Source organism: Parapedobacter lycopersici (genome assembly GCF_040395035.1).
Taxonomy (GTDB): Bacteria; Bacteroidota; Bacteroidia; order Sphingobacteriales; family Sphingobacteriaceae; genus Parapedobacter; species Parapedobacter lycopersici_A.
The window spans coordinates 1-115,343 of the sequence record NZ_JBEBRB010000002.1 but is presented as its reverse complement, the minus strand read 5'-3'; the positions used below and the strand labels follow the sequence as shown (position 1 = coordinate 115,343).

General features: G+C 49.6%; 100 protein-coding genes and 1 tRNA gene (1 of these 101 running past the window's edge). 45 read left to right on the top strand and 56 right to left on the bottom strand.

Annotated features, from left to right (window positions below; genetic code table 11):
• From ABWO75_RS01555 to ABWO75_RS01535, 5 genes are all read right to left on the bottom strand, one after another.
• The coding region annotated (locus ABWO75_RS01555) for an alpha-2-macroglobulin family protein (protein ID WP_353181864.1) crosses the window boundary (this coding region is incomplete at its 3' end): on the bottom strand, positions 1–3,726 show 3,726 of its 4,445 nt. Its footprint begins 719 nt before the window's first position.
• Positions 3,727–3,941: 215 nt separating this feature from the next.
• Positions 3,942–4,442 (bottom strand): cupin domain-containing protein, encoded by a 501-nt coding sequence (locus ABWO75_RS01550; RefSeq protein ID WP_353181862.1) that lies wholly within the window; start codon positions 4,440–4,442, stop codon positions 3,942–3,944.
• 46 nt (positions 4,443–4,488) lie between these two features.
• Positions 4,489–4,659 (bottom strand): FeoB-associated Cys-rich membrane protein, encoded by a 171-nt coding sequence (locus tag ABWO75_RS01545; protein ID WP_353181860.1) that lies wholly within the window; start codon positions 4,657–4,659, stop codon positions 4,489–4,491.
• Between the two features lies 1 nt (position 4,660).
• Complete coding sequence (gene feoB, locus ABWO75_RS01540; RefSeq protein ID WP_353181858.1) at positions 4,661–6,745, bottom strand: ferrous iron transport protein B; 2,085 nt, start codon at positions 6,743–6,745, stop codon at positions 4,661–4,663.
• Positions 6,746–6,750: 5 nt separating this feature from the next.
• The gene (locus ABWO75_RS01535; protein WP_353181856.1) at positions 6,751–6,990 is read right to left on the bottom strand and encodes a FeoA family protein; all 240 of its coding nucleotides are present in this window, start codon (positions 6,988–6,990) and stop codon (positions 6,751–6,753) included.
• Positions 6,991–7,566: 576 nt separating this feature from the next.
• Here ABWO75_RS01535 and ABWO75_RS01530 point away from each other — a divergent pair.
• Positions 7,567–9,801 (top strand): helix-turn-helix domain-containing protein, encoded by a 2,235-nt coding sequence (locus ABWO75_RS01530; RefSeq protein WP_353181854.1) that lies wholly within the window; start codon positions 7,567–7,569, stop codon positions 9,799–9,801.
• An 83-nt stretch (positions 9,802–9,884) separates the two neighbouring features.
• The gene (locus tag ABWO75_RS01525) at positions 9,885–12,773 is read left to right on the top strand and encodes a DEAD/DEAH box helicase (protein WP_353181852.1); all 2,889 of its coding nucleotides are present in this window, start codon (positions 9,885–9,887) and stop codon (positions 12,771–12,773) included.
• Between the two features lie 24 nt (positions 12,774–12,797).
• Here ABWO75_RS01525 and gltX read toward each other — a convergent pair whose 3' ends face one another.
• Entirely contained in the window at positions 12,798–14,318 is a 1,521-nt protein-coding gene (gene gltX / locus ABWO75_RS01520) for a glutamate--tRNA ligase (RefSeq protein ID WP_353181850.1), read from the bottom strand.
• A gap of 167 nt (positions 14,319–14,485) precedes the next feature.
• On the opposite strand from gltX, the gene ABWO75_RS01515 reads away from it, so the two are divergent.
• From ABWO75_RS01515 to ABWO75_RS01500, 4 genes are all read left to right on the top strand, one after another.
• Positions 14,486–15,709, top strand: a complete 1,224-nt coding sequence (locus ABWO75_RS01515; protein ID WP_353181848.1) for a sensor histidine kinase — start codon at positions 14,486–14,488, stop codon at positions 15,707–15,709.
• On the top strand, positions 15,690–16,205 hold the full coding sequence (locus tag ABWO75_RS01510; protein ID WP_353181846.1) for a DinB family protein: 516 nt from the start codon (positions 15,690–15,692) through the stop codon (positions 16,203–16,205). Before ABWO75_RS01515 ends, ABWO75_RS01510 begins: the two co-directional genes overlap by 20 nt.
• 331 nt (positions 16,206–16,536) lie before the next feature.
• A complete protein-coding gene (locus ABWO75_RS01505; RefSeq protein WP_353181844.1) occupies positions 16,537–17,826 on the top strand; it encodes a sugar MFS transporter in 1,290 nt (429 codons plus the stop codon).
• 50 nt (positions 17,827–17,876) lie between these two features.
• Positions 17,877–19,631 (top strand): DUF4091 domain-containing protein, encoded by a 1,755-nt coding sequence (locus tag ABWO75_RS01500; RefSeq protein ID WP_353181842.1) that lies wholly within the window; start codon positions 17,877–17,879, stop codon positions 19,629–19,631.
• A gap of 294 nt (positions 19,632–19,925) precedes the next feature.
• Here ABWO75_RS01500 and cdaA read toward each other — a convergent pair whose 3' ends face one another.
• Positions 19,926–20,717, bottom strand: coding sequence for a diadenylate cyclase CdaA (gene cdaA, locus ABWO75_RS01495; RefSeq protein WP_257657238.1), 792 nt, complete (start codon positions 20,715–20,717; stop codon positions 19,926–19,928).
• Positions 20,718–20,902: 185 nt separating this feature from the next.
• Between cdaA and ABWO75_RS01490 the strand changes: the two genes are divergently transcribed.
• Entirely contained in the window at positions 20,903–21,625 is a 723-nt protein-coding gene (locus ABWO75_RS01490; protein ID WP_353181839.1) for a pyridoxine 5'-phosphate synthase, read from the top strand.
• Between the two features lie 14 nt (positions 21,626–21,639).
• On the opposite strand, the gene lepB is transcribed toward ABWO75_RS01490, so the two are convergent.
• From lepB to ABWO75_RS01465, 5 genes are all read right to left on the bottom strand, one after another.
• Complete coding sequence (lepB, locus tag ABWO75_RS01485) at positions 21,640–23,061, bottom strand: signal peptidase I (RefSeq protein WP_353181837.1); 1,422 nt, start codon at positions 23,059–23,061, stop codon at positions 21,640–21,642.
• A gap of 55 nt (positions 23,062–23,116) precedes the next feature.
• Positions 23,117–23,866, bottom strand: a complete 750-nt coding sequence (gene dapB, locus ABWO75_RS01480; RefSeq protein WP_353181835.1) for a 4-hydroxy-tetrahydrodipicolinate reductase — start codon at positions 23,864–23,866, stop codon at positions 23,117–23,119.
• A gap of 132 nt (positions 23,867–23,998) precedes the next feature.
• Complete coding sequence (locus ABWO75_RS01475; RefSeq protein ID WP_353181833.1) at positions 23,999–24,745, bottom strand: DUF5683 domain-containing protein; 747 nt, start codon at positions 24,743–24,745, stop codon at positions 23,999–24,001.
• Positions 24,745–25,656, bottom strand: coding sequence for a ParB/RepB/Spo0J family partition protein (locus ABWO75_RS01470; RefSeq protein ID WP_353181831.1), 912 nt, complete (start codon positions 25,654–25,656; stop codon positions 24,745–24,747). Before ABWO75_RS01470 ends, ABWO75_RS01475 begins: the two co-directional genes overlap by 1 nt.
• Position 25,657: 1 nt before the next feature.
• Positions 25,658–26,455, bottom strand: a complete 798-nt coding sequence (locus ABWO75_RS01465) for a ParA family protein (RefSeq protein ID WP_353181829.1) — start codon at positions 26,453–26,455, stop codon at positions 25,658–25,660.
• A gap of 171 nt (positions 26,456–26,626) precedes the next feature.
• Here ABWO75_RS01465 and ABWO75_RS01460 point away from each other — a divergent pair, with 171 nt between their 5' ends.
• A complete protein-coding gene (locus ABWO75_RS01460) occupies positions 26,627–27,148 on the top strand; it encodes an NADPH-dependent FMN reductase (protein WP_257657231.1) in 522 nt (173 codons plus the stop codon).
• Here ABWO75_RS01460 and ABWO75_RS01455 read toward each other — a convergent pair.
• The 3 genes from ABWO75_RS01455 to ABWO75_RS01445 form a co-directional block, all read right to left on the bottom strand.
• Positions 27,135–28,574 carry a M16 family metallopeptidase gene (locus tag ABWO75_RS01455; protein WP_353181826.1) on the bottom strand — a complete coding sequence of 480 codons (1,440 nt, stop codon included), beginning with the start codon at positions 28,572–28,574 and terminating at the stop codon, positions 27,135–27,137. The two genes, ABWO75_RS01460 and ABWO75_RS01455, sit on opposite strands and share 14 nt — an antisense overlap.
• Positions 28,575–28,604: 30 nt before the next feature.
• Positions 28,605–29,939 (bottom strand): M16 family metallopeptidase, encoded by a 1,335-nt coding sequence (locus ABWO75_RS01450; RefSeq protein ID WP_353181824.1) that lies wholly within the window; start codon positions 29,937–29,939, stop codon positions 28,605–28,607.
• A 97-nt stretch (positions 29,940–30,036) separates the two neighbouring features.
• Positions 30,037–31,197 carry a glycosyltransferase family 4 protein gene (locus ABWO75_RS01445; RefSeq protein WP_353181822.1) on the bottom strand — a complete coding sequence of 387 codons (1,161 nt, stop codon included), beginning with the start codon at positions 31,195–31,197 and terminating at the stop codon, positions 30,037–30,039.
• A 142-nt stretch (positions 31,198–31,339) separates the two neighbouring features.
• Here ABWO75_RS01445 and ABWO75_RS01440 point away from each other — a divergent pair, with 142 nt between their 5' ends.
• From ABWO75_RS01440 to ABWO75_RS01420, 5 genes are all read left to right on the top strand, one after another.
• Positions 31,340–31,699 carry a hypothetical protein gene (locus tag ABWO75_RS01440; protein ID WP_353181820.1) on the top strand — a complete coding sequence of 120 codons (360 nt, stop codon included), beginning with the start codon at positions 31,340–31,342 and terminating at the stop codon, positions 31,697–31,699.
• Between the two features lie 61 nt (positions 31,700–31,760).
• Positions 31,761–33,086, top strand: a complete 1,326-nt coding sequence (locus tag ABWO75_RS01435; RefSeq protein WP_353181818.1) for a DEAD/DEAH box helicase — start codon at positions 31,761–31,763, stop codon at positions 33,084–33,086.
• The gene (locus ABWO75_RS01430; protein ID WP_353181816.1) at positions 33,083–33,331 is read left to right on the top strand and encodes a hypothetical protein; all 249 of its coding nucleotides are present in this window, start codon (positions 33,083–33,085) and stop codon (positions 33,329–33,331) included. The genes ABWO75_RS01435 and ABWO75_RS01430 overlap by 4 nt, the downstream gene beginning before the upstream one ends.
• A 76-nt stretch (positions 33,332–33,407) precedes the next feature.
• Positions 33,408–33,758 (top strand): gliding motility protein GldC, encoded by a 351-nt coding sequence (gene gldC, locus ABWO75_RS01425; RefSeq protein WP_257657224.1) that lies wholly within the window; start codon positions 33,408–33,410, stop codon positions 33,756–33,758.
• Between the two features lie 18 nt (positions 33,759–33,776).
• On the top strand, positions 33,777–34,184 hold the full coding sequence (locus tag ABWO75_RS01420; protein WP_353181813.1) for an EVE domain-containing protein: 408 nt from the start codon (positions 33,777–33,779) through the stop codon (positions 34,182–34,184).
• 2 nt (positions 34,185–34,186) lie between these two features.
• On the opposite strand, the gene ABWO75_RS01415 is transcribed toward ABWO75_RS01420, so the two are convergent.
• From ABWO75_RS01415 to ABWO75_RS01385, 7 genes are all read right to left on the bottom strand, one after another.
• Entirely contained in the window at positions 34,187–34,714 is a 528-nt protein-coding gene (locus tag ABWO75_RS01415) for an acyl-CoA thioesterase (RefSeq protein ID WP_353181811.1), read from the bottom strand.
• 15 nt (positions 34,715–34,729) lie between these two features.
• Complete coding sequence (locus tag ABWO75_RS01410) at positions 34,730–35,671, bottom strand: SDR family oxidoreductase (protein ID WP_353181809.1); 942 nt, start codon at positions 35,669–35,671, stop codon at positions 34,730–34,732.
• 23 nt (positions 35,672–35,694) lie between these two features.
• Positions 35,695–36,663 carry a M20/M25/M40 family metallo-hydrolase gene (locus ABWO75_RS01405; RefSeq protein ID WP_353181807.1) on the bottom strand — a complete coding sequence of 323 codons (969 nt, stop codon included), beginning with the start codon at positions 36,661–36,663 and terminating at the stop codon, positions 35,695–35,697.
• A 5-nt stretch (positions 36,664–36,668) separates the two neighbouring features.
• Complete coding sequence (locus ABWO75_RS01400) at positions 36,669–37,319, bottom strand: lipoprotein signal peptidase (RefSeq protein ID WP_353181805.1); 651 nt, start codon at positions 37,317–37,319, stop codon at positions 36,669–36,671.
• An 81-nt stretch (positions 37,320–37,400) separates the two neighbouring features.
• Positions 37,401–37,787, bottom strand: coding sequence for a TraR/DksA family transcriptional regulator (locus ABWO75_RS01395; protein WP_353181803.1), 387 nt, complete (start codon positions 37,785–37,787; stop codon positions 37,401–37,403).
• A gap of 3 nt (positions 37,788–37,790) precedes the next feature.
• Entirely contained in the window at positions 37,791–41,204 is a 3,414-nt protein-coding gene (gene ileS / locus ABWO75_RS01390; RefSeq protein ID WP_353181801.1) for an isoleucine--tRNA ligase, read from the bottom strand.
• A 520-nt stretch (positions 41,205–41,724) separates the two neighbouring features.
• Positions 41,725–42,078 carry a HesB/IscA family protein gene (locus ABWO75_RS01385; RefSeq protein WP_353181799.1) on the bottom strand — a complete coding sequence of 118 codons (354 nt, stop codon included), beginning with the start codon at positions 42,076–42,078 and terminating at the stop codon, positions 41,725–41,727.
• A gap of 108 nt (positions 42,079–42,186) precedes the next feature.
• Between ABWO75_RS01385 and ABWO75_RS01380 the strand changes: the two genes are divergently transcribed.
• The 3 genes from ABWO75_RS01380 to ABWO75_RS01370 all read left to right on the top strand — a co-directional run bounded on the left by ABWO75_RS01380 (position 42,187) and on the right by ABWO75_RS01370 (position 44,899).
• Positions 42,187–42,714: a DUF7935 family protein gene (locus ABWO75_RS01380; RefSeq protein ID WP_353181797.1), complete on the top strand. Its 528-nt coding sequence runs from the start codon at positions 42,187–42,189 to the stop codon at positions 42,712–42,714.
• Between the two features lie 84 nt (positions 42,715–42,798).
• A complete protein-coding gene (gene glyA / locus ABWO75_RS01375) occupies positions 42,799–44,070 on the top strand; it encodes a serine hydroxymethyltransferase (protein ID WP_353181795.1) in 1,272 nt (423 codons plus the stop codon).
• Positions 44,071–44,311: 241 nt separating this feature from the next.
• Positions 44,312–44,899, top strand: coding sequence for an RNA polymerase sigma factor (locus ABWO75_RS01370; protein ID WP_353181793.1), 588 nt, complete (start codon positions 44,312–44,314; stop codon positions 44,897–44,899).
• Positions 44,900–44,920: 21 nt separating this feature from the next.
• Here ABWO75_RS01370 and ABWO75_RS01365 read toward each other — a convergent pair whose 3' ends face one another.
• The 5 genes from ABWO75_RS01365 to ABWO75_RS01345 all read right to left on the bottom strand — a co-directional run bounded on the left by ABWO75_RS01365 (position 44,921) and on the right by ABWO75_RS01345 (position 49,898).
• On the bottom strand, positions 44,921–45,517 hold the full coding sequence (locus tag ABWO75_RS01365) for a 2'-5' RNA ligase family protein (RefSeq protein WP_353181791.1): 597 nt from the start codon (positions 45,515–45,517) through the stop codon (positions 44,921–44,923).
• 132 nt (positions 45,518–45,649) lie between these two features.
• Positions 45,650–47,584: a KUP/HAK/KT family potassium transporter gene (locus ABWO75_RS01360; protein ID WP_353181789.1), complete on the bottom strand. Its 1,935-nt coding sequence runs from the start codon at positions 47,582–47,584 to the stop codon at positions 45,650–45,652.
• Between the two features lie 38 nt (positions 47,585–47,622).
• Positions 47,623–48,066, bottom strand: a complete 444-nt coding sequence (locus ABWO75_RS01355; RefSeq protein WP_353181787.1) for a DinB family protein — start codon at positions 48,064–48,066, stop codon at positions 47,623–47,625.
• A gap of 12 nt (positions 48,067–48,078) precedes the next feature.
• Entirely contained in the window at positions 48,079–48,822 is a 744-nt protein-coding gene (locus tag ABWO75_RS01350; protein WP_353181785.1) for an SDR family oxidoreductase, read from the bottom strand.
• Positions 48,822–49,898: a branched-chain amino acid aminotransferase gene (locus ABWO75_RS01345; RefSeq protein ID WP_353181783.1), complete on the bottom strand. Its 1,077-nt coding sequence runs from the start codon at positions 49,896–49,898 to the stop codon at positions 48,822–48,824. The genes ABWO75_RS01350 and ABWO75_RS01345 overlap by 1 nt, the downstream gene beginning before the upstream one ends.
• Positions 49,899–50,029: 131 nt before the next feature.
• Between ABWO75_RS01345 and ABWO75_RS01340 the strand changes: the two genes are divergently transcribed.
• Positions 50,030–51,451: an aminotransferase-like domain-containing protein gene (locus ABWO75_RS01340; protein ID WP_353181781.1), complete on the top strand. Its 1,422-nt coding sequence runs from the start codon at positions 50,030–50,032 to the stop codon at positions 51,449–51,451.
• Positions 51,452–51,504: 53 nt separating this feature from the next.
• Positions 51,505–53,556 (top strand): dipeptidyl-peptidase 3 family protein, encoded by a 2,052-nt coding sequence (locus ABWO75_RS01335; RefSeq protein WP_353181779.1) that lies wholly within the window; start codon positions 51,505–51,507, stop codon positions 53,554–53,556.
• Between the two features lie 146 nt (positions 53,557–53,702).
• Here ABWO75_RS01335 and ABWO75_RS01330 read toward each other — a convergent pair whose 3' ends face one another.
• On the bottom strand, positions 53,703–54,107 hold the full coding sequence (locus tag ABWO75_RS01330) for an iron chaperone (RefSeq protein ID WP_353181777.1): 405 nt from the start codon (positions 54,105–54,107) through the stop codon (positions 53,703–53,705).
• Between the two features lie 229 nt (positions 54,108–54,336).
• On the opposite strand from ABWO75_RS01330, the gene ABWO75_RS01325 reads away from it, so the two are divergent.
• The 4 genes from ABWO75_RS01325 (at position 54,337) to ABWO75_RS01310 (ending at position 61,612) form a co-directional block, all read left to right on the top strand.
• Complete coding sequence (locus ABWO75_RS01325) at positions 54,337–55,269, top strand: amidohydrolase family protein (RefSeq protein WP_353181775.1); 933 nt, start codon at positions 54,337–54,339, stop codon at positions 55,267–55,269.
• Positions 55,259–56,071 carry an amidohydrolase family protein gene (locus ABWO75_RS01320; protein WP_353181773.1) on the top strand — a complete coding sequence of 271 codons (813 nt, stop codon included), beginning with the start codon at positions 55,259–55,261 and terminating at the stop codon, positions 56,069–56,071. Before ABWO75_RS01325 ends, ABWO75_RS01320 begins: the two co-directional genes overlap by 11 nt.
• Positions 56,072–56,130: 59 nt before the next feature.
• Positions 56,131–59,346, top strand: a complete 3,216-nt coding sequence (locus ABWO75_RS01315) for a DUF4962 domain-containing protein (RefSeq protein ID WP_353181771.1) — start codon at positions 56,131–56,133, stop codon at positions 59,344–59,346.
• Between the two features lie 64 nt (positions 59,347–59,410).
• Entirely contained in the window at positions 59,411–61,612 is a 2,202-nt protein-coding gene (locus ABWO75_RS01310) for a transglutaminase-like domain-containing protein (RefSeq protein WP_353181769.1), read from the top strand.
• A 119-nt stretch (positions 61,613–61,731) separates the two neighbouring features.
• Here ABWO75_RS01310 and ABWO75_RS01305 read toward each other — a convergent pair whose 3' ends face one another.
• The 6 genes from ABWO75_RS01305 to ABWO75_RS01280 form a co-directional block, all read right to left on the bottom strand.
• On the bottom strand, positions 61,732–62,271 hold the full coding sequence (locus tag ABWO75_RS01305) for a GNAT family N-acetyltransferase (RefSeq protein WP_353181767.1): 540 nt from the start codon (positions 62,269–62,271) through the stop codon (positions 61,732–61,734).
• 116 nt (positions 62,272–62,387) lie between these two features.
• Positions 62,388–62,464: transfer RNA gene (locus tag ABWO75_RS01300), tRNA-Asp, on the bottom strand.
• Between the two features lie 66 nt (positions 62,465–62,530).
• A complete protein-coding gene (prfA, locus tag ABWO75_RS01295; RefSeq protein ID WP_353181765.1) occupies positions 62,531–63,604 on the bottom strand; it encodes a peptide chain release factor 1 in 1,074 nt (357 codons plus the stop codon).
• A gap of 95 nt (positions 63,605–63,699) precedes the next feature.
• Entirely contained in the window at positions 63,700–64,029 is a 330-nt protein-coding gene (locus ABWO75_RS01290; protein ID WP_353181763.1) for a DMT family transporter, read from the bottom strand.
• Between the two features lie 87 nt (positions 64,030–64,116).
• Positions 64,117–64,710 carry a Crp/Fnr family transcriptional regulator gene (locus ABWO75_RS01285; RefSeq protein ID WP_353181761.1) on the bottom strand — a complete coding sequence of 198 codons (594 nt, stop codon included), beginning with the start codon at positions 64,708–64,710 and terminating at the stop codon, positions 64,117–64,119.
• Positions 64,703–65,452 (bottom strand): UDP-2,3-diacylglucosamine diphosphatase, encoded by a 750-nt coding sequence (locus ABWO75_RS01280; RefSeq protein WP_353181759.1) that lies wholly within the window; start codon positions 65,450–65,452, stop codon positions 64,703–64,705. The genes ABWO75_RS01285 and ABWO75_RS01280 overlap by 8 nt, the downstream gene beginning before the upstream one ends.
• A 75-nt stretch (positions 65,453–65,527) precedes the next feature.
• Here ABWO75_RS01280 and ABWO75_RS01275 point away from each other — a divergent pair, with 75 nt between their 5' ends.
• Entirely contained in the window at positions 65,528–67,675 is a 2,148-nt protein-coding gene (locus ABWO75_RS01275) for a prolyl oligopeptidase family serine peptidase (RefSeq protein WP_353181757.1), read from the top strand.
• Between the two features lie 27 nt (positions 67,676–67,702).
• Here the strand turns inward: ABWO75_RS01275 and ABWO75_RS01270 are convergent, their stop codons facing one another.
• The 12 genes from ABWO75_RS01270 to ABWO75_RS01215 form a co-directional block, all read right to left on the bottom strand.
• Complete coding sequence (locus ABWO75_RS01270) at positions 67,703–68,755, bottom strand: TerC family protein (RefSeq protein ID WP_353181755.1); 1,053 nt, start codon at positions 68,753–68,755, stop codon at positions 67,703–67,705.
• A 1-nt stretch (position 68,756) separates the two neighbouring features.
• Positions 68,757–69,728, bottom strand: a complete 972-nt coding sequence (locus ABWO75_RS01265) for a polyprenyl synthetase family protein (protein WP_353181753.1) — start codon at positions 69,726–69,728, stop codon at positions 68,757–68,759.
• Between the two features lie 67 nt (positions 69,729–69,795).
• Positions 69,796–70,371, bottom strand: coding sequence for a DUF3109 family protein (locus ABWO75_RS01260; protein WP_353181866.1), 576 nt, complete (start codon positions 70,369–70,371; stop codon positions 69,796–69,798).
• A 15-nt stretch (positions 70,372–70,386) separates the two neighbouring features.
• Positions 70,387–71,163, bottom strand: coding sequence for a DUF3108 domain-containing protein (locus tag ABWO75_RS01255; RefSeq protein WP_353181751.1), 777 nt, complete (start codon positions 71,161–71,163; stop codon positions 70,387–70,389).
• Between the two features lie 31 nt (positions 71,164–71,194).
• Entirely contained in the window at positions 71,195–71,710 is a 516-nt protein-coding gene (locus ABWO75_RS01250) for a DUF2480 family protein (RefSeq protein ID WP_353181749.1), read from the bottom strand.
• 63 nt (positions 71,711–71,773) lie between these two features.
• The gene (locus ABWO75_RS01245) at positions 71,774–73,876 is read right to left on the bottom strand and encodes a peptidylprolyl isomerase (RefSeq protein WP_353181747.1); all 2,103 of its coding nucleotides are present in this window, start codon (positions 73,874–73,876) and stop codon (positions 71,774–71,776) included.
• Positions 73,877–74,040: 164 nt separating this feature from the next.
• Complete coding sequence (locus ABWO75_RS01240) at positions 74,041–74,964, bottom strand: CE1 family esterase (RefSeq protein WP_353181745.1); 924 nt, start codon at positions 74,962–74,964, stop codon at positions 74,041–74,043.
• 100 nt (positions 74,965–75,064) lie between these two features.
• Complete coding sequence (gene lptC, locus ABWO75_RS01235) at positions 75,065–75,727, bottom strand: LPS export ABC transporter periplasmic protein LptC (protein WP_353181743.1); 663 nt, start codon at positions 75,725–75,727, stop codon at positions 75,065–75,067.
• Positions 75,693–76,991, bottom strand: coding sequence for a BamG family beta-barrel-assembly machinery protein (gene bamG / locus ABWO75_RS01230; protein WP_353181741.1), 1,299 nt, complete (start codon positions 76,989–76,991; stop codon positions 75,693–75,695). Before bamG ends, lptC begins: the two co-directional genes overlap by 35 nt.
• Before the next feature lie 40 nt (positions 76,992–77,031).
• Complete coding sequence (gene purQ, locus ABWO75_RS01225; protein WP_353181739.1) at positions 77,032–77,724, bottom strand: phosphoribosylformylglycinamidine synthase subunit PurQ; 693 nt, start codon at positions 77,722–77,724, stop codon at positions 77,032–77,034.
• Between the two features lie 181 nt (positions 77,725–77,905).
• The gene (locus tag ABWO75_RS01220; RefSeq protein WP_353181737.1) at positions 77,906–78,886 is read right to left on the bottom strand and encodes a DUF6427 family protein; all 981 of its coding nucleotides are present in this window, start codon (positions 78,884–78,886) and stop codon (positions 77,906–77,908) included.
• 110 nt (positions 78,887–78,996) lie between these two features.
• Positions 78,997–79,854: a UDP-2,3-diacylglucosamine diphosphatase gene (locus tag ABWO75_RS01215; protein ID WP_353181735.1), complete on the bottom strand. Its 858-nt coding sequence runs from the start codon at positions 79,852–79,854 to the stop codon at positions 78,997–78,999.
• A gap of 221 nt (positions 79,855–80,075) precedes the next feature.
• Here ABWO75_RS01215 and ABWO75_RS01210 point away from each other — a divergent pair, with 221 nt between their 5' ends.
• Entirely contained in the window at positions 80,076–83,018 is a 2,943-nt protein-coding gene (locus ABWO75_RS01210; RefSeq protein ID WP_353181733.1) for an FAD-binding and (Fe-S)-binding domain-containing protein, read from the top strand.
• Between the two features lie 50 nt (positions 83,019–83,068).
• On the opposite strand, the gene ABWO75_RS01205 is transcribed toward ABWO75_RS01210, so the two are convergent.
• From ABWO75_RS01205 to ABWO75_RS01170, 8 genes are all read right to left on the bottom strand, one after another.
• A complete protein-coding gene (locus tag ABWO75_RS01205) occupies positions 83,069–84,505 on the bottom strand; it encodes a Glu/Leu/Phe/Val family dehydrogenase (protein WP_353181731.1) in 1,437 nt (478 codons plus the stop codon).
• 81 nt (positions 84,506–84,586) lie between these two features.
• Complete coding sequence (locus tag ABWO75_RS01200) at positions 84,587–84,805, bottom strand: CcmD family protein (protein ID WP_353181729.1); 219 nt, start codon at positions 84,803–84,805, stop codon at positions 84,587–84,589.
• Positions 84,806–84,871: 66 nt separating this feature from the next.
• Positions 84,872–85,540, bottom strand: coding sequence for a cytochrome c biogenesis protein CcsA (gene ccsA, locus ABWO75_RS01195; RefSeq protein ID WP_353181727.1), 669 nt, complete (start codon positions 85,538–85,540; stop codon positions 84,872–84,874).
• A gap of 21 nt (positions 85,541–85,561) precedes the next feature.
• A complete protein-coding gene (locus tag ABWO75_RS01190; RefSeq protein WP_353181725.1) occupies positions 85,562–86,221 on the bottom strand; it encodes a heme exporter protein CcmB in 660 nt (219 codons plus the stop codon).
• Between the two features lie 59 nt (positions 86,222–86,280).
• Complete coding sequence (locus tag ABWO75_RS01185) at positions 86,281–86,622, bottom strand: hypothetical protein (protein WP_353181723.1); 342 nt, start codon at positions 86,620–86,622, stop codon at positions 86,281–86,283.
• A gap of 100 nt (positions 86,623–86,722) precedes the next feature.
• Complete coding sequence (locus tag ABWO75_RS01180; RefSeq protein WP_353181721.1) at positions 86,723–88,549, bottom strand: ABC transporter ATP-binding protein; 1,827 nt, start codon at positions 88,547–88,549, stop codon at positions 86,723–86,725.
• A gap of 67 nt (positions 88,550–88,616) precedes the next feature.
• Positions 88,617–89,186, bottom strand: coding sequence for a hypothetical protein (locus tag ABWO75_RS01175; RefSeq protein WP_353181719.1), 570 nt, complete (start codon positions 89,184–89,186; stop codon positions 88,617–88,619).
• A gap of 15 nt (positions 89,187–89,201) precedes the next feature.
• Entirely contained in the window at positions 89,202–89,987 is a 786-nt protein-coding gene (locus ABWO75_RS01170) for an SAM hydrolase/SAM-dependent halogenase family protein (protein ID WP_353181717.1), read from the bottom strand.
• A gap of 251 nt (positions 89,988–90,238) precedes the next feature.
• Here ABWO75_RS01170 and ABWO75_RS01165 point away from each other — a divergent pair, with 251 nt between their 5' ends.
• From ABWO75_RS01165 to ABWO75_RS01115, 11 genes are all read left to right on the top strand, one after another.
• Positions 90,239–91,204: a PhoH family protein gene (locus ABWO75_RS01165; RefSeq protein ID WP_353181715.1), complete on the top strand. Its 966-nt coding sequence runs from the start codon at positions 90,239–90,241 to the stop codon at positions 91,202–91,204.
• A gap of 99 nt (positions 91,205–91,303) precedes the next feature.
• Positions 91,304–92,254, top strand: coding sequence for a phosphoribosylaminoimidazolesuccinocarboxamide synthase (locus tag ABWO75_RS01160; protein WP_353181713.1), 951 nt, complete (start codon positions 91,304–91,306; stop codon positions 92,252–92,254).
• An 18-nt stretch (positions 92,255–92,272) separates the two neighbouring features.
• Complete coding sequence (locus ABWO75_RS01155) at positions 92,273–92,656, top strand: STAS domain-containing protein (protein ID WP_353181711.1); 384 nt, start codon at positions 92,273–92,275, stop codon at positions 92,654–92,656.
• On the top strand, positions 92,653–93,579 hold the full coding sequence (locus tag ABWO75_RS01150; RefSeq protein WP_353181709.1) for a ribonuclease Z: 927 nt from the start codon (positions 92,653–92,655) through the stop codon (positions 93,577–93,579). Before ABWO75_RS01155 ends, ABWO75_RS01150 begins: the two co-directional genes overlap by 4 nt.
• Before the next feature lie 76 nt (positions 93,580–93,655).
• Positions 93,656–94,723, top strand: a complete 1,068-nt coding sequence (gene hisC, locus ABWO75_RS01145) for a histidinol-phosphate transaminase (protein ID WP_353181707.1) — start codon at positions 93,656–93,658, stop codon at positions 94,721–94,723.
• A gap of 32 nt (positions 94,724–94,755) precedes the next feature.
• Positions 94,756–95,895 carry a bifunctional histidinol-phosphatase/imidazoleglycerol-phosphate dehydratase HisB gene (hisB, locus tag ABWO75_RS01140; protein WP_353181705.1) on the top strand — a complete coding sequence of 380 codons (1,140 nt, stop codon included), beginning with the start codon at positions 94,756–94,758 and terminating at the stop codon, positions 95,893–95,895.
• 99 nt (positions 95,896–95,994) lie between these two features.
• Positions 95,995–96,588 carry an imidazole glycerol phosphate synthase subunit HisH gene (hisH, locus tag ABWO75_RS01135; protein WP_353181703.1) on the top strand — a complete coding sequence of 198 codons (594 nt, stop codon included), beginning with the start codon at positions 95,995–95,997 and terminating at the stop codon, positions 96,586–96,588.
• Between the two features lie 12 nt (positions 96,589–96,600).
• Positions 96,601–97,350 carry a 1-(5-phosphoribosyl)-5-[(5-phosphoribosylamino)methylideneamino]imidazole-4-carboxamide isomerase gene (locus ABWO75_RS01130; protein ID WP_257657166.1) on the top strand — a complete coding sequence of 250 codons (750 nt, stop codon included), beginning with the start codon at positions 96,601–96,603 and terminating at the stop codon, positions 97,348–97,350.
• 4 nt (positions 97,351–97,354) lie between these two features.
• Positions 97,355–98,107 (top strand): imidazole glycerol phosphate synthase subunit HisF, encoded by a 753-nt coding sequence (hisF, locus tag ABWO75_RS01125; protein ID WP_353181700.1) that lies wholly within the window; start codon positions 97,355–97,357, stop codon positions 98,105–98,107.
• Between the two features lie 22 nt (positions 98,108–98,129).
• Positions 98,130–98,714: a bifunctional phosphoribosyl-AMP cyclohydrolase/phosphoribosyl-ATP diphosphatase HisIE gene (gene hisIE / locus ABWO75_RS01120; protein WP_353181698.1), complete on the top strand. Its 585-nt coding sequence runs from the start codon at positions 98,130–98,132 to the stop codon at positions 98,712–98,714.
• Positions 98,711–99,634 (top strand): WD40 repeat domain-containing protein, encoded by a 924-nt coding sequence (locus tag ABWO75_RS01115; RefSeq protein ID WP_353181696.1) that lies wholly within the window; start codon positions 98,711–98,713, stop codon positions 99,632–99,634. Before hisIE ends, ABWO75_RS01115 begins: the two co-directional genes overlap by 4 nt.
• Here ABWO75_RS01115 and msrC read toward each other — a convergent pair.
• Positions 99,631–100,098: a free L-methionine (R)-S-oxide reductase MsrC gene (gene msrC, locus ABWO75_RS01110; protein WP_353181694.1), complete on the bottom strand. Its 468-nt coding sequence runs from the start codon at positions 100,096–100,098 to the stop codon at positions 99,631–99,633. The genes ABWO75_RS01115 and msrC overlap by 4 nt on opposite strands.
• A 230-nt stretch (positions 100,099–100,328) precedes the next feature.
• Here msrC and ABWO75_RS01105 point away from each other — a divergent pair, with 230 nt between their 5' ends.
• Positions 100,329–101,396 (top strand): LacI family DNA-binding transcriptional regulator, encoded by a 1,068-nt coding sequence (locus ABWO75_RS01105; protein ID WP_353181692.1) that lies wholly within the window; start codon positions 100,329–100,331, stop codon positions 101,394–101,396.
• A gap of 28 nt (positions 101,397–101,424) precedes the next feature.
• Here ABWO75_RS01105 and ABWO75_RS01100 read toward each other — a convergent pair whose 3' ends face one another.
• Positions 101,425–102,027, bottom strand: a complete 603-nt coding sequence (locus ABWO75_RS01100) for a DUF937 domain-containing protein (protein WP_353181690.1) — start codon at positions 102,025–102,027, stop codon at positions 101,425–101,427.
• 639 nt (positions 102,028–102,666) lie between these two features.
• On the opposite strand from ABWO75_RS01100, the gene ABWO75_RS01095 reads away from it, so the two are divergent.
• The 9 genes from ABWO75_RS01095 to ABWO75_RS01055 all read left to right on the top strand — a co-directional run.
• Positions 102,667–103,248, top strand: a complete 582-nt coding sequence (locus ABWO75_RS01095; RefSeq protein ID WP_353181688.1) for an RNA polymerase sigma factor — start codon at positions 102,667–102,669, stop codon at positions 103,246–103,248.
• 163 nt (positions 103,249–103,411) lie between these two features.
• Positions 103,412–103,630, top strand: a complete 219-nt coding sequence (locus ABWO75_RS01090) for a hypothetical protein (protein ID WP_353181686.1) — start codon at positions 103,412–103,414, stop codon at positions 103,628–103,630.
• Between the two features lie 38 nt (positions 103,631–103,668).
• On the top strand, positions 103,669–105,012 hold the full coding sequence (locus ABWO75_RS01085; protein ID WP_353181684.1) for an AGE family epimerase/isomerase: 1,344 nt from the start codon (positions 103,669–103,671) through the stop codon (positions 105,010–105,012).
• A gap of 149 nt (positions 105,013–105,161) precedes the next feature.
• A complete protein-coding gene (locus ABWO75_RS01080; protein WP_353181682.1) occupies positions 105,162–105,746 on the top strand; it encodes a sigma-70 family RNA polymerase sigma factor in 585 nt (194 codons plus the stop codon).
• Between the two features lie 93 nt (positions 105,747–105,839).
• Positions 105,840–107,030 (top strand): FecR family protein, encoded by a 1,191-nt coding sequence (locus tag ABWO75_RS01075; RefSeq protein ID WP_353181680.1) that lies wholly within the window; start codon positions 105,840–105,842, stop codon positions 107,028–107,030.
• 246 nt (positions 107,031–107,276) lie between these two features.
• Positions 107,277–110,576 carry a SusC/RagA family TonB-linked outer membrane protein gene (locus tag ABWO75_RS01070; RefSeq protein ID WP_353181678.1) on the top strand — a complete coding sequence of 1,100 codons (3,300 nt, stop codon included), beginning with the start codon at positions 107,277–107,279 and terminating at the stop codon, positions 110,574–110,576.
• A 32-nt stretch (positions 110,577–110,608) separates the two neighbouring features.
• Positions 110,609–112,171 (top strand): SusD/RagB family nutrient-binding outer membrane lipoprotein, encoded by a 1,563-nt coding sequence (locus tag ABWO75_RS01065; protein WP_353181676.1) that lies wholly within the window; start codon positions 110,609–110,611, stop codon positions 112,169–112,171.
• 110 nt (positions 112,172–112,281) lie between these two features.
• Entirely contained in the window at positions 112,282–113,784 is a 1,503-nt protein-coding gene (locus ABWO75_RS01060) for a pectate lyase (protein ID WP_353181674.1), read from the top strand.
• A gap of 10 nt (positions 113,785–113,794) precedes the next feature.
• Positions 113,795–115,343 (top strand): transglutaminase-like domain-containing protein (locus tag ABWO75_RS01055; RefSeq protein ID WP_353181672.1); only part of this gene is annotated, 1,549 nt, incomplete at its 3' end.

Genomic DNA, 115,343 nt, shown 5'->3' with positions numbered 1-115,343 from the left:
TAAATTGGTGCGTGCGGGTACGGTGGTCTCCGCAGCTTCCGCCGGAGGTGCGCCGACCTGATTGGCAACACTGTCACCGGTTTCACCGTAGCCGGCAGTGGCGGCATCCGCTGATGCCTGTATGCCGCTGGCTTTTCCCGCAATTCCTTCGGCAAGGCTTTGTTCTTCCATCACCGGGACCGCCTCGGGCGTGGCCATACGGGTAGCACCCCGTAACCGTAAGTTTCTACCATATAAGACCGATGCGTAGCTGAACAGCCGATCGTAGCGTTTGTCATAACTTTGCGGACGGTTGCCATTTAGGTTATTCAGCCACAAGGAACCATAATTCACATCAAACCCCTGTACATTCCAATAGCCGTTGAGGTAACGGTTTGGTGATAGTTTATCCCATGACCAGCTATGCGGTTTCAGGGCGTCCAGCGACGCGTCATATAGGCCTGCTACCACTTCTGCGGCAACAATATCCTTTTTATCGCCGGTGATCGTGAGCCGCCACTCTTCCTGCGCGCCGGGTAATAATTTATCACGGTGGGTTGCCCACTCCAGCTGAAGGTCGCGATTTGACCACGGAACATCGATCTGCTGTTCGGCGGTATATACACGGTTGTTGCGTACATAAATCCAGCGAAAACCCAGTCCACCCCGGTCACGCTCGGTAATCGGACGGCTGATCTGCCTGAATTCGGAAAATGTCATGAATTCCGGGCTTACATCCGTATTGCTTTCCAGTACATAAGTGCTGTCAAAGCCTGTCTTCACGGCGATGGACAGCGTATCGCCCGGCCGTAACGCGTGCTCCTGCAGGTTCACCGAAAATGCAGATTGCGCCTTTGCCGAAGCAACAGGGTCGCTTGCATAAATGTATTTCTTTTCGGTAACTGTGCCGCCTCGGGTATCCGTCGCTTTTAACTCAATCACATGCCATCCTTCTTTTTTCCATAGGGAAGCAGGTAATTCCAGGACGGTCTGCTTGGCAGTATTCAGCGTTGCCTGATAGATGGATGGCTCTGATGGCCAATACGTATAATCGGCCTCATTTTCATATTCGTCGTCCGGAAATGCGTTGCGGAACTCCGATTCGGACAATAAGTGCTGATCGGGCTTTTCCCACCGGCGTTCCCGATACAGTTTGCCCGGGAAACGTAGTGGAACAATTGAAATAGATACTTCGGTTGGTACAGGTACCTGATTGAGGTTCTGTGTCTGCACGGTCAGCTGATGTACTTTACGGACATCGAGCTGCTCAGCCACATTAGCTTGAATCTGCAACGACCGGTAACCGGCATTGACATCCTGGTTCCCACTTTGTGTTTCCCCGTTGATATCCGTCACGTCAGCATATACTGAGTAGGTAAATACCGGTAAGGTTTCCGGGTCTATCTGCTTATCCGGAATGGTGGTAAAAGAAATTTCAAACGAGCCGTCCGCCTGGGTAAACACGGTGCCGTTTGTGATTTCCATTTCCGGGGATCGGGGTTGTCCCCAGCGACGGAAAGCCCAAAAATAAGGGAACCGCGCACGTCTGACCACCCGGTATTTTACTTCCGCGCCGCTGATATCATTGCCGGCATATGCCTGCGCACGCCCGCTGAAGACGACCGTATCATTCAGTGCAATGGCCGATTTTACCGTATCAAATGACACTTGGAATCTTGGCCGTTTGTACTCCTCCACGGAAAAGTAGACGGTTCCATTCTCATCGGCGATCCGCATCTGGCCGGTAAGCCCGCTTTCGGGCGCGGTAAATTTGCCTGAAAATGAACCAAACCCGTTGGTCGTCAGCTCAAGTGATGTTACTTTTTGGTCGTTGGCGTCATAGAGGGTCACTTCCCGTTTCACATTCGCTAAAACGGCATTGCTTTTCCGCTGATTATCATGTGCTACCAGGATACCCTTAAAATAGATCGTTTGACCGGGACGATAAATGCCACGGTCTGTGAACAGGAAGGTTTGCCGGTGGAATTTTTCCGGATTCCCAGAGTCGTTCTGTACGTAAAAATAGCCGTCCGTTTGTAACGTGTCGTTATTGTACACCAAAGAAATGCGGTCGATTTGTCGGCTTTTGATTCCGGAGTCGGTGATAAGTGCCTTGCCGTCTTCATCTGTGCGAGACTGGCCAAGTTTGCTGTATTCATATTTCCGGGTCTTCGAATCCCAGTTATTTCCCCAGAAGATTACCTGTGCTCCCCGCAGCGGCATGCCCGATTTCCGATGCAGTGCCACCAGCCAATTACCTTGCCCTGTGTTCTGGAAGATTACACTGGCGTCCGATACCTGGAAAGGGACGGCATGCAGTGCATTTTCATCGGTTCCGAATTCCGGCTTTGCGGAAATAACCAACAGGTAGCTCCCTGCCGGCAATGGCGCTATTTTAAGTTCTATACGATGTTCGTTTAGGTCGGCCGCGCCCGGTAGGTCCGTATCCCACGTGCGAAGCGGCTTACTTTTCAGCAGACGGGCCTGTTCTTCGTCACTTAGTCCCTGTCGGCGCGAATCTTGGGATGCCGGCAGCCGATAGATCCGAAGGAATGCCCGGTTTAAATTGCGATAAGTTACAAGCACTTTGCTGTTTTCGTCCGGCAGTATAACCGATTCACTTTGCAGGCCCACGGATGGGCTGGTCAATTCATAGCGGAGTTGTGCAGCGTTCACCGCACCCTCTGCTGTCGGAAAACGTTCAATAAGCAGGTCGAGCTGCTTTTTTAACGCCGGTAGGTCCAGTGTATCCGCCGAGCTGTTTGAACGGCTATTGTACAGGAATTCAAGCTTCCGGTACGTGACCTGCGCACCCGCCGGTACAGCGGAATAGCGTTGTTCCAGCAGCCGGAGCGCCTGTAGATACAGGCTGTCCTTCTGCGGGTGCACCGCATATTGGTGTACGAAAGCCAGTCGCTGTAAATCGGCATCGATCAGCGCCTCCGGATTTTTATCGTGAAGGTGGAAGGCCAGCAGTTGCTGGTAAGTATGCAATGCCCGGAAATGCAACGCCTCCGGATTCACAGGATTCACCTTAACTTCGGCGAGGCGCGCTGCAGATTCAAACCACAGCGTACCGTCGATCTGAAATTGGTAGGCCGGTTTAATTACATCTTTCTCGTCGTTCTGAAAGAATTCAATCGCACGGAAGGCAAGGAAGTCATATAACGAGGGGCGCAGGTGCCGGGTGTTTTTGCCGTCCACCAATAGTGGAGCATAGCGTTCAACCGGTATTGCCTGGAGCATTTCCCTGTCGATAATGGAGGCGAGATAGAGCTCGCTTGCCCGGGCAATGAACGCCGCTGCATCCCAGGTGGCGATATCGGCGGGAGGCGTGCCAACGAGCGGTGTGCGATCAAGGATCGTCCAGCGGTTACGTTGGTAATATTGCCAATAATACGCGGCATTGATGCTTTGCCAGAGCGCTTTTTCTGCTCCCGTGCTTTCCCCGATAATGGAATCGATGCGTTGAATGTGGCTGATTGCCGCATTCTCCTGAACCGTATTGCCCACACTGATGAGAAACAGCTCTGCCTTGATGGTATTGGGACTGTCTTTTTTTGCCTGTGCGGTGGCCAGTATACCCTGTGCAACTTTTGCGGCAGATTGCGGAAGTCCCTTATCCATCAGGGAATCAATCTGTTTCCATGCCGGTTCAAATGAGTGATTAGCCGATTCTTGCTGGGCCATTGTTAACGAGGTTATGGCGATGGTCATCACCAGTAGAGCGAAGAGGTTGCGGATCATGCTGTTTCTTTTTATAAGACCTGAATGTGTGCGCAATGCAAACTTACTTAAATTGCCTTTATTCTATAATGACGCATTGTGCTACGAGGATGCTACAGGAATCCATATTCCACACACATTTTTTATTGGGAGGGAAGCCGTCGGAAAATACGACCGGGAAATCGGTGATTGGGAACTAGCACTGTAAAGCGGCAGTGCGATAAGAAGCCGCGGGATTAACGGCCAAAATCGTCCTGTACACGTACAATATCATCTTCATCTGATGGGTTTTGTGCATCCGTGTGCTGCCATATTTCAGCAAGGACACCCCACTCATCCAGTCCGACAAGACGATGGCGTTCGCCTTGGTTAAGGCGGATCACATCGCCCGGTTTCAGCATTTGCAGTTCGTGCTCCTCATCGGTATCGCTGGTTACTACGCCAACGGTACCCCGCACCACCTGCCAAATCTCGGCACGTCGGTGATGGTATTGCCAGGAAAGCCGCTTTCCGGGTGCGACGACCAGAACTTTGGGACTGAGCTTACCAGCTATTTTGAGTTCCTGTACATTCAGCCCATCGAAATAGGTATTTGCAAATTGCTGTGCCTGCGCTTCTTCGATAACAAAAAAACCGCCCCATGGCCGGGTCTGGTCCTGTTGCACAATCCGGAAACCCTGTTCTGTCAGTTTCCCTTCAATTTCGGCAAAAAGCTGCTCCTTTGCTTGGTAAGTCATGGTCTATATTTTGATTTGGGCTAATATAGAAAATCCCGATGCGTTTTCAAAGCCGGCTGGTATTCAACGGTTCTGTTTTTTCGGTGAATGCGCAGCCACAACCCTTTGAGCAGGATTTTCCGCCCTTGAAAGACCGCCTGGTCCGCCGGATCAGGTATGCAAGCGCGACGACAAACAAGGTGCCAATGATCAGGTATTGAATCGTAATTGCATCCATATTATTTTAACATTTGATAGGCAAGCAATGCTGCAAGATACGCAAATCCGGTCATAAATGCCAGCTGTATAAACGTCCATTTCCAGGAGTTTGTTTCTTTCCGGACAATGGCAATCGTGCTCATGCATTGCATGGCGAAAGCATAAAACAAAAGTAAGGATATACCGGAAGCAAAATTGTACGCCGGCCTTCTGGTGTTCTGATTAATTTCAGCGCCCATACGCTCCCGGATGGTCAGTTCATCGTCTGTGCCGCCTAAACTGTATACCGTGGCCATCGTACTCACAAAAACTTCCCGTGCTGCGAAAGACGATATCAGTCCGATGCCCATTTTCCAATCGTAGCCCAGCGGTTCGATGACCGGCTCAATAGCGCGGCCCATGGAACCGAGAAATGAATACTCCAGCCGTTCCGACTGTACGCGGTTCTCGAATGCTTCCTCGTCAATGCCCGGATTTTCCATCCGGACAATCTCTTCCGCATTGGTAAAGCGTTCACTGATTCCGAACGACCCGAGTACCCACAGGATGATACTGATGGCCAGGATGATTTTACCGGCACCCAGTACGAAACCCATGGTTTTGTCCCACACATTGTACAGGACGTTCCGTACCACCGGATATTTATAAGTGGGCATTTCGAGGATCAGGTAGCTTTTATAGCTTGTTTTCATTACCTGTTTCAGTACCCAGGCACTGCCCAGGGCAGCAACTACGCCCAATACGTACATGCCGAACAAAACAAGGCCTTGTAAATCCAGCCCCATGAACTTCGTCTGAGGGATGACAAGACCGATAATGATGATGTAAATCGGCAGCCTGGCTGAACAGGTCATAAAAGGCGTCACCAAGATGGTGATTAACCGCTCTTTATCGTTTTCAATGGTCCGGGCCGACATGACCGCGGGAATCGCACAGGCAGCGCCGGACATCAGCGGCACGGCACTTTTGCCACTGAGACCAAATGGCTTGAGCCACCTGTCCATCAGGTAAACCACCCGACTCATGTAACCCGATTCCTCCATCAGTGAAATAAAAATAAACAGGATGGCGATTTGCGGGATAAAGATAACGATACCCCCTATGCCGGTAATGATACCGTCGGTAATCAGTCCGTTGAACGGGCCTGCCGGGAGCAGTTCGCTGGTGGCCGCTGCTAACCAGGCAAAACCGTTATCAATGGCATCCATGAAGGGACCTGACCAGGTATAGATTGCCTGAAAGATCAGCAGCAGCAGGGCAAAGAAGATGACATATCCCCAAAACGGGTGGATCAGCAGTTTGTCTAAGCGTGCGGTTGCATTTTCCCTTTTCTTAGTGGTATCTTTAACCGTGGTTGCCAGCTGTTGGTCCAGCCACGTGTATCGGGCCAAGGTTTCCTGAATTTGCAGCCGGTGGTAGTTAATGCTTTGGTCTTTGCGCAACGTTGCCAGTTCATCCGCCTGGTCAGCAGGCAGGTACCTGTGATGTTTCTGCGATAGCGTCAGCCAGGCATTGTAGTTATTCCGGGCGCCAGTGATCTGTTTCGTTTGCATTACGCTGGCCGCATATTCTTCCGGAATATCAAAGGCGGCTGCGTATTCGCCGGGTTGATGCTGCAAAGCTGCACGCAACTCATCAATGCCTTTTCCCGAGCGTGCATCCGTTAACAGTACTTTGGTAGCCAACACCTTTTCCAGCTGCTGAACATCAATAACCAGTCCGGCCCGCTCAGCCTCATCAATCATATTGATGACAAAGATTGCCGGCAATCCCATTTCCCGGATCTGCTGATACAATAGCACCGACCGTTTTAAGTTGAACGGGTCGCCGATGACAACTACCTTTTCGGGATAATTGGGGTTCTGTGGATCGGCCAACACACGGTAAACCACCTCTTCATCCAACGATGACGGGTGAATACCATATGCGCCGGGCAAATCAATCAGCTGGTATTTAACCTGCTGGTGCGTGAAGGTTCCGGTTTTCCGCTCCACGGTCACCCCCGGGTAATTGCCTGCTTTTTGTCTTAATCCGGTTAACTGGTTAAATATAGTTGATTTGCCAACGTTGGGGTTTCCAACCAGGGCAATTTTCATTTCTATCATGGTGCTTATGTCGATTCTATTAAGATCAGGTCCGCCTCTGTTGCACGCAGGGCTATCGAATTCGGGTTGTTTTTAACGCGTATGCAAACGGGGCCGTTGAAAGGCAGGCGGTGGGTCAGGGTAAACACTTCCCCCGGTAAAAGGCCCATCTCATATACTTTGATGGGAATATCATTGGATCGGTAACCGGCAATGGTTCCGGTTTCCCCTGGACTTAACGAAGCAATTGATCGATACTGACTCATAACGCGATTAAGAAATAGTGGTCAAAGATATTAAATTTAGAATTAATCTAAATGATTAATCGGTAAAAATAGCGGTATCTTCCGATTTGGATGGGCGGTCGCCTTTCGGTCATGCCGGTTGTTGGGAGCGGCTGTCTTCTTTCCCACCGCACTGTACCAGCGAGCGACTGTTTCCACACCTGCTTCGGGATGAGTCCATAGTGAGTCCAGGGTGAGTCCATAGTGAGTCCAGGTTTTTCTGAAGAAAACCGGACTCACCCCGGACACAGGGCAGCCCTAATCCGGTTTCATAGCGAAGCAGAAGCGAGATTGGTCAGGAAAAAAATAGGGAGGGTATAGGAGACTGTCCGTTGCCGGTAGGGGCAACCGCAGCCAAATACAAATTAAGGAAAAATGCCAAGGTTTCCCAACAGTAATGAGCGCATTGCGTACGCCGCCGTTCCAGCTGACTGACATGCGTCTGCGTAGCGGTGAGTGGAAATGCACCTGCTGCCCTCCGCGATACAGGAAAGAATTATGTATTTTTGTGCCGTTCCACGGTTTTAACATAAACCTTAAACCTACTTTTGATTGCGCATGGTTAAACTGGATGTACAGAATACGGCTTTTATGCAGGCGGTTTCCTTCGTAAACCATACGAACCGCAATATCTTTCTAACGGGTAAAGCAGGTACCGGTAAAACTACCTTCCTGCATTATATTCGGCAGCATAGTTATAAAAAAATGGCAATTGCCGCGCCAACCGGCGTAGCGGCGATGAATGCAGGGGGGATGACTTTACATTCGTTATTCTGGTTGCCGTTCGGCATGTATATCGAAGATTATGAACTGGCATGGAACCAAGAGGACAGCCAGATCTACAACCGACGCCGCCTGTTCAGCAAGATAAAGCTGACCAAACAACGCCGGGCGTTACTCCGGGAGATCGAGCTGCTGGTGATTGATGAGGTTTCCATGCTCCGTGCGGATCTGCTCGATGCCATAGACGCCATATTGCGCTCGGTACGGCGTGACGCGCGCCCTTTTGGCGGTTTACAGCTGTTGTTTATTGGCGATATGTATCAACTGCCGCCCGTGGTCAAGGAACGGGAACGGGAAATCATGCAGCATTATTACCCAAGCCCTTTCTTCTTTGACGCCAGGGTATTGCAGGAACATCCGCCGATTTTATTGGAGCTCAAAACGATCTATCGCCAGCGCGATCAGCAATTTATAGACCTGTTGAATAATATCCGGAACAATCGCTGTACGGCTGAGCAGCTGGCGATGCTGAATGATTACTGCAAACCGGATTTTACCGCTGATGCATCGGCACCGTACATTATGCTCACTACACATAACCACCGCGCCGATGCCATCAACCAGAAAGAACTGGAGGCATTGCCCGGCAAACCGGTGCAGCTGAAGGCCATCGTCAAAGATGAGTTCGGCGAGGGGTCCTTTCCGGTGGACGAAACCTTAACACTTAAAGTGGGAGCACAAGTGATGTTTGTTCGCAACGATAGCGGGGAAAGCCGTAAGTTTTACAATGGGAAAATCGGTTTTATACAACAGATTGATGAAGCCGAGGCGATGGTTACGGTTGGATTTAAAAACGGCGATGAAGCCGTTGGTGTACAGCGCGAGGTCTGGGAAAACATCCGTTACCACTATGACAGCACAACTGACGTGGTACACGAAGAACTATTGGGTACGTTTGCCCAATTTCCGCTGCGGCTGGCGTGGGCAATTACCATCCACAAGAGTCAGGGACTTACCTTTGACCGCGCGGTGATTGATGCCGGGGCATCATTCGCAGCCGGACAGGTATATGTGGCGTTAAGCAGGTTGCGTGGGCTGGAAGGGCTCGTACTGCATGCCCCGATCAATACACATAGCATTCATACGGACCAGCGTGTCGCCACATTTTCGTCCGGTGTGGTGCCCGAAGATGCTGTAGCAGGCATGCTGAAAGCGTCCCAGCAGCAGTATTTAGGGCATATTTTGCTGGATGGATTCAAGTGGGACCGACTGGCGGAGTCTGCTGCTGCCCTGCATGATGGGCTGGCTACACGGAACATCGCCGATCCGGCCCAGGCGCAGGTGTTTATCCACACGATTCATACGGCCTGTGGCGCGCAAAAAACGGTAGCTGATAAGTTCCGTAATCAGTTGCGCACATTGCTGGGTGACGATACCACCCTAAACCACGACGCAATTAGCGAACGCACCACGAAGGCGGTGGATTGGTTCATGCCGCAACTGGATGAACGGCTGATCGCACCGCTCGAAGCCCATATCCGTGCCTGGGCGGTAAAGAAACGGACTAAACGGTACGTTGATGATATAACCGCACTGTTGATTGAAGTGAAACGAAAGCGGGAGCAGCTGATGCAATGCCTGAGCATCACCGGAGCCTTGGCTCAGGGGGACCTGCTGGAAGAGGTCATGAAAAAGACGGCTGATTTTCACTCGATAGCTGCCAACATAGCCGAATTGCCTGACACGGCGGCTAAACCTAAGGCTGCAAAAGGCGAAACCAAACGGATTAGCCTCGCCTTGTTTAAATCAGGTAAAACCGTCCCGGAAATTGCCGCTGAGCGAAGTCTGACAGCAGGAACAGTTACCCAGCACCTCATGCATTATATCGGAAACGAAATAATGGCAACGGATTTAATGGACGGGCCCAAGCTCGCATATATTGTGGAAACCCTGCAAAAAAATCCCGGTACATCCTTGGGGCCTATGAAGGCGTTATTGGGGGATGAGGTGACTTATGCCGAAATCCGGATCGCAATGGCACATCTGCAAAAGCGTAATAATCCGGAATAAGTTCCGGTTTCATTTTTAAGCGGCGGAATCGGTGAAAAATCCGTATCTTTAACGCCTTTATTTCGGAGATACCGTCGGATTACATGCAACAAGTCGATACTGCACAGCCTTATGAATTGGTTTACTCTTTATGCGAACACCCGTATCTGGGCTATCTCATTGAGCCCCATGTGGTGCAGTTAAACCCCAACGGCGGCTATTCGTTAACCCATCGACGTGTATTCAGTAATACGTCAAAAGACTATGCCCGCGTATTGGATGATACCGACTTAAAGCTGATTAAACTGCTGGAAGAGGTAGAACAGACCAATATCATTAAACGCTACCACAAGAAGCCAATCCGGCCAGCCGACTTTTTTACCAAATTTTTCGATAAGAAGTTTTTTGAGTACATCCGGCCCAAAATAGAAGCCCGGTTGCTTCAAACCCTGGAGCTGATCGGCGACAAGCCGTTGTTTCTGATGGGAAAGGACGGATATGCGGCAGAACAGCGGATTGAGATTGCCGGTCAGCCGGCGTCAGTATTGTTCCATTTCCGGCGTAACAGTGAGGAAACCCGCTACTTTCCGACCATTAAATACCAGGGCCAGCGTATCGAATTTATGTATAAGGATGCCCAGGTTATTATTAATCAGCAGGCCTGGATGTTGCTGGATAACATATTGTATTACTTCGACCAGCCGCTGGAAGGCAAAAAATTGTCACCTTTCCTGCAAAAGCGCTATATCTCGGTAACCCGGCCCACCGAGCGTAAATATTTTGAAACGTTCGTCTGCGCATTGATCGAAAAACATCATGTATATGCGGAAGGATTTGAGATCAAAACCCACCAGCATAATGCAACACCGGTTGTGAAGCTGCTCTATGCCGCACACGGCACTTCCCAATTGCAGCTGAATTTCCGTTACGGCCCTTACATGTTTACCGCCGATGGGAAAAACCCGGTGACGGTGCGCATGCACTACGATGACGCGACGGACACGTACACCTTTCACCGGATCAAACGATCGTTGCAATGGGAGGAACACCGCATGCAGGAGCTGCTGGATATGGGACTGGAAAAGTCTGATGCCTTGTTCAGCAGCATGGATATACGGCGTCAGTCCGCAGATGTCACGCCGTCTGTGCTCGACTGGCTGCGCGACAAGAATGATGCGCTCCTTGATATGGGGTATGAAATTGTCCAGGAAGATCCCCATAAGCGTTTCTTCTTCGGCCATACGACTGTGGACGTTACGGTGAGTGAAGATAACGACTGGTTCGACGTGAAGGCCATTGCCCGTTTCGGACCGCACGAAGTTCCGTTTTCACTGCTGCGAAACCATATCCTGAACCACATCCGTGAATGGACATTGCCCAATGGCGAAATTGCACTGATTCCTGAGGAATGGTTTGCGCAGTATCACCACTTATTCCAGTTTTCGGACGACAAAAAACACATCCGGCTACGCAAGTATCACATCGGATTGCTCAGTGATATTTCGGAGCATACGGCATTGGTACTCGACCGTAAACTGAAACAATTGGAAACATTCACCGAAATTACTGACGTTCCTGAACCCGCACAATTCGGGGGTACACTGCGGCCCTACCAGAAAGCGGGTTATAACTGGTTTCACTTTCTGCAGCAATACCGCTTTGGCGGATGCCTGGCCGATGACATGGGACTGGGAAAAACCATCCAGACGCTGGCACTGCTACAGCGGCAGAAAGAAACGGCGCTGCTCCAGCAGGGACCAATGACATCGCTCATTATTATGCCTACTTCCCTGGTGTATAACTGGCAGGATGAAGCCAGGAAATTTGCACCCGGTCTCCGAATACTCGTCCATACCGGAATTGGCAGGACAAGGGAGCCGGATGCTTTTGCGGATTACGATTTGGTGATTACTACCTACGGCATTACCCGCAGCGACGAAGAGCTGCTGGCTTCATTCTACTTTGATTACATCATTCTCGATGAAAGCCAGAGCATCAAAAACCCAACATCCAAATCGTTTAAAGCGGTCAGAAGCCTCAAAAGCAGGCATCGGCTGATTTTGAGTGGCACACCTATCGAGAATTCGGTGGCTGATATCTGGTCGCAGATGGCTTTCCTGAATCCGGGATTGCTGGGTAGCTACGCCTATTTCCAGAAGGAATTTGTACAACCCATTGAAAAAAAGAAAGATGAAGAGAAGGCCCGCCGGCTGCAAGCGCTGATTAAGCCTTTCGTGCTCCGCCGCACGAAAAATCAGGTTGCCACCGAACTTCCACCGAAATCGGAACAGGTCTTTTACTGCGCCATGGACGATGAACAGGCTGCGGCGTATGAACGGGTCAAATCGGAATATCGGAACGCAATACTGGAAGGCCTGGATGAAGAAAAGAACAAAGCTCCACAGATCGTATTGTTACAGGGGCTTACCAAGCTGCGTCAGCTGGCCAACCATCCCCGGATGGTCGACAGTGCCTATAAGGGTGGATCCGGGAAATTCGAAAGCGTTATCCACACCCTGGACAACGTGTTGCAACGGGGCAATAAGGTGTTGGTGTTTTCCCAGTTTGTAAAGCAGCTGGTTATTTTTAAGCAATATTTTGATAAACAGGGCGTCGGTTACGCTTACCTGGACGGGGCTACCAAAAATAGGGACGAAGTGGTTCAGCAGTTCCGGGAAGATGAAGATACGCGGTTATTCCTGATTTCCATCAAGGCCGGGGGTGTAGGACTCAACCTGGTTGAAGCCGATTATGTGTTTATCCTCGATCCGTGGTGGAATCCGGCCGTAGAACAGCAGGCGATTGACCGTACCCACCGTATCGGGCAAACGCGTAATGTCTTTATTTATAAATTCATTACCAAAGACAGTGTAGAAGAGAAAATTCTGGCATTGCAGCACCGCAAAAAAACCATCGCGGATACGCTGATCACCACCGAGGAGAGCTTTATCAAATCCCTTTCCGTCGAAGATATCAGGGAGCTGCTCGACTAATTCTCTCCCGGGTAGGCGGACTAGCTACGCTATAATGGCGGCCAAGCCTTTTGTTATGCGTGCGAGCGTTTCTTTTTTGCCGAGCAATGCCGCAATATCGAAAACATCGGGGCCGAATTTGCCACCTACCAGCATCACCCGCAGGGGTAGCATCAATTCGCCCATTTTCATTCCAGCTGCCTGAATTGCCATTTTATAGCAGCTTTCCAGTTCGGCGCGGTGCCAGGGCTCAAAAGCGTTGAGTGTCGTTAGGATATCCCTGAAAAATGCGGTTTTTTCATCGTTCCACCGGGGTTGTATGGCGGCCAGGTCATAGGCATCAGGCTGCCTGAAAAAGTAAGCTGTCTGCTCCCAGAAATCGGCCGTGAAGGTGAGTCGCTCCTTTACCAGGGTAAGTATGGTATCCACATACGTTTCGTCGGCATCAACACCTTGGTCCGCTAATTCCGTCATGATCTGTGGCATCAACACCTGGTTTGGCAACAGCTTAATCCATTCGTGGTTAAACCACTTCGCCTTTTCAAAATCAAATTTGGCACCCGCCTTACTGATCCGGTCGATCGAGAATCGGGCTACCAATTCGTCCATCGAAAAAAGCTCCTGTTCGGTGCCGTCGTTCCAGCCCAGCAATGCCAGCATATTGACAAATGCTTCGGGAAGAAAACCCATTTCGCGGAACCCTTTGGTCAGGTCGCCGGTCTTGGGGTCCTGCCAGTTCATCGCATATACCGGAAAGCCCAGCCGGTCGCCGTCCCGTTTGCTAAGCTTGCCGTTCCCGTCGGGTTTCAGGATCAGCGGGAAATGCGCCCATTGGGGCATCTGGCTGCGCCAGCCCAGGTATTCCCACAGCAAGAGGTGAATGGGAGCCGAGGGCAACCATTCTTCGCCGCGGAAAACATGGCTGATCGCCATTTGATGATCGTCAACTACTACAGCTAAGTGATAGGTGGGCATGCCGTCTGCCTTAAGCAGCACTTTGTCATCCATTAGCGAAGAATCAAAGGTGACGCGGCCGCGGATCATGTCTTCAAAACTGATGGTTTCGTCAAGAGGTACTTTAATCCGGATTACATGGGCCTGCCCCCCGTCCAAAAGTGCTTGGGTTTCGGCTTCCGGAAGGCTGAGCGAGTTGCGCAACTCAAGCCGATTTTCGTGGCTATACCGGAAGTTGGGATGCTGTTTGCGCTGTGCTTCCAGTTCCTCGGAAGTGTCAAATGCATAGTAAGCATAACCGTTGGCTACCAGCTGCTCGGCATATTGCCGGTACATGGCCTTCCGCTCACTCTGCCGGTAAGGGCCATAAGCACCGCCATGGACTGGACTCTCGTCCGGTGTCAGGCCGCACCATTGCAGGCAATCCTGGATATACGCTTCTGCACCAGGCACATACCGCGTCTGGTCCGTATCTTCTATCCTCAGAATAAAATCGCCCCCATGCTGTTTGGCAAATAAGTAATTAAACAACGCGGTGCGTACACCACCCAAATGCAAACCCCCGGTGGGGCTTGGGGCGAAGCGCACCCTTACTTTCCGGTTTTCATCCATGGTGCAAACTTAGCTAAATTTGTCAAAACTTATCGGCCTATCCGACGTCTTTGACCGGCCTTTTTGGTAGCGGAAACATAAAAATACGGAACGCGAAATCACCATTTACAGGGAATTATGTATTTTGGCGAAAATTAACAAATACAGGGGGGTGGTAGCCATTGTCGATGAATCCGTATCAATATAACCAACAACGCTGGAAATTTGTGTTGCTCATCTTTGCGGCATTTATCGCGGCAGCGTCGCTCCTGTATACCAATTACCTCGTCAGAAACCTGTCTAAATCCGAGCGTACGAAGGCGGAGGTCTGGGCCATGAGCACGCGGAGTATCATCACCATGCCCGATCCGGATGATGAGCTTATTACCTTTATCTACGCCGTGCGGGATAGCCTCGCGTTGCCCGCAATTATCGCCGATGGGCAGGATAGTATTATTTACTGGCGCGACCTGGATTCGACGAGGACCAATATTCTGGAAGGTACCAATGCGGACACCGATCTGCAATACGACCCCATATATTTCAAGCGTCAGCTGGCCATTATGAAAAAGAGCCACGCGCCTATTGTGATTGACTTACCCAATGGCGGGCAATGGTTTGTCTATTATAAAGATTCCCTGCTGCTGAATCAGCTGCGTTTTTTCCCTTATGTACAGCTTACCCTTATCGCGATCTTTCTGGGCATCGCCTATACGGTGTTTAACTCGATAAGGAAGTCCGAGCAGAACCTGGTCTGGGTTGGACTTGCCAAGGAAGCAGCCCATCAGCTGGGTACCCCTATTTCGTCACTGATGGCCTGGCTGGAACTGGTACGGGCGAAGTTTGATGCCGAAAAAGATCCATTACTCTACGAAATGGAAAACGACGTCAAGCGGCTGGAGGTGGTCGCCGACCGGTTTTCCAAAATCGGGTCTACCCCGGTATTGCAACCCCATGCCGTTTATAAAGTGGTGGTTGATTTTGTCAATTATTTTAAAGTACGTACCAGTGATAAGATCGTGTTCAATGTTTCGGGAGATACCAAAGTGCAGGCACTGCTTAATGTGCCTTTATTTGACTGGGTACTTGAAAACTTGCTTAAAAACGCAGCAAATGCAATCGAATCGGCCGGCAGGATTGATATTGTGATCTCCGAAAATATTGCAAAAGAGCAAATTTTTATAGACATTAGCGACACCGGAAAAGGCATACCACGCGCTAAATTTGATGCCGTTTTCCAACCGGGTTTTACCACCAGGAAACGGGGATGGGGCTTAGGATTAAGTCTGACGAAACGAATGATTGACTACCACAAGGGACAGATTTTTGTGAAAGAATCAGAAATAGAAAAAGGAACGACATTCCGAATTATTTTACCAAGTAACCAAACGTATGAACCCGCTCAAATCTGACGAATACCCGGCAATTTTCGCCCCTTATATTGAAACGGTCGTTGGCGATGTAATGGATCTGCTGAATGAACAGCTGGAAACATTTCCCGAGTTTCTGGAACGTATCCCCGCCGGAAAATCAGCATATGCGTATGCCGAAGGCAAATGGACCATTAAGGAAGTTGTCGGGCATATCATCGATACCGAACGCATTATGGCTTACCGTGCATTGTGTTTCGCCCGTAACGACACGAAAGAACTGCCTGGCTTTGAGGAGGAAGTTTTTGTTGCCAACGCACGCTTCAATGAACGGTCGCTGGCCAGCTTTTCCGAGGAATTCAGCTTGGTCCGCCGATCAAACCTGCTCCTTTTTGAGAGTTTTAACGACCAGGAACTGGCCCGTAAGGGACTGGCGTCTGAACGTCTGGTCAGTGTTCGCGCATTCCTTTATATCATTGCCGGACACCTCAATCATCACCGTAACATCATTCGCGAGCGATACCTCAACGAGCAGTAGCAGGCGCAAATCAACTAAAACATTTTACGCGCATACTTGTATTTAACATACCATAAAATCATATCCATGGTTTTATGATACGGTTTAGGTGTAGGAAACGCGCTGATATTATTTCGGTGCGTTTCCTATTTTTTTGATCATTGCATAACGGCCCTTATAAACCGGATTGGTCCGTTTTTTTCCGATATCGGGTGTAAAGCAATCGGTTGCCTGTTTTTTTTGTTTCTTATTGTTAATTTTATTTTATAGTCTTGTAGTGCTGTCTGGTCCACCTATTTCGAACGGCATATGGTTTTTAGGCAGTGCAGTAAAACCAATAACTGAAATCTAGATGAATACACAACCTTCTACAGCCAGTTCCACTAAGGGACCAATGATCATTATCGGAATCCTGTTCTTTATTTTCGGTTTTGTTACCTGGCTCAACGGCCCACTTATTACCTTCGTTAAGCTGGCCTTTAACCTGGATACTTACGCCAAGGCATTTATGGTTACCACCGCGTTTTATATGGCGTACTTTTTCCTTGCGTTGCCGTCTTCCTGGATACTGGAGCGGACGGGCATGAAAAAGGGGATGGCGCTGGGGCTATTTGTAATGGCTGTCGGTACTTTTATCTTCGGAACTTATGCCACACAACGGAATTACAACGTATCGCTTGCCGGGTTATTTGTCATTGGCTCCGGATTATCGTTGCTGCAAACGGCCTCTAACCCGTATATCAGTATCCTGGGACCCATTGAGACGGCCGCACGCCGGATCAGCATCATGGGCATCTGCAATAAGCTGGCGGGTATCCTGAGTCCAATCGTCATCAGTGCATTGGTTTTCAGCGGTGTAGGGGACTTGGAACGGCTCGTAGCAGAAGCACCGTCGCACGATGCGCGGGAAGCGTTACTTAACGAATTTGCGTCCAAGATTTACATGCCTTATATGGTTATGGCCGGCATACTTGTGCTGCTCTCGATATGGGTTACCAAGTCGGGGTTACCGGATATCAACGCATCCGAGGCAAACGCGGAACCCGTCGGCGATAGCGACCTAAGCAAAGAAAAGACAAGTGTGTTCCAGTTCCCACACCTGCTGCTGGGCGCGCTCTGTATTTTTCTATATGTCGGGGTAGAGGTTATGGCCGGTGACGGGATAGGCGCCTACGCGCAGGGGTTTCATATCCCCGCTGCACAGACCACGATATATACCTCATTTACCCTGGGAGCGATGTTGGTAGGCTACATCATCGGATTATTTACTATTCCTAAAATTATCACACAGGGACAGGCACTTAAAATATCGGCTATATTAGGGATCATTTTTACACTCGGTACTTATTTCACTACCGGTTATGTGTCGGTCGCTTTCGTTGCTCTTCTGGGCCTGGCTAATGCACTGATGTGGCCGGCTATTTGGCCGCTTGCTATCTCCGGATTGGGCAGATTCACGGAAAAGGGAGCTGCTTTTATGGTGATGGGAATTGCTGGCGGAGCCGTCATCCCACAGCTGTTTGCCTCACTTAAAGATCAATTCGACTTTCAGTTGATCTTTCTGATCCTGATGGGGTTATGTTACTTGTATATTTTATATTACTCGGGTCCGGGGCACAGGGCCGGTAAGTCACGCAACTAAGCAGAATATGCGGACCCGCGACCGCAACAGCGGTATGACAAAGGAGGTGTATGCGTAGTCTATGCTTTTTTATCATCGCCCTATGCTCGGTATGGGCCTGCGGCCGGCAGCAAAGCGGCCAGCGGGGGGTGGCCTATACTGAACCGGTGGACCCATATCCGGTAGCCGATTCGGTTTGGCTGGATGTCCCGTACGGACTGCATGGGATGTTCGTGTCTCCGGACGTTCATTTTCCCCGATCCGCCCCCCCATTGGAAAACCAGGTCTTTGGAAACTGGCAGGCGAAAGCGTGGCGGGGCGAACGGATACATACGCAGGCGCTGATCTGGTCGGCAGCGCAGCTTGCGGATGTCCGCCTCCGGGTTACCGATTTATCAGGCGATGGCGACAGCCGGATCAACGCCGAGCAGATACAGGCGAATTTTGTACGGTATGTCATTACCGATGACCTGGATACCCTTAAAAGTGGCTGTGGCATACCGTCGGGACTGGATACATTCCTGGTGGCCGATGTGATTGACCACGTAACAAATTTGACTGTTGATGCGAAAACGGCCCGTCCGGTTTGGCTGCAGGTGGACGTGCCTGCCGACGCAGCGCCCGGCCGGTACGAAGGAACGCTGCACATTACGGCAGAAGGACAGGAAGCAATTGCCTTGCCTTACACCATCGAGGTGCTGCCACATGTACTCCCTCCGGCGGCCGAATGGGACTTTCACCTGGATCTTTGGCAAAACCCATTTTCTGTTGCCAGGTATTATGATTTGGAGCCCTGGTCAGCACAGCATTTGGAGGCAATGCGACCGTATATGCAGCTGCTTGCGGACGCAGGTCAAAAGGCCATCACCGTAAGTATGATACACGACCCCTGGAATGGTCAGACCTATGATGTGTACCAAAGTATGATCAAATGGGTTAGGAAAAAGGACGGTACCTGGGCATATGATTACACGAATTTCGACAAATGGGTAACCTACATGATGGATTTCGGAATCAATAAATTCATTAATTGCTATAGTATGATCCCGTGGAATCAGCGGTTCTATTATTATGACGAAGCGTTGGGTAAAGATACGCTGTTGGTTGCTTCGCCCGAATCAGCCGATTACCGTAATCATTGGCAGCCGATGCTTACGGATTTTGCCCGTCACCTCAAAGCCCGGGGATGGTGGGAACTGACAACCATTGCAATGGATGAACGGCCGATGGAAGACATGCTGGAGGCCATAGCGGTGATTAAGGAGGCCGACCCGGATTTCCGTGTTTCGCTTGCCGGCGCATTTCATCCCGAACTAGCCGATTTGTTGCTGGATTATTGCATCGCGTCCGGAGAGCAGATGGACGAAGCCACGATACGTCATCGCCGTGAGCAGGGATATACCACCACGTTCTATACCTGCTGTGCGGAACCCCGACCGAATACCTTTACGCAGTCTCCTTACGCGGAAGCTACCTGGCTACCCTGGCATGCACTCCATAAAGGATATGACGGATACCTGCGGTGGGCATATAATTGCTGGAACGAAAACCCGTTGGAAGACAGCCGGTACGGTACGTGGGCTGCTGGGGACGCCTGGCTGGTTTACCCCGGAGCCCGAAGCTCCATCCGTTTTGAGCGCCTGCGCGAAGGAATTCAGGATGTCGAGAAAGTCCGCCTGATCCGTAGCAAGTTGCAGCAGGAAAAAAACGGGAAGGCCCTTTCCTCATTGGAAGATGCAATTGCTTTCTTTGAATTGAGTACACTGGATACCGTGCCTGCAGCCGAAGCGGTTAACCGCGCCAAGGCCATATTAAACAGTTTTTAATTCAGTTCGCTTGATTGCCCCGGTTAGGATCAGGTAAGGTTTATTGTATTTATTGCAATCGGTAGTTGTGCCTGTTTTTCCTGCACCGATATCGGTGCAGGAAAACAGGGCTTTGTGAAACAATGTGTCAAATAACGAAATCAACCGTTACGCTCAGGTACGCATCCAATTGACTTACGTATTAGTAACGGGAAAAGCCAGGTTGTTTGTATGGCTGAATTGTAAAAATTAGGTCACGTGATATGCAGAGGTTATAGGCTGGCCCGACAGGGATAACGATGCCGTCCGGAGCCGCTATATGGAAGCATTGAGCAGTTCTTCCAGTTCTTCATGTCCAATATTCATATTCACATTGCCGTCTTTGGCGAAGGAAATCTCACCGGTTTCCTCTGATACAATAACGGCTACGGCATCGCTCACCTCAGTTACCCCGATAGCTGCCCGATGCCGCAGTCCAAAATGCAGCGGAAGATCTTCGCTGTCTGATAGCGGTAATACGCAACTGGCCGTCTTGATCCGGAAATCAACAATAACCACAGCGCCGTCATGTAGCGGACTGTGTTTCTGGAAGATACTTTCCAATAGCCGTTTGGAGAGCTCTGCGTCGAGGTACTCCCCGCTGCTCTGGTAATATTCCTCGTCAAAATATTTTGAAAAAACCAACAGGGCACCGGTGTATGATTTTGACATGCTGCGGCAGGCATCAATGATGGGTTTCAGACGGGCCCGGTTATCGTGCTCGGCCGCTTTTTTACTCACAAAAATGGACCACAGCAGGTTCTTCCGTCTTACGGATATGTTCTTGCCAATATGGATCAGGAATCGTCGGATTTCCTGCTGGAAAACGACAATCAGCGCAATCGATCCAACACTGATAAACCCGCCGAAAATTTCGGTCAGCAGGTGCATGTTGGATTGCTTGACGATGATGTAAATGACGTAAATAAGCCCCAACCCGATCAGGATGTTAACCGCGATGGTACCCCGGATGAGGCTATATATGTAATACAGGATGATAGCCACCAGAAAGATGTCGATCACGTCGAGCAAGCGGATATTGAAAAAGCTGATGTCAAAACCTCCCATAAGTGATGCAATTTAATAATTTTTTACCCGAAATATAACAGGTTTCGAAAACGGGGATGGTTTTCTACATTTCCGCTAATAAGGCGGTTCTCCACCCGTCGCGGAGCGACCCGTGTTACCGCGATCGCCGTTTCAGAAACTTGTTTATAAGGGCAATTTTCGCGTAGTTTGTAAAAAATATTCCCATGGCAAAACTTTCCGTGAATATCAATAAGATCGCAACACTGCGAAATTCAAGGGGTGGCAATAACCCGGATGTACTTCAGGCAGCACTCGCGTGCGAGCGTTTTGGTGCGCAGGGGATCACGGTCCATCCCCGGCCCGACGAGCGGCACATCCGCTACCAGGACGTGTTTGATTTAAGGGCAAATATCCGGACGGAGCTGAACATTGAAGGAAATTGCAGGGAAGAAAAATTTGTCCGTTTGGTGTTGGACACCCAGCCGGCGCAGGTGACGTTGGTGCCCGATAATCCGGGACAGATCACCTCGAATCACGGATGGGATACCATTACGCATAAAAGCTATCTTCAGGATATGTGCGCACTGTTTAAAGGGGCGGGAATCCGGGTGTCTATTTTCGTTGATCCGGATCCGGTCATGGTAGAAGCAGCCGGTCAGACCGGGACCGACCGGGTGGAACTGTATACCGAGGCTTATGCAAAAGGATATGCGGATAACCGGGAAGCCGCCATTACGCCGTACCGTACCGCTGCAGCCGTGGCGCGCCAGCTGGGGATCGGTTTAAACGCCGGACACGACCTGGATTTGCATAACTTGCACTATTTTGTCAAAGAAATTCCGGGTTTGTTGGAGGTCAGTATTGGCCATGCCCTAATCTCGGATGCACTGTACCTCGGACTGGAGGAAACCGTTGGCCGTTACCTTGCGGCAGCCAACGGCGTGTGACCCCATGAGATTACCTATTTGATTCCCATAAACAGGCGGTTCCAACGGATTTTACTTAAAAACGTGCCATCTTTATCCCAGCTAAGCCATACAAACAGTGCTTTCCCCACGATATGGTCTTCGGGAACAAATCCCCAGGTGCGTGCGTCTTCCGAATTATGCCGGTTGTCGCCCATCATCCAATAATAATCCATTTTGAACGTATAGCTGTCGGTTTTTGCGCCATTGAGGTAATAGCCATCCGCTCGTTTTTCCAGTGTGTTTCCCTCATATACCGTAATCGCACGCTCATAAAAGGGTAGGGTCAGTGTATCCAATGTAATCGTCCAGCCCTTTTTCGGGACAACGACCGGACCAAAATTGTCAATATTCCAGGAATATAGCGCATTGTTTGGAAATACACCTGGTTCCGCGGTGTCGCGGTGCCTGATATTGGGGATGATCTTGGTTACGTTTGCCCAGCTTTTTACCTCATTATAGGCTTCTTCAGTAAGGAAAAGCAGGTAAGGTTCCCGCGCATAGGTGTAGTATTCGATGCGCATGTCGTGCAGTCGCTGGGGATTCAGCCCGGTTCCATCGGTATAAACGTAATAGTCCATCTGGCCATGGGGCGGTTCAAACCCCGGTTCGCCATTTACAAAAAGTTTGGCCTCGCGCAGCGAAATGGTATCCCCGGGGATTCCCACAGCACGTTTAATGTAGTTCTCGCGTTTATCGACCGGACGGTTAAACGGCGCATCGGCCTCCATCGGATAGTTAAATACCACCACATCATTACGTTCAATTTCCTCGAAACCGGGCAGTCGGGTATAGCCCAGCTGCAGGCCATCCCAGTAAGCCTTGCCGCCGGTCAGCGGCATGGTATGGTGTGCAAAAGGGAAGGCAATCGGCGTCATCGGTACCCGCGGGCCATAATTCAGTTTGCTGACGAACAGAAAGTCGCCGACCAGGAGGCTTTTTTCCATAGAGCCTGTCGGAATCATGTACGCTTCGATCAGAAACCCACGGATCAGCGTCGCTGCCACTACGGCAAACACGATGGCATCTGCCCATTCGCGGGCCAATGATTTTTTATAAGGGTACTTTTCTTTAAATGCCGGTGTGGCCGACATCCCCAGATAAGTCGTCTTCGCATCATTGCCCCACAGCGGAAATACCACGAACGGCAGGAGAATGGTTGCCGCATGTTCCCAGAATCGCTGCTTGCCGAAATCTTTTGCCAGATCAATATACAGGCCGAAGAAAACAAAAATATTAACAATTGGGATAAGCAATAACGCAATCCACCATCCCGGACGTCCGGATATTTTGGCAATAAGGTATTCCCGGTATATCGGAATAAGTGACTCCCAGCCTTTAAAACCTGCTTTTACAAAGAGCTTCCAAAGACCGTAGTGGGTGAGGACAAGGATGATTGCAAAAACGATATATCCCATGTAGTTGGTTTTGAATAGATACGTCTATATTGTTTGATAAAAACGTGGGCGATGCCTATATGTGCCCGTCAAAGTTAAACATTTCCGTCACTTGGTAAAATCCGGTTTTCCCCTGAAGCCATTCGGCAGCAATCACCGCACCCAGTGCAAAACCGGCCCGGCTGTGTGCGGTATGTTTAAATTCAATCTGGTCTACCTCCGAGCTGTATAACACAGTGTGGGTGCCCGGCACCTCCTCAATGCGGTGGCTCTCAATCAGGAGCTGCTGTGCGGTGGGGATGCGTTCCGTGCCTTCACCGATCAGGTTATTTATCCACTCGGACTTGCCGTCACGCTGCCCGATGATCCCCTCCGCCAGGGTGATCGCTGTGCCGCTGGGAGAATCCAGCTTATGGATATGGTGTATCTCTTCCACCTGTACGTCGTACTGTTTGTAAGGGTTCATGGCCTTAGCCAACAGTTTGTTGATATGGAAAAAGACATTAACCCCTATACTGAAATTAGATCCATAGAGCAGGGCGTTGTTACTGCGCTCACACTTATTTTTTATTTCCTCCAGCCGGTCATACCAACCGGTGGTGCCAACGACCAGGGGAACTTTTGCCTCAAAGCAAAGGTCGATGTTGCCGATTACCGCCTCCGGCTGACTGAAATCAATGGCTACGTCAGTCCCTTCAAGGGTCGACGCAAGGGTTTCGGACCGGTTATGCTCGTCCACAATGCGATGGATCCGGTGGCCCCGCTGCAAGGCAAACTTTTCGATAATCCGGCCCATTTTTCCGTATCCGAATAAGGTAATATTCATGGTATGAAATTAGGTAATCGCTTAACGTTTATGTGTATTCCGTAATTCGCAAACTTAACACAAAAGTGCAGGAAATTTTTTCTGAAAACTAAAATAATTTACTGGTATCCGGGAATAAAGGCCGGTAGCGGATTATTTGCCCAGGTCGATGGTTAATTTTACACCAAACGCATACGGCTGATGGGCAAAGGCCGCTGCTGGCTGCTGCAACAGGGTAGGGGCGACACGGAACCCGAGGTCTTCGCCGATATCCCAGCGGTATTTGAGCATGGAGTTGACATAAGCCTCAATGCCGTTGATGCCCCACCAGGCAACGGTCAGCAGCACCATGAGGTCGCGGTTCCGACGGTAATAATCCTTGGCCGCAATCATGCGCTGCGTACCCTGACTGTCCTTGGCTACGTTGGGATACTTGGTGTTGGGCGGCTCGGCATGGTTATTGGCCAGCCGGTACTGGACCTCATGGAGGATCTCGCGGTAATACCGGTTATTGAAGTTAAATACCACCACGGTTGTGGCAAATCCGCCGTATATTACCGGTACTTTGATCCACCATAAACCGCCGTTGGTATACTGGCCCCATCCGGGTACGATAAGCGAACGTTTCCATGCCTTGCGGCTGAGTTCCTCGATGGCCAGCCTAGCCGAATCTTTAAATACCACAGGTTCCTGCTGTTCCGCTGCCTCCCGCTCGCGCCGTTCACGAAGCCTTCTTTCCCGCCTTGTTTCGGTGTCCGCCGTATCCGCATCACTTACGCTATCACGGGCTACAGCCATCGACGTCGTATCGCGTTGCAGGGTGTCCGGCACCTGTGCCCACAGCGTACCCGTTAACAGCAGGGTACAAAGCACGGTGAATAGCAGGTGCAAGCGGTTCATCACCAATCTAATAATTCGAGAATCCGGTTTAAATCATCCTCTGAGTGAAAAGGGATTTCGATGGAGCCGTCCCCCTTCTTGCCGGTACGCAGCCGTACTTTGGTGGCAAACCTGGAGGCCAGGTCATCTTCTACTTTCTGATACTGGAAGGACAGTGCCGTTGCTTTCTTGTTTTTGGCAGGTGTCCGAAGCTGTTGCAACTCACGTACGAGTTCCTCGGTCTTCCGGACGGACAGTTCTTTTTTTACAATCTCCCGGAAGATGTAAAGCTGTTTGTCGATTTCAGATACATTAATCAGCGCCCGTGCATGACCCATGCTGAGTTGCCCGTCGCGGATAGCCGCCTGTATTACCGGAGGTAGTTTAAGCAGGCGTAAGTAATTCGTCACGGTAGACCGGTTTTTGCTTACCCGTTCACCGAGCTCCTCCTGCTTGAGGTGACATTCCTCAAGCATCCGCTGAAAACTTAATGCGACTTCGATCGCGTTCAGGTTTTCACGTTGGATATTCTCGATCAGCGCCATTTCCAGTAACTGTTGGTCGTTGGCGGTGCGGATGTATGCCGGTATTTCGGTCAGCCCCGCAAGTTTGGATGCCCTTAGCCTGCGTTCACCACTGATTAGCTGATACGTGCCGTTGTCCGCTTCGCGCACAGTGATTGGCTGGATCAGCCCCTGTAGTTTAATGGAAGCCGCCAGTTCACTAAGCGCCTCCTCGTCAAAATCTGTGCGTGGCTGGAACGGATTGATCGCAATCCGGGAAATGCTGACGAAACCGATGGAACCCGCGGCGGGCTGTGCAGGTACCTCGCCGATCGACTGGTCTTCCGGTGTCCGTTGTGTTATTTCCGTGTCATCGAGTAAGGCACTAAGGCCTTTACCTAAACCTGTTTTTCTTTGTTGTGCTGCCATCTTATACGCTTACCTGTTCTTTCTCCTCTTTTACAAGACCATTTTTTTCAAGTATTTCACGGGCCAGGTTTAAATAATTGATCGCCCCTTTGCAGTTTGCGTCGTGCATGATCACCGACACACCAAAGCTGGGTGCTTCACTTAAGCGGGTATTGCGTTGGATAATGGTGTCGAAAACCAGCTCGTTGAAATGCGATTTTACTTCTTCCACGACCTGGTTGGAAAGCCGAAGGCGGACGTCGTACATCGTCAGCAGAATGCCTTCGATCTCCAGATCCCTGTTGAGCCTGTTTTGAACGATTTTGATGGTGTTCAGCAATTTGCCGAGTCCTTCAAGTGCAAAGTATTCACACTGTACGGGAATAATAACTGAATTGGCCGCCGAGAGCGCATTAATGGTGATGAGCCCCAGCGAAGGTGAACAGTCGATCACGATAAAGTCGTATTGATTCTTTAACTGATCCAGCACGCGCTTCATTTTATATTCCCGTTCATGCAGATTAATCATCTCGATTTCGGCACCTACAAGATCAATGTGGGCAGGCAATAAATCCAGGTTCGGCGTGTCCGTGCGCTGTATAGCCTGCTGCGGATCAAGGTCATTAATCAGACACTCGTAAACGCTGGCTTTGATGGTACGTGGATCATACCCGATACCGGACGTTGAATTGGCCTGTGGATCGGCATCTACCAATAAGGTTTTATATTCCAATACCGCTAGACTGGCAGCTAAGTTGATGGATGAGGTCGTCTTACCGACACCTCCTTTCTGGTTGGCTATTGCAATAATTTTACCCATGGATGATGACAAAAATAATGATTCGTTGGGGCCGTATTCCTAAAGTAATCGCTAATTTGTACTTTTGGATCGTTCAACGCGAATAAGGGGCTAAGATACGAATTATTCACGATGCCTTAAAATGCAATATGCACGAATAACGCATGTTGCGTGTCCTTTAAATAGATTCAAATGATCACAATTGTTTCGGGAACAAACCGCCCAAATAGTAATACGTTTAAACTGGCCAGTTATTATCAACACCGGCTTACCGAAAAGCATGTGGCTTCCCATATGCTGTCGTTAGCCGACCTGCAGGCCAATTTTATTTCGGCGGAGATGTACGGAAAATGCAACGAAACATTCCGTCCTTTCCAGGACCGGGTTACTGCTACCGAAAAATTTATCTTTATCATCCCCGAATACAACGGGAGTTTCCCGGGTATCCTGAAGACATTTATGGACGCCTGTAAATTTCCGGACAGTTTCTTCAACAAGAAAGCCGCATTGGTGGGCCTTTCCAGCGGTAAATACGGTAATATCCGGGGGGTCGACCACTTTACCGGCGTCTGCCACTACGTTCGCCTGAACGTGTTGCCGCTACGCATCCATATCCCGCATATTTTTAGCGAGTTTAATAGCGAAAACCGGCTCTTTAAAGAAGATACACTTCGGTTTACCGACGAGCAGATCGAAGAATTTATTCGGTTTTAGGAGTTCCGTTCCCTGCGTCTCCGTTCACCGGATCGCCCGTTACCGTATAAAAGCGTACCGTCCCCCATTCTTTCAGCTTATCGGCGAAATCGTCGGTCTTTCCGACCACGGTAATCTGTAATCCGGAGCCGTGGACATACTTCGCTGCCGCCGCATTGGTCTGTTCCAATGTCAGCGCATCGAGGTTTTTCAGGTAATTCTTATAATAGTCTTTTGGTAATTCCTGCAGTTCTGTATTGATGGCAAAACGCGCAATGGTAGCGGGTTGTTCCAATGACCGGGCAAAGCTGCCTGCCAGTGCAGCCTTGGCAAGATCCAGTTCGGCCTGTGTGATGGTGCGTTGTCCGAGGCGCTGCAATTCATACACAAATTCGTGGACGGCACTGTCCGTCACGGCATTCCGTACGCTGGCACTTGCGTCCAGTGTCGCAATCAACTTGCCGGGGGTAATGCCGCCATACGCACCGTACGTATACCCTTTGTCTTCACGGAGGTTAAGGAACAGCCGGCCTGACGATCCCCCGCCAAGGACCCGGCTTACCACATTCGTGGCGATGACATCCGGATCATTTGGTTTAAGCACAAAGGGGTATCCGACATGGATGACCGACTGGGCACTTGCCGGGCGGTTTACCAGGACTACGTTATTCTCCGCCGCTGCTTTGGGTAGCGGCCATTCGTGATGGGGTACCGTTCCCTGCTGCCAGTCCGCAAAATGGCGGTTTGCCAGTGCTTTTGCTTCATCCACGGTAATATCCCCAACAATGGCTAAATAGGCAATGTTGGGTTTAAAGTAAGTGTTGTAATAGCTTTTGATGTCATCCACCTGGATGCGGGCAACCGTTTCCTCCGTTTCGGTTTCGCCGTAGGGGTGATCCTTGCCATACATCACGGCGTTCCGTACCACGCCCGCGATGCTGTTCGGATCGTCTTTGGCGGCAGTGAGACTAGAGATAAGTTGTTTTTTTAGCTTATCCAGTTCACTTTGCGGAAAAGCAGGATTAAACAGGACATCGGTAAAAAGTTCGAGCAATTGATCGTTATACTTTTTGAGTGACGATGCACTGGCCGACGTTGCCGATACGCTGACCTGCGATCCGATGCGGTCAATTGCCTCATCGAGTTCGTCCTTGCTGCGCGAAGCCGTACCGCCCATCATCATTTCGCCCACCAGTGTGGTAATACCGGCTTTATCTCCTTCCAGAATAGGGTCACGGTCGAGTACCAGTGAATAGGTAACACGGGGCAGCTTGTGGTTCTCCACCACAAAAACGTTCAGTCCATTGGGCAGGGTAAACGTAACCGGATCACCGATATTGATTTCCGGAGCGGGACCCGGTTCGGGGTAGTTGCTGCGGTCTACCTGGGCAGCGATCATTCCGATACCAACTAACATGAAGAATAGGTAACTGCTGATCTTTTTCATTTTTTTCTATTTAATTGGTAATGGTCAATTTTATTGATTCTGGGCAGCCGCTTTAGGCAGGTAATGCAGTACCACACGCCCGTCTCTGGCAAGGTATTGCCGCGCCACCCGCTGGATGTCTTCCCGCGTCACCCGGTTGTATTTTTCCATTTCATGGTTGATTTCATTGGCATCGCCGAAAAAGGTCCATGCTTCGGCCAGGCTCTCCGCAATCCCGGCAACCGATGCGTGCTGACTGACAATGGCGTTTTCAATCTGTGCGCGGAGTTTCTGGAAATCTTCTTCGGTAATGCCCTGTGCAATCACCTTGTTAATCTGTTCGTCTATCGCCTGCTCCAGGGTGTCTGCCGATACGCCCATATTAGCAATACTATACAGCAGAAACACACCGCCATCTTCGAGATCCAGCGGATAAGCGCCAACCGTAAGGGCCTTCTGTTGCTTATCTACAATCTCTTTGGTAAGCAGCGAACTGTTACCGCCGGTTAGGTAGGTGGAAAGCATGTCCAGTGCCGGACCGTCGGCGTGTTTCTTTGGCGGAAGGTTATACGCCTGGATCACGGCAGGCAGCTGGATATTGTCGTATACCGTATCGCGGATTTCCGCATTTCGCTTGGGTTCGATGACGGAAGGACGGACGATTCTGCCCGTTCCTTTCGGTATCTCCTCAAAATATTTCCTGATCCATGCCTCCGCCTGGGCATAGTCAATATCGCCGGCAATAGAAAGCACGGCATTGTTCGGCACGTAATACGTCTTGTAGAATTGCATAAACTCATCCAAGGTTGCTGCATTCAGGTGTTCGATGGAACCAATCACCGTCCAGTGATACGGGTGTTTCTGGTGGGTGCGTTTGAATGTTTCCATCAGGATGGTGCCGTAGGGCTGGTTGTCATAGCGCTGCCGCATCTCCTCCTTTACCACGCTTCGCTGGGTTTCGATGCCAATGGAGTCGATTTTTGCATGCAGCATACGCTCACTTTCCATGTACAGTGCGGTTTCCAGGTAATTTGAGGGCACTACTTCATAATAGTAGGTAATATCGTTTGTGGTATAGGCATTGAGCGTGCCGCCGATCGATTCGATTTTCTTCATGTATTCGCCGCGGCCGATGTGCTCCGTGCCCTCGAAGAGCAGGTGCTCAAAAAAATGGGCAAAGCCGGTGCGTGATGGATCTTCGTTTTTGGACCCCACGTGGTACATCACGGATACAGCCACGATCGGTGTGGTTGTGTCCTGATGGAGTAATACCTCAAGGCCATTGTTAAGCCGGAACGTCTTGAAATCGATGTTGTTCTGGGCCGTTGCACTGCCTAGCACACCTATGGAGGCGCAGATCAAAGCCAATATGGATTTTTTTATCATAACGATCGTGCGGTTGCTGAAAAAGCTTGTTTGATTCAATGCAAGTTTACAATTATTTGGATACAAACCAGCGTGTTTTGTTACAATGGCGCTGCAATTATTCGGGCTTACCGGTGAGCGCTTGGTAAATATCCATCAGCAATACCCGGTTTACCGTGGCTGTGTAACGCTGTTCAAAACGTGCACGGGCCTTTCTGCCAATCGCGGCACGATCGGTTTCGTCCAGTTGCAACCATTCAGCTATCCGGTGCTGTAACCCCCGGGCATCCCCGGAGGTGAATAACCATCCATTTTCCCCGTGGTTGATCATCGTAGCCATCGCCCCGAGATCGCTGGCGATTACCGGTGTACCCGAGGCAAATGCCTCAAGGAGCGTCATCGGCATTCCTTCGTACCAGATGGACGGGAAAACCAATGCCGAACATACCGCCAGTTCCGCGCGGATGTGCTGCGCATTGAGCGCGCCGAGGTAATGGATATTGGGGTGCTGTTTACCGTAAGCCAGTACCTTGTCCTTCAATGGCCCATCGCCTGCAATCCGCAGCGTATGGCCAGTATGGGCGAATGCCTGTAGCAACACGTCAATGCCTTTTTCTTCGGCAAGCCGGCCCACGAACAGAAAATGAACGCTACGGGGCCGGTCGGTAAGCGGAAATCCGGTTGCAAAGTTGGGTTTAACGGCAAATTTAGCCGCCGGTACCCCAAAGGAAGAGTTCACGAAAAGCTGCTTCGCAAAGTCGGTTAACACCAGGTAACGGTCGACCTGGTTCCATGTTCCCAGTTGTTTGTGGAGCCATACGGTCAGTGCCAGCCAGCCCGTCTTTATCCGTGAATGGCTGTGTACACCCAGCCGTACGGCATCCCATGGAAAAGCCGTGTGCAAGCTTTCCGTAAATACCTGCCCGTTATGGAACAGCGTAGCCGATGGGCAAAGCAGGCGGTAATTGTGCAACGTCATGACCACCGGTATGCCCCTTCGCTTAGCGATACGGACGGCAATCGGCCCGATTGCGTAATGCAGGTTATGGATATGGATGATGGTTGGCGCGTGCTGCCTGATTGCCCGTTTCACCCGCTGGCCGGCCCAGATATTCCAGGGCGACCAAAGGGTCTGCCACAATCCACGCCAGCCCTTTTGGTTCCGGAAGGTAAGCGTGGAGACGGCCGCTGTGTCGTTCAGCAGGTCTCTTTCCTGCCCGAAAACAACGTCTTCACCCCCCGGGTGCTGGTAATGATTGTGGATGATTAATATGCGCATTAATGCAGGTGAATGGAAACAAAACTACAAATCGCCCTGCGAATTAAAAAATAGGATGTCTACGCCCCGATTTTTATTTCCGCCCGAGAACCATTATCTTTAATGCTGTAACCTAAAGAAGTCGACCGATAAACCTCATGCGATGGAAAAATGCTGCCTGGACTGCCAACAGCCTATTGTTGGCCGGGCCGACAAGAAATTTTGCGATGATGCGTGCCGGAGTAATTATAATAACCGCATGCGCAGCCGGGAAACGGCATATTTTCGAAAAATTAATCATATCCTTAAAAAGAACCGTAATATCCTTAAGGTACTGAATCCGGAGGGTAAGGCAAGGGTCGGCACCGGCGCCATGCGGGCTCTGGGGTTCGATTTTAAGTATATTACGGAGATTTATACCACCAGACAGGGCAGCCAGTACCGGTTTTGCTATGAATACGGTTACCTGTTACTGGAAGATAGCCGGGTGCTGTTGGTAAGACGCGATGTGCCCTTAACCTGAACGCGGTGTTCGCATACATCCCCTTCATCCTGTATTGATGCGCTTTTCCTATCTTTGCCGGATGGAACGGAATACCTTTGCGGATTTTAAGTTCAATAAGCAGCTCCTGAGCGCGATTGAAGAGGCGGGTTATACTGCGCCTACGGCCATCCAGCAGAAAGCCATTCCGCCGGTGCTGGCCGGGCAGGACGTAATGGGTATCGCCCAGACCGGCACAGGGAAGACCGCTGCATTTGTGCTGCCGGTATTGATGAAACTGAAATATGCGCAGGGCCAAGATCCGCGGGCGCTGATCCTGTCGCCCACCCGTGAACTGGCCATGCAGATCGAGGAAAACATTCGCCTGTTTGCCCGATATACCGACCTGCGGACGGTTGTCCTATACGGAGGGCTTGGCCCGAAAACACAGATCGCCGAACTTGATAAGGGAGTGGATATCCTCGTGGCTACTCCGGGCCGTTTTCTTGATCTCTACCTCGCGGGGCATATCGTTACCAAATCGCTGAACGTGCTGGTGATTGACGAGGCGGATAAGATGATGGATATGGGTTTTATCGGCAAATTGCACCGTATCCTGGAAGTAGTGCCCCGGAAACGGCAGAACCTGTTGTTTTCGGCAACCATGGGCGAGCTCGTGCACAGGATTGCGGGCGATTTTCTGGCTTTCCCAACCATCGTAGAGGTAACGGAGCAGGCCACGCCGGCGCAGACGGTAACACAGACGCTCTATTATGTGCCCAACCTCAAAACCAAGATCAACCTGCTTCAGCACCTGCTTAAAGACGATGAAGCACTGCATCGGCTTATTGTTTTTTGCAAAACCAAGGCGGTAGCGGACCAGGTGTTTCATTTTCTTGAGCGCAGGTACGGGGCAGACAACGTAAGGGTCATTCATGCCAATAAAGGACAAAATACACGGATCAATTCGATTAACGCATTCAAGGCCGGTGAAATCCGGATCCTGGTGGCTACGGATGTAGCCGCAAGGGGACTGGATGTCAGCAACGTGAGCCACGTGATCAATTTTGATGTGCCCATCGTTATCGAGGATTACGTGCATCGCATCGGCCGTACGGGCCGCGCATTTCAGACAGGTGACGCCATCACGTTCTGTAACCCTGCCGAGGCCTATTATATCCATAAGATCGAAAAGCTTATCCGGCAGCAGATCCCGGTGTCGGATATACCGGAAGGTGTATTTATCGAACAGACCGGGTTCGAGGAAAGGCAGGCCATTGCACGGGAAATTGACAACCAGAAAAGGAAAGAAAACCCCGAATTCAAGGGAGCCTTCCATGAAAAGAAAACCACAAACCAGAAGTCAACCGGCAGTCATGCAGGAGCATTTCAAAAGCATAAATCCCGGACACGCAAGCCGAAGCGATGAAACCCATGCGAATTACCCCGTTAAATATTGCTGCCGCGTTACTGATGACCGGAATCCTATGGCAGCTGCTGATGAATGACAAGGGAATAGCCGGCATTGGCTGGTTTTTGTTACTTTTGCTGGTGCTTGTCGTGGCAGACCAGTTTTTCCGCCTCATGCTGCGCCGGTTAAAGCGAATCTGGATCGCCGAAGCCATTTTTATTGCGATGGTGGTATTGGTCATCTGGTTCATCAGGATCGGGTGATTATTGTTAAAGAACAAGTTATATAGATGAAACCTGCGGAGCAAGCTTCATCACCGTTAAAGAACAAGTTATATAGATGAAAAAGGCAGAGATAAAATTGACAATTGAGCTGGACGAAAACAACGTACCCGACCAGATTACCTGGGAATCTACCGATGGGGAAAATAAAGAAGCCCTGCCGGCGAAGGCCCTGTTCCTGTCGCTTTGGGATCACCAGTATAAAAATTCGCTTCGCATTGACTTGTGGACCAAGGATATGCCACTGGATGAAATGAAGCGGTTTTTTTATGAGACATTGCAGACCATGGGCGACAGCTTCATCCGCGCTTCAGGCGACGACGCCATGGCAAAAGCCGTAATCGGCGACCTGCGTGACTACTGCGAACATTTCGCTGAAAAGATGGAAGTCGTGCAGAAGCAAAACTAACCTGAAATAGATCCGGCCATGAATTATTTTTTAGTAAAATCGGAACCGTTTAAATACAGCTGGCAGCAATTCCTTAAGGATAAGCGTACCTACTGGGACGGTGTACGCAATTACCAGGCCCGCAATAACCTCCAAGCGATGAAGGAAGGCGATCTGGTTTTATTTTACCACAGTAACGAGGGCAAGGAAGTGGTTGGCATTGCTAAAGTGGTAAAAGAGGCCTATCAGGATCCCACTACGGCAGATGAACGCTGGGTAGTGGTGGATTTATCTCCGGTGGAAACCCTAAAAAAACCGGTTACGCTGGAAGCCATCAAAGCAGATGAACAATTGCAGGATGTTGCATTGGTGAGGCAGGGGAGGTTGTCCGTCATGCCGCTTACGCGTGCACATTTCGACCGCATCATTGCGTTGGGTAACGGATAACGTTAATCTTTAACCACCTCTTTAAAGAGGTTTTGAAGCTCCTTTGCGTCTTTAGGTTTGAGTTTTCCGGCCAGCACCAACCGCAGTTCCCGCCGGTATAATGCTTCATCGTACAGCTTTTGCTCTTCCGCAGTTTCCGGTATGAGCCGGGGAACAGCCATGGTTTTACCCGCTTCGTCGATGGCCACGAACGTATAAAAAGCTTCATTTGATTTTACCCGTGTAGCCGAAGGAATGTTCTGCGCCCACACGGTAAGCCGAACCTCTACCGATGTGTTGAATGCCCGTGTCACCTGTGCCTCGATGCTAATGACATCGCCCAGTTTGATGGGGTGCTTAAATGAAACGTTGTCCACAGAGGCCGTTACCACAATGCGGTTGCAATGTTTCTGGGCCGATATGGCGGCGGCAATATCCATCCAATGCAGCAGACGCCCGCCCATTAAATTATTCAGTGGGTTGGTGTCGTTGGGCAATACCAACTCATTCATGATCGTGAATGATTCGCGGGCAAACTTCTGCTGGCTCATGCTGCAAAGATGGGATTAATTTTTGTCTTTCACATCTTTTGCCCGTAGCTGGCGGTCGACCACCGCCAACCCTTCCTGAAAGCTGTGTGGCGCATAACCCAGTATTTTTCGTGCTTTCTCCAGGTGAAATCCGGTGCGTGCAGGCCGTGGTGCCGCCTGGCTCAGCGTAGTGGAGCTGATCTGTTTGATGAGCGATTTATCCAGCTGCCAGTAATCGGCAACAGCTGCCACCAGTTCGTCAATGGCAAAGAAATCTTCCCCTGAAATATGGAAAACACCTTCGGCACCTTTCGCCGCCGCCAGCAGACAGGCCTGTGCCAGGTCTTCAGCCAGGGTGGGCATGCGCCATTGGTCGTTTACCACATTCAGCGGCTGGCCTTTTTCCAGTGCACCTTTGGCCCACAGCACAATGTTGCTGCGGCTCATGTCGGCCACTACGCCGTATACCAGTATCGTACGAAGGATGGTCCACTTGCACGACGATTGCCGGATCAGGTGTTCTGCATCCAGCTTGCTCTGGCCGTATAAACTCAGCGGGTTGGGCTCATCGTCTTCCGCGTATGGGCCGTGCTGGCCATCAAAAATAAAGTCGGTTGACAGGTGGATAAAATGGATACCCAGTTCCTCACATAATGCCACCAGCTCCTGTACCGTGTCGACATTCAGCCTGCGGCAGCCGGCCGGGTCCTGTTCGCAGACATCCACATGAGTCATGGCCGCCGTATTAACGATCACATCCGGACGTTCCTGTGTAATGACCTCCCGCAGCCGTTGTTTATCCAGGATGTCCAGGTCGATATAACGGTAACCGGTACTGACCGGGTGCCGGTTTTCACCACGGGAAGTTGCGATTAAGTCAATCTGTCCGTCTTGCAGCACCAGGTCGGTAATCTTCTGCCCCAGCAATCCGTTGCTGCCGGTAACCAGCAGGCTAAATGTTGAACGTGTTGATGTCATATGCGGTATTTAATATCATAGCGTTAATCCGCCGCGGTAAACGGCAGTTTATTTTTTTCCATGGCCCGTTCAATGAGCTGTATTCCCAGGTTCACAATCTGGGCCATCGCCCGGTAATCAATCTTGTCCGGATCATCGCCCGGGGCGTGGTAATCGGGATGTCCACCGGTATGGAAAAACAATACCGGGACGGATGCCATGTAAAATGAATGGTGATCGGAGCCTCCCTTACCGGCATTGTCGGTAAAATACCGGATAGGTGTCTGTATCCCTTCAACAATTTCGGGCCATAACGGACTTGTGCCATACCCGCCAATACCGAGTCCGCGGTCCGGTTGGTACCGGCCGATCATGTCCATGTTAAACATGAAATGAAGCTGCTGCAGGGGTATGGTCGGATGCTCTACAAAGTAGCGGGAGCCCAATAGCCCAAGCTCTTCTGCAGAAAACGCAATAAATAATAAGTTATAGGGTTCTGTTTTGTTATTCTGGCTGAAATAACGGGCAAGTTCAAGTAATCCCGCCACACCTGATGCGTTGTCATCGGCCCCGTTATGGATTTTACCCGACGGCTCCGGATCTTTTGACCCTCCCTGCATCCCCAGGCCCAGGTGGTCGTAATGCGCACCAATGACAATGGTATAAGGTGCCCGGTTATCAATGAAGCCAAGGAGGTTGCTCGCCCGGGGGATAGGGGCTTTAACCACTACCCGGCTTACCCTGGCCGTAAAAGGCTGGTCGTATTGCCGGCGGGGACCGCCGGGTGCCAGCCCGTATTTCTTGAATTGGCCGACAATGTAGCGGGCGGCTTTGCGCAGTTCCCTGCTGCCGGTGCCACGGCCCTTCATGTCGTCCGAGGCCAGTTGTTCGATATGGGTGCGGATCAGCTGCTCGTCGGCATGCTGGGCAGCTGCGGTAAGAGAACCACTGCACAGCATCCATAACAGGAAAAAAAAACCGTTGGGCCGTTTCGTGGGATAAGCCTTTTTCATCGGTCTTAATCTTCTACCACCTCGCTGTTGTAGCTCGCCGGCTCCACAACCTCTTCCTTGAAATAACGTTTCTGATAAATTAAGATGAGGATTACACCAACGGTAATCGCCGAATCGGCAATGTTGAACACAGGTCTGAAAAAGAGAAAATCAGACCCGCCCCATATCGGGAACCAGTCAGGGAAATTGCCCTTCACCAACGGGAAATACAGCATATCCACCACTTTACCGTGGAATAAACCCGAATAACCGCCTTCGACCGGAAACAGCCGGGCTTTCTCAAACCAGGTGCTCTCACTGAACAGCATGCCATAGACGGTCGAGTCAATGATGTTTCCGAGCGCTCCGGCAAAAATCAAGGCCACATTGAGGATAAACCCCCTGTGGTATTTGTTTTTGACCATGTAATGCAGGCCGTATGCAATGCCGATCACCGCCGCGATGCGGAACAGGGACAGGGCGAGTTTGCCGGTTTCGCCGCCGAACTCCAGGCCAAAGGCCATGCCGTTGTTTTCGGTAAAATGGATGATAAACCAGTCGCCCAGTATTTTATACTCCTGCCCGAGTGTCATATTGAGCTTGATCCAAAACTTAACAAGCTGGTCGATCAGCAGAACAGACAAAACGAGTATAAGCGGTTTGGTATAGCCTTTCATGGTTTAGCGGTTCGCATTTAGCCGTTAGTGATCAATGCCGCAGGTTGATTCCGCAACTGATAAGCCAACAGCTAATGGCTATTAATACTGTTTCATTTTCGCTTCGATGCTCAACGTCGTATGCGGTACTGCGCGGAGCCGTTCTTTCTGGATCAACTTGCCCGTTTCGCGGCAGATGCCATAGGTCTTATTTTCGATACGAACCAATGCAGCCTCCAGGTTATCGATGAATTTCTTCTGACGGGCTGCCAACTGATTGGTCTGCTCTTTTTCCAGGGTAGCCGAACCATCTTCTAAGGTTTTAAACGTACCTGCCGTATCGTCAGTCCCATTGGCATTACTGCTGTTCAGCGAGTTGGTCAATGCTGCCAATTCTTCCTTGGCTATGCGGAGTTTTTCCAGAATGATTTCCTTGAATTCCTGGAGCTCCACATCACTGTACCGTGTTTTTTCGCTATTATTTGCCATAATTTACACTTTTTCAATTAATACATTTAATTCCTGCTCCCCGATTGCTACGGTATCTCCTGAAGGGAGGTCATCCTCGAATAGCAAAGAGTCTGCCAAGATCTCGGTACGAATATAAGATAAATTCGCCGTTGCTGCCTCGGTGATTTCGGGGATATTGCTTGCCCGAACGGCTATCCGGTCGGTTACTTCCAGCCCACGTTCCTTGCGCAGGTTCTGTATCCGGTTAACAAGTTCGCGGGAAATTCCCTCGCTTTTCAATTCCGGAGTCATGTTGATATCCAGCGCTACCGTGAGTTTGCCCAAGTTAGCCACCTGCCAGCCGGCTACGTCCTCGGCGATGATTTCCACGTCGGATGCCTGTACGGTGTAAGGCGTGTTGGGCAGGGCAATGGCTCCTTCCTGCTCAAGTACGGCAATTTCCGCTGCGCTGAGTGATTGGATGGCGCTGGCTACCGTTTTCATGTCTTTGCCCACCTTGGGTCCAAGCGTCTTGAAATTCGGTTTTATTTTCTTTTTAATGATACCGGATGTATCGGTAATGAATTCGATGGCCTTGATGTTGGTTTCCGATAAAATCAGTTCTTTAACGTGTGTTACATGCTCTCGGAACTGATCGTCCAGCACCGGCAGGAGGATTTTGTTGAGCGGCTGCCTGACATTGATGCCCGTTTTCTTGCGCAGCGAAAGCACCAGCGAAGAGATGTCCTGCGCAAGGCTCATCTGCGCTTCCAGTCCCTTGTCTACCAACTCGGCATGATACGCCGGGAAATCAGTCAGGTGAACGGATGCTGCCATGTTTTTGCCGGTAACCGCATCCAGATCCAGGTACAGGCGGTCGCTGAAAAACGGAGCGATCGGCGACATCAGTCTGGCAACGGTATCGAGGCAGGTATACAGCGTCTGGTAAGCGGAAATCTTGTCTTCACTGTATTCGCCCTTCCAGAAGCGCCTGCGGCACAGCCGTACATACCAGTTACTCAGGTGTTCATCGACAAACGCCTGGATGGCACGTGCCGCCCGTGTCGGCTCAAAATCCGCGTAATATCCGTCAACCTCCTGGGTCAGGCTATTCAGCAACGAGAGAATCCACCGGTCGATTTCGGGGCGTGCCGCCGCCGGCACGTCTGCTTCTTTATAGGTGAATTTATCGATATTGGCGTACAGGGCAAAAAAGGCATAGGTGTTGTACAGGGTGCCGAAAAACTTACGGCGGACTTCATCCAGGCCCTCTTCGTTAAATTTCAGGTTATCCCAAGGCGCCGCATTGGAAATCATGTACCACCTGGTGGCGTCGGCGCTGTGTTTTTCAATGGTGGTAAAGGGGTCCACGGCATTTCCCAGCCGTTTGGACATCTTGTTGCCATTCTTGTCCAGCACCAGTCCGTTGGATACCACATTGCGGAAGGCTACCGATCCCCGAAGCATAGTGGATATGGCGTGCAGGGTGAAAAACCATCCCCGGGTCTGGTCTACACCCTCGGCAATGAAATCTGCCGGATATGCGCCTTCAAACCCGGCGTTAAACGGGGTGTCGCTGCCGGCAGCCAGTTTTTCTTTGTCGAGCCCCCATTGCGCAAACGGCATGGCGCCGCTGTCGAACCATACGTCGATCAGGTCCGGTTCACGGAACAGTTTCTGTCCACCGTCTGATACAAGGACCAGGTCGTCTACGTACGGGCGATGCAGATCCAGCTGGTCTGTGCCGAACCTGCTGAGGTACTCCCGCAGTTTTTCTTTTTCGGTTTCAGCCAGCACCGTGGAAGCGAGGCTGCTTTCGATATGTGCTTTCAGCTCGTCGATTGAACCGATACAGATTTCTTCGTTTTCATCCTCGCTCCGCCAGATCGGAAGCGGTGTGCCCCAATACCGTGAGCGGGAAAGGTTCCAGTCGACCAGGTTCTCCAGCCAGTTGCCAAAGCGGCCCGTGCCGGTGGCTTCGGGCTTCCAGTTGATGGTTTTGTTGAGGGCTACCAGCTCATCCTTAACCGCGGTGGTGCGGATAAACCAGCTGTCCAGCGGATAATAAAGTACCGGCTTGTCCGTGCGCCAGCAGTGCGGATAGCTGTGCTCATATTTCTTAACCTCAAAGGCTTTGTTTTCTTCCTTGAGTTTGATGGCGATCAACACATCGGTGGATTTGAAATCGGCACCGGCCCGCGTCGCATCGTCGTAATATTCTTCCTTGACAAACCTGCCGCCGAATTCGCCGATTTCCCTGACAAACCTGCCACGCTTATCGACGATGGGTACGTCTTTGCCGTTTTCATCTTTTACAAATACACCCGGTACCCCGTTTTCCCTGCTTACACGAAAGTCATCCGCACCGAATGTGGCCGATGAATGCACAATACCCGTCCCGTCTTCCGTCGTCACAAAATCGCCTGCAATTACCCGGAAGGCATTGGCTTCCAGGTCGGCGTTGGTAACATAGGGCATCAACTGGTGATAACGGAGGTTCAGCAGCTCACTGCCCGAAAATTCCGCGCGGATTTCCCAGGGGATTAACTTATCGCCATGCTGGTAATCCTGGAAGGCGGCATGCTGCGCTTCCGGCTTGAAGAATTTACCCACCAGGTCTTTGGCCAGTACCACGCTGACCGGTTCATATGTATAGGGGTTGAACGTGCGGATCTTTACGTAGCGGATGGTATTGCCCACCACCAATGCGCTGTTCGCCGGCAATGTCCAGGGCGTGGTTGTCCAGGCCAGAAATGCGGTATCTTCATTTTCCTCTTCAAACAAGGTGCTCATGGCCGGATGAACCTGGTCCTTTTTAATGCGGAATTCCGCCACGATGGTCGTGTCCTTAAGCTGCTTATAGGTTCCCGGCTGATTGAGTTCGTGCGAACTCAAACCGGTACCCGCCGCCGGTGAATAGGGCTGGATGGTATAGCCTTTATACAGCAGTCCTTTTTTATGCAGTTCCTTGAGTATCCACCACAGGGTTTCAATGTATTCGGTTTTGTAAGTGATGTAAGGATGTTCGAGATCTACCCAATACCCCATTTTTTCGGTGAGGTCGTTCCATACGTCCGTATATTTCATCACCTCCTTACGGCATGCCGCATTGTAATCGGCCACGGAGATTTTTTTACCAATATCTTCCTTGGTAATGCCGAGTGTTTTTTCGACGGCAAGCTCGATGGGCAGCCCGTGGGTATCCCAGCCGCCTTTACGCTTTACCTGGTAGCCCTTGAGTGTTTTGTAGCGACAGAAAATATCTTTGATTGCACGGGCCATCACGTGGTGTATCCCCGGCATGCCATTGGCAGAGGGAGGGCCTTCGTAAAACGTATAAGGCTTGTTGGCCGGCCGGTTGCGGATACTTTTTCCGAAAATATCCTCCGTTTGCCAACGTTCCAGTATTTCCCTGCCGATTTCGGGCAGATTCAGTTGCTTATATTCCTTGTACATCGCTATCGTTGTCTACAAAACCACGTGTCAGCGCCGGCTGACCGGATGGATTTATCGCATTAAAAACAATTACGCTAATAAAATGAGGATGCAAAGATAACGAATTTGCATGAAAACTGGAAGCTGTCCGGTGGATGTGGCAGGCCGGGTAATGGCCTTTCCCTCCTTATTTTCACCCGATGTTATTCGACAGGTGTTCGAGTGCGCTTCGGGACCTGTTCGGGTGCTGTTCGACACTGCTTCGAGGCTTGTTCGAGTGCTGTTCGACACGGCTTCGAGACCTCTTCGAGTCCGCTTCGGGGCTATTCGGCGTGCAATGCATTGCTTTCCGAACACCTGCGAAGGACTTCCGAAGCCATGTCGAGGAAATCCCGGAGCAGGAACGAAGTAAATCCGAATAAGTATCGAATAAATGCCGAAGAAAAGTGAAACAGCGTCCGGGTTTGCCGCTATGTCAGGATGGAACGGCACCCTTTACCGTCCGCTTGCCGGGGGCTGCAATAGGTGTGCGCGCAGCCGGTTACGCTGAAAATGATGACCCGCATCCGCAGGTGCTGCTGGCATTGGGATTGTTGAATATAAATCCGCGGGCATCAAGGCCGTTTTTGAAGTCGATTTCCATGCCGGCCAGGTATAACCCGTGCGCCTTGTTCATGAATATCCGGATTCCCGAGATATCGTATTCGGAGTCACCGTCTTTCTTTTGATCAAACCCAAGGATGTAATTCATTCCGGCACATCCACCGCCCTCCACGCCGACGCGCAGACCAAAGTCATCTGAAATTTCCTGTTGCTCTTTCAGCTTTTTGAGTTCGTTAATGGCGCCCTCCGTCATGGTCAGGGGTGCCGGCGATGTCAATGTTGCTGTACTCATATCACTGGCCTGTTTAAATTATATTCATACAAAATTACATAAAAATGCCCACTTTTGTGTGAGTTTGCGGATTTTTACGTTCTGCAAACAAAAGAAACTGAATGGATAATGGACATCGCCGCATTTTTTATTGACCTTGTAAAATATACGCTGGCCGGCAGTTTGGTGCTCGGTGCGGCCTACTGGATATACTGGCCACGCTATAACCAGCACGTGTTCCGGTTGAAGATGCTGGAACTGAAGCGCGAGACCAAAAAGGAATTGCTGCCGCTTCGGTTACAGGCGTATGAACGCATTGTACTTTTCGTCGAGCGGATCAATCCGGTCAACCTCGTTGTGCGGTTACATGAACCGCAGCTCAGTGCAGCGGATTTCCACCAGCTGCTGCTGCGGGAAATCCGCTCGGAGTACGAACATAACATCACCCAGCAGCTGTATGTAAGCGACCGTGCATGGGGCATCACCCGGCAGCTCAAAGACCAGACAGTAGCCCTGATCCGAAACGCTGTAGCGGGTTTGCCGGACACGTCTACTGCCAAGGAACTCAGCACAACGATACTCTCGCATCTTTCACAGCTTGAGGACGATCCGTACCGAACCGCCCTTGGGATAATAAAAAACGAATTGCCGGAATAATGGTACGGATGAACTATTAATATTGAGTTCAAAATCATATCTTTGCGCAACTTTTAAGTTATTTATTTTTTCTTTAACACCATAATGAAAAGGGACACAACCATCTTCAATCTGATTGATCAGGAGCTCAAACGCCAGGAGGAGGGCATTGAACTCATTGCATCGGAGAATTTCGTGAGTAAACAGGTAATGGAGGCCGCCGGTTCGGTGCTGACCAATAAATATGCCGAAGGGCAACCCGGCAAGCGCTATTACGGCGGTTGTGAGGTGGTTGACGAGGTAGAAAATCTTGCTATTGAACGGGCGAAGCAGCTTTTCAATGCGGAATGGGTGAACGTACAGCCGCATTCGGGCGCACAGGCCAATGCCGCGATGTTTCTGGCGATCCTGAATCCGGGAGACAAGATCCTGGGTTTTGACCTTTCGCACGGCGGGCACTTAACCCATGGTTCGCCGGTCAATTTCTCTGGTAAATTGTACCAGCCGTTTTTTTACGGTGTGGACAAAGAAACCGGACTGATCGACTATAAGCAGCTGGAGGAAACCGCGCTGCGGGAGAAACCAAAGGTGATTATATGCGGTGCTTCGGCATATTCACGCGATTGGGATTATGCATTTATCCGCCGCGTAGCCGACGAGATCGGCGCATTGCTGGTGGCTGATATCTCACATCCCGCCGGCCTGATTGCCCGGGGATTGCTTACTGACCCGCTGCCACATTGCCATATCGTATCAACTACCACCCATAAGACCCTGCGCGGCCCGCGTGGGGGCCTGCTGATGGTGGGTAAGGATTTTGAAAATCCATGGGGAATCAAAACACCCAAAGGGGAAACCCGCAGCATTACATCCCTGCTTGACCTGGCTGTTTTTCCGGGCACACAGGGTGGACCGTTGGAACACATCATCGCGGCTAAGGCGATTGCTTTTGGAGAAGCCCTGAGCGATGATTACATGGAATATATTGTACAGGTGAAGAAAAATGCGGCGGTGCTGGCACAGGTGTTCATCGATAAGGGATACGACCTGATTTCCGGCGGTACCGACAATCACCTGATGCTGATTGATCTGCGGAACAAGGGCATCAGCGGCAAAGCCGCGGAAGCTGCCCTAGGCAAAGCAGGGATCACGACCAATAAGAACATGGTGCCCTTTGACGACCGGTCACCGTTTGTTACTTCGGGAATCCGCCTGGGTACGGCTGCGATCACTACGCGGGGCGTCAAGGAATCGGAAATGCTGGAAATTGCCGAGTTTATTGACGTGGCCCTGCTGAAGCATGACGATGATGCTGCGTTGCAGAAGATTCACAATAAAGTAAAAGACATGATGGCACGGTACCCGCTGTATAAATAGCCACGTGCCCCAATAACCCCCTGGGTTTTTGCAGTTCGCCGCGAAATCCAGGGGGTTTTCAAAAGTTAAAAATTAATAAAGCCTTTGATTTTCTGAAAATTTTCCTTTGCTTTGAAAAGCATTGGAGTGCACAGGTGAACTTTTAACCCCAAAACCATAGGAGAGCGCATATAGAAAATACGACTACAAGAGAAGAATTACTTATTTGTTGAAAATAGTAAAAAGGCGAAAAGTAGCGTATATGAAGCTTGAACAAAAGACAGACCGGGAGCTTATCCGGCTTTATGTGTCTGGTAACGAAGCGGGATTAGAGGGCTTGATAGACCGATATAAATCCAAGATCTACACATCCATTTATTTACTGGTAAAGGACGAATACCTGGCTGAGGATATTTTCCAGGATACGTTTATCAAAGTGATTAACACCCTCCGGGAAGGGCGGTATAATGACGAGGGAAAATTTTTGCCCTGGGTGGTGCGCATCGCACACAACCTGGTCATTGACCATTACCGGAAGGAACGGCGTGCACCTACCGTGGTGAATGCCGATGGGTTTGATATTTTTGATATTCTCCATTTTGCCGATGAAAGCATGGAAAGCCGGATGATCCGCGAACAGACCTATAAGGACCTGCGTAAAATGATCCAACTGCTTCCCGACGACCAAAAGGAAGTGCTTATTATGCGGCATTATGGCGAAATGAGCTTTAAGGAAATCGCCGACGTCACCGAGGTTAGCATTAATACGGCATTGGGCCGGATGCGTTATGCGCTTAACAACCTGCGCAAGATGATGTACGGTAAGGAACTGGCCGTCCGTATCGGATAACCACTGGATCAGCAACGCCGGTTAATTAAATAACTTTCCCTGTGTCAGACGCGGCACCGGGCCGCCGAATGTAAACCGTTGTACGCTGCGGTATGCATTCGTACCTACGCGCCGTTTAAGCAGCAGCATTTCCTTGGCCCGGAAACCTCCGTTATAGGGTATGCGGCTCCAGATGGCCCAGGCCATGTCGCATTGGGTTGGGGTAAGGCGCCGGGCAATGGTAATGTGCGGCTTTGTAACAAAAAACGGAGTACCCCCTCTCTTGCTATACACATACGGCTTAAGTTCTGCTTTCCGGTTGGATACGATGTCCAGAATGGGTGATCTGTTTTTCACATCGATGTATAACGCATGGCCGAAATTACCGAATCCCTGCAATTCAATGCCAAAAGGGGCAACCGTGGCCGATATGGCTTTTAGCTTCCGGATGATCAGCTGTTCATAGCTTTCGTATTGCAGGCACCGCATCAGCGTGAGGTGCGCTTTAGTGATAATGGCGTTTTCAAAACGGTGACGCTGCTTAAAAAGCCGTTTTAATGATTGAATTTGCTGCCTGACCCCCGGTTCCGGTTCAATAATCAGGAGGTACTCGTTCAGATTTAGCCCGTGGAATTCCATAATGACCTGTGTTAATGCTAATATTTTTAGTAAAAATAAAAACAAAAAAACACATGTCAAAATTTTTAGCATACTTTTCCCTGGCCGCAGCTGGAATTAGCCCGGATAGTCAATTAGGGATGTATAGCCGTTTTATTTTACCCGTTTCAGTTTGATGGAACGCGAAACAGTCGGTGCAATCAGGGGGACCCGTTCGACTGTTACAAAGCTGGAGTCCAGGCCAAATCCTTTTTCGTCCGACAGGCTGAATTTTCTCAGCACGCTGTAAATATCCAATACAATACGTTCGGCAAAGCTGAACGACGCGCTGTTGGATATCACTTTTTCCAGGACAACAAAGCGGAAGTCGCCATCCATGTTCCGTTTCCGCAGCGTATCGAAGTTGCTCCGGATATCCACTTCATGGTTGGCAATCAGGTCCTGTACCACCCTCCTGAATAATAGGCTGATACGCTGCTCGTCGCGGAACCCAAGGCGGAAATCAATGCGGATCAATTTTCCGGGGACCAAGTGGGTTACTTTGTACTCGCCGGTATAGGGTGCATCGGTTACGTCCACGTGAACCAACCAGTAGATATCGGCCCGTTTCGGTTTTTTTCGGAGAATCGAATAAATGATCTTTTCTTCGATTTCCGATTCAAAGTTGGCGCTGGTCAGGTAAACCAGCTGCGAGGCGTACAGCGGTACGGATTTATCTGACCCGAGCTCGGCGAGCACGTTGTAGTAGTCTTTAATTTCGACAAAGCGGGTGTGCCGGTTTTTAATTTTCCGGGCCCACCACCAGCAAAGCATGACGCTGAAAAGCAGCGCGGTGATCAATACCGTGAGCCAGCCCCCGTGCGAAAACTTGGATACGTTGCCAAAGAGGAAGCTGATCTCAATGGCGAGGTAAAATAGCAGAAAGGCATAGGATAGGTATGCGGGTATCCGCTTATGCAGTAAAAATACGGTCATGAGTACCGTCGTAACAATAAAGCTCAGGTTGATGGCCAGCCCGTAGGCTGCTTCCATTTTGGCTGACTCGCCGAAAATAAGGATAACAAGAATACAGCCGATCAGCAGGATCCAGTTGGCCGAGGGTACGTATAACTGTCCTTTAAGCATATTGGGGTGTACAATACGGACTTTCGGCCAGACGTTGAGCCGCACCGCCTCGGAAACCAGGGTAAATGCGCCGGTAATCATGGCCTGGCTTGCTATGATCGCCGCGGCGGTGGCTATGGAGATGCCAAACGGTAAAAACCAGGGTGGCATGATCTGGTAAAATGGGTTGCCTGACGACGATGCTTCGCTGCTGAGCAGCCAGGCTCCCTGTCCGAAATAGTTGAGCAGGAGACACAGCTTTACAAAGATCCAGGAAATGCGGATGTTGCGGCGGCCGCAATGCCCCATGTCCGAATACAAAGCCTCGGCACCGGTGGTACAGAGGAATACGGCACCGATGATAAACAGCGCGTTCGGGTGCTCGATGATCAACTGAATGGCATACCAGGGGTTAATGGCCCGGAATATCCCAGGGGCATGCCACAATTGGGTTAGTCCGACAAACGCCATCATGCTGAACCATAATAGCATAACCGGACCGAAAATACGGCCGATGACGGCTGTACCGAAACGCTGGAGCATAAACAGGCAGCCAACGATGGCCAGTACAATAGGCATGGTCTGCAGGCCGGGGTAGAAAATATCCAGCCCCTCAACGGCCGACGAAATGGTAATGGCCGGCGTAATCATGCCATCGGCCAGCAGGGCCGCGCCACCAAGGATTGCAGGGAAAACCACCCATTTTCCCTGCTTCCGTACCAGGGAATACAGCGAAAGTATACCGCCTTCCCCTTTATTGTCCGCCCGAAGGGTAATAATGACGTATTTTAGTGTGGTCTGCAGGGTTAACGTCCAGAATATACAGGATAGCCCGCCATAAATCAGCGCGCTGTCCAATACACCCTGACTGACAATGGCTTTAAATACATACAATGGCGAAGTGCCAATGTCGCCATAAATAATGCCCAGTGCAATAAGCAGTCCACCTGCAGATAACGACTGTTTTACTTTACCGGCGTTCATCGCTTCAAATTTGATGGCAAACTTAGCGTATTTTCCGGTTATCTTTTATATAAAATATAATCGGTTGCCAGGGGCTCCAGCCCACTTTGCCTCAAATCGGTTGCAATTTGTCCACGGTGATAGGTAGCATGGTTAACCGTGTGGAACAGGATATCCTGCGTCGTATTGCTGAATATGCCGCCCCGGGTTGTCGCATACTGGATCACCGCATCCAGGTCGCGTCCGGCAATAATGGATTGCGTGTCGCGGTAATTGCGGAGGTTCAGTGGTGCGAAATCTTCCGGCGTGTGGGTGTGCCAGACACCGAAGTCGCTCGGTTCACCCAGGATTCTGCTATTCCAGATGTGCTGCGCATTGAGAACATGACTGAATAGCTGAACGGTCCGGACGCTCACACGGTCGGCATGGCCGGCAATGTACGCCGCCAGCTGCTGGTTGCAATGGTGATTGTAAGAGAACAGTTCGCTGAAAAATGCATTCATGGTTTGATTTGTTTATATGCCGCCACTGACGTCAATAAAGCTCCCGGTAGTGTAGGACGATTTTTCGGAAATGAGCCATAAAATGGCTTCGGCTACTTCAGTAGCATGTCCGCCCCGCCTCATGGGTACACGCTCCTTAATCCGGTCTACCCGGCCTGCTTCGCCGCCATCTGTATGAATGTCGGTGTAAATGAGTGAAGGACGCACCGCGTTTACGCGGATACCTTCTGCGGCCACCTCTTTTGACAAGCCGACGGTAAACGTGTCCAGCCCGCCCTTGGAGGCAGCATAATCGATGTATTCGTTGGGTGAACCGGTCTTGGCGGCAATGGAAGACACGTTGACGATAACACCCCCTCTGCCACCGTATTTAGTGGACATCCGCTTGACTGCCTCGCGGGCACAGCACATCGGGCCGAGGAGGTTCGCTTTAACGATGCGTTCCATGCGTTCCATCGTCAGGTGTTCCAACCGCATCTGTTGTTCGAGGATGCCGGCATTGTTGACCAGCGCATATATAGTGCCCAGCTGCCGTTCGGTTTCGCTAAATAGCCGCAGGATATCCGGCTCCCGCGTAATGTCGGCGTGGATAGCGACGGCCCGGCCACCGTTATGGATGATCTGTTCGGCCACAGCCTCAGCGGCAGACCTGTTTTTGTGATAGTTTATGCTTACGGCGTACCCTTGGCGCGCAGCCAGTAGGGCTGTTGCCGCGCCGATGCCGCGGCTCGCGCCGGTGATCAGTATCGTTTTCATTACTGCGGTACGGTCTGAATGATATAATTCCAATAATACGAATCTTTTTTCGTTCCGGTGTGAAGGGCCTGCAACTCATTTTTCAATCGGTACATCAGTGTATCGGGACCAACGGATGGATAATACGTTTTCCCCAGGATGTCAATTACCTCGATGGGCGATACCATGGCGGCCGTCCCCGCACCGAACGCTTCGACTGTTTTCCCGGAGCGGAATGCTTTTTCCAACGCTTTATAGCTGATTTTTCGTTCCTCAACGGATATGCCTCCGGCACGCGCCAGCGTGAGCAGGGAGTCGCGCGTAACCCCGTCGAGGATGCTGTCGGACAGCGGCGGCGTGACGAGTACGCCGTCAATAATAAAAAAAACATTCATGGTGCCGGATTCCTCGATAAATTCGTGATACGTGGCGTCAGTCCACAGCACTTGGTCAAAACCGCTGGATTTTGCCTGCTGTGCCGGATAAAATGCGGCTCCGTAATTGCCTCCGCATTTCGCTGCGCCGGTTCCGCCCCGGGCAGCGCGGGAAAACCCGGTTTCGACCTTCACTTTCAAATTACCTGTATAGTAATCGGCCATGGGCATCGCAACGACGATGAAAAGATATTCCTCGGATATTTTGACCCCTAAACGCGGCTCGGTAGCGACAACCAATGGCCGCAGGTATAATGAGGTGCCCGGTTTTGCGGGTACCCACTGTTGTTCCAGTTCAACCAGGTGATGCAGCGCGCCAATAAACAGGGCTTCCGGAACGGCAGGCATCCCCATACGTTCAAGCGACTTATTAAGCCGTGTATGGTGCTTGTGCGGCCGGAATAGCTGGATGTGGCCGGCTGTCGCGCGGTATGCCTTTAACCCTTCAAATACGGTTTGGCCGTAATGCAGGCCCAGGGCAATCGGACTGATGGTCAAATCGCCAAATGGCACGATCTGCGGATTTTGCCAGTTGCCATCACGGAATGTCGCTGTAAACATATGGTCGGTTGGCGTGGCCCCGAAAACCAGGTGGTCAAAATCCAGCGCCGTTATCCGGCTTTGCCGGGTGCGGGTAATGGGGATTGAAGTTAATGTATCCATAAAACGCATTCATTTATCGGTGAATAAATTTGTTAATCCATTGATGTGTATCGCAAAAATGGATGAAAGTTTTTGACCTATACAGACACAATTTTGTTATTTTTGAGCATAACAGATTTTACGACAGCACCATGAAAAAGGACTTGCTATACCTGCGGATTGCCAAGAATATGGAACATCAGATTCAGCATAACGTATTGAAGGTAGGGGATCAGCTGCCTTCTATCCGTACGATGTGCCGGGAGTATGGCGTAAGCATGAGTACCGTACTTCAGGCTTATTATGATCTGGTAGGTAAAGGATTGATCGAGTCGCGGCCGCAATCGGGCTATTATGTTTCGTATTCTCACCGGAAATTTCCAACGGCACCCGAAACAAGTAATCCCGTCGGTACACCCGGTGTTCAGGAAACAACTGCATTGATCAGCCGCGTATATGCCAACCTGGGATCGCATCACGACCTGTCATTTTCAGTGGGCGTACCCTCACCCGCATTATTGCCGGTAGCCAAAATCAACAAAGCGCTGGTGAATGCCATGCGCAGCCTGCCGGCCGGGGGTACGTTATACGATGATATCCAGGGTAGCAGCCGGTTACGCAGGCAGATTGCACGGACGGCCTTTTCATGGGGAGGCAAGCTCGAGGAGCAGGACCTGGTTACCACGGCGGGATGCATGAATGCACTGGCATATTCACTGATGGCGCTGACCGTGCATGGCGATACCATAGTAACGGAGAGCCCGGTATACCTGGGCGTACTGCAGCTCGCGCAAAGCCTGGGATTGCGTGTGCTTGAACTGCCCACCAATCCGATTACCGGGATTGAAATCGATGCACTGAAAAAGACACTGGAAACGGAAAAGGTTAAACTCTGCCTGTTGACGAGTAATTTCAGCAACCCATTGGGTAGCTGTATGCCGGACGAACACAAAAGAGAGGTGGTGTTGTTGATGGAAAAGCACGGTATCCCCTTAATTGAAGACGACCTCTATGCCGACATTTATTTCGGTCATCATCGGCCGAAATCATGCAAAACGTACGACGAAAGCGGCATTGTGCTTTGGTGCGGGTCGGTATCAAAAACACTGGCACCCGGCTACCGGGTAGGCTGGGTGGCGCCTGGCAGGTTCAGGGATCAGGTGATGCGCACTAAGCTTTACCATTCGGTTTCCTCGGCCACCCTGCCCCAGGAAGCCATTGCCAATTTTCTGGAAACAGGCCGGTATGAGAACCACTTACGGAAATTGAGAAGTACGCTCTATGCGAACCTGTTGCAGTACCTGCGCGCGATCAGCACGTACTTTCCTGAAGGAACGAAGGTAAGCCGGCCACAGGGGGGCTTTTTACTGTGGGTAGAGCTGCCCAAACAGCTAGATGCCGTACAGCTATATGAATCAGCATTACGTTATAATATCAGCATTGCCCCGGGTAGAATGTTTACATTGCAGCATCAATACCATAATTGCCTGCGACTGAGCTATGGTATATTATGGAACGATCAGGTGGAAGCAGGACTGCGCACGCTCGGAAAATTGGCCAAAAGAATGGTTTGATAAGTAAAAAAAACTAATTTTGATCCCATCATCATTACATTATAACAATGCATATGGGAAAATTAGGGATGTTATTCACAGGAGCTTCATGTGTGGCCGGCCTGCTGGCCTGCCAATCACCCGACAAATCAGCAGTCGACACGTCTGCTGAATCGGAAATCAAGATCGATCAATTCGCCGATTTAGAGATATTACGGTATGACGTGCCGGGTTGGGACGCACTGCGCCTGGAACAGAAAAAACTGGCTTATTACCTGTACCAGGCCGGCCTGTCGGGCCGCGATATCATTTATGACCAGCGAGGAAAATACAACTTGACTATCCGGAAAACGCTCGAAGCGATCTGGAATAATCCGGACACGGAAAAAAAGGGCGATGAATGGGAAAAATTCAGGACCTACAGCGGTCGCGTCTGGTTCAGTAACGGCAACCACCACCACTATTCGAATGACAAATTCGTGCCGGAATGCTCGTTTGATTATTTTGCGGCGCTGGTAAAAGCCTGCGACCCCGCAACCCTTCCTTTGCAGGAGGGCGAAACGGTAGACGCATTTGTGAACCGGCTTCAGCCGATCATATTTGATCCGAAGGTAGACCCCAAAATGGTAAATCTTACAGCCGGTATAGACCACGTGGCGCAATCGTCGAATAATTTTTATGAAGGGGTAACGCAACAGGAGGTGGAAGCGTTTTACGCCGGATTTCCGGATACCGGGCGTGATCCTGAATGGGGACTGAACAGCAAAGTTGTTAAGGAAGGCGGTCGGCTGACCGAACGGGTATGGCGATCGGGCGGTATGTACGGGGCGGCCATAGACCAAGTCATTTTCTGGCTGCAGAAAGCCATTCCGCTGGCGGAAAACGATCAGCAGAAAGCGGCACTCACGCTGCTGGCGGAGTATTACCGTACCGGCGATTTAAAGACATGGGATGAATACAATAAGGCTTGGGTACAGGATACAACAGGAACGATTGACTTTGCCAATGGCTTCATTGAAGTGTATAACGACGCCATTGGTGTTAAGGGCAGTTACGAAGCGGTATTGTCGTTGAAGGATTTCGAGAGTACCGAACGCATTCAGGCGATTGCGAATGAAGCCCAGTGGTTTGAGGATCATTCTCCCTTGCAGCCCGAACATAAGAAAAAGGAAGTAAAGGGCATCAGCGCGAAAGCAATCACGGTAATTGCCGAGGCAGGCGATGCGGCACCGAGTACGCCCATTGGCATTAACTTGCCCAATTCGGACTGGCTGCGGAAAGAATATGGTTCCAAATCCGTGTCTTTAAGCAATATTGTGCATGCGTATAACGAGAGTAGTGCGAATAGCGGATTTCTTGAGGAATTTGTGGGCGACCAGGCAAAACTGGAACGCATGAAACAATATGGTACACTGTCCAGCGACCTGCATACTGACATGCATGAATGTATCGGGCATGCTTCGGGTCAGATCAACCCTGGCGTAGGTACGCCGGATAAGACACTGAAGAGTTATGCCTCCTGCCTGGAGGAAGCCCGTGCTGACCTGGTTGCGCTGTACTATATCCTGGATCCCAAACTCGTCGAAATCGGCGTGATGCCAACCCTTGAAGTGGGTAAGGCTGAGTACGACAGTTACATGATGAATGGCCTGATGACGCAACTGTCGCGCCTGAAACTCGGCGATGATATTGAAGAGGCACACATGCGTAACCGGGCGCTGAATGCGTACTGGGTGTATGAAAAAGGTAAAGCCGACAACGTCGTTTCGTTTGAAAAAAAGGATGGGAAGACCTATGTGCAGGTGAACGATTATGATCAATTGCGCGTATTGTTTGGTGAATTGCTCCGGGAGATACAACGGATCAAATCGGAAGGTGATTATGAAGCAGGGAAAAACCTGGTGGAAACCTACGGCGTAAAGGTAAACCGGGAACTGCATGAGGAAGTGCTTGGCCGTTACGCCAAATTGAATCTGCGGCCCTATAAGGGCTTTGTCCAGCCGCGCCTGGTAGCGGTGGAGGAAAACGGTGAAATCGTGGATGTACGGCTGGAATACGTTACCTCGTTCGTTGACCAGATGCTGGAGTACGGTAAAAATTATTCGCTTTTGCCGGCGGTAAACTAAATACGGCAGTCGAAAATAACGCCGGTATATGGTTTCCATATACCGGCGTTTTCTTTATGGGCATACGGGGTGTATTGCGGATGCACTTCCAATGTGATACATCCGGCGTACCTGCCTGAAACCGGATCTGCACTGTCGGCCCGCCGTTATTTTTTGTTTTTTTTCGTTGTCTTTTGCTTTTCAATAGCTAGGTTTTCGGCTATCCGTTCTTCGACAAGCCGAGTGATGAGTTTCCGTGGAAACGGCTCGTCCCAGGGGAATTGGATTCCTCCCTTGGTGAGCTTGTATGCCGCTAATTGATCTCTGAATGTTTCTTTCATGGCCGAACTTACCGGGTAGAGCGCCCAATGGTTTTTCCATGCACCAAAATAAATCAACACACCATGGTAACGGTAGGCCGGAAGTTGGTAGCTGATGGATTCCTCAACCCCCGGGATCGCATTTTTAATGATGGCCCTAACCTGCTCGAGTGTGGCCCGCTGGGCACTATCCGGAATGGAAGCGATATATTCCTCCACATTGTTGGCTTTGTTTGTTTGGATATTTTCCATTGTATTTGGAGTTAATAGGCGCCATGCCTATACAAATATAGGCGGTATTGCAGTGTATCGAAGTGGGAAAATATGCCAACATAGGGGGTGATTCACGACAAGGAGTGGTGATTGGGCCGATGCTTTTAGTTAAATTTCAGTTTGGAGGGGGACTTTTGTTTCATATTCGGTCATATCAATAGCGTGGACTGGTGATCAAGACAGTAAATCTAAAATCAAAGGAATCAGCATGAAGTTAAACCGAAGAAATTTTCTGGGTACGGGTGGCCTGGCTTTGCTCGGGGCCTCCCTCTCAGGAGTTAGCTGCAGTGAACCGTCCGGCGCGTCGGCGGATAATGCTGCAGGGACCTTTCAGCCGGAAGGCTGGAAAAAACTATTACAGGAGTCCAGCAAATATCCCAAACTGGATGCCCATAACCACATCTGGGAAGGCAGCAATGCAGACCAGATTAATGAAAGCTGCGAGCTGCTTGGTATTACAAGGGCGGCATGTTCCATTCCCGGAGGTAAAACACCGGAAGAAATCCGGGTAAATAATGACGCCATTATCAAAGGTATGAAGGCCTACCCCCAGCGGATTATGGGCCAGTGCTATATTGATCCCCGTTTCAAAAAAGAAGCGCTTGATGAAATTGACCGTTGCGTAGACCAGGGCATGGTGATGCTCGGCGAGCTGTATGACAGCGTCAGGATCAGCGACCCACTGTACTACCCGATTGTGGAACGGTGCATCAAGCATCGGATTCCGATGATGCTGCATGGCGTAACCACACTGGGAAACTGGCGCCCGGGTTACCTGCCAACCAATCCGCCGAACTCCTCCCTGCCGGATGATTTTGTGGAAATCGGTAACCGATATCCAGAGGCGATGATTATCTGCGGCCATATCGGCGGAGGAGGGAACTGGGAATACATGTGCAGGGTACTGCAGCATGCGCCTTCTGTCTTTTTGGATACCAGCGGCAGTGTCAGTGATGAAGGTATGATTGACATGGCTGTACAGTACCTGGGGGTAGACCGGTTGCTCTTTGCCACCGATATGAATTACGAAACAGGAGTGGGGAAGATTATGTGGGCGAACCTAACCGAATCTGACCGGAAAAAAGTGTTTTTCGAAAACTTCAATAACTTATTAAGAAAGGCTGGTAACCATGTTAATTGATATAAGCGGCTATACGGGCCACTGGCCTTTCCGGAACCTCAGGGGAAATACGATAGCCGGTCTGCTTGCCCGGATGAATCGGTTTGGCGTAGATAAAACCATTGTTTCGAATCTCAATGGTATCTTTTATGTTGATTCCCAGATCGGCAATGAAGAATTACATAACGAACTTCAGTTGGATGCCGCCTTTAAGGATCGTTTCATCCCTTTTGCGACAATGAATCCGGTATTGCCCTGGTGGCAGGACTCCCTGAAAATATGCCATGAGGAATATGGCATGAAAGGTATCCGGATTTACCCCGTTTACCACGATTATAAGCTGACGGACAGCCGGTGCATTGCCATGATAGCGGCAGCGCGTGACCGTGGGATGCCCGTATCGATCGCACTGCGAATGACTGACCTGCGGGAACGGTCGTGGCTGGATGTAGATAAGGCGTTGAATTACAATGATATTGCTGAGGTGATAAACCAAGTGCCTGACGCCCAGTTTATGGTACTGGATGCACGGATTACCGACGATCAGGAGGCTACTTCCCCCGATGCGTTGGCTGTTTTAAAGCGGGCCGATGTCCTGTTCGATACCTCCAGGGGCAGCGGCGTTCCGGTAAAGGGACCTAACAGTGAAAGCCTCCGTTACCTGGTCAGCAATTTTGGCGCAGAACGGATAGCCTTCGGAACGGAAACCCCGTTTGTGGATTATTGTTCGCCCTTTTTCAGACTGGGTGTATTTGAGGAACTCAACGAAACGGAAAGGGAATTGGTATGGTCGGGTAATGCCCGCCGTATGCTTAAGATCTGACAGCAATCCACGGTTTACAGATCGTATCTTGATTTTTGAAAAATATAAGCCTCATAAATATGAAAAAACACATAGCACTTTACTTTTTTTCCAGCCTTTGCTGGCTGGGTGTATTGGGCCAGGAAAGCATTGACCGGGTACCCTATGAATTGTTCAACGATTTTGAAACCGGGGAGCTTTTCGGGTGGGAAACGTATCCCTATGCGCAGGATATCGCCTTTGACGCGCTGTATGCGGCCGCAAAGTCGCCCACGCATAATGATAGCAAATACGCCCTTGCAAGGCCTTTTAAGGCACATGACACGAATGAACTGTACCAGGGCTTTACGCGCCGGTTAAACATGTATACCACATCCGATACCCGGGTTAGGGCCGCTGTATATTTTCAGAGCGATCGGGATGCGGGGTCTTTGGAGCTTTCGATCGGCACATTTGACGGTAGGCGGTATCGCTATCACATCGCCAATCCCAAAGCCAATACCTGGCTCGAACTTGATATTCCCATTGCCGACTTTAAACTGAATAACGAGTCGCTTAAAGCGGGTGAACACATCCAGGTGATTACATTGAAAGGTACTTATCCCGTGGTGAATTACCTTTTTACGTATACCATCCTAATGGATGATTTCAAGATCAACGGCATGCGTGATCGCCGGTTCGTTGCGGATAATCCGGTGTCAACAAACCTGGAAATGTTTGACGAGACCATACTCGATAAACATTTTTTTTATGGGGAAACTATCGGACTTAGCGTATCCCCAGAAGGAGATGCGAACCTGAATGAGGTAACAGGTACCCTGCTCGACAGTCGCGGACAGGTAATAAAAGAGCGTATCCGGTTTACGAAAACGGGTAATCAATGGACAAATAACGCCATCTATAAACTGCGTGGCAACGACGCGCGCGGACAATGGGAAATTCGATTACGGGGAACCGGTGCTCAGGGTGGTGAAATGAATCACGCGCTGCACTTCCTTGTGCCGGGTAACCGAGTCAACCAGCACCCGCGACTTTATTTTTCTGCTGAGGAACTGGCCCAGAAACTGGCAGGAGAAAAATCTCCGGTTGCCAAAAAAATTCTTGATCAGGCGCTGGCCCACAAAGACTTCATGGACGTTGATGTAGATGCCATAGAAGAAGGCGTAGACCGTACAGAAGAGAACCTGGTGGGTGGGCCCCATGCTAAGAATTCAGTTGGATTTGATGCATATGCCGCTTGGAATGGGCCAAACAGCAAGTTGGCACGGGTTATTGAGGAGGGTAGCTTCTACTATGCATTCACGGGCGATAAAGCGGCGGGGGAGCAGGCGAAGAAGGCGTTGCTGAAACTTTGTTCTTTTTCTAAATGGAATGCGGACTGGATGCTGACAAGGAAGTTCTGGACGTATTATCCTGTCGGCTATACCATTAAACCGGTCGCTTATGGATATGATATGCTTTATGATTTGCTAGACGAATCGGAACGGGCGCTGGTAAGGAAGGCGATTATGGATAAGGGCTTGAATCTATTCTACAGGGACATGGTTGAAATGAACCGCATGCCCTCCAATCAGACCAATCACATTGCCGTATTGGTTGCCGGCTTTGGACTTGCAGCCACGGCTATATACGGCGATGATCCGGCTAACCCTTACCTGGAACCCATCCTCTCTGGTATTATTACGAAAACAAGGACTTTTATGGACCGGACGTATTACCAGGATGGTAGCTACGGGGAACCCAAAACAGGGTATATGCATATGGCAAGCCGTGACCTGGCTGAACTGCTGCCCGCGCTCGAACGTAATTTCGGGGTGGATTTAACGACCACGACTAACTTTGAAAACTTCTATAAGTATCCGATGCAGGCCAGTTTTTCCAACGGGCTGATGCAGGATTATGGAGATGGGGGCGGGACAAATGGTTCACGCGTAGACCTGGGGGCCCAGGACCATGCCTGGTGGCTCGTTAACCGGACCAAAAACCCGTATATCTACAATTATGTCAAACCATTCTGGGAGGCCGGCAAAGGGGGGTATCTCAGTTACCTCTGGTATCGCGATGATATTACACCCATCTCCCGCGAAACGTTGCCAAGTTCTAAATTTTTCTCTGCACAGGGGATGGTTATGCGTTCCGGGTGGGACGACGGTTCAACGATTATCTCTACACGGGTAGGCCCGAACTCCAATCATTATCACTATGACCAGGGCAGTTTCCAGATCATGAAAAATGGCGAGCCGCTGTTAACAGACCCGGCATACGGGCCACTTGGGTATTACGCTAACCTTGAATACCTGAGTTATCACGTGCAGGCGATCGCACATAACGTGATGCTCGTAGACCATGACCCCGAAAGCCAGGAGCCGGCGGATTATGACAATGGGATTAAGGCGCTGCGGGACTGGCCGCGGGTTCAACGGCGCTTCAATGGCAAATACGCCGACGGGATAACAAGCGACCTCAGTTCGGTATATAAGGGTAAACTGGAAAAATACAACCGTACACTGCTGTATACGAAAACCGGGCCTTTATTTCTTTTTGACGAGGTGAAGAGCAAATCGCCGGAAGGGCACGTATACAGCTGGATGTTCCACACGCCACCCAATGACGGCGAACAGGCAACGGTTAGCTACGAAGCGGGACACATGACGGTCGTCCGGCCGAAATCAAGGCTGACCATGGATGTGGTGTCACCGGAGATTGTATCTGCTAAAAGCTACGATAAAGGCGTTGGAAAAGTGTTTTATGAATCGTTCCTGGCACTTGCCAGCAAACCGGCATTGCAGGAAGTTAATTTCCTGGCGGTCATGCTTCCGGAAGGTAAGCCGGAGAATGGCGCTTTTGGTGACAGCCCGGTGACCACGCCGCTGGCCATTCCGGGCTGGGCTGCCGTGAAAATAGCACATGCTGCAGGGTCGGACGTTGGATTCTTTAAGACCGGGAACACCGAAAAGGCAGGGGAATTTGTTACCGATGCAGGAAAATTTACGGTGTCTTATGACAAGGCCGGTACACTACGCATGGTTTATTTTGAAGGCTCGTCGATCACCGGTCATGGTATTGGCGTGACTGCGGACCAACCGGTTATTGGTACGCTGGCTAAGCACGATGCCACTGCTGAACTCGAAATTAAATCTGAATCGGGCTGCAGCATACAGGTCGCGCTATCCGGTAAACCGGCAGCTGTACAACTGGACGGAAAAGCATTTAAGGATTGGCAATACGATAGCGCAGCCAACCGATTAACGGCTAAGCTGCCTGCAGGCACTGTAATATTGGAAATAAACCAGTAATGGCGGCGCGATTCATCCAGCGCGGTTCACCCGTGGATGAATCGCCTGCTTTATTTGTTGTCTTATGGATTTGAATCGCCTGCTGCGTTTATTCATGCCCGTATTATTTATGTTGTTATTTCAGCAGCCTGTAGCTGTCCACGCTCAGGATGGCGTCTTTTCCGGGCAAAGTGATCCCGGTGATACCATTGGCCATACCGCGCAGACGTGGAGCGCATCTGAATTATTTTTTCAATCGCAATCGCGGCAGCTGATGCTCGCTGACGATGCGATTGAGTTAGCGGGGGATATGCTGATAGCAGACGACGCGCCTGGGATTGGATCAATAAGGGGCGAAGCCTGGGATACAATCGGTAATGGAATAATGTTACGCAAGCATTTGGTTTTGCCTGATTCCCCGGTGCGAAATGCAACGATCAGTATGTTGCTATATCCGGTTGGCAATACGCCGCTTTCCGGAGGAAAACTGGTATTTACCGTAAATGGCAATAAGCCGATAGTTTACGAGTTCCACCATTTCTGGACTTCCGTGCCAGTGCCCTTAGCCTATTTGAAAAAGGGCGAAAACCGGATTGAAGTTGCCGTGCAGGAAGCCGGAAATCAATACCGGGTGCCGGTTGCACTTTATGAAAAATTCAAATATGGATCAACAGCCAACGTAAGCCTTCCCTTCCGAAGTGCTCGAAGCATAGACAACGGCAATACCTGGAATAACCGGGTAACAGCCGCGGGCGGGGCGGGGGAATACCCCATCCGGCTTAAACTGCAGTCTTACAACGACAGGGCTTGGCTGCATACTCCGGTCATTAATCTGGCGGATAAGCTGCTGGGGGAAGTAGTTTTTTCTCCGGCGATTATCCATGACGCAGTTATCCGGATAGACACAGCCGTAACACAAGGCAGTCGTTGGCTCACGCGGATCCGTAGCGGAGATACACATCAGCCGGCGCTCGGTGGCTGGTCGGATTGGGAAGAACTGGCAATGGAAAAATTACCGGCCGAACACAAAAGACGTTTTATTCAGCTGGAGTTTAGCTTTGAGGCGAACTCGGTTGCGGAAACACCAAAATTAAACGGACTCACCGTAGACAGCAGGTGGACGGTGGGATTAGCGGCGGCTAACCTGACGGTGGTCAGTTCGCAGAACGGAGCCGTTATCCCAAGTGCTTTCGCATTCCGGCACGAAGATCCGGCAAATAACAAGTTACAGAAATTCCGTAGGACGTTTGCCCTGGACAGCGTCGTCGAAGGAGCGGAAACAGCGTGGGAAAAAATGATACGTTTAAGAGGGTGGGTTGCAGGTCAATGGGACTGGTTCCTTCCTGATCCGGAATCACCTGATTTGATCACGTGGGACGCCACGGAAATATTGGCCGGCACGGGAGGTAAGCGTGGAGGCAATTGCCTGCATTATGCTGTGGTATTTGCCCAGGCCTGTCAAAGTTTTGGAATTCCGGCGCGCATTGTGAACACCAATTTTTCGATATGGGGAGGCCATGAGGTGGTGGAGGTGTGGTCAAATGAATTTAATAAATGGGTAATGATTGACCCTAATTTTGATACGTCATTTTACGATCGTAAGACAGGTATTCCCTTGAATGTCCTTGAATTGCATCGCATTTTTTTGTCGACCTATTACCCGGAAGGCGAACCGGTTAACCGGGACCGATGGTCGGTTGACGACCGGAATTTGCGGACGGCCAATATCCGCCCGGAACAATTGCCCATCGCTATTGAGGTGGGCGGGCATGCGTTTTCGGGAAAGATCAATGAAGATTATGTGTGGTGGAAAGTAATTCCTAACCCGCTCAATGCAGGCTATTCGGGTGGTTATGGGTTTTTTAATACGGCTGAAATACGCTGGTTACCACGCAGCAACTGGCTCAGCCAGCCGTTGCCGATACCCATTACACACGGCAGGACACATTGGGGATGGGACGGTTATTATGCCTGGACGGACGAGCAGACCCCCCCGACGCCGGAACATCGGATTTTTGTCAGGCGTGCTGCTGACATGTATGGTCCGTTGTTTCAGGTGAATTTCAGCGCGTCGGTGGTAGCAAAGGATCGGCTCATCATCAACATGCTGACCGATACGCCCGGATTTAGTTATTTTGAAGTAACCGTGAATGGAAAACAAATGCAGGTGTCAGCGCACACATTCGAGTGGAAGCTGGTACCGGGTAGCAATAACCTTGAAATCCGTAGCGTGGACGTACTTGGTAATAAAGGTAAACCTTCGGGCATCACATTGACCAGTAAATAGCTGCCAGGGAACGTATTACCGTCGCAAGGAAACATAGGCCGCAAGGCGTCGTTGAAAATAGATGTTCAGCATCGTACGCTGCATCAATAACCACATCTTAAAAACGGTGGTTTAAAGCATCAGCCTTCTGTAGGTGTGCTATGATGATGTAACGTGAAAATATTTAAATTGGAATTTTCCTTGTGCGTTTCTGTTGATTTTACAAAGTTTAATTTTAACAGCAGATTGGTTGAATGCTGGTTCCTGTTATGTGTAAAAGCATGTATTTTTTTAAACTTTAACGCCTGAAATACGTAATCAATTACTACTTGAGCTGCCTCTCTCATTATTCCCTGTCCTTGAAATTTAGGCATTAATTCATATCCAATTTCACAACTACTATTTTCGCTTGAAAAGTCAAACAGGCAAATTGTACCTACAAGTGTCTTTGTCTCTGTCAGGGTAATCGCCCAATAACGCGTATTGCCTTTTGCAACATTGTCATTAACCGTATTGATGAAATCTATTGCATCTTCATTTGTCTTACATATTTGTCTGTCAAGGAACTCGTTAATTTTTGGGTCAGAACGCAGCGCAAAAATAGCTTGTTGGTCATCAATTGATAATTGTCTGAGCGTTAATCTTTCAGTTTTCAAAATTGGGAAGGTCGCTGAATTCATAGTTGTCATTAACTTATCGGTTTGTTTGGCATTTTCCCGCACCCCAGCACTAGGTGAGAGTTTCGTTTCCTATAAAAGAAAAACCCTCTCTAAGATAATTAGAGAGGGTTTTAAACTGGCGGTCCGGACGGGACTCGAACCCGCGACCCCATGCGTGACAGGCATGTATTCTAACCAGCTGAACTACCGAACCTGCTTCCCTTTCGGGTCTGCAAATATAGCTTGTTTTATCTATTTGCAAACATTTTTTTGAAAATATTTAACCGGTAGCACCTTCCTTCATTTTCTCTGCATTCTCTGCAAACTGGAGGGCATCGATAATCTCCTGGATATCACCGTCCATAATAGTAGGAAGGTTATAAAGGGTCAGCCCGATGCGGTGTTCCGTAACACGCCCCTGAGGGTAATTATAGGTGCGTACCTTGGCCGACCGGTCGCCGGTTGATACCATTGTTTTCCGTTTGGCAGCAATATCACCGTGTTTTTTCTGTACTTCGAGCTCGTATAGTTTCGATCGGAGCATCTCCATCGCCAGCTCCCGGTTGGCTAGCTGGGAGCGTTCCACCTGGCAGACTACCACGATACCCGTCGGTTTATGTGTAAGCTGCACCTTGGTTTCTACTTTATTTACATTTTGTCCGCCTGCACCGCCTGAACGTGACGTCTGCATTTCGATATCTGCAGGGTTGATTTCCACATCCACCTCCTCTGCTTCGGGTAATACCGCAACTGAAGCTGCAGACGTGTGTACGCGACCCTGGGTCTCGGTGTCGGGCACACGCTGCACCCGGTGAACACCCGATTCGTATTTGAGCTGTCCGTAGACATCTTCGCCAATAACTTTCAGGATCACTTCTTTGTAGCCGCCCGCTGTACCCTCGGTAACATCCAGCACTTCATTACGCCATCCTTTTTGCTCAAAAAAGCGGGTATACATCCGATACAGGTCACCGGCAAACAGGGCTGCTTCATCGCCCCCTGTACCACCCCGGATTTCAATGATGGCATTTTTTGCATCTTCAGGGTCCTTCGGAATCAGCATCAAGCGGATTTCTTCTTCTTTTTCCGCTTTCTGCTCCAGCAGCAAGTCCAGTTCTTCCTTCGCCATTTCACGCAATTCCTGATCTTTCTCGTTAGCCAGAATGTCCTTATTGGTGTCGATATTGCTTACCATATTTTTATAGATATGGTATTGCTCGACGATCTTTCCAAGCTCTTTGTATTCCTTGTTGAGTTTGGCAAACCGCTTCATGTCATTGATGGTTTCGGGGTTGCTTAATTCGCGTTCCACCTCATCCCACCGATCTTTTATGGCTTTTAGCTTTTCTAACATATTATTTTTCGTAATTCGTTTCGGCGTTGAGCCAAACAGGCACAAAAATACGTTTTTTTATGGTTTTTCCGGACGTGGAAATAGTGACATTGACCCTAGTGCGCTGAAACGGCTTTCAGCCCGATAATTGAGCCGATGAGCGTGGTGATGAAGACCAGCCGCCATAATGTAGCCGGTTCCTTGAAGAAAATGATGCCCATCAGTACGGTTCCAACGGCGCCAATACCGGTCCACACCGCATAGGCGGTGCCCAGGGGCAGCGACTGGGTGGCCTTGATCAAGAGTACCATGCTGGCGGTGAGACACACGGCAAAACTGCCATACCACCAGAGCGATTCCGTACCGGTTGTACTTTTTGCTTTTCCCAGGCTTGTGGTAAATCCAACTTCAAATAAGCCGGCGATAATGAGAATAATCCAATTCATAGTTACTTGTTATCAATATATTGTATTGCATCATTGCCCTGCAAATATCCGCAATGCGGCCGGACTAATTTTTACAAATGGAAAAAACTAACGGATATCTGCCCGGATGCGGCTGAGGGTAACCTGGTTAACGCCCAGGTAAGAAGCGATATGTCCCAACTGAACCCGGAGCAGGAGGTGGGGGTGATGAGTCATCAGTTCGCTGTAACGAGCTGTTGCCGTTTTGAATTGCCTTGACATGAGCCGCTCTTCGGTTTTGATCAGTTCTTGTTCGGCTAATTTTCTACCCCAGTTGGCGAGGTGGATATCGGTGGCATATAAGTGCTGTAAATCGGCGGTCTTTAATTGAATGAGTTCACAAGGTTCCAGCAGTTCGATATTTTCATATCCGGGTTGGTCAGTAATGTAACTCTTCAGTGAAATTAATGCTTCGCCTTCAGCCCCGAAACATAGCGTCACCTCGTTGGCATGATGGTGGTAATATACGCGGGCGATGCCTTTGACAACGAAATAGAGATCGCGTTCCAGCTTTCCTGCCCGGAACAGCAGGTGCCCCTTCGGGAACTTAACCAGCGTGGCAATGCCGCGGATTTTTTGCAGCGATTCAGCGGGAATATCCAATACATTGGTGAAGAGCGTATCAATATGCATATTAGCCAGCCTAATATCGGGACTACCCATTCCACGTCTTTAATTCCAGCTTTTCACCATCGAATACGGCGTATGTATAGTAATTCATCCATTCGCCGAGGTTGATGTACCTGCTGCCGTTGGGCAGGGTAATATCCAACGGCAGGTGGCGGTGCCCGAAGATGAAATAATCGTAGTGCTGTTTTTTAATTAATTCTTTAGCATACAATACCAGCCATTCACGGTCTTCACCCTGAAAGGTTTCTTTGCCTCCCGATGCGATGCGGCTATGTGCCGACCAGCGTTGGGCGATACCGATTCCGAGGTTGGGATGCAGCCGGGCAAAAAGCCATTGGCAAAAGCGGCTTCTGAATATTTTTTTGAGCACTTTGTATTTGCGGTCGCCGGGACCGAGCCCGTCGCCGTGATGCAGGTAGAACGTCTTTTCGCCACGGGTGATAATCAATTCGTTTTCAATGATGGTTGCACCCAGCTGCTCTTTGAGATAGCCGAACATCCACATGTCGTGATTGCCCTTGAACAGCGTGATTTTGATACCTGCATCTGCCAGTTCGGCCAGTTTACCCAAAAAGCGGATAAAACCCTTGGGAACGACCGTGGTGTATTCGAACCAGAAATCAAATATGTCGCCAACCAGGTAGAGTTCAGCAGCATCAGATTTAATGCTGTCCAGCCACTGGACCAGCTGCTTTTCCCGGGTGTAGGCAGTATCGTGGAGCGGTACGCCAAGGTGAAAATCGGAAGCAAAATAGATATTTTTGCGTGTGGCCATAGCGGCCAAAAATACAGAAAAGATTGGTTTTTATACCGATCTTGTTAGTTTTGTCTGATACTAATCCGTATTTAAATGAGCAAGCCTATTGGGGTTATCGTACTTGCCGCACTGGCAACAACCGCATGTCATCATCAACATGGCATCGTACCGGCGTCGGATATTGTCTTATTGCCTTACCCGGAAACGCCTGTGGGGGATGTGGTCGATACGTATTTCGGAAATAAGGTGCCTGATCCTTATCGGTGGCTGGAAAATGATACGTCGCGTGACACGAAAGCCTGGATAAAGGCGCAGAATGAAGTAACTAATCGGTACCTCGAACGGATTCCGTTCAGAAAGGCCATATACGACCGGTTAGCGGAATTATGGAATTATGAAAAGTACACTGCACCGTTTAAGGAGGGTAGCTATACCTATTTTTATAAGAACGACGGCTTGCAGAACCAGCATGTGCTGTATCGCCGGCATGGAGAGGACGGTGAAGTAGAAATTTTCCTCGATCCGAATAAATTTTCCGAAGATGGTACGACGTCCCTTGCCGGAATTGCGTTCAGCAAAGACGGTAGCCTGGTGGCGTATCAAATTTCAGAAGGAGGTTCAGACTGGCGCAAAATAATCGTCATCCGTGCCGAGGATAAATCCGTTGTAGGGGATACATTGGTTGATGTGAAATTTAGCGGATTGGCCTGGCACGGCAATTCCGGCTTTTACTACAGCAGTTATGACAAACCCCGGGAGGGCAGTGCGCTGGCGGGTATTACCGACCAGCATAAACTGTATTTTCATCGGCTGGATACTCCACAGGATAAAGATGTGCTGATCTTTGGCGGTTCGCACACGCCGCGACGTTATATAGATGCTTACCTGACGGATGATGAACGATTTTTGGTCATTTCCGCGGCCAATACGACCACTGGAAATGAGCTGTATATCCAAGACTTGTCGAAACCGGATAATGCTATTATCCAGGTCGTCGATAATTTTGAAAAAAATCACAGCGTTATCGACCATACTGATGATACGCTATTTATTTACACCAATCTGGATGCTCCGAACGGGCGGATTGTTGCTGTGGACGCACGTAACCCGGCCGTCGAAAACTGGCAGGATCTCATTCCGGAGACAGCGAACGTTTTGAGCCCCAGTACCGGTGGGGGCAAAATTTTTGCAAATTACCTTAAAGATGCTACTTCATTGGTGCATCAGTATAACAGAAAGGGAGAATTAGAACGGGTAATCGAACTGCCGGATGTTGGTTCGGCCAGTGGGTTCAGCGCAAAACCCGGCGATATGGTGCTCTATTATTCCTTTACTTCCTATATCTATCCGCCAACGATTTTCAAATACGATATCAGAACCGGGAAATCGGAGCTGTACAACGCTTCGCGTGTAGATTTTGACCCTTCGTTGTATGAGTCCAGGCAGGTGTTTTATCACTCGAAAGACGGTACGGAAATACCGATGATTATTACGCATAAGAAAGGACTCAAGCTGGATGGAAACAACCCGACATTACTGTACGGTTATGGTGGATTTAACATCAGCCTCACACCCTCGTTCAGCACGTCAACGATTATTCTGCTTGAGCAGGGCGGGGTATATGCTGTGGCCAACCTGCGGGGTGGTGGTGAATACGGCGAGCAATGGCACCTGCGGGGAACAAAGCACCAAAAGCAAAACGTGTTTGATGATTTCATTGCGGCGGCAGAATACCTTATTCGCGAAGAATACACTGCTCCCGGGAAACTGGGAATTGCCGGTGGCTCCAATGGTGGGCTGTTGGTAGGGGCAGCAATGACACAACGGCCGGAACTATTCCGTGTGGCGTTCCCGGCAGTAGGTGTATTGGATATGCTTCGTTATCACAAATTTACTGCAGGGGCGGGCTGGGCTTATGATTACGGTACCGCAGACGATGATGAAGCGATGTTTACATGCCTTTATACGTATTCTCCCTACCATGCGCTGAAGCAGGGTACGGCATACCCGGCTACGCTGGTAATGACGGCTGACCATGATGACCGGGTAGTGCCCGCGCATTCATTTAAATTTGCCGCACGATTACAGCAATTTCACAGGGGAGCATTGCCGGTGCTTATCCGTATTGAAACAAAGGCGGGGCATGGCGCAGGTAAACCCACTGCAATGATTATCGCGGAGCAAGCGGACAAATGGGCCTTCCTGTTCCAAAATACAGGCGTCACTTACAATCCGCAATAAAACGGGATGTAATGCCGGCCCAGCGTGCTATGCCTGGGGTTCCGCTTTTTTCGGGAACATTAATGAAGCGATCACACTGATAGCCAGAATACTCACAATTACAATGAGCGAATGTGCTGTGGTAAACCCCCATTCGCTAAGCCAGTGGTGCAACAACATCTTGGCACCGATAAAGACCAGCAAAAAGGATAATCCCGTTTTCAGGTAATGGAATTTGTGGATAATGTTAACCAGCAGGAAAAACATAGACCGCAGACCAAGGATGGCAAAAATATTGGAAAAGAAAACAATGTACGGATCTTTGGTGACAGCGAATATGGCTGGAATGGAATCCACCGCAAAAATGAGGTCTGTAAATTCGATGACTAACAGGACAAGAAAAAGCGGTGTAATGTATTTTTTTCCATTTTCCCGATGAAAGAAATGCCCGTTTACAAAATCGGGGTATACTGCGAAATATTTGGAAGCAAATTTAACTACTTTGTGATTCTTCGGGTCTATCTCGTCATCTGTATTGCGGTTGATGAACATCACGACACCCGTATATACCAAGAAGAAGCCAAAAAGATACAGTATCCAACCAAACTGGCTGATCAGCGCCGCCCCGAGAAAGATAAATATAAAACGAAGTAAAATCGCACCGATAATACCCCATACCAATACCTTATGGTAGTATTCCGGCCGAACCCCAAAAGAGCCGAACACCAGTACCATAACAAAGATATTGTCGACGGAAAGTGCATATTCTACTACATAGCCTGTGATGTATTCCAGTGCTAAGTTGTTTTTATAGGCGGTTAGGCTTGCTGCAAAATCGTCGGGGATCAGCCTGATGTTGTGCAAGTGTTTTTTCGTGATTTCAGCGAGCTGTGCAAAATTTTCAATATTATGCAATTCGTCACCCCAGATGCGTAGCAATACATAAAAACCAAGGGCAAAGCTGACCCACACCGCGCTCATGATTGCTGCCTGTTTAAGGCTCACTGCCTGATTGCTTTTGCTGAACAGGCCAAGATCGATGGCCAGCATCAGGACAATAAAAATGATAAATCCTCCAAAAAATATAAGTTCGTGGCTCATGCTATTTATTACGTTCTGTAGTATATTTTACAAGTTGTTCCAACCCATTCCGATAGGCGCTTTCCGGAAAGTAGGCAAGAATATCAAATGCTTCCTGTTGGTAGGCCTGCATTTTGGCGGTCGCATATTCCATACCGCCGCTGGTTTTGACGAACTCGATCACCTCTTTTACTTTTTGATCGTTTTCATTATGGTTCTTCACCAGGTTAATGATGTGCCTTTTTTGCGCACGGCCGGTCTGTTGCAATGCGTAAATGAGCGGCAGTGTAATCTTCTTTTCCTTGATGTCATTACCGAGGGGTTTACCCACATCATCGACGCCGAAGTCAAATAGATCGTCCTTAATTTGAAAGGCAATGCCTACTTTTTCGCCGAAATTACGCATCTGTTCCACAATATCGCGGTTTGCACCTGCCGAAGCCGCCCCACACGCACAGCAGGAGGCGATTAGGGAGGCTGTTTTTTGCCTGATGACCTCAAAATAAATGGATTCCTCAATGTCAAGCCGGCGCGCTTTTTCGATCTGGAGCAGCTCACCTTCACTCATCTGTTCCACGGCTTCAGTGACAATCTTTAACAGGCCGAAATCATCGTTGCGGATGGAAAGCGATAATCCCTTAGCCAAAAGAAAATCTCCGACCAGTACTGCAATTTTATTTTTCCAAAGGGCATTAACAGAAAAGAATCCCCGCCGCACATTTGCGTTGTCTACCACATCGTCGTGTACCAGGGTAGCGGTATGCAGCAATTCAACCAGTGCCGCTCCCCGATAAGTCGCTTCGCTAATGCCGCCGCATAACCCTGCGGAGAAAAAGACAAACATCGGCCGCATTTGTTTGCCCTTTCGTTTTACGATATAATGGGTGATGCGATCAAGCAGCGGAACAGAGCTCCGCATCGATTCCTTGAATTTATCCTCGAAAATTTCAAGTTCCTGGGCAATCGGTTTCTGTATTTCGCTTAGTTTGATCATGTAAAAGTCCCGCAAACACGAATATTGTCTGATGGTGTAAAAACGGCCGTAAGATACTAAGATATTTTTACTTGTTTGAATCGTTTTCGGCAGCGGCTGCCTCGAGTTCGCTGTACCATTCGGCGCCGTATTTACGGGTGAGGGGTTCTTTCAGGAATGCGTATACCGGTACATGCAACTCCCTGCCCAGCGAACAGGCCGAATGGCAGATGTGCCAGCGGTCGTAGTGCAATACCTCGAAGTCGGGATAAACAGTGGTGCGTATCGGGTATAGGTGACAGGAAATGGGTTTTTTCCAGGTAATCGCACCGCTTTCATAAGCCTTTTCAATAGCGCATTTGGTGATGCCGTTTTCCCAGGTAACGTAAGCACATTCCTTATTTCCGTCCACACATGGCGTTGTGAGATCGCCATCCATGTCGGTGACATGTGTGCCGTATTCTTCCACAGCAGCTATGCCTTTTTCCGTCATATAAGGCTTTACCTGCGGATATATTTCCTGGAGAACGGCCAGTTCAGTCTGATGCAGCGGGGCACCCGCATCACCTTCAACGCAGCACGCACCGCGGCATTTATGCAGGTTGCAGACAAATTCTTCTTTAATAAGGTCTTCACTTACCAATACAGCTCCTACCTCGATCATCATGGTTGATTGTTTTTATTGTTTTTCGCCAAGCGGATACTTCAGGCCGCTGGCGTCGGTCAGCTCCAGTGTTACCGATCCGACCAGGATCTCGACCTGGGCTTTTACCGGAATCCGGTTCCCGTCGTTGGTTACCCATAGGTATAACCTACTGTCCTTTTTAAATATACGGCCGGGTTTGATCTCCGGACTGAATTTAAGGCATTCCAATGTACCCAAGGCCGTTTTTATAGTTTCAATTCCGATATATTCGATGCCGAGCGTGGCGATCTCATCGTTCAGGAAATAGGTGAGCTTAAACGAGTCACCCGTCTTGATCTTGGATAGATCCAGGTTTCGCGCAAAGTAATACGCAGAAAGTAAATCGAAGGTCTGGTCGGAATTGCTTCGGAAGGTTCCTTTGTTGCCGACAACTGTGCGGCGCCGGTGATCAAACCTTACAATATCCGTCCGTCTGTAATTTCCTTCGCGTATATTTTCCGTATAATAATGGGGTAAATACGTCCGTGAGTCAATGTATGAGTCATAACGATTATCAACCGTATAGAACACACTGAATGCTGAGGAGGTGCGCCCCCTTGCCGAAAGATGAAACGAATGGGGACTGCTGAATTTAATGCTGGAATCTTCTACCTTGAGCACGCCCACAGCGGCTGAAATGATGCCGTACCGCAATCGGTAGGTCAATTCTTCTCCTGCCTGGAATGCTGATTCTTTACGGAAGGGAAGCTGGCCGTGGGCCAGCAAGGTCACACCGATGAAGCAGAATATAAAGGCAGTCGTTTTTTTCATCAACAGAACAATATGCAAATAAAATGCCGTTTTAGCCTTTGCGTTTAAATACCGGCACAGTTGAACACGGTTCGCCATACATGATGCTTTTGGCCACCTTGGTTAATTTTGCCGTGAATTTAATAAAAGCGGACTCCGGAATCGGGATGTCCCCACAGCCTTTAACTACTACGCGCTGGTCGCGGTAACGTTCCATGTCCACCTCGTCCAGTGCCCGTTCGTATAACAGTGTCTCCAGAACGCCCGCATCACCAAAGGCGACATCTTTAGCATACGGTTCCAGGCTATTGGCCAGCAACATATAAGCCCAGGTAGGGACAATTGCATCGGCAGAACACGTAATGCCTACGTATTTTCCTTCATATTGCTGCCAGTCGTGGGACTTCACAAACTCCCTGAAATCTTTTTCCCTGAGGATAAGACCATGGAATAAATTATCTTTAATGTCATAGATTACCCGTTCGCCCCGGGGCCCGAAGTCCGCAAGGTCCACGGTAATCAATCCGCTTTGTGCCACTTTATTGACAATCTGCTCTTGTATTTCCATAGCAAATAAAAAATCCGGACAGTATAACCACTGCCCGGATACAAAATTACGTAAAATAACGGGTTAAAAGAATCTTGCCCGGTTGTCTACAATATCTGCCTTATCCTGCAGTGCACGGAACGTCAATGCTCCTGCCCGTTGGGTAGTGGCTTGCATCAATTGTTTTTTCAAAGCTGTCAAATCCTCAGGTACGGCCGGGTTTACAAAACCCGATACCTCCACAACGTACACGCCCTGTGCACCCCGTATCGGACTGGAAGGTTGTTTAGGCTGCAGCCCAAAAACGGTACCCACTACGGTGTTTTCCCGGGCTACTCCCGGTATTACCGGATTAGCCAATACAATATTTTCGGCAGTCACCGGTGTTTTTCCCAGTTTTTCTGCGATTTGGGTCAGACTGGTCGCGCCCTGTGATGCCTCAGTTGCCTGGGCGATTAGCTGCTTGGCTTTTACCCTGTTGCGAACTACCCCCTCGATGTCTTTTTTCACAGCTTCCAAAGGAAGCTGGCCCTTTTCCTGAATATCAGTAACGCGGGCGACGATATATTTATTTGTCGCTTCGTATACTTGATTTGTAACATCCCCCTGGTCGGCTTCAAAAGCCCACCGGATGAGCTCCCGCGGCACATCCGTACCCATCAGCATGGTTTCCATGGCTGTAATATTTTCTGCTTTTGAAGGGGTGAGTTGCTGCGCTGACGCTACTTCACTGAAATTATCACCGTTGATCGCGCCGAAAAACTGCGTTGCCTTATTGTAAGCGGCATCCATGGTTTCTCTACCACTGGTTACCTGTTTATCCACAATGGCAGCTTTAACTACACGTGATGAGCCGATCTGATTTACAATTTTGATGATGTGGATGCCGAACTGGCTATTGACAACAAGGACATCGCCGGTTTTGCCATTGAATACGGCGTTTTCAAATACAGGTACCATCATGCCCGGAGCAAAAGTACCCAGTTCGCCGCCGTTAATTTTACTACCCTCATCCACGCTGAACTGGATAGCCAGCGATGCAAAATTTTCACCCTGGAGTACCAGGTTCCGGATGGAATCGGCTTTTGCCTGTGCGCGCTCAAGTCCACCCTCAGCAGCTGGATTAAGTAGGATATGGCTGGCCTTTACAGAATCCGGCCACACCTTCGCATCTACTACCTTTGCAATCTCGAAAGTTCCATTTGAAACGATCGGACCGACCGTTGATCCAGGAGATGCGCTGAAAATGAGTGAGTCCAATGCTGAGCCCATTTCACCTCGTTTGCGGTAGGCATATGGATATTTGGTGTCCGAATTAACCGCAGCAAACAGGGAGTCTGTAGTCGACGCTGAAAGCTGGTTCTTTAATTCCGTTATCGTTTCCCGTACCCGGGCTGTATCCTGTGCAGTAGGGCTGGCGTCAAATACAACGTACTCCAGGCTGCGGGTTTCTTCCGCATTTTTAAAAACTCCCTTATTCTCGTCGTAGTAAGCCTTATAGTCCTGCTCCGTAACGGTTACCGAGCTGTCTGGTATGGCGCTGTAATCCAGCAAAACATAATCAAAATTTGCTAGTTTATTCCGCTGGTTATAATCCTCTGTCGCTTCCAGTGAAGTGACATATATGCTGTTGTTAACCAAGTCGGTGTATTTGGCAGCCAGCCGGGTGTCAATTACGTTCTGAAGGAGGGCTTCCCACTGTCCGTGTGCCTCATGGCCTGCAGGGAGGCTACCAACCTGGGCAATGAATCCGTTGAGCTGGTTGCGGTCGAATTGTCCCGTTTGGGGGTTCATAAATGCCTGTTGTATCTGCATGGAAGGGTTCTCCCCCTGGACCAGGTCATTCAATTCAGGTTGGCCAACGGTTAGGCCGACCTGTTCAATTTCTTTTTCAAGCAGCGCCCGGTTGAGGTATTGACTCCAGACCTGCTGCACAGCCCACGACCGCATCTGTGGATTCAGCGTGCCGCCGCCCATTTGCTGGCGGAACATTTCGGACGTCTGGTCTACCTGTAAATTAAATTCATTGATATCAATTGCATCGCCGTTAATGCTCCCCACCTGATTTTGATGCCTTGCCCAAAAAGGCGTGCCGTAATTAATTACGTCTCCCAGTAAAAACGCAAAAATCGCGAAACCGATAAAAGCAACGATAACCACCCCCGCCCGGTTACGCAAATAGTTCATTAATCCCATAGTTGTATATAAACTGTTTTGTTTTTTCTAATTATTTCGTTGTAAGACCGGGTTTAGCCAGTTACTGAAAATGAGGCGCAAGATACGATTTTTATAAAAAAAATAGGATCAAAAAGCAAAATTGAGCAAAACGGTCAAAAACCGGCATTATGCAATTATTTTTTATAGCGCATCATAAAATCCCACACCATTTCAAACGAATTGTAATCCATGTTCTGTCCCGCGACAATCGGTTTTCCCGGTTCGCGAAGGGTCGGATGCCGGTGCGCTCCCCCGATGATTTTGTAAAGCACGACATCGTACTTGCCCGGGTAATGCTGTATTTCAACAGTCGATTGATCATCGGGGGCTATATCAGGTAGGACACGTACCTTAGCACTGGTTTTGGTGCCATTTCTTGCTACCCAGTATGCCACGTTCTGATCACCGGATAGCAATCGGGGAGTATTGATCACGTCGACGGGTCCACCGTCCCATCGGATAACGCTGTCCGCGGTTCCGCTTGTGATAATGACGGGAATCGGCTCGGCATCGACAGATGCGGCAGCTACCTGCGGACTGATGGCCGATATAAAGGGTGCGATGGCGGCGATCTTCCCGGGAATGTCTACACTTAACCGGTACGTCATCATCCCGCCATTTGAACTTCCGGACACATAGACCCGGCGGGGGTCACCCTTAAAATCGTTGATGAACAGGTCGATTAAATGACTGATGTAAGCTACATCATCGATGGTATCTGTTGCCGGGAAACTACCGCCCAGCCTATCATTCCAGTGCTTGGATGTCGCTTCCGGATAAACCACAATCGCACCATCCCGGTCGGCACGGCGATGGAATTGCGGACCCAGTACATCTACGCCGATCTGGGCGCTGGCGCCGTATCCGTGAATGAAGAATACAATCGGTAATCTGGCTTTTGCATCATATCCGGAAGGAATGTAATACATGTATTTACGGTCGATCCCGTCAAACCTGACCGTCGCGGTGTGTACCCCCTGATCCTTTGCTTGCTGGGCAACCGCGAGCAGGCCCGGGGCCATGGCACACAGCAATAGGAGAAATGATCGTTGAAACATTGCGGTGTTTTTAATTAAACCGTTGAGCATAGGAGCTGTTTTTTTTGGTCTTGTATAGGGCAGAGCCCATCCATTTTGAAAAAATAGCCGGTAAACGCCATTAGCGGAAAGACGGTCCCTGGTTGCCGTCGAAAATATACAATCCGGTTGAATTTTGAACCACTATATTTTCAAAGTTCCCATCCGAACGAAAAGAAGATCCCATAAAATCACCCTTACCATCCTTAAAATGTGCGGTAATTGGCACGTGATTATAAAACGTATTGTCTTTTTGGCTGTGAATGAGTTCTTCGGTTTTGATGACGGAACCGTCCGCGCGGGTTATGACCACATTCCCCCGGAATTCGATTAACTCCTCTGCCTCTTTCTGAATCGCATAATCGGCGGTAATGCGCTGGGTTTCTTTGCTATGTTCATCATAAAAAATGATGGTAACCCCCTTTTGAAATTCGTAATACGGATCTTCCACGTTGTAGTGCCGCATTTCAGGCGCGCTCATTTTTGCCTGTACAACGGCTGAATCACTGAAAACGACGGTAACGCCCCTGGAAATATCCACCGGTTCTTCTGCCTGTATGGCGGCAATGCGGTCGACTTCCTTTAAATCCGTTTCACAGGAAGCCAACAGGCAGATTATTGCCAGAAACAAAAGGACAAAACCCCGCTTTGGGGCGGGGAGTATGTAGTCAGTTAATGTCGTCTTGGTAAACATGGCATGGTCGGCATGATTAATCGTACGATCTCCGGACGAACCAGCGGTCATTGAGTGTAAACCCTAAGTTAAAATTAATATAGCGTTCACGGACTAAATTGTTTGAAAGCGTACCCATCTGGCCAAATTCACTGGAGAAGTTGATCTTGTAGAACGTGCCGCCGAAAAGCGAAGCCAACGGAAAGCCAAATCCCACGGTAATGGCCATTTGCTTAATGTCCTGATCCTGCAAATTGAGGTATAATTTGTTGGCTTTGAAGCCAAGCCGGTAGTCAATCAGGTTGAGGTAGTTGATTGAAGACGCGTCGGGTGTGAACTGTCCACCGACAGCAAATCCATAACTGTCCGTAAACCCGGGATCGGTTGTTCCTTCCCGGTAATCACTCCACTTGGCGTAATTAAAATCGCCCCCCACCATCCATTTGTTGGTTTTGGTCAGCGTGAACCCGATGCTGTGTTTCATCGGCATTTTAATCGAATATCGCTGGCCTTCAAAGGTAGAAATGGTGTCTAATGGCAGGTTCTCCTCGTCTTCGGCCACGCTGGTCGCGGTACCGGTTACCACTTGGGAGGCTTTTGCCCGGAGCGATGTGCCCGCTGTTCCCGAATAACCAATAGTCAGGCTTAATTCATTCTTCAGCGGCTGAAAGTATTGTATGCCGTAGTCATAGCTGAATCCCTTGACATAACGGCTGTTATCCGTCCGGATATTGAGTGCACCCACATCATTCGGGAACTCGATGGAACTAATGTTGTTGAGTGTACCGAAAATATAGCCTGCATTCACGCCTATACTGAAATTTTTATTAAGCTGAATGCCGTATCCGAGGTACGCCTTAGTTGTGCCACCGGTACCTGCATACACCGTATTGATATTCGTTGTGTCGACTTTGCCGGGAATAGCGTAACTGGAGCCTACATCTGAAAAAGGCAGAATACCAAAACTGATTCCGCCCGGCCGTCCAAGCGGGATCCCGAAATTAATGTGGCTTAATGCAAAATTATACGCGTTCTCGGAATGCTGATTTTTGCTTAATTGGTTGATGTTGCCAAATACACCGACATCAATGGTGGTAAGCAGCAGCGCAGAGTAGGATGCCGGATTGATGACGTTGATATTGCCATAGCCCTGCAGATAGCGCACGCCGGTGGAAATACCGCCCATTGCCCGGCTTTGCGGCAGGTTATCGCCACGCAATTCGCCGATGCCAAAGCGCGAGTATGGTGAGCTGGTAGTCGACCGCTGTGCATAGCCCAGCATAGCCGCCAGCATAAGAAATGCAACAAAAACAGTAACTTTTGAAACGATACGCATGTAAATTGAGGGAGCTTTGTGCATGTAATGAGTGAACTGATTACGCTAATGCGGTATGGAGTATGGATTCAAAAATGCCTATGCCATCCCGGTTACCCAGGATGTTCTCCGAGGCGCGCTCGGGATGTGGCATTAAACCGAATACGTTTCTTGATTTATTGCACACACCGGCGATATTTTCCAGGGAGCCGTTGGGGTTGGCGTCGGCTACGACATTGCCAGCGGCGTCACAATACCGAAATAATACCTGATCGTTGTCGTTTAGCGCGTTTAAAGTCGCTTCATCCGCAAAATAATTGCCCTCGCCGTGTGCGATCGGAATTTTATAAGCTCTGTCCAATTCCAATTGGGAAGTGATTACGGAATCGTTGGTTTGGGCCTTCAGGTAGATATTGTCACAGATGAATTTCCGTTGCTGGTTGTGCAGCAATGCCCCCGGCACCAATCCGGCTTCTGTCAGAATCTGAAAACCGTTGCAGATTCCCATTAGGTATCCCCCTTTTTTGGCGTATGCAATGATTTCCTGCATAATTGGCGAAAAACGGGCAATGGCGCCCGAGCGCAGGTAATCGCCATAAGAAAAACCGCCGGGCAATACGATAAATTCCGCCCCTTGCAGGTCATGGTCTTTATGCCATAAACGAACCACCTCCTGTTCCATAACGTGGCCTAAGACGTGGATAATGTCTTCATCACAATTGGACCCCGGAAATATAACGACACCGAACTTCATGTAAATATGCTAAATTGATGATAATCGATTAACTAAATAAACCACGGGGGTATCCTGCTGCAGCATGGCCTGTAATAAAGGTGGCCTCCCACCCGTAAAATGTATGCAAAGCTATCTAATTTTTAGCTCCCGCCACACATTCTTTTTGTTAAAAAAGGTTAAAAAGCTGTATAATAAACAATTAGAAGAACTGGAAGTAGATGCTGGTCAGCAGTAAAAGAGCAAATACACTTTCGTAGAACCACCGCTTGGTTGCATAGTTAAAGTAATAAGCCATGTAAATGGCGATGGGAGGCACACACAAGAGAAAGTGGTTAACAGCCAATTCTGCATTCAGGTAAAAGGAAGGCACCGTCAGTAGCAGCATACAGAACAACAGTTGAAAAGATTTCCGGATGTGAACGACGCTTTTGAAAAAGTTTTGCCTTAACGTAAAAAGGAAGAGCACCAGGATGAGTATCACAGGGACCAATACCAGGTAATCATACATTTCAATGTGGACTGATGTCGGAAACGGATAGGTTAACGGTAGCCAGATCCGATAAAATGCGTCGAGCTGGCCGAACCAGAAATACAACACACCTAACAGAAAGTAAATGGTGATAAAGCCAATAAAAGCAGCCAGCCATTCCCGCCAATCGAATGGACGGAAGATGATCAGCGCACCCCAAAGCAGCAACAACATTACAATAAATGGAAAATACACCAGACTTCCCAAGGCTACAATCATACCCAGATCAAACATCAGGGGCTTGATTTCTGTCCGTCTGTACAGGCTGAGTAACTTACTCAGCATCCAAACAGACAGGAAATTGCAAATCAGGATGGGTGATAATACCAGAAATGGCAAGATCAGGCTGGCCAGGGCAAGGTACATCAACGCGGCCAGAAAACTTGGTCGGCCAACGAGGTTTGCGGTATTGACAACCTGGTTGATCAGCAATGCCTGGACAATGGTCAGCGCCAGCGTAATCACGACATTAAGTTCGGGAGAAACGGTTCCCTGATATAACTTGCCGGTGAAATTGCTGATTGCGGGTTCAAAAAATACGGGGGTCAGGCCTTCCGGAAGGTGGGTAAAGACACCCAGGCACAGCAATACCCCCACAACAGATAACAATAGGATATTGAGCGGTGTGTATTTCCGGAATTGATCGATCATTTTGTATGCACGTCTTTGTGCTACAATATTAAGATAATTTAGCCAATCGACCATTGCTAATTTCATGCACGTCGTATCGGCTAGTGGGATATCCGGCCTCAGCAGCGAGGCTACAAGGCCACCATAGGCTCTGATTTCAATACTTCCAGCAAGCGTTTGATGTCCAGTTTTTCACTGAGATCATCATGCTCTGTCCCGTCAGGCTCCGGGTCTGCCGTTGCGTAATCTTCGGCCTGGTAACGGTAGATTCGCCACTTCCCGCGATGGCACTCCAGGGCCGTCAGGTTTTCCACCCAATCGCCCGAATTGAGGTAAGTTACCGTTCCAAGCTCCGTTTCGATCTGTTTGATCTCAGGATGATGGATATGCCCGCATACTACATATTGATACCCCTTTTCAATGGCAAGGGAAGCGGCTGTCACTTCAAAATCGTTGATAAACTTGATCGCATTTTTAATGCTGTTTTTGATCTTTTTCGAGAGGCTCATTTTATCCCGGCCCAATTTTTCCAGCATCCAGTTAACCAGGCTGTTCAGCAGGATCAGGCTATCATAACCGACAGCCCCTAACCGTGCAAGCCATTTGGAATGTTGCATGGTTACATCGAAAATATCGCCATGGAATACCCAGGCTCTTTTTTTTCCGATGCACAGGGTGAGTTTATTTGTTAAAGTCAGCGATCCCAGGCGGAAATCGGTAAATTTGCGTAACAGCTCATCGTGATTACCTGTTAAATAGGTAACAGGTACACCCTCCGCCACAAATTTGAGGATCTTCCGGACAACCTTCATGTGGGATTCCGGCCAATACCGTTTGCTGAACTGCCAGATATCGATAATATCGCCATTCAGGATCAGCTGCTTTGGTTTTACGCTTTTAAGATAACGCAACAGCTCTTTTGCGTGGCAGCCATATGTGCCAAGGTGTGTATCCGAAATAATAATCAGGTCTACATCCCGTTTTTGCATAAGTAGCAGGTTGTGTGTGGTAATAATTGTTTGCAGCTCATAACCATTGCAATGCAAATAGAAGGAAAGGAAATGACCTTAATGTAATGGCTGTATTAAATTTCTGCGATTAACACCGGCCGTCATTGGTACGGACTTCCTTTCAAACGCGTATTTGGTATGGATGTAAATAACCACTCGCGACTTCCTGAAAACCACATTATGTTTATATTCGCAGTTGTATGACCAAAACTGAAAACATAGCATCGGCATTAGCCGACCTGAGCCGCTCGCTAACCGGCAGGCTCTATTACAATGACAGTGCCGAGCATGCCACCATCATACGCGCTTATTCGACCGATGCTTCGGTGTATCAGGAGCGTCCCCTTGCCGTGGCCATCCCGAAAGATGAAAACGACCTGAAACAGCTGATTGCCTTTGCGTCGGGGTATGGTACTACACTCATTCCGCGTACTGCGGGCACCTCACTGGCTGGGCAGGTGGTCGGCCGGGGCATTATTGTTGATGTATCCCGTCACTTTGACCAGGTGCTGGAAGTGAATGCCGAGGAACGCTGGGTACGCGTACAGCCCGGTGTCATCCGCGACGACCTGAACGCATACCTGAAACCTTATGGACTGATGTTCGGTCCGGAAACGTCGACCGCCAGCCGGGCCATGATCGGCGGAATGGTAGGCAATAATTCCAGTGGATTGCACTCCATTGTATGGGGCGATACGCGTAGCCACCTGTTATCGGCTACCGTATTGCTTGATGACGGGACCCAGGTGGTCTTTGAACCGTTGGACGATGCTGCACTTTTCCAGAAACTGAAACAATCCAACCGGGAGGGCGCGATTTACCGGGAGATGAATGCCCTGCTGACCGACGAATCCAACCGGCGCGTCATTGCGGATAATTATCCTAAACGCTCAATCACACGACGCAACACGGGGTATGCACTGGACCTGCTGGCAGACAATGAGCAGCCCTTTAATCTATGCCGGCTGCTGGCCGGTTCGGAGGGGACCCTCGGTATCCATACGGAACTAAAGTTGAATTTGCTGCCGCTTCCGCCAGCGGAAATCGGTCTGCTATGCATCCATTGCCACTCATTGATCGAGTCGCTGCACGCCAATGTCATTGCGCTGGCGCACCATCCGGAAGCATCTGAACTTGTCGATAAGTACATTCTCGACTTCACCAAAGGACACCCTACCTACCAGTATAACCGGTTCTTTATTGAAGGGGATCCCGAAGCGCTGCTGATGGTGGAATTCCGGGGAGCAACTCCCGAAGAGGTGGCCGGCAAGGCGGCTGCCCTGCGCGCCGACCTGCTGGCGCGGGGACTGGGTTATGCGCACCCGCTGGTAACCGGGCCGAAAACAACACTGGTTTGGGACGTCCGCAAGGCCGGATTGGGGCTGATCCGGAACCTGCCGGGTGACACGCAGCCGGTAAACCTGATCGAAGACTGCGCGGTACTGCCTGCAGATTTACCTGCTTATATTGAGGAATTGCAGGGAATATTGGATACTCATGGCCTTAAGGCCTCTTATTATGCGCATGCCGGGGCCGGTGAGCTCCATGTCGAGCCGCTGATCAATCTGAAAACACCGGAGGGGAAGCAGGCATTCCGCGCTGTGCTTGCACAGACGGCACAGCTGGTAAAGAAATACAATGGCTCGTTGAGCGGGGAACACGGCGACGGCCGGTTGCGCGGGGAATTCATCGGTGCGGTTTTGGGTAATGAGGTATATGCGCTTTTGGAAAAAGTGAAACAGATATTTGACCCGGCCGGTATCTTCAACGCCAACAAAATTGTCGATACACCGCCCATGGATAAGTTTCTGCGGTACGAAAAAGACACCTCGGATATCCGGGTTCCCACCATATTTGATTTCAGTAAACAGGAAAGTATCCTGAGGCTTTCGGAAAAATGTTCGGGCTCGGGCGATTGCCGAAAGACGCACATCACCGGGGGAACGATGTGCCCGTCTTACATGGCTACCCGTGAAGAACGGGATACGACACGGGCGAGGGCCAACATGCTTCGGCAGTTTCTCACCGATTCGCGGAAGGTTAACCGGTTTGACCACGATGAAATTAAGGAGGTAATGGACCTGTGTCTGAGCTGTAAGGGATGTAAGACGGAATGCCCGTCGGGTGTTGATATTGCCAAAATGAAGGCCGAGTTTCTGCAACATTACTACGATGCCAATGGTACCCCGTTCCGGGCAAATGTCATTGCCAACTTCACAAAATCCCAGCGGCTGGCCAGCTATTTTCCGGGACTTTACAATTTCGTGATCCGGAATAATTTCACTTCTTCCATTGTAAAACGCGTACTTGGCTTCGCCCAGGATAGATCGCTGCCGGAAGTGGGCAGCACGACCCTGAAAAAATGGGTGGCACGGAGACAGGCCCGCAAAACAGGGCAGGGAACGACCGCCCGTCGGGTTTATCTTTTCTGCGATGAATTTACCAACTACAACGATACGGACATCGGGAAGGCAGCGTACAAGCTGCTGACTGCACTGGGATACGACGTGCAGTTGGTTAATCACCTGGAAAGCGGCCGGACGTACCTGTCGAAAGGGCTGGTCCGGAAAGCAAAAGAAATTGCAAACGCCAATGTCCGCATGCTGAAGGATGTTATTACTGCAGAAACACCCTTGATCGGTATCGAGCCGTCTGCTGTGCTGACCTTTCGGGATGAATACCCCGATCTGGTCGATCGGGAATTATTGCCCGAAGCGGAGCGGCTGGCCGCCACCGCGCTGCTGATTGATGAATTTCTCGCGGACGAAATGGATGCGGGCCATATTGACCGCTCACGGTTTGGTACAGCTAAACAGCAGATAAAGCTGCATGGTCACTGCTATCAGAAGGCGTTCCACCTGGTTGGCGCCACCGAAAAGATACTTGCCTTTCCGGAAGGTCATGAAGTAACGGTTATCCCTTCGGGATGCTGTGGCATGGCGGGCTCTTTTGGCTATGAAAAGGAGCATTATGAAGTTTCCATGAATGTCGGTGAATTGGTGTTGCTTCCTGCAGTCAGGGCAGCTGCCGAGAACGTGATTATTGCTGCGCCGGGTACCAGTTGCCGACACCAGATTAAAGATGGAGCAGGGAAGCGGGCTTATCACCCTGTCGAAATTCTTTGGAATGCGCTCGTAAAATAACGCCGGAAGAGAAAGCCGTCACTTCATTTGAAATGACGGCTTTCCGGTAATTATGGCCAGATTCCGAGGTTCTGGTAAGATATCGCAATTTTATTGATGGAACCAATAAAGGCTGCTGTACGTAAGGTGTCAACTCCTTTAGTGGAATTTTTAACTTCCCGGATCTCGTGATATGCGCGGATCATGGTGTCTTCCAATCCGGAATTGACCAACTCCAGTTCGGAAGCGCCTTTTACAATCGTATTACGCTGTTCGTTGGTCAGGGATACCCCGGTCATAGCTTCCACCATGTTCACCAGGTTCAGGTTCGCCTTTTCCTCATACCGCTGATCCATGCGGCCGAACGCGACGTGCGACAGGTTTTTCAGCCATTCAAAATACGATACGGTAACCCCGCCGGCGTTACAATACATATCCGGAATGATAATCCCGCCATTTTTCACGAAAGCATTGGCTGCGGCAGGCGTGGTCGGTCCATTGGCCCCTTCCGCAATCACCTTTGCACGGATACGACCAATGTTCTCCATGGTAATCTGGTTTTCGAGCGCAGCAGGCACCAGCACGTCACAGGGCTGTTCCATGCCTGCGGCAGGGTTCTTAAACTCTTTTTTCGCGTGTTTAAAACCCAATATGGAACCGGTGTTTTTACGGTGCTGAAGAATGGCATCCGGATCCAGTCCATCAGGGTTATACAATGCGCCGTCGTATTCGCAGATGCCGACAATGATAGCGCCGAACTCCATGAGTACTTTTGCGGTATTGTAGCCGACGTTACCCAGCCCCTGAATAATTATCTTTTTACCTTCGATACCGGGTGTAAGGCCAAGCGCTTTCATGTCTTCGGGTGTGCTCAGGCATTCCCGTATAGCGATGGCCACCCCGCGGCCGGTAGCGGCTTTTCTGCCGGCAATGCCATGCAGGGAGAGCGGTTTTCCGGTAACACAGCCAAATGAATCGAGCTGCCCCGGGTTCATGGTTGTATACGTATCCGCGATCCAGCTCATCTCCCGTTCGCCCGTGCCATAATCGGGGGCGGGCACGTCAATGGCGGGTCCGATAAAGTTTTTCTTGATGAGTTCTACGGTATAACGGCGCGTGATCGTTTCCAGCTCATCCACCGAATAGTTTTTGGGGTTAATGGCAATGCCTCCTTTAGCACCTCCGAACGGCACATTCACAATAGCGCATTTAAAGGTCATAAGTGCGGCGAGGGCCATCACTTCATCCTCGTTAACCAGTTCGCTGTAGCGTATACCGCCTTTTGTGGGCGACATGTGCTGTGAATGTTCTACGCGCCAGGCGTTGATTACTTCCAGCCGGTCACCCCTTCGGAACGGGAAGCTGAAACGATAGACACTGTTGCATACCTTGATCTGATTGAGCAGGCCCTGTGGGTGTTTGGTAAACCGGGCTGCGTGGTCAAAAAATTCAGATACGTCATCAAAAAAGTGAGGCTGTTGGATGGAATTCGCTGTTGACTTAACCATAACCATACTTAATGTAAAGATTATTAAATTTTAGTTGTTTGCTGTTCAGCAGCGGGTAAGCCTTGACTGTGGATTTATGCGCTACGCTTTGCGCGATTTTTCCAACCTGGTGATTTTTCTGTCAATGGTGAATAAATAAACGGCCAGTCCAATCAGAATGATAGCCAACACCAGTATCACCACGTAAATCTTGCCCGAACTGCGAAAATCTGTGGCCATTTCGACCTCAGCATTTGTTTGGGCAAAACTACATATTAACCCATTGATAACTAATAGAAAAGAAAGAATTATCTTTTTCATATTGTTTCGCGTTAAATATTGCCAAAATTTAGCATTCACGTTTTATTATTTATATAATGCGAATATTTACTCGGATACAGTGTGGTTTTGGTATTCGAGTTTCCGGATGCGGAACCGCAATGTCATAATCCAGATGCCCAACAGAATCCACCCGACAGATGTAGGACGTAGCACAATCTTCATCGCTCCGTCCAGATCAAATTGACTGAAGCCCGAATTGCCACCGGCGCCCGGATGAAGCGAGTCCGTAGTTTTCGGAAGGATGTACATCAATACGATCATGATCGGAAAGGCAAATACATTGTAAATCGCGGAGATTTTGGCCCGTTTCTGCTCTTCCTCCAAGGCATTCCGCAATACCAGGTAAGCCAGGTACATTAACGTGGCAATGGCCGAGCCATTTAACTTCGGATCATTCGGCCATGGTGCGCCCCAGGTAAAGTTGGCCCATGCCATGCCGGTAAGTAACCCAAAAGTGCAAAAGACAACGCCGACATTTACGCTTTCAACAGCCACCAGGTCGTGATGCGGATTGTTGGATGAAAGGTATTTGATGCTGTAAATTACAGAAACAAGGTACAGTGTAAACATCGTAAACCACATGGGTACGTGGAAATATACGTTGCGAATGGTTTCATGTACTATCGGAAGGGCAGGTACAGGACCTAATAAGCCTGCAATAATACCATAGAGGATCAATAAAATCGCTAATATTTTCCACCAATAGTGTTTCATTGTCATGCGTAGTTTACGTTGTCAATCACGCCAAAGGTAAGGAAATAACGATAAAGAAATCGTAACAGTAATGACATTAATCGCTGCCAGCACCAGGAGTTCAGGGTAGCTGACGCTCCAGTCAAGTCCAAGCATCGCATTTTTGGATAACCTGATCAGGATAATCAGCAACGGGATGATAATCGGAAAGCTCAGTACCGCCATCAACGTACTGTTGTTGCCCGCTTTTGCGGCAATACCGGAAACCATGGTAAAGACGGCTGCAAAACTGACGGCGCCCAAAACCACGGCCAGCAGGTAAAGGATAAGGTCACCTACCGGCGTACCGAATATTACCGCATACGCCGTAAAAGCGATAGCGGATAGCAGCAACATGATCAGTACATTATAGCCTATTTTTGAGAGGATTATGGCTTTAGGTCCGGCAATAGTATAATAATACAATTGCCTGTTCTGGCTTTCCTGGACAAAACTCTTATTGATGGCATTGACCGAGGCAAAAAGCATAATAATCCAGAAAAGCACATTCCACGTCGTGGGATCTACCGATTTGAATGCTTGGTAACAGACAAATACCGTAGATACCACATAGAGCAGAATGCCGTTAAGTGCGTATTTGGAACGCCACTCGAGAATGATGTCTTTTTGGATCAGGGAACCGACCTCTTTCAGTAAGCTCATTTTCGCAAAGATACAATTCGTCTGTCAATTTAGGCGAATGTTTCCCTGCGTGCGGGCCATTAAGAGATGTCGGTTTTACGCCTGGCCGTTTTCATGGCGTCGGCTGCTTTGTTGATCGATTTTTTGGCAGCCTGGTCGGCCTTATTTAGCATTGATTTTCCACTGTTGGTCGCTTTGGCGCGCATGTCCTGTGCTTCCTTGCTTGCCTTGTTGGCCATTTCTGCCGCTTTGTCCAATCCCTTCTTCGCGTTGTTTTTCATGGAGTCCGTAAACTGACGGATTCCGTCACTTGCACAGCTTAACTGTTTACGGCCTTCCTTAGTGCCTAACAACAACCAGGTTATCGTTCCTGCAGCGAGTCCTACCAACGCAAAAGTAATGATATTGTTTTTCGTATTCATCTTAATGTCCTTTTGGTTTTATTTTTACCTTCAATTACTGAACAACCCTGTCGGCAAAATGTTTGCCGGCCAGGAGAAATAAAAACAAACAGACAGGGGGTTATTTATCAGCCAGCTGGAGTTTATATAGGTGGCGGTAGAGGCCTTTTTCCATTCCCATGAGTTCTTCGTGCGAACCGGCAGCTACTACCTGCCCGCCTTCCACCACGATAATCTGGTCCGCCTCACGGATGGTGGAGAGGCGATGCGCAATGATGATGGATGTCCGGTTTTTCATGAGTTCTTCCAAAGCCTCCTGTACCAGACGCTCCGATTCCGAGTCCAGCGAGGATGTCGCTTCGTCGAGGATAAGAATGGCCGGGTCCTTCAGTAGCGCCCGAGCAATAGCAATGCGCTGGCGCTGGCCGCCGGACAGCTTGACGCCGCGTTCGCCCACCATGGTGTCGTACCCTTCGGGAAAGTCCATGATAAAGTGATGCGCATTGGCCCGTTTTGCTGCTGTAATAATTTCCTCCGCATCGGCCGTTAACCGGCCATAGGCAATATTTTCACGAATTGTGCCGCCAAACAGCAGCACATCCTGCGGTACAATGGCCACTTGGCTGCGGATATCCGTCAATGCATAGCTGGCTGCTTCCACGCCGTCGAAAAGAATACGGCCGCTGTCGGGTTTATAAAACTGGAGCACCAGCGAGGCAATGGTCGATTTTCCGGTGCCGCTTGGACCGACAATAGCCACTTTTTCACCTGCTCTGGCTTCAAAGTTTACATTTTTAAGTACCGTGATTTCACGCCGCGAAGGGTAGGCAAAGGTGACTCCATCAAATGCAATACTGCCGTGCAGGTGACGTTCAATGGATTTTTCTTCCTGCAATAATCCCGAATCTTCTTCCTGCTCTTCCAGGATTTCAATGACTCGTTCGCTGGCGCCTATTGCTTTTTGTACGTTGGCGTATAATTCGGGGAAACTGCCCATGGATCCCGCAACAAAAATAGAATACAAGATGTAGGTCGTGAGTTCACCGACCGAAATATCGCCCGCGGCGACCAGCGATGAACCGTACCAGATAACCGCAACTACTGCGCCGAACAGGCAAAATATAATAAACGATGCAAACATGCCCCGGTAGGTAGCTCCTTTAACGGCAATTTTTACCACGGCTTGCAGGGTTTTTGAGTAACGGGAAGCTTCATAAGCTTCATTTACAAATGCCTTGACGTTGCTGATCCCCTGTAGGGTCTCCTGGACAACGGTATTGGACTCAGCCAGCCGGTCCTGCGCCTGGCGGGACAGTTTGCGGATAAAGCGGCCAAAGACCACGGCAATAACCACCAGGATGGGCAGTATACTGAGGTTGAGCAAGGTCAGTTTGCCCGAAACGACAAATAGCAGACAAATGCCCCCGGTAAGCAGAATGACCTGCCGGATGATTTCGGCGAGTGTAGTGGTCATCGTGTCCTGGATCTGTGCCAGGTCGGCCGACAGGCGGCTGTTCAGCTCGCCCACACGCCGGTTGGAGAAAAAATCAAGCGGCAGTGTGATGAGTTTATAATAGGAATCACGGCGAATATCGGCCAGGGATTTTTCGGCCACTTCCACAAACAGCCGTATCCGGAAAAACGATACGGCCGATTGGATAAACAGGATTACAAAGGCGACAATGCCAATGGTGCGGATGTCTGCGGGAAGCCAGGTATAACTTTGTTTTCCCTGTGCGGCATCGATCATAGACCCCAGTAAAGCCGGAAATGCCAGTGCCGTAAGGCTGGACAGGAATAAAAAAGCCATGCCAATAACAAACTTCACCCGATAGGGCCGAAGATACGCCAGTAGCCTGGCCGCCTTCTTCAGCGTGGTTTTGGTGAGTTTGGGTTTGGGCAGATCCTCTGGTGGCGCATCCCCGCTATTTAATCGTGCTCTTGCCATGTTCGGTTACTATCCTTATAAATAAAATTTATAGGGACAAAAGTATATACAATAACATAAGGCCGTATCACGCCTTCGTCAATTTTTTACGTCGCCGGAAAAAGAAGGCTGCCCACACGATGAGCGCCGCCAGGGTAAGCAGCAGTAATCCCAGGTAACGGCGATTGGTTTGGTGTAGCGACCGCAGTTCCTGCTGAAGTCGCTCCTGCTCCTGCTGGAGTTTGCTGATGGTTTTAATGTATCCATTGATCCTTCCGTCGAATTCAGAAGCCTGTTCCGCAATCTGGGTTTTTTCAAAATCCTTGAAATCGAGCAGCTGTTTGGTTTCCCTGAAGATATCATTATCCGTCAGTACAATCTGTTTGAGGATGTCAATGGAAGCCTGCATATCTTTTTTGGTCTTCAGTCCGAAAATGCCGGTGCGCTGTTCCAGGCTTTGGTTGAATTGGCCAAACCGGGCACTGCGCTGGTCAAGCAATTCGTTTACTTTATTGCGCTGCGCTTCGTAGGCGGCATTTGTCCGCTGTGTCGTATCAGGTGCCTGCCGTGCCAGCGCCCCGAAAGGCAGCCAGAGGAGGCAACCGAATAGCGCCGCCCATCGCAAGGGCTGGCCACATGTGCGGGTTGTATAACGCATAAATTTCATTTTTAACTATTTATTTCCGAATTCCACCCGGATGATGTCGCCTTTATTGAGTCCCAGTAACCCACTGGCATTCCCTTTGTTAATCGCGATTTCCAGGTAATTGCTAATGCCAAACAGACAGAGTTTTTCGCCTTCCGGAACCTCATTGTAGTGCCAGCTCATCTGGTCAATGGTTTCATTGCGCCTGAAATACAAAGTGAAACTTCTCCCGCGCTGCACTTTATTGAAAAGTTCCTTGCTGATGTTACTGATGACATTGCCGAACGAATCAATAAAAATAACGCTTCCCCGTAAGCCATCTTTCTCCACGATCGGTTGGATCAATGTCCGGTCAGTCAGCGAATCAATCGGATCGCCGATTTCCGAGAGCTTTCCGCCCTTGGCCAGGTGGCAGGCGGCTTTACTGAAGATGTCAGTAAGCGGGAAATGCAGGTATTTCAGGTCCTGAATGATGTTCAGCTCTACAATTTCCTGTGGCTTGCCATCGAGAATCAGGGAAAAGATGCCGTTATCTGCACCCACAAAAAAGTGATTGTTATACCGCAGGGCCAGGAAGCGGGTATCTTCATTGTTATACAGCGAATCAATGCCGATCAGGTGTACCGTTTTCTCAGGAAAGTACGGATAAGCATTTTTTAACACAAATGCTGCGTATTGAATATCGAAAGGGGGGATATCGTGCGAGATATCCAGCAATCGCACGGCGGGATACTGGCTGATAATACTGCCTTTAAGTGCCGCTTGGTAAAAATCTTTATGTCCTAAATCCGTCGTTAAGGTGATGGTACCCATTCCGCCATGTTATTGATAAAATCAAAAATCCGTACACTGGATCCGCTGCTCCATCGTAGAGGGCAAGTATACTGTGAAATTTCCGGATTCGCAAAGCGGCGGACGGGATAACTCCGCATACATGCGATCGTGGGTGCGATTTTTTATTTCGGCATAAACGGATATGAATTAATACCTATATTTATGGACTTTTTGGCTGCATTGGCCGTCGTGTGACGGAGCAGTGCACATATGGTTAATGGATAGCAAATTTGAACGAATTAAGTATTACCCTGGAGTATGTCAATCCCGCGGTATTGTGGGGAGCACAGAACGAGCATTTTGAAATAGTAAAAAAGCAATTCCCGAAGCTGAAGGTCGTCGCCCGGGGGAACGAGGTGAAAGTGTTGGGCGATGAGCAGGAGATCAGTGCGTTTAAGGGCTATTTCGACCGGATTATTGCCCATGTGGAGCAATACAACAGCTTAACACCGAATGATATTGAATCGATCCTGGAAACCGCAACGGAGGTAACGCCAACAAAAGGCAAAACGGCCGTCAAGGCAGAGGAAAAGCGTTCCGGGGACCCCATCGTTTTCGGGCCGAACGGGATGGTGATTAAGGCGCGGACGGCCAATCAGCGGCGGATGGTAGACAGCATCGTGAAGAACGACATCTTATTCGCGATCGGTCCCGCCGGAACGGGAAAAACCTATACGGCTGTGGCGTTGGCCGTGCGGGCGTTGCGCAACAAAGAGGTGAAACGGATCATTCTCACCCGGCCGGCTGTTGAAGCAGGCGAGAATCTCGGGTTTCTGCCCGGTGATCTCAAGGAAAAAGTTGATCCTTACCTGAGGCCGCTTTATGACGCGCTGGATGACATGATTCCGGCGGAGAAGCTAAAGGTGTTTTTGGAGAACAGGACGATTGAAGTGGCCCCGCTTGCGTTTATGCGTGGACGGACACTTGATAATTGTTTTGTTATTCTGGATGAGGCTCAGAACGCTACGGATATGCAGCTGAAGATGTTCCTGACCCGTATGGGACCCACGGCAAAATTCATCGTGACGGGAGATGTCACGCAGATTGATTTGCCCAAAAAGCAGCAGTCGGGCCTTCAGAACGCCATTAAACTATTGGATGATATTGAGGGCATCGATATTATTTATTTGAGCGGGGGCGATGTCGTACGGCATAAGCTGGTCCGACGGATCCTCGAAGCCTACGGGGATATTTAACGCAGCAATTGGAGATATCAGGCAGAAAGACAAACCCCGCCCATAGGGAATAAGTGAAATAAACAGCATCATGATAGGCGGCCGACCGCCTAACCGCATATGAATACGATAAAAGAAACCGAGTTTAATTTTGAAAGCCAGACGGCATTTTACCGAGGGAAAGTCCGCGACGTGTATACCATTGCCGATCAGTACCTGGCCATGATCGCAACCGACCGCATTTCGGCGTTTGACGTGGTGCTGCCCCGGGCAATCCCGTATAAAGGACAGGTGCTCAACCAGATCGCGGCAAAATTCCTCAAAGCAACCGAAGACATTGTGCCCAATTGGGTGCTTGATGTACCGGACCCGAACGTCACCATTGGCCGCCTATGCCAGCCGTTCAAGGTTGAGATGGTGATCCGTGGTTATCTGTCAGGCCATGCCTGGCGGGAATACCGCGCCGGAAAACGCGAAGTCTGCGGCGAGCCACTTCCCGATGGACTGAATGAAAATGACCGGTTGCCGGAACCGATTATCACGCCTACAACGAAGGCCAGCGAAGGACATGACGAAGACATCTCCCGTGCGGAGATTCTCCGGCAGGGACTGGTTTCGGAAGCAGATTACAGGCAGCTGGAAGCCTATACCAAAGCGCTGTTCCAACGGGGTACGGTACTGGCGGCGGAACGTGGACTGATCCTGGTTGACACCAAATATGAATTTGGTAAGCTGGGCGACCGGATATACCTGATCGATGAAATCCATACGCCGGATTCGTCGCGGTATTTTTATGCAGATAGCTATGAAAACCTGCAGCGGGAGGGCAAGCCCCAGCGGCAGCTGTCCAAGGAGTTCGTCCGCCAATGGCTGATCGAAAACGGATTTCAGGGCCAGGAAGGCCAGCAAATTCCGGAAATGACCGATAAAATCGTATCTTCGATATCCGAAAGGTACATTGAATTATATGAACACATTACTGGCGAACCCTTTAAATATCCGGAACAATCGGATGTAATGGATCGGGTGGCAAGCCAGACTGCCGTCGCCCTGCGGCGGATAATTAGTTAATCATTAAACAGACCCGGCATGAAATTCACCATTGATAAGCATGAGAAATACGTGATCATCCAGCCGCATGTTGAGCTGCTCGACGGAGATACGGCACCGAAGATCAAATCCGAATTCCTGCTGCAAAATACCGGAGGGCAACGTAACATTGTGCTTGATTTATCACATGTGCTGGACGCTGATTCCACGGGATTGCGTACGGTATTGCTGGCGCATCGGCTTTGCAAGGCTGCAGGAGGGGTGTTTATCGTGACCCACGCCAACGACCCGATTAAAAAACTGATCACGGTGTGCAACCTGGACGCCGTGCTGTCCATCGTGTCCGATAACATCGGCGCCGAGGATGTCATCTTTATGACGGAAATTGAGAAGGAGTTGCGCGGTGCTGTAGAAGAGGGATGAAATTTGAAGTATTGATATTGGGAAGCAGTTCAGCCACGCCCATATACGGTCGCCATCCAACTGCGCAGGTGATCAATGTGGAAGAACAGCTGTATCTCGTCGACTGCGGGGAAGGCACCCAGCTGCAGTTAATGAGATATGGTGTTAAGAGCAGCCGGATCAAGCATATTTTCATCAGCCATCTTCATGGCGATCATTACTTGGGCCTTATCGGTCTCCTTTCTTCCATGCACCTGGTAGGGCGCAAAGAAGCATTACACCTATACGGTCCCCAACCATTGAAGGAGCTGATTGAATTGCATTTTATGCATTCGCAGACCGTGTTACGTTATCCGTTGCATTTTCACCCAACCCAGGATCATTCGCAGGAAGTGATCGCCGATACAGCGCTTTTGCAGGTTCGTTCCTTTCCGCTGGATCACCGGATTCCCTGTACAGGGTTCCGGTTTGACGAAAAAGAACGGTTACCTACGATTAAGAAAGCGGAAACGGACCGGTTGGGTATCCCCAAACCTTATCTTTCATTGATTAAACAGGGACATGATTATGTGGCAGCAGACGGCACGGTACATGCCTGGCAGGATTTAACCGAACCACCCCCGGCTACGCTCAGTTACGCCTATTGTTCAGATACCCAGGCATCCGGTGGCTACCTGCCCTATATCCAGGACGTCGACTTGCTGTATCACGAAGCTACTTTTATGCATGAGATGCAGGACCGTGCCAGGGAAACGTACCATACCACGGCGTTACAGGCGGGCGAAGTAGCCCGGTCTGCCCGGGTCAGGCAACTGCTTATCGGACATTATTCGGCCCGGTATAAGGAGCTTGGGCAATTGCTGAAAGAGAGCAGAACCGTATTTCCCGATACGCAGCTGGCGATGGAAGGAAGCTGGTACCCCGTTCAGGCAGCAAGCGCTTAACGGCCTTGGCGGGCCTCGCGGGAAGCAAAGCATGGATAGTACGATATAAGAAAATAACTACACACGGTATATAAAAATGGCCTCATCATTTGATTTAAACAATCTTTTACGGGTAAACATCAGAAACCTGACCCCTTATTCCTCTGCGCGCAATGAGTTCAAGGGCAAGGCATCCACATTGCTTGATGCCAATGAGAATGCATTCGGCTCGCCATTGGATGTGTTTTACAACCGCTATCCAGATCCATTACAACATGAAATAAAACGCAAATTAAGCCATATCAAGGGGGTACCACCGCGGAATATTTTCCTTGGAAACGGCAGTGACGAAGCGATTGATATCTTGTTCCGGGCATTCTGCCGCCCGGGGATAGACAATGTAATCCTCGTACCGCCCACATACGGCATGTACGAGGTATCGGCCAACATCAACGATGTGGCTGTCAAAAAGATAAACCTCACTGAGGATTTCCAGCTAAACCTGGAAGGAATAGCCGAAGCCATTGACACCAATACCCGGCTCATCTTCCTCTGCTCGCCCAATAATCCCACAGGTAACTCGTTGCGCCGTGAAGATGTGGAAACGGTGCTGGCTAATTTTAATGGCCTCGTGGTGATCGATGAAGCCTATATCAATTATTCCCGGCAAAAGACATTTATACAGGAGCTGACCGAGTATGGCAATCTCGTGGTGCTGCAGACCTTGTCGAAAGCATGGGGCTTGGCCGGTTTGCGGTTGGGAATGGCTTTCGCAAGCGAGGAAATCATCGAGGTATTCAATAAAATCAAACCCCCGTATAACATTAACCAGGCCACACAGGAACTGGCGCTGAAAGCGCTGGATCAGGTTGAGCAGGTGAACGACTGGATTAAGGAAACCGTTTCCCAGCGGGAGCAGGTATCAGAACTATTGCGTACCTTTGACTATGTGTTGCATGTTTATCCATCCGATGCGAACTTTATTTTAGTCAAGACATCGGAACCCCGCGAAATTTATACCCATCTGGTTGACGCGAGTGTAATTGTCCGCGATCGCTCCAAGGTGGAGCTGTGCGAGGGTTGCCTGCGTATTACCATTGGCACCCCTGCTGAAAATGAACGCCTGATTGCGGCATTGCAGCAATATAAATCGGATAAACAGTAGTTGTAATATGATTAGAAAGAACATAGGGAAACATGGCCGATAGCATCAAAAGACTATTATTTATCGATCGGGACGGTACACTGATTCTGGAACCGGAGGACGAGCAGATCGATTCGTTTGCAAAACTTCAGTTTTACCCCGGTGCATTGCAGTACCTGCCCCGAATTGCACGGGAGCTGGATTTTGAACTGATCATGGTAACCAACCAGGACGGTTTGGGTACGGCATCGCACCCCGAAGTCAATTTCTGGCCGGTGCATGATTTCGTGATCAACACGTTTGCAGGCGAAGGTGCTGTGTTTGCCGCTACGCATATCGACCGCACATTTCCCCATGAAAATGCATCGACACGTAAACCGGGGACGGCACTGCTGACGTCTTATTTTGATCCGGAAAAATATGACCTGACTAATTCATTTGTCATTGGCGACCGGATAAACGATGTAAAACTGGCCCAGAACCTAGGGGCTAAGGCCATATGGTTACGGAATAACGATGCGCTTGGTGCGACCGAAGCGCTTGAGATCGACGAAACCACGGTGGCGCTGGAAACGTCAGACTGGCGTGCTGTCTATGAGTTTTTGAAACTGGGAACCCGCTCGGGTGAGTATCATCGTAAAACGAGCGAAACGGATATTTATGTCCGCGTAAACCTGGATGGCAAGGGAAAGGCCGACATCCAGACGGGCCTGCCATTTTTTGATCACATGCTCGACCAGATTGCCCGCCATGGGGGTCTCGATCTGACGGTACACGCCCGGGGCGATCTGCACATCGATGAACATCATACGATCGAGGATACTGGCATTGCGCTTGGCGAGCTCTTCCTGAAGACATTGGGCGATAAGCGGGGGATTGAACGTTATGCGTTTACGCTGCCGATGGACGACTGCCTCGCCCAGGTGGCCATTGATTTCGGCGGCAGGAGCTGGATAGTCTGGGACGCTGCGTTTAAGCGGGAGAAAATCGGTGACATGCCCACGGAAATGTTTTTCCATTTTTTTAAATCATTTTCCGATGCTGCTAAATGTAACCTCAACATCAAGGCCGAGGGAGACAACGAGCACCATAAGATCGAGGCAATTTTCAAGGCATTTGCCAAGGCAATCAAACGTGCGGTAAAGCGTGATGCCGAAAACATGGCATTGCCCAGCACGAAAGGAGTTTTGTAATTGCGCAGGAGCAAAGGAGCCTGGCAGTACGAAAGATACACACAGAAAATTATTTAATTAATAGCCAGCTGCAGTTAGCAGCTGGCTGACAGCTGAACGATGACAGGGATTATTAACTACGAAGCGGGAAATATTTTTTCACTTACGGCAGCATTGGACCGGCTGGATATCCCATACGGCATGATCAATAAGACCGGTGAAGTGGAACAATATGACCGGATCATTATCCCCGGTGTGGGTCATGCCGGCGCCGCCATGCAAAAATTAAGGGATTCCGGACTGGCTGATGCAGTGGGGGAAATTAAGAAGCCGGTACTGGGAATCTGTGTGGGTATGCAGCTGCTTACCGCTTATTCAGAAGAAGGAGATGCGTCATTACTGGATATTATTCCGCTGAAAACATATCATTTTGAGGGACGGATAGCCGAGAAGGTACCCCACACCGGCTGGAACAAGGTATATCCCGAAAACGACAATCCGTTATTCGAAAATCTGAAAAAAGATACCTACTTTTACTTTGTTCACTCTTATTTTATTGAATATAATGCTACTTTTACGGCCGCTTTTGCTCAATATGGACTGAAATTTTCGGCTGCCATTCAAGATAAAAACTTCTTTGGCGTACAGTTTCACCCAGAAAAATCCGGAGCAGCGGGCGAACAGTTATTATTGAATTTTTCAAATTTACGTTAATCAGCCAAAAACATGTATATCATTCCTGCGATTGATGTGTTGGACAAAAAAGTGGTCCGTTTACGGGAAGGCAACTACAGTGAGGTCACCACGTACGAGGTAAGCCTCGAGGAGATGATTGAGAAATACCAGTCCAACGGTACGGAGTTTGTCCATATCGTCGACCTTAATGGCGCAAAAGGGGATTTCAGTAATCAAAAATACCTATTTGACATCATCCAGCACACCGATATGAAAGTGCAGTACGGCGGCGGTGTGCGCAGCATCGAGAAAGTCAGGGAACTGGTAGACGCCGGCATACACCGGGTAGTCGTGGGCACGCAGGCCATCACCAATCCGGAATTCCTGGATGAACTGAGTAAGCTGAATACTGGCCGCAAAAAATACGCTGACCAGGTGGTGATCGCCATTGACGTGTTGGATGAGGTGATTAAATACTCCGGTTGGATGGAAAGCTCACCGGTGAAACTAATGGATTATATTGACCGGTGCCTTTCATTGGGTTTCTACCGGTTTTTATGTACGGATATTAACAAAGACGGCAAGCTGGGCGGTGCAGGCGTAGAACTGTACAAAAAGCTGCTGGACCATTCCCCTATCATTAAGCTGATTGCTTCCGGCGGGATTAGTTCCATGGAAGATGTGCAGACACTGGCGGGCATCAATGTAGAAGCGTGCGTAATCGGCAAGGCGATTTACGAAAATCGCATCAGCATTGGAGAAATTAAGGAATGGAACCTGAAGTCGCTCATTCGGTTTTAAGACGATGCTGGCCAAACGAATCATCCCCTGCTTAGATGTCAAGGATGGACGGACAGTAAAAGGCGTCAATTTTGTCAATCTGCGCGATGCGGGTGACCCGGTTGAACTCGCCTGGCAATATTCCCGAGAGGGGGCCGATGAACTTGTTTTTCTGGATATCACTGCGACACATGAGCGGCGGAAGACCACGGTGGACCTGGTTAAGTCGGTGGCACGGCAGGTCAATATTCCCTTTACCATCGGTGGGGGGATCAATGAATTGGCGGATGCTGATGTACTGCTGCACTCGGGGGCCGATAAGATCTCCATTAACTCCGCCGCAGTGAGGAACCCGCAGCTGATCGATCAGATGGCCAATGCGTTTGGCATCCAGTTCGTGGTGGTGGCGGTTGACACCCGGCGGGTAAACGGTAAAAATTACGTTCACCTCAACGGCGGCCGGCTGAAGACGGATGTGGAAACGGAAGACTGGATAAAAGAGGCGGAAAGTCGCGGTGCAGGAGAGATTCTGCTGACCTCCATGGATCACGACGGAACCAAAAACGGATTTGACTGCGTACTGCTCGATAAGATCAATTGCGGGCTGTCCATCCCGCTGATCGCTTCCGGCGGTGCCGGAAACATATCGCATTTCGTAGACGTGTTCCAGCAGGGGCATGCCGATGCGGCACTGGCCGCTTCGGTGTTCCATTACGGGGAAATCCTCATTCCCGAACTGAAAGCCGAACTGCGGGAAAACGGAATTGAAGTGCGGTAAATTTGCTATAGATTAAAAGATTATGTTGGATTTTGAAAAGAGCGGCGGGCTCGTTCCGGTCATTGTGCAGGACGCGCAGACCCTGGAAGTGCTGATGCTGGGCTACATGAATCAGGAAGCCTGGCAAAAGACACAGGAAGAAAAGCGGGTAACCTTTTTTTCCCGGAGTAAGAACAGGCTGTGGACGAAAGGGGAAGAGAGTGGCCATTTCCTTGAAGTCGTAAGCACACATATTGACTGTGATCAGGATACGCTGTTAATCAAAGCACACCCGAAAGGGCCGACCTGCCACACCGGCAGCCGGAGTTGCTTCAGCACCGAGTACGACCGGAATTTTATTTTCGAACTTGAACAGATCATCAACGACCGTTATGAATTTCCGACAGCAGCATCCTACGTGAACCGGCTGCATCAGAGCGGACTGAATAAGGTGGCGCAGAAAGTGGGAGAAGAAGCGGTGGAAACGGTGATTGCCGCGCTGGCAGAAACCGATAGCGATTTCGTTAACGAGGCGTCCGACTTGGTTTTCCACTTGTTGGTGTTGCTGCGGGAGAAAAATATCCCGTTGGCGACCATCGCCAAAAACCTGGAAAAACGGCATCAATGATAGCACTTGAGGTTCATAAAAAAGGAACACTCAGCGGACACCAGAATCCAATTTTTACGGTGGAAAACGGCCCTGAGCCTTCCATGCTGTTTACGGGAGGCAATGACAAGGGCGTAGTGCAATGGAACATGGATACCCTGGCGTTTGAACGCGTCCTGTGTCCGGTGCAGTCGTCTGTTTATGCCCTCCACCTGCTTCCCGGTACCAACCTGATGGCCATCGGCACGCGGAGCGGACTGGTACAGGTCGTCGATACCGCCACAGGCCAGTCCGTAGCGAAGCTTGCCCATCACCAGCGACCGGTATTTGATATCAAGTCATTCCGTGATAAACCGGAATTAATACTGTCTTCCGAGGACGGAACCGTATCCGTATGGGATACCGCGGGCTTCCGGCTGCTTTACCATTTTAAGGTGGCGGAGCAGACCGTACGTGCCATTGCAATCAGCAACAACGAAAAGAACATCGTTTTCGGTACGAAGGACGGCAAGCTGAAAATTTACAGCGCGCTGGATTATGGCCTCCTGACGGAAATACCCGCACATAACATGCCCGTTACTTCACTTATGTTTTCTCCTGATGGGAGGTACCTGCTTACCGGTGGTCGCGATGCTAAACTAAATGTGCTGAACGCCGCGGATTTTTCGGCGATTCGCTCTTTTATACCCCACATGTTTACGGTATATGCCATTAAATATCATCCCGCATTACCCGTGTTTGCCACGGCGAGCAGGGATAAGAGTGTAAAGCTGTGGGCAGCCGATGATTTCAGGCTCCTCCGTACCATCAGTTTTGAAAAAGGCATGGATAGTCACCTCCTATCCGTAAACGACCTGATCTGGAATGCCTATGAAAATCAGCTTGTTTCGGTCAGCGACGACAAAAAGGTGATGGTGTGGGATGTGCGTGCCACACATTAAAGCAGCCGGCTTAGCTGCGTCAGGTACGTTGCATCTGTTTCGTCAAAATGGTTCGGCTGGTCGCTGTCGACATCCAGCACCGCAATGATTTCACCTTGTTTATAGATGGGGACCACGATCTCGGACCGCGACAGTGAACTGCAGGCAATGTGGCCCGGGAAGGCATCCACGTCGGGTACAACGAGTGTTTCGCCGCGCATCCAGGCCGTCCCACAGACGCCTTTTCCCCAGGCGATGCGTGTACAGGCAACCGGCCCCTGGAACGGTCCCAATACCAATTCATTGCCCTGCACCAGGTAAAAACCCACCCAGAAGAAGTTGAATTGCATACGGAGCGCCGCCGCAAGGTTGGCCATATTGGCAACCAAGTCAGGTTCCCCGGCAACCAGGGCACCCAATTGCGGCAGTAGTGCTTCGTATTGCGTGGCTTTGTCACCGCTGGTTAACTGTAATGTTTCGGCCATGGGGTTAAGATGAACGTGAATGTGCATGCAAAGATAATCAAAAACAGGCGGGATGCGATTCAGCTGAAGTTGTGTCGATTAATTATTGATAATTAACGAGATTTAATTTAGATTTGCCCGCCATTCTTGGCGTTTGCGCAAACACAGACAGCAGTTCTGGTAAAATCATCGTGCTTGTTAAATAGATCACCCATGCTGTGTGCCGGCGCAAACGGATATACCGTAATTAAATGGAAAAAAGAAATCATAGCACTCCATTGGGGATAAAGGAAATTGCAAAAAGGGCGAACGTTTCAATAGGAACAGTAGACCGCGTTATCCATAACCGGCCCGGTGTATCCAAAAAGACCAAGGAGAAGATCAATGCCATCATTAATGAGCTGGGTTACCAGCCCAACCTCATCGCGCGGCGACTGGCCTCGAAAAAGCTGATCCGGATTGCCACGCTCACCCCGAGGGTTCCCGGCGAAACCGTATACTGGGAAGTCCTGCTGAACGGCATCATCCAGGCGGAATCCGAAATCGAGTCATACGGTGTCCGGGTGGATAAGTACTTTTTCGATCAGAACGACAAAGGCTCATTTGACCGCCAGGCAGAGTTACTGCTGCAGACCGATGTAGATGGCGTTATGCTGACCCCGATTTTCATTGAAGAGTCAACCCGTTTTGCCAATGCCTGTAAAGCAAGGAATATCCCCTATGTGTTCATCAATTCGGATCTTCCGCAAGTAGAAAGCCTCAGTTACATCGGTCCCAATCTTTTTGACAGTGGTTACCTGGTTGCCCACCTCATCCGGTACCTTTCCCATGGTGAGAACAAGGTATTGGTAGCCAATATTTCCAAGGAACTCGAAAGCCATCACTATACCCTGCGGAAGGAAGAAGGTTTCCGCGCTTATTTCGCGGATAATCAATTCCCGATCGCTATTGTTAAGGTGGATATCCGGCAAACGGATTATGAATCTGTTGAACAGAATATCGCCCAGCTACTGGAAGAACATCAAGATATCCGGATTATTTTTGCAACGAACTCCCGGGTCTCAACCGTTGCCCGTTACCTGGAAAAGTCGGGAAAACGGGGCCTGTTGCTGATCGGATACGACTTCCTCCCGGAGAATATTGAATACCTCAAAAAAGGAACCATTGATTTTCTGATCGGCCAGAAACCGCACGAACAGGCCTACCGGGGTGTTATGGCCCTGTACCAGCACCTCGCGTTTGCGACGGAGGTTGACAAGGTGAACTTTATGCCGATTGATATTATCACCCGGGAGAACTACGCCTTTTACCGCAACTAAGCAGCAGCCGGCAGCGATGTGCCACCTGTTATTTTTTCCCAAACAGGCCGCCGAGGAATCCTGCCGCGTCGTCTATGCCCAGTTTCCCGTCGCCGTTCTGATCCAGCAGGCCGCCCAGCGCATCGCCGCCCGACTGTCCGCCCAGCAGCCCGCCTAACAGGTCACTCAGGCCGTTGCCATCGCCAACCTGTTGGCTACGGCTCTGCTTACCCAGGTATCCCATCAGAATCGGGGCCAACGAAGCCATAATACTGGAAACCGTGCCGGAGGAAACGCCTGTTTTATTGCTGATCGATTGCGCTACGACCTCTTTCTTTCCGCCGAGCACATGACCCAGGATGCCGTTACCATCACGGGTGTCGCCGTTCCCGAAAAAGTCGGGAAGGTTATCCAGGATGCTCCCGTCATGCTTTGACTGGAGGGCGTTCAGGATGCCCTGTGCCCCCTCTTGATTATTCGCATTACGCTGCAATGCCCCCAGCATCGCCGGAAGCGCCGTGCTGGCAACAGACTGGGCTTCATCTTCGGATGCACCGGTTTGCTTGGTAATGCCGGCAATCACCTCTTTTCCGAGACTGCCGTTCAAAAGATTCATGATGTTGTCCATGGTTGCTGAATGATTGATTTGCATAGCTAATATACGATTTTCTTTACGCAGCGAAAATAAATTCCAGTCAACGGAATGCCTTTTTACGCGGATTAAATGGGATAACCGCAATAGTCACTGTCGTGCCGCCAATGGCTCAATACTATTTTTCGTCCAATACCTGTTTTGCCCGGATCGGGGGTATGTCTGCGATGCTAGCGGTATGACTCCAATGTTTTACGAACAATCACTGGACTCATACTGGACTCACCCCGGACTCACTCTGGACTCACACTGGACTCATCCCCTGAAATTGTCGGCAGTGTGCAAGGTAAAGTCCGTAAAAAGACCGGTTGTGTTGCGGCGTGGGAAGGGTGGCCCACAAAAGGAATCCTGTCTTAAGGGCCGCTGCTGATTTATGGAATGCCTGGTAAATACCGGGGGATTACGGGTAGCTGAACGATGGGAAAAGCAGCCGAGTCCTCCGTAGATCGGCGTAGCTGCGTGGCAGCGTTTTTATAAAAAAAAACGACTTAAATTTTGTTTTTTAATTTATGTTAGTATATTTGTGTACGTACACAAAAATAATGTGTCCGTACACGACCAATTATAAATTTATTTTTCATTGCGGGTTTTGGGGATCTAACTGATCATTTTGTAAGGGGCAATCTAATCAACTGACAAATGGCTTCACTAAACATTGAAAAAAACCAGGACAGTCTGTTATTACAGCAAATTGCTTCCGGCAACCGGACTGCTTTCGGACAGTTGTATGAGAAATATTGGAGCGTTGCGTATCTGAAGGCCTTTAAGCGGTTGAGGAATGAAGACTATGCGAAGGATGTAGTACAGGAAATTTTCGTTAATATCTGGTCGCGCGAAAAAACCCCCATCGCTAATTTCCCTGCCTATTTAAATGTGTCCATTCGAAATCAAGTACTGAAACTTATTGCCCGTGAACGGTATGTCGATGGTTTTTTTGACTGCCTGCACGAAACGATCCCGTCTTACCTGACCGCCGATACCAACGTCCAGCGGAATGAGTTTTATACATCTTACGAGCGGGTTATCGATGCATTGCCACCGAAAAGGCGCCTGATTTTTAAATTACGCCACCACGACGACCTCACCACCAAAGTGATTGCCAGCCGCCTGGGATTGTCCATTAAAACCGTACAGAATCAATTGGGCAAGGCTGCGGAGCAACTGAAGGGTTCATTGCCGCGTTTTTTAGTTCTTTTTACGGCCTTTGGCGGCCTGCTTTAATCGCCGGCAACCGGATTGCTGCTGTCCACACCTTGACAATTCCTGTTTTCCGGAGGGAAAACGATAAAATCCCGATATTGCTATATATTAGTGGGACTTTTTGGAAATTTTGAGTCACATAAGTAATGAACCAGAATTTGAACCAGTTGAGTCCTATATCATTGTGAATAAAGCAGATCTTCTCAAGCTACTCGAGAAATATCGGGAGGGAACGATGACGGAGGCGGAAAACGCCCTGTTGACTGACTATTACGAAGCGGTTGAAAGCGGGCCGGATGTACTGGCTGCGTTGGGTGAAGCCGAACGGAAAGCGTTAAAAGACGGGATGCTGGATGCCATCTGGAAAAGGATCGACGGTTCCGAAACACCGGGATCATCCTGACCCGGCTATTGCGGTGTTAACTCCAATTATTAAACAGAATGAGCAAAGATTATTCAAGACGAGCATTTATCCGGCAACAGGCGTTCGCCGGTCTTGGTGTAATGGGATTGGGTGCCCTGGGGTGTACATCCGGCGGTGACAACCGACGGGATACAGGCGTAGGCCACGCAGCGGCTCCCACTATTGCGGATATGGAGCTGCCGGCACGGCGGGAACGCTATTACACGGCACTGTTCGATGGATTCCTCCCCAATATGGACCAGTATGTAATCGACCATGAACTGGGAGGCTTCATGTGTAATGTCAACATTGCCACCCGCAAACTGGAAACAACCGATAAACGTGCGTGGTTTGAGGGGCGCGGAATGTGGACTTACGCTTTTCTGTATAATCATTTCGAACAAAATCCGGCCTACCTGGAGGTCGTGCGCAAGTCGCGGGATTTCATTCTTCCCCGACTTCCGGCAGACGGCCGCTTCTACCCCACTTCGTTTTCGAAGGAGGGCGAACCCCGCTCAACCGGGGAAGGCGATATTTATGGCAACCTGTTCGTTGCCGAGGGACTGGCCGAATACGCCAAGGCAAGCGGGGAACGGGAATATTTTGAGCAGGCAAAGGAGATTGTGCTAAAGGCGGCAGACCGCTATGACCGGGACGATTATACCTATGCCTATAAATCGGACAACCCGTTGCCAGGTCCCCGGATTCTCGGGCACTGGATGATCCTGATCAGCGTGTCCACCCAGCTGCTGAAACAGGAGGCCGATCCGCGGATCCAGGCATTGGCCGACCGCTGTGCGACGGCCATCCTCACCCACCACATCAACGCGGAACATGGATTGGTGAATGAGGCGATTGGCCACGACCTGAAACCATTGGCTGACCCGGTTGCGCTGCAATATGCTGACCTGGGTCACGGATGTGAGTCGTTTGCCTTTGTGATGGCATACGCGGTTTTCCGTAAGGATGCAGCATTATTCGACCGGGCAGCCACCCTGTTCAAGCACCACGTGGAGGTCGCTACCGACCCGGTTTACGGCGGACATTTTACCGCACTGCCGAATACGGACGAGTACCAGTGGACCCTCACCAAGGCGCGCTGGGTGCAGGAGGAAATCCTGATCGGTGCGCTGCACCTGATTGAACATCGGGCCGATCCGTGGGCCATCCGGCGGTTTCTGGAAACAGATGCCTATATCCAGGAAAAATTTGTACGGCCGGAGTATGCTTTTGTAATTGATAGCGGCGACCGCAAACTGGAGAAGCATTCGCAGGTCCGGGCGGAGAATTACCACCGGCCGCGCCAGCTCATGGTGTCCATGCTGGCTTTCGACCGGATCAAGGCAAACGGGTATAAACCCTCGGGATTATTTGATGCCTGATTTATGCGGCATCGCTAACCCGGTTTAATCCAGGACGGGAGACAGCTGGGAAAGTGCTTTCCTGATTTTTGCTGCTGTCAATAGGCCGGGACGCCGCTCTTTTGCCAAAAATGTGAAAGACCTGATTGATAAACTATCAAAGTGCCCGCATGTATTCATATGACTTGTATACGGACTTTGAACTAGCAGATTTGTTAGCTAACAGCGATGAATCTGCTTTCAACTATTTGTACGACAAGTATTGGGATAAATTATTTGTCATTGCCAGCAACCGCCTGAACGACCTGGTCGAAGGCGAGGAAGTGGTCCAGGACATTTTCTTTAATTTATGGAGGAAGCGGGAAAGCTTCAAATTGCAACGCGGCTTTGAAAACTATTTTGCCGTTGCTGTTAAATATGAGGTTATTGATCGCAGGGCCCGGCGGTTAAAAGAAGGGGAGTTCCGGAACATGCTGAGCCAGGCGCTTCAGGATGAGCATACGGAAATGCACTTTTATCAATTTGATCTGGATCAGCTGGCGATGCAGCTGGAGTATCGGATCAATCAGCTTCCAAAGAAATGCCGGCTGGTATTCAGCCTTAGCCGGCAATCCAACCTCACCAACAAGCAAATTGCCAAAAAGCTTGTGATTTCGGAAAAAGCGGTTGAAAAACACATCACACATGCGCTCAAATTCCTGAAGCAGCACTTTAGGCATTACTTTTCTGTTGCGCTGCTCTTACTTGTCAGTTAAGAAGCGGTCACCACATTTCTATTAAAAATAATTAAAAAATAAGGTAGGGTTATGCGTCCTGCGAACGGCTATCTTATTAAACTAACCAAAGAAATGGCTAAGCAAGAATCAAGAATTGATTTCCTCGCACAAAAATGGAAGCGGGGAGAAATTACCGGCGAAGAAATGCGCGAATTCGAGCAATGGTACAATTCCTTTAACGATTCGAAAAAAGAAATCGATTCCTGTACATCCAAGGATGAATTGAAGCAAAAAATATATGCGGCACTTAAAACCCGGATCGCTGCCGACGAAATGACGGAAAATGGGACCGCAAAGCGATGGTTGAAAAAATGGATGGCTGTTGCGGCGAGCCTGATTGCCGTGTTGAGTATCGTAGGCGGTTATCTGTATTACCAAAACCCCGGCAGGTCAACATCCATGGCTTCTTTTATTAACGACGCGAATCAATATGATGTTATGCCGGGAGGCAATAAAGCGGTGCTATTACTGGAAGATGGGAGACGGGTGGTGTTAGGGCATGGCGACAGTGTACTCCTGTCTCATGCGAACGGGAATCAGGTTTCGTCGGACGGACAGAAACTGATCTTTGATATAAAAAGCCAGGAAAACATCCCGTCCGGAAAAATTGCATACAACACGATAGTCACACCAAGCAGTGGACAATTCCAGGTAATACTGCCAGACGGAAGCCATGTTTGGCTGAATGCCGAATCCAGTCTGAAATTTCCGAGTCAGTTTGGAGACAGGCGGCAAGTAACACTTACCGGCGAAGGCTATTTTGAAGTGGCGGAAAACCGGTCAAAGCCATTTGAAGTCGTTGCAGACGGACAGACAATACAGGTTTTGGGCACGCATTTCAATGTGAACGCATACGCCGATGAAGCGGATGTAAAAACAGTTTTGCTCGAAGGGCAGGTGCGGTTGATCGCCGGGAATAACAGTGTACTCATGAAGCCCGGACAGGAGAGTATCGTTCCTAGAAATCCGGCAACAGCAAATGAGATCATTCTCCGTGAATCCGACGGTCAGCAGACGATTGCCTGGAAAAGCGGACTATTCGACTTCCGGGATGCCGATATCGGTGCAATCATGCGCAACATTTCCAGGTGGTATAATGTAGAAGTAGCCTACCACCAGGCCGATCGCCGGAAATTTTCCGGTCGGATATACCGCAACGTCAGCTTGCAGGAAGTGTTAACCATCCTAAATTACTCCGGCATCAACACCGTGCTGGAAAAATCGGAATCACCGGATAAAAATGGAAAGATTACGGTGTTATGAACTAACCTTTTACAAAACTAAACTACGAAAGTCATGGAAAAATAAACAGTCAAGAAAACCGAAAAGGCATAAAAAAGCAGGAGTCTGACCCACTCCTGCCAAAGAACGCCAGATTAGTAAATGCTAATTATTTATACTGGAACAAATAACCAATTAACTAACCCAAACTTTTCAAAGTTAATGAATTATTTTAAAAAAGTTAAGGCCCCCGGTGTGGCCTTATTCTCCCTTAATTTTCTGCGTATTATGAAATTAACAATCATACTGGTCGTGTTGGCCGTTACCCAGATTTTTGCCAAGGGATACAGCCAGAACATTGATCTCAATGTGCAGGACATGCCACTCGAGAAGGTGTTTGCATTGATTGAACAGCAAAGTGGATACGTCTTTTTTTATGACAATCAACTGGTGCAGGGTAAACGGCTCTCCCTTAAAGCGGAGAATTTATCTATCCGTGAAATCCTACAATCTTCTTTTAAACACCTACCATTGGAGTTCACCATAGTTAAAGGGAAGAACATTGTTGTTAAACAGAAGGCGAAGCCGGTAGCTCCGATTGGCTTACCTGTTTCCACTAGTCAACAGTCTGTTCATGGAAGGATTATGAACACCAAGGGCGAACCACTGGAAGGAGTAACGGTAAGCCTCAAAGGGTCCGCTGGCGGAACCACGACCGACGCGGCAGGTAATTTTGTTTTATCGGTTCCGGCAGGCAGTACGCTTTCCATTTCTATGATCGGCTATTTAACCCAGGAAATACAAGCGCAATCCGGTAATCCGCTTACAATAACGCTTGAGCCCGACAATCAAAACCTGGAAGAGGTAGTGGTCACTGCGCTTGGCCTGGAACGACAGGGCAGGTCTTTGACGTATAGTACACAAGTGGTGAGCTCTGAGGAACTGTCGGAAACGCGGGAACCAAACCCGCTTCTCGCGGTACAGGGTAAGGTGGCCGGGTTGTCAATTACCGAATCAGGGACAGGAGTAGGTGCGCCCGTCCGGATTGTGCTTAGGGGTAACCGCTCTATATCGGGCGATAGTCAACCCATCTATATCATCGATGGTATGCCGGGTAACCCGGATATTCTGAACCCGGACAATATTGCATCCATGAACGTGCTTAAAGGTGCAAATGCAGCTGCGCTGTATGGCAGTGCTGCGCAGAACGGTGCCATTATTATCGAAACGAAAAGGGGAAAGGCGGGCGAATCAAGTGTCAATTTTAATAGCAACCTGATCTTAACCGATCCGGTCATCCTACAGCGTTTCCAAAATCAATATGGGCAGGGAAATGGCGGTAATTACAATAAACGGTCGGAATTCTCCTGGGGGCCAAAAATGGAAGGGCAGTTGGTAGAACACTGGTCGCTCGCACCGGAAGACGCCGGAGCTGAGTATGCGTTATCTCCGCAACCCAACAACGTGCGGGATTTCTATCAGACGGGACTGAATTTCAGCAACAATATTTCCATTTCCCACGGAACCGAGAAAAATCAAACCTTTTTTAACTATACCCGGACCGATGCAAGCGGGATTATCTATGACGATGAATTAAAACGCAACAACCTTACACTCCGGTGGAATACCAAACTGACAGATAAGGTTTCGTTGGACAGCAAGATTGACTACATGTTTGAATCGTACCCCAACGAAGTGCAGACCGGAAGCGGCTTCAGCCCCAATTACAGTGTCTATCTTATCCCAAGAAATATCCGTACGGATCACATGAAGAATTTTGAATTCCGGAATGGAGAAGGCGAGCTGTTTCAAAATTACTGGCTGCCCAACGCAGGTATATCCAAGAATCCCCACTGGTTAAGGCAACGGGTTCTGAGTGAGAGATCCGGTGATTTAATCGAAGCCTTACTGGCTGCGAATTACCAGATTGCCGATGGCATCAACCTGCTGGCGCGGGGAAATTATATTAAAGGCCAGTCCAGCTGGGACCAAAAGCTTTATAACGACACCTATAACCAGGCCCCAAATGGCCGATTTACCACAACCCGATCCGGTTCCACGTCGTACCGGGGAGAGTTTATATTTTCATATAATAAGGAATTTTTGACGAACTGGACGTCGAGCATCAATTTTGGGGGCTCAGTTGCAAAGGCGCAAAGCGAATCGCTTTCCTCTAATACAGGTCCAGCGCTGACGGTACCCAATTTTTTCACCCTATCAAATAGCACAACCATATTATCCAACGAGAGTATAGCCGAATCCGCCAATTCATCGCTGTTTTCCTTTATTAACTTAAGCTGGAAGAACGCGGTCTTTATCGATATTACCGGCCGGAACGACTGGAGTTCGACGTTACCCGCGGACAACCGCTCTTATTTCTATCCTTCTGTGGGGTTAAGTGCCGTGGTTTCCGATCTCATCAAGCTTCCTGATCCCATTTCTTTTTTACGGGTAAGAGGAGCCTGGGCACAGGTTGGGAATGCTGCAATGCCCTATATGCTATCCCGCCAGGCTAGCTTGGTCCCGGGTGGAACGAATGGGTTTCTGCAACTGAACAATATATTGCCAAATCCCGATTTAAAACCGGAGATGACGGAATCCATGGAGGGCGGACTTAATGTGCAGTTTTGGGAAGGCCGGTTGGGTTTTGATTTCACGATGTACAACACCAATACAAGGAACCAGCTGTTCACCGTTAACCTGCCCATCGGTTCCGGCGCCAGTCAATACTATTCAAATGGCGGGGAGATCAGAAACCACGGCTATGAACTGGTGATGACCGCAAATCCGGTACGCAAAGCAAATTTTAACTGGTCGATAGACCTGAATTATGGTCGGAATATAAGCGAGGTAATTACCATATCCGACGACAGGCCCCGCGTAGAGGTCGGTCAGATCGTAATAGAAGAGGGTGAACCCTGGGGTAATATCTATGCAAGAGGGTTTGAACGGGATGGGCAGGGCAGGGTATTGGTGACCGAAAATGGATTGCCGATGCTGACGCCGAACCAGTCGGAAAAAGTGGCTAACTTCAATCCGGACTGGCTGGCCAGCGTGTCACAGCGTTTTAGTTTTAAAGGTATTAATCTCCGCGTACTCATTGACCATCGGCAGGGCGGCACCATGCTTTCCTTTACCAATTCGCTGCTGCATGGATATGGTGTCGCCGAAGCAACACTGATGGGCCGGGAGGGCGGGTTGGTTTTTGGCGAAAACCTTTTCCCCGGCGAGCAGGCGGTATTGCAGGATGGCAGTCCCAATAATGTTGCAATCAATGCCGAGCAGTTCTGGAATCACGTCGGCGGCATTTCCCTGTTCGTGGGAGAGGCTTTTGTGGAAAGCGCTACCAATACGCGTTTGCGGGAATTGAGCATCGGATATGAAATTCCGCGTAAGCTGCTGGAAAAAGGGCCGATTAAAAGACTCGACATCTCGTTGGTCGGCAGAAACCTTTTTTACCTCTACCGCGCTTCTAAAACAGTAGACGCAGATTTACGGGTTGGCACCGGACCGGGCACCGAGGGAATTGACCAGTATGTCAGGCCCTCGCAACGAACGGTGGGAATAAACCTCTCCATCGGTTTTTAATCATGAATAGCCTCTTTCTTAAACTTATTGCAATGAAAAAGTACAAGATTAAACTTCATATGTTGACGGTGTACGCCATCATATTCTTATTCGGTATAGGCTGTACCAAGGATTTCGATAAAATGAATATTCCTCCGGGCGTACTTTCGGTTGAAAATTTGGATGCAGGCTTGCTGGGACAGGCATTTGCGGCCGCTCAGTATCGGGGAATAATGGGAGATGGCAGTGATATGCAACAGGCCCAAAACCTGTTTTCAGACCTGTATGTCCAATATTTCGCCACTTCCGTACCCTGGTTTAATAGCGACCAATACCTCCATATGGGCGACTGGGCCGGCTACGCCTGGCGGGCGTTTTATGCGAATGCCGCTCCACAACTCCATTTCGTCGAAAAATACACTGCGGAAAACAGCATGCCCGTGGAAAATGCACTGACCAAAATCTGGAAAGTGATGATGTATCACCGGATGACGGATCAATGGGGACCCATTATCTACGCGGAGTTTGGCAACGCACAAACGAGTGTTGCTTACGATAGCCAGGAAAGTATATATGCGGATTTTTTTAAGTTGCTAGACGAAGCAACCACTGTCCTTTCCGAAAACGCCGGAGCCAATGGCTTCGGTTCGAACGATCTGCTGTATGCAGGAAGTGTGGACAAGTGGCTGGTTTTCGCTAATTCATTACGGCTGCGACTGGCCCTGCGTATCGTTTATGCTGACCCTGACCGCGCAAAACAGGAAGCAGAAAAAGCGGTGGCAGCGGGTGTGATGCAGGCGGTTTCGGATAATGCAAATGTGCTTACCACAGATCTTTCCCGCCATCCCCATGAAAAGATATCGGCCTGGGGAGAATACCGGATGAGCGCAACGATGGAAAGCTTTCTGAAAGGCTATGAAGATCCACGTCTTCCGGTATATTTCAGCCAGGCGGTAGCCAATCTGGGATACAAGGGCTTAAGGAATGGTGTTGAAATTGATGATAGAACCGGAATCAATGACGATTATTCAACTATCGGACCTAAGTTTCTCTCCGTAAGTCAGGGAGGAAGCAATCCCGATATCAAAGTGATGGGTGCTGCCGAAGTTTATTTTCTCCGGGCCGAAGGAGCATTGCGAGGCTGGAACATGGGAGGTTCGGCGGAGTCGCTCTACAACGAAGGCATCCGGCAATCGTTACTGGCCGAAACGTCGGCATCCGAAAATGAAATATTGAATTATATCAATAGCAATAATGTACCGGCTACTGTCCAGGATAAATGGAATACACCCGCAGTCACGGACATTCGGGTGAAATATCAACCTGCTGCAGATTTCGAGAAACAATTGGAGCAGATTATTACCCAAAAATGGATTGCCATTTTTCCTGACGGGTGGGAGGCTTGGAGCGAATTGCGGAGAACGGGATACCCGGCACGGTACCCCATTATCAGATCACTGGATCCCGAAGTGCCCGTAACGGCCATTATCAAAAGGATTCCATTTGTGCCGATGGAGTATCAAAATAATGCGGCGGCCGTTCAGGTAGCCATCAGTTTGCTGGGGGAAGGGAAGGATGGCAGGCTAGTGAAACTATGGTGGGATGCTAAGCCTTAATGTAGTAAAACACGTTACCGTCAAAAATAGTTAAGATGAAAAACAGTCATTCAATAGTTATTTTTTGTTGCTTATTGTCCTTTTCGCTTGTTGCCAGGGGACAATCGAGTTTGGAATCGAACGTAAAAAAAGCGATGCTGCAGGCCACTAAATACATGGTAGAGCAGGTCAGCACAAACGGTGGTTATGCACGGCTTTATACCGAAGATCTATCCCGTAGATGGCACGAATTAGAAGCCTATGATACACAAATAAGAATAGAAGAGCCGGGCTCCCTGGGCATGGGACACCTGTTTCTTGATGCCTACCATGTCACTGCCGATGAGTATTACTATGAAGCGGCATTAAAATTGGCTAATGCGTTGATCCGTGGCCAGCTCGATTGCGGCGGGTGGAATTACTTCATCGACTTTGCCGGCGATCGATCGCTGAAAGAATGGTATCGGACGATTGGTAAGAACGCGTGGGGGTTTGAGGAGCATTATTATTACTATGGCAACGCAACGTTTGACGATAACGTCACGCCAGGTGCTGCCGGTTTTCTACTACGGGTTTATTTGGAGAAACTGGATCCACAGATCAAGCCTTCACTGGACAAAGCCATCCAGTTTGTTTTAGATGCTCAATACCCGATTGGTGGTTGGCCCCAGCGTTACCCACTGATGCATAACCATCCAAAAGATGGGAAAGCCGACTATTCGTCCTTTTATACCTTCAACGATGACGTAATGCGTAACACCACCCAGTTCTTAATCGATTGTTATGCAACCTTGGGAGAAGAACGTTTGCTGGAACCCATATATCGGGCCATGAATTTTTACCTGATTACCCAACAGGGGAATCCGCAAGGCGGATGGGCTCAACAGTATGACATGCAATTGCAGCCCGCACACGCGAGGAGTTTTGAGCCTGCCTCTATTGTAACCGGTCAAACATACGACAATATATTGATGCTGCTGAAGTTTTACCGGTATACCGGAGATCGGAAATTTTTGGCACGGATACCGGATGCGATTGCCTGGCTGGAACGGGCACGGCTACCACAACACCAAACTGATGGGGGAAAACGGACACATTCCTTTTTCGTAGAGATCGATACCAATAAACCTTTATGGGCGCATCGGGAAGGGACCGGCGTTAACGATAGCAAGTATTGGGTAGATTATGGTATGGATAACCTGTATTCCTACGGCCATAATATGGTGCTGAATATTGAAATGCTTAAAAAGGAATATGAGCAAGTGAATGCATTGGCTAAGGAAGAAGCGACAAGAAACTCCCCGTTAGTCGAGGTTGAGGGCCGCAATCGGTATGCCGGAAAGTATTATTTTCAAACGCCTGATAGGAATGTGGTAATGAGACCGAGCGAAATTGATGCCCGTAACATAATCGATGCGCTGGATACGCAACATCGCTGGCTTTCCAAACACGAGTGGATTAGCAGCCCCTATTCGATTGACCCAAGAACAGGGCAGGAAACCAATACTGCTATGCACGCCGATCGGCTATCCGCTGATTGGAAGCTGGACCCTTCTGACCAGCAGTATATTTCGGTTGCCGTTTATGTTAAAAATATGAGGTTGTTGATGGATTATTTATCAGCACAACACTAATTTTTTCAAGATGAGAAAACATACCGTAACAGTTGGAATAGCGGGTATACTCATAGCGCTTTTCACGACACGTGCCAATGCCCAATCAACACAGGTAACTACTGATTTGAGTGCCATAGAAGCCTACAAAAACGGGTTTGTAAACGACGTTATGATTGCACCTTTGGCTAACGGTGTTTCATTATACAACTACAAACTCCTTGAAAACGATGCACCCGGGGCGGGCTGGAGCCAAAAAGGAACATTTTTGGAACCGATCCATGACGGGGTGCTTATCCGGAAACAGTTTGTGTTGGATGAGGTGCCGATTTCATCAAAAACACATGTGGTGTTTTTTATGATCAAATCGAAGGACGCCAAGGGTGATCCGCCATATTATTTAAAAGTCAATGGGACGGATGTAGCGGGTGCAACGGCTTCATGGCATGAGCCTTCATGGCGGTGGGTGGAAATACCTGCGGCCACATTAAAAAAAGGCTTGAACGAAATCATTATTGGATGCGATGCACCAAAGAACGCTGGATATGAGTTGTTGTTTGCGCGGGAAGATGAGTATGAAGGGGGTGGAGGTAAATTCACATACCGAGGAAATACGGCGTTGACTTCCGCAGGTCAGGTCGATCCGGAGCAAGAAGCCAGTTCACCGTTGTTAAAAAAGATAATCGTGGGTGCCACTTCGGCAAAATCCGTTGATGGAGGGCGGACTTGGTCCGTAGGTAAATTGGGGCCGGGGGATTCCATTGTGGGGGAATATACCGTTAGGCTGCATTTGGAGCGGTTTGAGTCGAAAGGTATACTTGCATCCCCCCCCATCGACCTTTGGTCGACTTCAGAAAATCAGGTTGTGGTACCCCGATGCAGTATACAAAGCCTGCAGATGGAGGCAAACGCCTTTCTTCCAAAAGAGACGGGTGTTGTTTGGGAAATACGGACGGCGAATACGCAGGATATGCATAGCACGGACTGGGGAGCGTGGCGCAAGGTTGGCGAGGGAGGTGATTTCACATCCGAAATTCCAGCAGGCGGTCACCGTTACCTGCAATGGCGGGCTGTTTTATCTACTGAAAATCCCCTTCGCACGCCGGTGGTTCACCGGGTAGCCATCCATCGCAGCATAAATGCCGATACCTTGACCAAGGGCGATTACGCGGTGGTGTCGGCACGAAACCCCGTCCATCGCTACCCCTCATTCAAGATAAAATACGAAGATGCCAAACACCCGGAGCTTCAGATGCTCAGCGAAAAATTAAAACTGCTGAAACTCGTGGAGGATACACAAGGCGATTTTGAGAAGATCAACCGTGTCAGGCATTTGGTTTCTTCACTTTGGAAACACGAACTGCCCTCGGTAGCGTACCCCGAATGGAATGCAAACCACATTTTGGAGCGGATGGAAAGGTTTGGAGCAGGAGGCATGTGTATGCAATTTTCGGTTGTTTTCATGCAAGCTTTACAGGCACTCGGATACAATGTGAGGCACACCAATATTTTTGCGCACGAAACGGTTGAGGTATATGTTGATGAACTTGGCAAGTGGGTACTTGTTGACCCGGAAAGTG

Bases quoted from the DNA above. Each gene is read 5' to 3' on its own strand.
- ABWO75_RS01550 (WP_353181862.1), bottom strand. From the start codon at position 4,442: ATGACTTACCAAGCAAAGGAGCAGCTTTTTGCCGAAATTGAAGGGAAA.
- ABWO75_RS01545 (WP_353181860.1), bottom strand. From the start codon at position 4,659: ATGGATGCAATTACGATTCAATACCTGATCATTGGCACCTTGTTTGTC.
- feoB (WP_353181858.1), bottom strand. From the start codon at position 6,745: ATGATAGAAATGAAAATTGCCCTGGTTGGAAACCCCAACGTTGGCAAA.
- ABWO75_RS01535 (WP_353181856.1), bottom strand. From the start codon at position 6,990: ATGAGTCAGTATCGATCAATTGCTTCGTTAAGTCCAGGGGAAACCGGA.
- ABWO75_RS01530 (WP_353181854.1), top strand. From the start codon at position 7,567: ATGGTTAAACTGGATGTACAGAATACGGCTTTTATGCAGGCGGTTTCC.
- ABWO75_RS01525 (WP_353181852.1), top strand. From the start codon at position 9,885: ATGCAACAAGTCGATACTGCACAGCCTTATGAATTGGTTTACTCTTTA.
- gltX (WP_353181850.1), bottom strand. From the start codon at position 14,318: ATGGATGAAAACCGGAAAGTAAGGGTGCGCTTCGCCCCAAGCCCCACC.
- ABWO75_RS01515 (WP_353181848.1), top strand. From the start codon at position 14,486: ATGAATCCGTATCAATATAACCAACAACGCTGGAAATTTGTGTTGCTC.
- ABWO75_RS01510 (WP_353181846.1), top strand. From the start codon at position 15,690: ATGAACCCGCTCAAATCTGACGAATACCCGGCAATTTTCGCCCCTTAT.
- ABWO75_RS01505 (WP_353181844.1), top strand. From the start codon at position 16,537: ATGAATACACAACCTTCTACAGCCAGTTCCACTAAGGGACCAATGATC.
- ABWO75_RS01500 (WP_353181842.1), top strand. From the start codon at position 17,877: ATGCGTAGTCTATGCTTTTTTATCATCGCCCTATGCTCGGTATGGGCC.
- cdaA (WP_257657238.1), bottom strand. From the start codon at position 20,717: ATGGGAGGTTTTGACATCAGCTTTTTCAATATCCGCTTGCTCGACGTG.
- ABWO75_RS01490 (WP_353181839.1), top strand. From the start codon at position 20,903: ATGGCAAAACTTTCCGTGAATATCAATAAGATCGCAACACTGCGAAAT.
- lepB (WP_353181837.1), bottom strand. From the start codon at position 23,061: ATGGGATATATCGTTTTTGCAATCATCCTTGTCCTCACCCACTACGGT.
- dapB (WP_353181835.1), bottom strand. From the start codon at position 23,866: ATGAATATTACCTTATTCGGATACGGAAAAATGGGCCGGATTATCGAA.
- ABWO75_RS01475 (WP_353181833.1), bottom strand. From the start codon at position 24,745: ATGAACCGCTTGCACCTGCTATTCACCGTGCTTTGTACCCTGCTGTTA.
- ABWO75_RS01470 (WP_353181831.1), bottom strand. From the start codon at position 25,656: ATGGCAGCACAACAAAGAAAAACAGGTTTAGGTAAAGGCCTTAGTGCC.
- ABWO75_RS01465 (WP_353181829.1), bottom strand. From the start codon at position 26,455: ATGGGTAAAATTATTGCAATAGCCAACCAGAAAGGAGGTGTCGGTAAG.
- ABWO75_RS01460 (WP_257657231.1), top strand. From the start codon at position 26,627: ATGATCACAATTGTTTCGGGAACAAACCGCCCAAATAGTAATACGTTT.
- ABWO75_RS01455 (WP_353181826.1), bottom strand. From the start codon at position 28,574: ATGAAAAAGATCAGCAGTTACCTATTCTTCATGTTAGTTGGTATCGGA.
- ABWO75_RS01450 (WP_353181824.1), bottom strand. From the start codon at position 29,939: ATGATAAAAAAATCCATATTGGCTTTGATCTGCGCCTCCATAGGTGTG.
- ABWO75_RS01445 (WP_353181822.1), bottom strand. From the start codon at position 31,197: ATGCGCATATTAATCATCCACAATCATTACCAGCACCCGGGGGGTGAA.
- ABWO75_RS01440 (WP_353181820.1), top strand. From the start codon at position 31,340: ATGGAAAAATGCTGCCTGGACTGCCAACAGCCTATTGTTGGCCGGGCC.
- ABWO75_RS01435 (WP_353181818.1), top strand. From the start codon at position 31,761: ATGGAACGGAATACCTTTGCGGATTTTAAGTTCAATAAGCAGCTCCTG.
- ABWO75_RS01430 (WP_353181816.1), top strand. From the start codon at position 33,083: ATGAAACCCATGCGAATTACCCCGTTAAATATTGCTGCCGCGTTACTG.
- gldC (WP_257657224.1), top strand. From the start codon at position 33,408: ATGAAAAAGGCAGAGATAAAATTGACAATTGAGCTGGACGAAAACAAC.
- ABWO75_RS01420 (WP_353181813.1), top strand. From the start codon at position 33,777: ATGAATTATTTTTTAGTAAAATCGGAACCGTTTAAATACAGCTGGCAG.
- ABWO75_RS01415 (WP_353181811.1), bottom strand. From the start codon at position 34,714: ATGAGCCAGCAGAAGTTTGCCCGCGAATCATTCACGATCATGAATGAG.
- ABWO75_RS01410 (WP_353181809.1), bottom strand. From the start codon at position 35,671: ATGACATCAACACGTTCAACATTTAGCCTGCTGGTTACCGGCAGCAAC.
- ABWO75_RS01405 (WP_353181807.1), bottom strand. From the start codon at position 36,663: ATGAAAAAGGCTTATCCCACGAAACGGCCCAACGGTTTTTTTTTCCTG.
- ABWO75_RS01400 (WP_353181805.1), bottom strand. From the start codon at position 37,319: ATGAAAGGCTATACCAAACCGCTTATACTCGTTTTGTCTGTTCTGCTG.
- ABWO75_RS01395 (WP_353181803.1), bottom strand. From the start codon at position 37,787: ATGGCAAATAATAGCGAAAAAACACGGTACAGTGATGTGGAGCTCCAG.
- ileS (WP_353181801.1), bottom strand. From the start codon at position 41,204: ATGTACAAGGAATATAAGCAACTGAATCTGCCCGAAATCGGCAGGGAA.
- ABWO75_RS01385 (WP_353181799.1), bottom strand. From the start codon at position 42,078: ATGAGTACAGCAACATTGACATCGCCGGCACCCCTGACCATGACGGAG.
- ABWO75_RS01380 (WP_353181797.1), top strand. From the start codon at position 42,187: ATGGACATCGCCGCATTTTTTATTGACCTTGTAAAATATACGCTGGCC.
- glyA (WP_353181795.1), top strand. From the start codon at position 42,799: ATGAAAAGGGACACAACCATCTTCAATCTGATTGATCAGGAGCTCAAA.
- ABWO75_RS01370 (WP_353181793.1), top strand. From the start codon at position 44,312: ATGAAGCTTGAACAAAAGACAGACCGGGAGCTTATCCGGCTTTATGTG.
- ABWO75_RS01365 (WP_353181791.1), bottom strand. From the start codon at position 45,517: ATGGAATTCCACGGGCTAAATCTGAACGAGTACCTCCTGATTATTGAA.
- ABWO75_RS01360 (WP_353181789.1), bottom strand. From the start codon at position 47,584: ATGAACGCCGGTAAAGTAAAACAGTCGTTATCTGCAGGTGGACTGCTT.
- ABWO75_RS01355 (WP_353181787.1), bottom strand. From the start codon at position 48,066: ATGAATGCATTTTTCAGCGAACTGTTCTCTTACAATCACCATTGCAAC.
- ABWO75_RS01350 (WP_353181785.1), bottom strand. From the start codon at position 48,822: ATGAAAACGATACTGATCACCGGCGCGAGCCGCGGCATCGGCGCGGCA.
- ABWO75_RS01345 (WP_353181783.1), bottom strand. From the start codon at position 49,898: ATGGATACATTAACTTCAATCCCCATTACCCGCACCCGGCAAAGCCGG.
- ABWO75_RS01340 (WP_353181781.1), top strand. From the start codon at position 50,030: ATGAAAAAGGACTTGCTATACCTGCGGATTGCCAAGAATATGGAACAT.
- ABWO75_RS01335 (WP_353181779.1), top strand. From the start codon at position 51,505: ATGGGAAAATTAGGGATGTTATTCACAGGAGCTTCATGTGTGGCCGGC.
- ABWO75_RS01330 (WP_353181777.1), bottom strand. From the start codon at position 54,107: ATGGAAAATATCCAAACAAACAAAGCCAACAATGTGGAGGAATATATC.
- ABWO75_RS01325 (WP_353181775.1), top strand. From the start codon at position 54,337: ATGAAGTTAAACCGAAGAAATTTTCTGGGTACGGGTGGCCTGGCTTTG.
- ABWO75_RS01320 (WP_353181773.1), top strand. From the start codon at position 55,259: ATGTTAATTGATATAAGCGGCTATACGGGCCACTGGCCTTTCCGGAAC.
- ABWO75_RS01315 (WP_353181771.1), top strand. From the start codon at position 56,131: ATGAAAAAACACATAGCACTTTACTTTTTTTCCAGCCTTTGCTGGCTG.
- ABWO75_RS01310 (WP_353181769.1), top strand. From the start codon at position 59,411: ATGGATTTGAATCGCCTGCTGCGTTTATTCATGCCCGTATTATTTATG.
- ABWO75_RS01305 (WP_353181767.1), bottom strand. From the start codon at position 62,271: ATGAATTCAGCGACCTTCCCAATTTTGAAAACTGAAAGATTAACGCTC.
- prfA (WP_353181765.1), bottom strand. From the start codon at position 63,604: ATGTTAGAAAAGCTAAAAGCCATAAAAGATCGGTGGGATGAGGTGGAA.
- ABWO75_RS01290 (WP_353181763.1), bottom strand. From the start codon at position 64,029: ATGAATTGGATTATTCTCATTATCGCCGGCTTATTTGAAGTTGGATTT.
- ABWO75_RS01285 (WP_353181761.1), bottom strand. From the start codon at position 64,710: ATGGGTAGTCCCGATATTAGGCTGGCTAATATGCATATTGATACGCTC.
- ABWO75_RS01280 (WP_353181759.1), bottom strand. From the start codon at position 65,452: ATGGCCACACGCAAAAATATCTATTTTGCTTCCGATTTTCACCTTGGC.
- ABWO75_RS01275 (WP_353181757.1), top strand. From the start codon at position 65,528: ATGAGCAAGCCTATTGGGGTTATCGTACTTGCCGCACTGGCAACAACC.
- ABWO75_RS01270 (WP_353181755.1), bottom strand. From the start codon at position 68,755: ATGAGCCACGAACTTATATTTTTTGGAGGATTTATCATTTTTATTGTC.
- ABWO75_RS01265 (WP_353181753.1), bottom strand. From the start codon at position 69,728: ATGATCAAACTAAGCGAAATACAGAAACCGATTGCCCAGGAACTTGAA.
- ABWO75_RS01260 (WP_353181866.1), bottom strand. From the start codon at position 70,371: ATGATCGAGGTAGGAGCTGTATTGGTAAGTGAAGACCTTATTAAAGAA.
- ABWO75_RS01255 (WP_353181751.1), bottom strand. From the start codon at position 71,163: ATGAAAAAAACGACTGCCTTTATATTCTGCTTCATCGGTGTGACCTTG.
- ABWO75_RS01250 (WP_353181749.1), bottom strand. From the start codon at position 71,710: ATGGAAATACAAGAGCAGATTGTCAATAAAGTGGCACAAAGCGGATTG.
- ABWO75_RS01245 (WP_353181747.1), bottom strand. From the start codon at position 73,876: ATGAACTATTTGCGTAACCGGGCGGGGGTGGTTATCGTTGCTTTTATC.
- ABWO75_RS01240 (WP_353181745.1), bottom strand. From the start codon at position 74,964: ATGTTTCAACGATCATTTCTCCTATTGCTGTGTGCCATGGCCCCGGGC.
- lptC (WP_353181743.1), bottom strand. From the start codon at position 75,727: ATGACCGCTGGTTCGTCCGGAGATCGTACGATTAATCATGCCGACCAT.
- bamG (WP_353181741.1), bottom strand. From the start codon at position 76,991: ATGCGTATCGTTTCAAAAGTTACTGTTTTTGTTGCATTTCTTATGCTG.
- purQ (WP_353181739.1), bottom strand. From the start codon at position 77,724: ATGAAGTTCGGTGTCGTTATATTTCCGGGGTCCAATTGTGATGAAGAC.
- ABWO75_RS01220 (WP_353181737.1), bottom strand. From the start codon at position 78,886: ATGATCGATCAATTCCGGAAATACACACCGCTCAATATCCTATTGTTA.
- ABWO75_RS01215 (WP_353181735.1), bottom strand. From the start codon at position 79,854: ATGCAAAAACGGGATGTAGACCTGATTATTATTTCGGATACACACCTT.
- ABWO75_RS01210 (WP_353181733.1), top strand. From the start codon at position 80,076: ATGACCAAAACTGAAAACATAGCATCGGCATTAGCCGACCTGAGCCGC.
- ABWO75_RS01205 (WP_353181731.1), bottom strand. From the start codon at position 84,505: ATGGTTAAGTCAACAGCGAATTCCATCCAACAGCCTCACTTTTTTGAT.
- ABWO75_RS01200 (WP_353181729.1), bottom strand. From the start codon at position 84,805: ATGAAAAAGATAATTCTTTCTTTTCTATTAGTTATCAATGGGTTAATA.
- ccsA (WP_353181727.1), bottom strand. From the start codon at position 85,540: ATGAAACACTATTGGTGGAAAATATTAGCGATTTTATTGATCCTCTAT.
- ABWO75_RS01190 (WP_353181725.1), bottom strand. From the start codon at position 86,221: ATGAGCTTACTGAAAGAGGTCGGTTCCCTGATCCAAAAAGACATCATT.
- ABWO75_RS01185 (WP_353181723.1), bottom strand. From the start codon at position 86,622: ATGAATACGAAAAACAATATCATTACTTTTGCGTTGGTAGGACTCGCT.
- ABWO75_RS01180 (WP_353181721.1), bottom strand. From the start codon at position 88,549: ATGGCAAGAGCACGATTAAATAGCGGGGATGCGCCACCAGAGGATCTG.
- ABWO75_RS01175 (WP_353181719.1), bottom strand. From the start codon at position 89,186: ATGCGTTATACAACCCGCACATGTGGCCAGCCCTTGCGATGGGCGGCG.
- ABWO75_RS01170 (WP_353181717.1), bottom strand. From the start codon at position 89,987: ATGGGTACCATCACCTTAACGACGGATTTAGGACATAAAGATTTTTAC.
- ABWO75_RS01160 (WP_353181713.1), top strand. From the start codon at position 91,304: ATGAATACGATAAAAGAAACCGAGTTTAATTTTGAAAGCCAGACGGCA.
- ABWO75_RS01155 (WP_353181711.1), top strand. From the start codon at position 92,273: ATGAAATTCACCATTGATAAGCATGAGAAATACGTGATCATCCAGCCG.
- ABWO75_RS01150 (WP_353181709.1), top strand. From the start codon at position 92,653: ATGAAATTTGAAGTATTGATATTGGGAAGCAGTTCAGCCACGCCCATA.
- hisC (WP_353181707.1), top strand. From the start codon at position 93,656: ATGGCCTCATCATTTGATTTAAACAATCTTTTACGGGTAAACATCAGA.
- hisB (WP_353181705.1), top strand. From the start codon at position 94,756: ATGGCCGATAGCATCAAAAGACTATTATTTATCGATCGGGACGGTACA.
- hisH (WP_353181703.1), top strand. From the start codon at position 95,995: ATGACAGGGATTATTAACTACGAAGCGGGAAATATTTTTTCACTTACG.
- ABWO75_RS01130 (WP_257657166.1), top strand. From the start codon at position 96,601: ATGTATATCATTCCTGCGATTGATGTGTTGGACAAAAAAGTGGTCCGT.
- hisF (WP_353181700.1), top strand. From the start codon at position 97,355: ATGCTGGCCAAACGAATCATCCCCTGCTTAGATGTCAAGGATGGACGG.
- hisIE (WP_353181698.1), top strand. From the start codon at position 98,130: ATGTTGGATTTTGAAAAGAGCGGCGGGCTCGTTCCGGTCATTGTGCAG.
- ABWO75_RS01115 (WP_353181696.1), top strand. From the start codon at position 98,711: ATGATAGCACTTGAGGTTCATAAAAAAGGAACACTCAGCGGACACCAG.
- msrC (WP_353181694.1), bottom strand. From the start codon at position 100,098: ATGGCCGAAACATTACAGTTAACCAGCGGTGACAAAGCCACGCAATAC.
- ABWO75_RS01105 (WP_353181692.1), top strand. From the start codon at position 100,329: ATGGAAAAAAGAAATCATAGCACTCCATTGGGGATAAAGGAAATTGCA.
- ABWO75_RS01100 (WP_353181690.1), bottom strand. From the start codon at position 102,027: ATGCAAATCAATCATTCAGCAACCATGGACAACATCATGAATCTTTTG.
- ABWO75_RS01095 (WP_353181688.1), top strand. From the start codon at position 102,667: ATGGCTTCACTAAACATTGAAAAAAACCAGGACAGTCTGTTATTACAG.
- ABWO75_RS01085 (WP_353181684.1), top strand. From the start codon at position 103,669: ATGAGCAAAGATTATTCAAGACGAGCATTTATCCGGCAACAGGCGTTC.
- ABWO75_RS01080 (WP_353181682.1), top strand. From the start codon at position 105,162: ATGTATTCATATGACTTGTATACGGACTTTGAACTAGCAGATTTGTTA.
- ABWO75_RS01075 (WP_353181680.1), top strand. From the start codon at position 105,840: ATGGCTAAGCAAGAATCAAGAATTGATTTCCTCGCACAAAAATGGAAG.
- ABWO75_RS01070 (WP_353181678.1), top strand. From the start codon at position 107,277: ATGAAATTAACAATCATACTGGTCGTGTTGGCCGTTACCCAGATTTTT.
- ABWO75_RS01065 (WP_353181676.1), top strand. From the start codon at position 110,609: ATGAAAAAGTACAAGATTAAACTTCATATGTTGACGGTGTACGCCATC.